The sequence below is a fragment of the Paenibacillus shirakamiensis genome (assembly GCF_017874255.1).
Taxonomy (GTDB): Bacteria; Bacillota; Bacilli; order Paenibacillales; family Paenibacillaceae; genus Fontibacillus; species Fontibacillus shirakamiensis.
On sequence record NZ_JAGGLD010000009.1, the window covers coordinates 1 to 106,569 of the forward strand.

General features: G+C 43.5%; 106 protein-coding genes, 20 tRNA genes and 1 rRNA gene. 34 read left to right on the plus strand and 93 right to left on the minus strand.

Features of this window, described 5'->3' with window-relative positions; genetic code table 11:
• From J2Z69_RS17430 to J2Z69_RS17445, 4 genes are all read right to left on the minus strand, one after another.
• On the minus strand, positions 1-2,046 hold a 2,046-nt coding region (locus J2Z69_RS17430; RefSeq protein ID WP_209865652.1), incomplete at its 3' end, for an Ig-like domain-containing protein.
• Between the two features lie 456 nt (positions 2,047-2,502).
• Positions 2,503-2,575, minus strand: a tRNA-Lys gene (locus tag J2Z69_RS17435).
• A gap of 7 nt (positions 2,576-2,582) precedes the next feature.
• Positions 2,583-2,658, minus strand: a tRNA-Ala gene (locus J2Z69_RS17440).
• 210 nt (positions 2,659-2,868) lie between these two features.
• A complete protein-coding gene (locus J2Z69_RS17445) occupies positions 2,869-3,387 on the minus strand; it encodes a DUF4352 domain-containing protein (RefSeq protein ID WP_209865657.1) in 519 nt (172 codons plus the stop codon).
• A gap of 81 nt (positions 3,388-3,468) precedes the next feature.
• On the opposite strand from J2Z69_RS17445, the gene J2Z69_RS17450 reads away from it, so the two are divergent.
• The 7 genes from J2Z69_RS17450 to J2Z69_RS17480 all read left to right on the plus strand — a co-directional run bounded on the left by J2Z69_RS17450 (position 3,469) and on the right by J2Z69_RS17480 (position 10,731).
• A complete protein-coding gene (locus tag J2Z69_RS17450) occupies positions 3,469-4,068 on the plus strand; it encodes a TetR/AcrR family transcriptional regulator (RefSeq protein ID WP_209865660.1) in 600 nt (199 codons plus the stop codon).
• 251 nt (positions 4,069-4,319) lie between these two features.
• Positions 4,320-5,096 (plus strand): ABC transporter ATP-binding protein, encoded by a 777-nt coding sequence (locus J2Z69_RS17455; protein ID WP_209865663.1) that lies wholly within the window; start codon positions 4,320-4,322, stop codon positions 5,094-5,096.
• Positions 5,097-5,262: 166 nt separating this feature from the next.
• Positions 5,263-6,276 (plus strand): aliphatic sulfonate ABC transporter substrate-binding protein, encoded by a 1,014-nt coding sequence (locus tag J2Z69_RS17460; RefSeq protein WP_209865666.1) that lies wholly within the window; start codon positions 5,263-5,265, stop codon positions 6,274-6,276.
• 23 nt (positions 6,277-6,299) lie between these two features.
• Complete coding sequence (locus J2Z69_RS17465) at positions 6,300-7,163, plus strand: ABC transporter permease (RefSeq protein ID WP_209865669.1); 864 nt, start codon at positions 6,300-6,302, stop codon at positions 7,161-7,163.
• Between the two features lie 2 nt (positions 7,164-7,165).
• Entirely contained in the window at positions 7,166-8,008 is an 843-nt protein-coding gene (locus J2Z69_RS17470; protein WP_245339437.1) for an ABC transporter permease, read from the plus strand.
• Positions 8,009-8,302: 294 nt separating this feature from the next.
• A complete protein-coding gene (locus tag J2Z69_RS17475; RefSeq protein ID WP_209865673.1) occupies positions 8,303-9,661 on the plus strand; it encodes an LLM class flavin-dependent oxidoreductase in 1,359 nt (452 codons plus the stop codon).
• 260 nt (positions 9,662-9,921) lie between these two features.
• Positions 9,922-10,731 (plus strand): hypothetical protein, encoded by an 810-nt coding sequence (locus tag J2Z69_RS17480; protein ID WP_209865675.1) that lies wholly within the window; start codon positions 9,922-9,924, stop codon positions 10,729-10,731.
• Between the two features lie 138 nt (positions 10,732-10,869).
• Here the strand turns inward: J2Z69_RS17480 and J2Z69_RS17485 are convergent, their stop codons facing one another.
• The 6 genes from J2Z69_RS17485 to J2Z69_RS17510 all read right to left on the minus strand — a co-directional run bounded on the left by J2Z69_RS17485 (position 10,870) and on the right by J2Z69_RS17510 (position 16,787).
• Positions 10,870-11,211, minus strand: coding sequence for a DUF3889 domain-containing protein (locus J2Z69_RS17485; protein ID WP_209865677.1), 342 nt, complete (start codon positions 11,209-11,211; stop codon positions 10,870-10,872).
• Positions 11,212-11,344: 133 nt separating this feature from the next.
• Positions 11,345-11,677: a YolD-like family protein gene (locus J2Z69_RS17490; RefSeq protein ID WP_209865679.1), complete on the minus strand. Its 333-nt coding sequence runs from the start codon at positions 11,675-11,677 to the stop codon at positions 11,345-11,347.
• Between the two features lie 415 nt (positions 11,678-12,092).
• Complete coding sequence (gene galU / locus J2Z69_RS17495; protein ID WP_342591625.1) at positions 12,093-12,965, minus strand: UTP--glucose-1-phosphate uridylyltransferase GalU; 873 nt, start codon at positions 12,963-12,965, stop codon at positions 12,093-12,095.
• Positions 12,956-13,366: a GtrA family protein gene (locus J2Z69_RS17500; protein WP_209865682.1), complete on the minus strand. Its 411-nt coding sequence runs from the start codon at positions 13,364-13,366 to the stop codon at positions 12,956-12,958. The genes galU and J2Z69_RS17500 overlap by 10 nt, the downstream gene beginning before the upstream one ends.
• Positions 13,359-14,339: a glycosyltransferase family 2 protein gene (locus tag J2Z69_RS17505; protein ID WP_209865684.1), complete on the minus strand. Its 981-nt coding sequence runs from the start codon at positions 14,337-14,339 to the stop codon at positions 13,359-13,361. The genes J2Z69_RS17500 and J2Z69_RS17505 overlap by 8 nt, the downstream gene beginning before the upstream one ends.
• A 15-nt stretch (positions 14,340-14,354) precedes the next feature.
• The gene (locus J2Z69_RS17510; RefSeq protein ID WP_209865686.1) at positions 14,355-16,787 is read right to left on the minus strand and encodes a glycosyltransferase family 39 protein; all 2,433 of its coding nucleotides are present in this window, start codon (positions 16,785-16,787) and stop codon (positions 14,355-14,357) included.
• A 160-nt stretch (positions 16,788-16,947) separates the two neighbouring features.
• Between J2Z69_RS17510 and J2Z69_RS17515 the strand changes: the two genes are divergently transcribed.
• The 3 genes from J2Z69_RS17515 to J2Z69_RS17525 all read left to right on the plus strand — a co-directional run bounded on the left by J2Z69_RS17515 (position 16,948) and on the right by J2Z69_RS17525 (position 21,192).
• On the plus strand, positions 16,948-17,637 hold the full coding sequence (locus J2Z69_RS17515) for a response regulator transcription factor (RefSeq protein ID WP_209865689.1): 690 nt from the start codon (positions 16,948-16,950) through the stop codon (positions 17,635-17,637).
• Positions 17,634-19,172, plus strand: a complete 1,539-nt coding sequence (locus tag J2Z69_RS17520) for a sensor histidine kinase (protein WP_209865692.1) — start codon at positions 17,634-17,636, stop codon at positions 19,170-19,172. Before J2Z69_RS17515 ends, J2Z69_RS17520 begins: the two co-directional genes overlap by 4 nt.
• A 382-nt stretch (positions 19,173-19,554) precedes the next feature.
• Positions 19,555-21,192 carry a sensor domain-containing diguanylate cyclase gene (locus J2Z69_RS17525; RefSeq protein ID WP_209865694.1) on the plus strand — a complete coding sequence of 546 codons (1,638 nt, stop codon included), beginning with the start codon at positions 19,555-19,557 and terminating at the stop codon, positions 21,190-21,192.
• Between the two features lie 207 nt (positions 21,193-21,399).
• Here J2Z69_RS17525 and J2Z69_RS17530 read toward each other — a convergent pair whose 3' ends face one another.
• The 4 genes from J2Z69_RS17530 to nrdR form a co-directional block, all read right to left on the minus strand.
• Complete coding sequence (locus J2Z69_RS17530) at positions 21,400-21,804, minus strand: GNAT family N-acetyltransferase (protein ID WP_209865697.1); 405 nt, start codon at positions 21,802-21,804, stop codon at positions 21,400-21,402.
• Between the two features lie 388 nt (positions 21,805-22,192).
• Entirely contained in the window at positions 22,193-23,104 is a 912-nt protein-coding gene (locus J2Z69_RS17535; protein ID WP_209865700.1) for a DMT family transporter, read from the minus strand.
• Between the two features lie 69 nt (positions 23,105-23,173).
• Complete coding sequence (locus J2Z69_RS19345) at positions 23,174-23,308, minus strand: hypothetical protein (protein WP_281069422.1); 135 nt, start codon at positions 23,306-23,308, stop codon at positions 23,174-23,176.
• 15 nt (positions 23,309-23,323) lie between these two features.
• On the minus strand, positions 23,324-23,794 hold the full coding sequence (gene nrdR, locus J2Z69_RS17540) for a transcriptional regulator NrdR (protein WP_209865703.1): 471 nt from the start codon (positions 23,792-23,794) through the stop codon (positions 23,324-23,326).
• A 112-nt stretch (positions 23,795-23,906) separates the two neighbouring features.
• Between nrdR and J2Z69_RS17545 the strand changes: the two genes are divergently transcribed.
• Entirely contained in the window at positions 23,907-24,125 is a 219-nt protein-coding gene (locus J2Z69_RS17545) for an alpha/beta-type small acid-soluble spore protein (RefSeq protein WP_209865706.1), read from the plus strand.
• Between the two features lie 74 nt (positions 24,126-24,199).
• On the opposite strand, the gene J2Z69_RS17550 is transcribed toward J2Z69_RS17545, so the two are convergent.
• From J2Z69_RS17550 to pnpS, 8 genes are all read right to left on the minus strand, one after another.
• Entirely contained in the window at positions 24,200-24,763 is a 564-nt protein-coding gene (locus tag J2Z69_RS17550; RefSeq protein ID WP_209865709.1) for a lytic transglycosylase domain-containing protein, read from the minus strand.
• Positions 24,760-25,356, minus strand: coding sequence for a dephospho-CoA kinase (coaE, locus tag J2Z69_RS17555; RefSeq protein ID WP_209865713.1), 597 nt, complete (start codon positions 25,354-25,356; stop codon positions 24,760-24,762). The genes J2Z69_RS17550 and coaE overlap by 4 nt, the downstream gene beginning before the upstream one ends.
• A 12-nt stretch (positions 25,357-25,368) precedes the next feature.
• On the minus strand, positions 25,369-26,223 hold the full coding sequence (gene mutM / locus J2Z69_RS17560; RefSeq protein WP_209865717.1) for a DNA-formamidopyrimidine glycosylase: 855 nt from the start codon (positions 26,221-26,223) through the stop codon (positions 25,369-25,371).
• Between the two features lie 55 nt (positions 26,224-26,278).
• Positions 26,279-28,948 (minus strand): DNA polymerase I, encoded by a 2,670-nt coding sequence (gene polA, locus J2Z69_RS17565; protein ID WP_209865720.1) that lies wholly within the window; start codon positions 28,946-28,948, stop codon positions 26,279-26,281.
• A gap of 333 nt (positions 28,949-29,281) precedes the next feature.
• On the minus strand, positions 29,282-29,941 hold the full coding sequence (phoU, locus tag J2Z69_RS17570; RefSeq protein ID WP_209865722.1) for a phosphate signaling complex protein PhoU: 660 nt from the start codon (positions 29,939-29,941) through the stop codon (positions 29,282-29,284).
• Between the two features lie 20 nt (positions 29,942-29,961).
• The gene (gene pstB / locus J2Z69_RS17575; protein ID WP_209865725.1) at positions 29,962-30,717 is read right to left on the minus strand and encodes a phosphate ABC transporter ATP-binding protein PstB; all 756 of its coding nucleotides are present in this window, start codon (positions 30,715-30,717) and stop codon (positions 29,962-29,964) included.
• A gap of 104 nt (positions 30,718-30,821) precedes the next feature.
• Positions 30,822-31,553, minus strand: coding sequence for a response regulator transcription factor (locus tag J2Z69_RS17580; RefSeq protein ID WP_209865728.1), 732 nt, complete (start codon positions 31,551-31,553; stop codon positions 30,822-30,824).
• A 125-nt stretch (positions 31,554-31,678) separates the two neighbouring features.
• Positions 31,679-33,463, minus strand: coding sequence for a two-component system histidine kinase PnpS (pnpS, locus tag J2Z69_RS17585; protein ID WP_209865730.1), 1,785 nt, complete (start codon positions 33,461-33,463; stop codon positions 31,679-31,681).
• 132 nt (positions 33,464-33,595) lie between these two features.
• Between pnpS and yfbR the strand changes: the two genes are divergently transcribed.
• A complete protein-coding gene (gene yfbR, locus J2Z69_RS17590; RefSeq protein ID WP_209865734.1) occupies positions 33,596-34,204 on the plus strand; it encodes a 5'-deoxynucleotidase in 609 nt (202 codons plus the stop codon).
• Positions 34,205-34,295: 91 nt separating this feature from the next.
• Here yfbR and J2Z69_RS17595 read toward each other — a convergent pair whose 3' ends face one another.
• Both J2Z69_RS17595 and J2Z69_RS17600 read right to left on the minus strand, forming a co-directional pair.
• Complete coding sequence (locus J2Z69_RS17595; protein WP_209865737.1) at positions 34,296-35,168, minus strand: SDR family oxidoreductase; 873 nt, start codon at positions 35,166-35,168, stop codon at positions 34,296-34,298.
• 105 nt (positions 35,169-35,273) lie between these two features.
• Complete coding sequence (locus J2Z69_RS17600) at positions 35,274-36,167, minus strand: glycosyltransferase family 2 protein (RefSeq protein WP_209865740.1); 894 nt, start codon at positions 36,165-36,167, stop codon at positions 35,274-35,276.
• Positions 36,168-36,316: 149 nt separating this feature from the next.
• On the opposite strand from J2Z69_RS17600, the gene J2Z69_RS17605 reads away from it, so the two are divergent.
• Positions 36,317-36,667 carry a helix-turn-helix domain-containing protein gene (locus J2Z69_RS17605; RefSeq protein ID WP_209865742.1) on the plus strand — a complete coding sequence of 117 codons (351 nt, stop codon included), beginning with the start codon at positions 36,317-36,319 and terminating at the stop codon, positions 36,665-36,667.
• 244 nt (positions 36,668-36,911) lie between these two features.
• Here J2Z69_RS17605 and J2Z69_RS17610 read toward each other — a convergent pair whose 3' ends face one another.
• The 4 genes from J2Z69_RS17610 to citZ all read right to left on the minus strand — a co-directional run bounded on the left by J2Z69_RS17610 (position 36,912) and on the right by citZ (position 41,036).
• A complete protein-coding gene (locus J2Z69_RS17610; protein ID WP_209865936.1) occupies positions 36,912-37,340 on the minus strand; it encodes a hypothetical protein in 429 nt (142 codons plus the stop codon).
• A gap of 187 nt (positions 37,341-37,527) precedes the next feature.
• On the minus strand, positions 37,528-38,469 hold the full coding sequence (gene mdh / locus J2Z69_RS17615; RefSeq protein ID WP_209865745.1) for a malate dehydrogenase: 942 nt from the start codon (positions 38,467-38,469) through the stop codon (positions 37,528-37,530).
• 15 nt (positions 38,470-38,484) lie between these two features.
• Positions 38,485-39,780 (minus strand): NADP-dependent isocitrate dehydrogenase, encoded by a 1,296-nt coding sequence (gene icd / locus J2Z69_RS17620; protein ID WP_209865747.1) that lies wholly within the window; start codon positions 39,778-39,780, stop codon positions 38,485-38,487.
• Positions 39,781-39,923: 143 nt separating this feature from the next.
• Positions 39,924-41,036, minus strand: coding sequence for a citrate synthase (gene citZ, locus J2Z69_RS17625; protein ID WP_209865750.1), 1,113 nt, complete (start codon positions 41,034-41,036; stop codon positions 39,924-39,926).
• Positions 41,037-41,599: 563 nt separating this feature from the next.
• Between citZ and ytvI the strand changes: the two genes are divergently transcribed.
• Positions 41,600-42,730 carry a sporulation integral membrane protein YtvI gene (gene ytvI, locus J2Z69_RS17630; RefSeq protein ID WP_209865753.1) on the plus strand — a complete coding sequence of 377 codons (1,131 nt, stop codon included), beginning with the start codon at positions 41,600-41,602 and terminating at the stop codon, positions 42,728-42,730.
• 105 nt (positions 42,731-42,835) lie between these two features.
• Here ytvI and J2Z69_RS17635 read toward each other — a convergent pair whose 3' ends face one another.
• From J2Z69_RS17635 to J2Z69_RS17665, 7 genes are all read right to left on the minus strand, one after another.
• The gene (locus tag J2Z69_RS17635) at positions 42,836-43,234 is read right to left on the minus strand and encodes an FxsA family protein (protein ID WP_245339440.1); all 399 of its coding nucleotides are present in this window, start codon (positions 43,232-43,234) and stop codon (positions 42,836-42,838) included.
• 1 nt (position 43,235) lies between these two features.
• Positions 43,236-43,736 carry an acyl-CoA thioesterase gene (locus J2Z69_RS17640; RefSeq protein WP_209865756.1) on the minus strand — a complete coding sequence of 167 codons (501 nt, stop codon included), beginning with the start codon at positions 43,734-43,736 and terminating at the stop codon, positions 43,236-43,238.
• 131 nt (positions 43,737-43,867) lie between these two features.
• On the minus strand, positions 43,868-45,289 hold the full coding sequence (pyk, locus tag J2Z69_RS17645) for a pyruvate kinase (RefSeq protein WP_209865759.1): 1,422 nt from the start codon (positions 45,287-45,289) through the stop codon (positions 43,868-43,870).
• Between the two features lie 98 nt (positions 45,290-45,387).
• Positions 45,388-46,395 (minus strand): acetyl-CoA carboxylase carboxyl transferase subunit alpha, encoded by a 1,008-nt coding sequence (gene accA / locus J2Z69_RS17650; protein WP_209865764.1) that lies wholly within the window; start codon positions 46,393-46,395, stop codon positions 45,388-45,390.
• Positions 46,396-47,289 (minus strand): acetyl-CoA carboxylase, carboxyltransferase subunit beta, encoded by an 894-nt coding sequence (gene accD, locus J2Z69_RS17655; RefSeq protein WP_209865767.1) that lies wholly within the window; start codon positions 47,287-47,289, stop codon positions 46,396-46,398. It abuts the gene before it with no gap.
• A gap of 74 nt (positions 47,290-47,363) precedes the next feature.
• Complete coding sequence (locus J2Z69_RS17660; RefSeq protein WP_209865769.1) at positions 47,364-47,552, minus strand: glutamate decarboxylase; 189 nt, start codon at positions 47,550-47,552, stop codon at positions 47,364-47,366.
• 175 nt (positions 47,553-47,727) lie between these two features.
• Positions 47,728-51,348 carry a DNA polymerase III subunit alpha gene (locus J2Z69_RS17665; protein ID WP_209865772.1) on the minus strand — a complete coding sequence of 1,207 codons (3,621 nt, stop codon included), beginning with the start codon at positions 51,346-51,348 and terminating at the stop codon, positions 47,728-47,730.
• Between the two features lie 175 nt (positions 51,349-51,523).
• Between J2Z69_RS17665 and J2Z69_RS17670 the strand changes: the two genes are divergently transcribed.
• The 3 genes from J2Z69_RS17670 (at position 51,524) to J2Z69_RS17680 (ending at position 52,701) form a co-directional block, all read left to right on the plus strand.
• Positions 51,524-51,850, plus strand: a complete 327-nt coding sequence (locus J2Z69_RS17670) for a YtrH family sporulation protein (protein WP_209865774.1) — start codon at positions 51,524-51,526, stop codon at positions 51,848-51,850.
• Positions 51,847-52,341, plus strand: coding sequence for a sporulation membrane protein YtrI (locus J2Z69_RS17675; protein ID WP_209865777.1), 495 nt, complete (start codon positions 51,847-51,849; stop codon positions 52,339-52,341). The genes J2Z69_RS17670 and J2Z69_RS17675 overlap by 4 nt, the downstream gene beginning before the upstream one ends.
• Before the next feature lie 63 nt (positions 52,342-52,404).
• Positions 52,405-52,701, plus strand: a complete 297-nt coding sequence (locus tag J2Z69_RS17680; protein WP_209865780.1) for a YtpI family protein — start codon at positions 52,405-52,407, stop codon at positions 52,699-52,701.
• A 29-nt stretch (positions 52,702-52,730) separates the two neighbouring features.
• On the opposite strand, the gene J2Z69_RS17685 is transcribed toward J2Z69_RS17680, so the two are convergent.
• The 4 genes from J2Z69_RS17685 to J2Z69_RS17700 all read right to left on the minus strand — a co-directional run bounded on the left by J2Z69_RS17685 (position 52,731) and on the right by J2Z69_RS17700 (position 56,194).
• Positions 52,731-54,074, minus strand: a complete 1,344-nt coding sequence (locus J2Z69_RS17685) for a DRTGG domain-containing protein (RefSeq protein ID WP_209865783.1) — start codon at positions 54,072-54,074, stop codon at positions 52,731-52,733.
• A gap of 259 nt (positions 54,075-54,333) precedes the next feature.
• A complete protein-coding gene (locus J2Z69_RS17690; RefSeq protein WP_209865786.1) occupies positions 54,334-55,236 on the minus strand; it encodes a manganese catalase family protein in 903 nt (300 codons plus the stop codon).
• 228 nt (positions 55,237-55,464) lie between these two features.
• Complete coding sequence (locus tag J2Z69_RS17695) at positions 55,465-55,752, minus strand: hypothetical protein (protein WP_209865789.1); 288 nt, start codon at positions 55,750-55,752, stop codon at positions 55,465-55,467.
• A 97-nt stretch (positions 55,753-55,849) separates the two neighbouring features.
• The gene (locus tag J2Z69_RS17700) at positions 55,850-56,194 is read right to left on the minus strand and encodes a YlbF/YmcA family competence regulator (RefSeq protein WP_209865793.1); all 345 of its coding nucleotides are present in this window, start codon (positions 56,192-56,194) and stop codon (positions 55,850-55,852) included.
• Positions 56,195-56,373: 179 nt separating this feature from the next.
• Between J2Z69_RS17700 and J2Z69_RS17705 the strand changes: the two genes are divergently transcribed.
• The 6 genes from J2Z69_RS17705 to J2Z69_RS17730 are packed head-to-tail and all read left to right on the plus strand — an operon-like array spanning position 56,374 to position 63,008.
• Positions 56,374-57,738 (plus strand): YheC/YheD family endospore coat-associated protein, encoded by a 1,365-nt coding sequence (locus tag J2Z69_RS17705; protein WP_209865797.1) that lies wholly within the window; start codon positions 56,374-56,376, stop codon positions 57,736-57,738.
• Positions 57,739-57,752: 14 nt separating this feature from the next.
• A complete protein-coding gene (locus J2Z69_RS17710) occupies positions 57,753-58,877 on the plus strand; it encodes a YheC/YheD family endospore coat-associated protein (RefSeq protein ID WP_342591619.1) in 1,125 nt (374 codons plus the stop codon).
• Positions 58,874-60,250, plus strand: a complete 1,377-nt coding sequence (locus tag J2Z69_RS17715; RefSeq protein WP_209865802.1) for a YheC/YheD family endospore coat-associated protein — start codon at positions 58,874-58,876, stop codon at positions 60,248-60,250. The genes J2Z69_RS17710 and J2Z69_RS17715 overlap by 4 nt, the downstream gene beginning before the upstream one ends.
• The gene (locus J2Z69_RS17720; protein ID WP_209865805.1) at positions 60,247-61,359 is read left to right on the plus strand and encodes a YheC/YheD family endospore coat-associated protein; all 1,113 of its coding nucleotides are present in this window, start codon (positions 60,247-60,249) and stop codon (positions 61,357-61,359) included. Before J2Z69_RS17715 ends, J2Z69_RS17720 begins: the two co-directional genes overlap by 4 nt.
• Positions 61,360-61,380: 21 nt before the next feature.
• Entirely contained in the window at positions 61,381-61,875 is a 495-nt protein-coding gene (locus tag J2Z69_RS17725; RefSeq protein ID WP_209865808.1) for a GNAT family protein, read from the plus strand.
• A 17-nt stretch (positions 61,876-61,892) separates the two neighbouring features.
• Positions 61,893-63,008 (plus strand): YheC/YheD family endospore coat-associated protein, encoded by a 1,116-nt coding sequence (locus J2Z69_RS17730; protein WP_209865811.1) that lies wholly within the window; start codon positions 61,893-61,895, stop codon positions 63,006-63,008.
• Between the two features lie 440 nt (positions 63,009-63,448).
• Here the strand turns inward: J2Z69_RS17730 and J2Z69_RS17735 are convergent, their stop codons facing one another.
• The 22 genes from J2Z69_RS17735 to J2Z69_RS17840 all read right to left on the minus strand — a co-directional run bounded on the left by J2Z69_RS17735 (position 63,449) and on the right by J2Z69_RS17840 (position 77,721).
• Positions 63,449-64,147: an HAD family hydrolase gene (locus J2Z69_RS17735; RefSeq protein ID WP_209865814.1), complete on the minus strand. Its 699-nt coding sequence runs from the start codon at positions 64,145-64,147 to the stop codon at positions 63,449-63,451.
• 134 nt (positions 64,148-64,281) lie between these two features.
• Positions 64,282-64,557, minus strand: a complete 276-nt coding sequence (locus J2Z69_RS17740; RefSeq protein WP_209865816.1) for a holin — start codon at positions 64,555-64,557, stop codon at positions 64,282-64,284.
• A gap of 8 nt (positions 64,558-64,565) precedes the next feature.
• Positions 64,566-65,243 (minus strand): M15 family metallopeptidase, encoded by a 678-nt coding sequence (locus J2Z69_RS17745; RefSeq protein WP_209865819.1) that lies wholly within the window; start codon positions 65,241-65,243, stop codon positions 64,566-64,568.
• Positions 65,244-65,258: 15 nt separating this feature from the next.
• Positions 65,259-65,627, minus strand: coding sequence for a hypothetical protein (locus J2Z69_RS17750; protein WP_209865822.1), 369 nt, complete (start codon positions 65,625-65,627; stop codon positions 65,259-65,261).
• Between the two features lie 119 nt (positions 65,628-65,746).
• Positions 65,747-65,896: an XkdX family protein gene (locus J2Z69_RS17755; protein ID WP_209865825.1), complete on the minus strand. Its 150-nt coding sequence runs from the start codon at positions 65,894-65,896 to the stop codon at positions 65,747-65,749.
• Entirely contained in the window at positions 65,897-66,277 is a 381-nt protein-coding gene (locus J2Z69_RS17760; protein WP_209865828.1) for a hypothetical protein, read from the minus strand.
• Between the two features lie 15 nt (positions 66,278-66,292).
• Positions 66,293-68,149: a tail fiber protein gene (locus tag J2Z69_RS17765; protein WP_209865830.1), complete on the minus strand. Its 1,857-nt coding sequence runs from the start codon at positions 68,147-68,149 to the stop codon at positions 66,293-66,295.
• 11 nt (positions 68,150-68,160) lie between these two features.
• Positions 68,161-68,802 carry a hypothetical protein gene (locus J2Z69_RS17770; protein ID WP_209865833.1) on the minus strand — a complete coding sequence of 214 codons (642 nt, stop codon included), beginning with the start codon at positions 68,800-68,802 and terminating at the stop codon, positions 68,161-68,163.
• On the minus strand, positions 68,795-69,973 hold the full coding sequence (locus J2Z69_RS17775; RefSeq protein WP_209865836.1) for a baseplate J/gp47 family protein: 1,179 nt from the start codon (positions 69,971-69,973) through the stop codon (positions 68,795-68,797). Before J2Z69_RS17775 ends, J2Z69_RS17770 begins: the two co-directional genes overlap by 8 nt.
• Positions 69,963-70,313 carry a DUF2634 domain-containing protein gene (locus J2Z69_RS17780; protein ID WP_209865839.1) on the minus strand — a complete coding sequence of 117 codons (351 nt, stop codon included), beginning with the start codon at positions 70,311-70,313 and terminating at the stop codon, positions 69,963-69,965. The genes J2Z69_RS17775 and J2Z69_RS17780 overlap by 11 nt, the downstream gene beginning before the upstream one ends.
• The gene (locus J2Z69_RS17785) at positions 70,301-70,696 is read right to left on the minus strand and encodes a Gp138 family membrane-puncturing spike protein (RefSeq protein ID WP_209865842.1); all 396 of its coding nucleotides are present in this window, start codon (positions 70,694-70,696) and stop codon (positions 70,301-70,303) included. Before J2Z69_RS17785 ends, J2Z69_RS17780 begins: the two co-directional genes overlap by 13 nt.
• Positions 70,693-71,484 (minus strand): phage protein, encoded by a 792-nt coding sequence (locus tag J2Z69_RS17790; RefSeq protein ID WP_209865845.1) that lies wholly within the window; start codon positions 71,482-71,484, stop codon positions 70,693-70,695. Before J2Z69_RS17790 ends, J2Z69_RS17785 begins: the two co-directional genes overlap by 4 nt.
• Positions 71,474-71,803, minus strand: a complete 330-nt coding sequence (locus J2Z69_RS17795; protein WP_209865848.1) for a phage baseplate plug family protein — start codon at positions 71,801-71,803, stop codon at positions 71,474-71,476. Before J2Z69_RS17795 ends, J2Z69_RS17790 begins: the two co-directional genes overlap by 11 nt.
• Before the next feature lie 76 nt (positions 71,804-71,879).
• Entirely contained in the window at positions 71,880-72,362 is a 483-nt protein-coding gene (locus J2Z69_RS17800) for a phage baseplate protein (protein ID WP_209865851.1), read from the minus strand.
• On the minus strand, positions 72,362-74,587 hold the full coding sequence (locus J2Z69_RS17805; RefSeq protein WP_209865854.1) for a phage tail tape measure protein: 2,226 nt from the start codon (positions 74,585-74,587) through the stop codon (positions 72,362-72,364). Before J2Z69_RS17805 ends, J2Z69_RS17800 begins: the two co-directional genes overlap by 1 nt.
• 45 nt (positions 74,588-74,632) lie before the next feature.
• The gene (locus J2Z69_RS17810) at positions 74,633-74,806 is read right to left on the minus strand and encodes a hypothetical protein (protein ID WP_209865857.1); all 174 of its coding nucleotides are present in this window, start codon (positions 74,804-74,806) and stop codon (positions 74,633-74,635) included.
• Entirely contained in the window at positions 74,790-75,086 is a 297-nt protein-coding gene (locus J2Z69_RS17815) for a hypothetical protein (RefSeq protein WP_209865860.1), read from the minus strand. The genes J2Z69_RS17810 and J2Z69_RS17815 overlap by 17 nt, the downstream gene beginning before the upstream one ends.
• A gap of 27 nt (positions 75,087-75,113) precedes the next feature.
• Positions 75,114-75,509 carry a phage structural protein gene (locus J2Z69_RS17820; RefSeq protein ID WP_209865863.1) on the minus strand — a complete coding sequence of 132 codons (396 nt, stop codon included), beginning with the start codon at positions 75,507-75,509 and terminating at the stop codon, positions 75,114-75,116.
• 16 nt (positions 75,510-75,525) lie between these two features.
• Entirely contained in the window at positions 75,526-76,530 is a 1,005-nt protein-coding gene (locus J2Z69_RS17825) for a DUF3383 family protein (RefSeq protein WP_209865865.1), read from the minus strand.
• Complete coding sequence (locus J2Z69_RS17830; RefSeq protein ID WP_209865869.1) at positions 76,517-77,026, minus strand: phage neck terminator protein; 510 nt, start codon at positions 77,024-77,026, stop codon at positions 76,517-76,519. Before J2Z69_RS17830 ends, J2Z69_RS17825 begins: the two co-directional genes overlap by 14 nt.
• Complete coding sequence (locus J2Z69_RS17835) at positions 76,969-77,316, minus strand: hypothetical protein (protein WP_209865872.1); 348 nt, start codon at positions 77,314-77,316, stop codon at positions 76,969-76,971. The genes J2Z69_RS17830 and J2Z69_RS17835 overlap by 58 nt, the downstream gene beginning before the upstream one ends.
• Before the next feature lie 24 nt (positions 77,317-77,340).
• Positions 77,341-77,721 (minus strand): hypothetical protein, encoded by a 381-nt coding sequence (locus J2Z69_RS17840; RefSeq protein ID WP_209865874.1) that lies wholly within the window; start codon positions 77,719-77,721, stop codon positions 77,341-77,343.
• A gap of 267 nt (positions 77,722-77,988) precedes the next feature.
• On the opposite strand from J2Z69_RS17840, the gene J2Z69_RS17845 reads away from it, so the two are divergent.
• Together J2Z69_RS17845 and J2Z69_RS17850 are read left to right on the plus strand one after the other, a co-directional pair.
• A complete protein-coding gene (locus J2Z69_RS17845; RefSeq protein WP_209865878.1) occupies positions 77,989-78,348 on the plus strand; it encodes a helix-turn-helix domain-containing protein in 360 nt (119 codons plus the stop codon).
• A gap of 77 nt (positions 78,349-78,425) precedes the next feature.
• Positions 78,426-79,277, plus strand: a complete 852-nt coding sequence (locus tag J2Z69_RS17850; RefSeq protein WP_209865880.1) for an ImmA/IrrE family metallo-endopeptidase — start codon at positions 78,426-78,428, stop codon at positions 79,275-79,277.
• Positions 79,278-79,405: 128 nt separating this feature from the next.
• On the opposite strand, the gene J2Z69_RS17855 is transcribed toward J2Z69_RS17850, so the two are convergent.
• The 5 genes from J2Z69_RS17855 to J2Z69_RS17875 all read right to left on the minus strand — a co-directional run bounded on the left by J2Z69_RS17855 (position 79,406) and on the right by J2Z69_RS17875 (position 85,525).
• On the minus strand, positions 79,406-80,755 hold the full coding sequence (locus tag J2Z69_RS17855; RefSeq protein WP_245339441.1) for a hemolysin family protein: 1,350 nt from the start codon (positions 80,753-80,755) through the stop codon (positions 79,406-79,408).
• A gap of 16 nt (positions 80,756-80,771) precedes the next feature.
• Entirely contained in the window at positions 80,772-81,905 is a 1,134-nt protein-coding gene (gene yfkAB, locus J2Z69_RS17860) for a radical SAM/CxCxxxxC motif protein YfkAB (protein ID WP_209865884.1), read from the minus strand.
• Between the two features lie 138 nt (positions 81,906-82,043).
• Positions 82,044-83,147 carry an HD-GYP domain-containing protein gene (locus J2Z69_RS17865; RefSeq protein ID WP_342591621.1) on the minus strand — a complete coding sequence of 368 codons (1,104 nt, stop codon included), beginning with the start codon at positions 83,145-83,147 and terminating at the stop codon, positions 82,044-82,046.
• Between the two features lie 34 nt (positions 83,148-83,181).
• Positions 83,182-84,009, minus strand: coding sequence for an undecaprenyl-diphosphate phosphatase (locus J2Z69_RS17870; RefSeq protein WP_209865885.1), 828 nt, complete (start codon positions 84,007-84,009; stop codon positions 83,182-83,184).
• 61 nt (positions 84,010-84,070) lie between these two features.
• Positions 84,071-85,525 carry a bifunctional metallophosphatase/5'-nucleotidase gene (locus J2Z69_RS17875; RefSeq protein ID WP_209865887.1) on the minus strand — a complete coding sequence of 485 codons (1,455 nt, stop codon included), beginning with the start codon at positions 85,523-85,525 and terminating at the stop codon, positions 84,071-84,073.
• A 107-nt stretch (positions 85,526-85,632) separates the two neighbouring features.
• Between J2Z69_RS17875 and moaD the strand changes: the two genes are divergently transcribed.
• From moaD to J2Z69_RS17895, 4 genes are all read left to right on the plus strand, one after another.
• Positions 85,633-86,370, plus strand: coding sequence for a molybdopterin converting factor subunit 1 (gene moaD, locus J2Z69_RS19350; protein WP_209865889.1), 738 nt, complete (start codon positions 85,633-85,635; stop codon positions 86,368-86,370).
• Between the two features lie 101 nt (positions 86,371-86,471).
• On the plus strand, positions 86,472-87,509 hold the full coding sequence (locus J2Z69_RS17885; RefSeq protein WP_209865893.1) for an HD-GYP domain-containing protein: 1,038 nt from the start codon (positions 86,472-86,474) through the stop codon (positions 87,507-87,509).
• Positions 87,510-87,928: 419 nt separating this feature from the next.
• On the plus strand, positions 87,929-88,585 hold the full coding sequence (locus tag J2Z69_RS19490) for a metal-dependent hydrolase (protein WP_425355024.1): 657 nt from the start codon (positions 87,929-87,931) through the stop codon (positions 88,583-88,585).
• Between the two features lie 652 nt (positions 88,586-89,237).
• Positions 89,238-89,840, plus strand: coding sequence for a hypothetical protein (locus tag J2Z69_RS17895; protein ID WP_209865899.1), 603 nt, complete (start codon positions 89,238-89,240; stop codon positions 89,838-89,840).
• Between the two features lie 279 nt (positions 89,841-90,119).
• On the opposite strand, the gene sufB is transcribed toward J2Z69_RS17895, so the two are convergent.
• From sufB to J2Z69_RS17925, 6 genes are all read right to left on the minus strand, one after another.
• Positions 90,120-91,517, minus strand: coding sequence for a Fe-S cluster assembly protein SufB (gene sufB, locus J2Z69_RS17900; RefSeq protein WP_209865901.1), 1,398 nt, complete (start codon positions 91,515-91,517; stop codon positions 90,120-90,122).
• A 28-nt stretch (positions 91,518-91,545) separates the two neighbouring features.
• Positions 91,546-91,971, minus strand: a complete 426-nt coding sequence (gene sufU / locus J2Z69_RS17905) for a Fe-S cluster assembly sulfur transfer protein SufU (RefSeq protein ID WP_209865904.1) — start codon at positions 91,969-91,971, stop codon at positions 91,546-91,548.
• A complete protein-coding gene (locus tag J2Z69_RS17910; RefSeq protein ID WP_209865907.1) occupies positions 91,968-93,182 on the minus strand; it encodes a cysteine desulfurase in 1,215 nt (404 codons plus the stop codon). Before J2Z69_RS17910 ends, sufU begins: the two co-directional genes overlap by 4 nt.
• Positions 93,179-94,477, minus strand: a complete 1,299-nt coding sequence (gene sufD, locus J2Z69_RS17915; protein WP_209865910.1) for a Fe-S cluster assembly protein SufD — start codon at positions 94,475-94,477, stop codon at positions 93,179-93,181. Before sufD ends, J2Z69_RS17910 begins: the two co-directional genes overlap by 4 nt.
• A gap of 18 nt (positions 94,478-94,495) precedes the next feature.
• Positions 94,496-95,278 (minus strand): Fe-S cluster assembly ATPase SufC, encoded by a 783-nt coding sequence (sufC, locus tag J2Z69_RS17920; RefSeq protein WP_209865913.1) that lies wholly within the window; start codon positions 95,276-95,278, stop codon positions 94,496-94,498.
• A gap of 310 nt (positions 95,279-95,588) precedes the next feature.
• A complete protein-coding gene (locus tag J2Z69_RS17925; protein WP_209865916.1) occupies positions 95,589-96,065 on the minus strand; it encodes a Dps family protein in 477 nt (158 codons plus the stop codon).
• 242 nt (positions 96,066-96,307) lie between these two features.
• On the opposite strand from J2Z69_RS17925, the gene mtnK reads away from it, so the two are divergent.
• The 3 genes from mtnK (at position 96,308) to J2Z69_RS17940 (ending at position 99,293) form a co-directional block, all read left to right on the plus strand.
• The gene (mtnK, locus tag J2Z69_RS17930; RefSeq protein ID WP_209865919.1) at positions 96,308-97,528 is read left to right on the plus strand and encodes an S-methyl-5-thioribose kinase; all 1,221 of its coding nucleotides are present in this window, start codon (positions 96,308-96,310) and stop codon (positions 97,526-97,528) included.
• Positions 97,528-98,622: an S-methyl-5-thioribose-1-phosphate isomerase gene (gene mtnA, locus J2Z69_RS17935; protein WP_209865921.1), complete on the plus strand. Its 1,095-nt coding sequence runs from the start codon at positions 97,528-97,530 to the stop codon at positions 98,620-98,622. The genes mtnK and mtnA overlap by 1 nt, the downstream gene beginning before the upstream one ends.
• A gap of 101 nt (positions 98,623-98,723) precedes the next feature.
• Positions 98,724-99,293, plus strand: coding sequence for a hypothetical protein (locus J2Z69_RS17940; protein ID WP_209865923.1), 570 nt, complete (start codon positions 98,724-98,726; stop codon positions 99,291-99,293).
• A gap of 77 nt (positions 99,294-99,370) precedes the next feature.
• Here J2Z69_RS17940 and J2Z69_RS17945 read toward each other — a convergent pair whose 3' ends face one another.
• A complete protein-coding gene (locus J2Z69_RS17945) occupies positions 99,371-99,739 on the minus strand; it encodes a DUF423 domain-containing protein (protein ID WP_209865925.1) in 369 nt (122 codons plus the stop codon).
• A gap of 166 nt (positions 99,740-99,905) precedes the next feature.
• On the opposite strand from J2Z69_RS17945, the gene J2Z69_RS17950 reads away from it, so the two are divergent.
• Together J2Z69_RS17950 and J2Z69_RS17955 are read left to right on the plus strand one after the other, a co-directional pair.
• Complete coding sequence (locus J2Z69_RS17950; RefSeq protein WP_209865927.1) at positions 99,906-100,307, plus strand: hypothetical protein; 402 nt, start codon at positions 99,906-99,908, stop codon at positions 100,305-100,307.
• A gap of 41 nt (positions 100,308-100,348) precedes the next feature.
• On the plus strand, positions 100,349-101,197 hold the full coding sequence (locus J2Z69_RS17955) for a DegV family protein (protein WP_209865930.1): 849 nt from the start codon (positions 100,349-100,351) through the stop codon (positions 101,195-101,197).
• A gap of 357 nt (positions 101,198-101,554) precedes the next feature.
• Here J2Z69_RS17955 and J2Z69_RS17960 read toward each other — a convergent pair whose 3' ends face one another.
• From J2Z69_RS17960 to rrf, 20 genes are all read right to left on the minus strand, one after another.
• Positions 101,555-104,578, minus strand: a complete 3,024-nt coding sequence (locus tag J2Z69_RS17960; protein WP_209865934.1) for a PAS domain S-box protein — start codon at positions 104,576-104,578, stop codon at positions 101,555-101,557.
• A 138-nt stretch (positions 104,579-104,716) separates the two neighbouring features.
• Positions 104,717-104,787: transfer RNA gene (locus J2Z69_RS17965), tRNA-Gly, on the minus strand.
• Between the two features lie 6 nt (positions 104,788-104,793).
• A tRNA-Pro gene (locus J2Z69_RS17970) sits at positions 104,794-104,870 on the minus strand.
• A gap of 50 nt (positions 104,871-104,920) precedes the next feature.
• Positions 104,921-104,994, minus strand: a tRNA-Pro gene (locus J2Z69_RS17975).
• Positions 104,995-105,004: 10 nt separating this feature from the next.
• Positions 105,005-105,079 (minus strand) — tRNA-Gly (locus J2Z69_RS17980).
• A gap of 9 nt (positions 105,080-105,088) precedes the next feature.
• Positions 105,089-105,172: transfer RNA gene (locus tag J2Z69_RS17985), tRNA-Leu, on the minus strand.
• A gap of 36 nt (positions 105,173-105,208) precedes the next feature.
• Positions 105,209-105,284 (minus strand) — tRNA-Lys (locus tag J2Z69_RS17990).
• 3 nt (positions 105,285-105,287) lie between these two features.
• Positions 105,288-105,362: transfer RNA gene (locus J2Z69_RS17995), tRNA-Gln, on the minus strand.
• Positions 105,363-105,386: 24 nt separating this feature from the next.
• Positions 105,387-105,462, minus strand: a tRNA-His gene (locus J2Z69_RS18000).
• A gap of 18 nt (positions 105,463-105,480) precedes the next feature.
• Positions 105,481-105,565: transfer RNA gene (locus J2Z69_RS18005), tRNA-Tyr, on the minus strand.
• A gap of 6 nt (positions 105,566-105,571) precedes the next feature.
• Positions 105,572-105,647: transfer RNA gene (locus J2Z69_RS18010), tRNA-Thr, on the minus strand.
• A gap of 37 nt (positions 105,648-105,684) precedes the next feature.
• Positions 105,685-105,761 (minus strand) — tRNA-Asp (locus J2Z69_RS18015).
• 14 nt (positions 105,762-105,775) lie between these two features.
• Positions 105,776-105,852: transfer RNA gene (locus J2Z69_RS18020), tRNA-Met, on the minus strand.
• A 39-nt stretch (positions 105,853-105,891) separates the two neighbouring features.
• A tRNA-Val gene (locus J2Z69_RS18025) sits at positions 105,892-105,967 on the minus strand.
• A 16-nt stretch (positions 105,968-105,983) separates the two neighbouring features.
• Positions 105,984-106,058, minus strand: a tRNA-Glu gene (locus tag J2Z69_RS18030).
• Positions 106,059-106,077: 19 nt separating this feature from the next.
• A tRNA-Ser gene (locus J2Z69_RS18035) sits at positions 106,078-106,169 on the minus strand.
• 3 nt (positions 106,170-106,172) lie between these two features.
• Positions 106,173-106,248: transfer RNA gene (locus J2Z69_RS18040), tRNA-Asn, on the minus strand.
• 5 nt (positions 106,249-106,253) lie between these two features.
• Positions 106,254-106,329, minus strand: a tRNA-Ala gene (locus J2Z69_RS18045).
• A gap of 24 nt (positions 106,330-106,353) precedes the next feature.
• Positions 106,354-106,430: transfer RNA gene (locus J2Z69_RS18050), tRNA-Ile, on the minus strand.
• A 44-nt stretch (positions 106,431-106,474) separates the two neighbouring features.
• Positions 106,475-106,569, minus strand: a 5S ribosomal RNA gene (rrf, locus tag J2Z69_RS18055); the annotation flags it as partial.

Here is a 106,569-nt window from a genome sequence, read left to right on the forward strand (position 1 = left end):
TTTGCCGCTGACATCACTGCTGGTCCAGGTCACCGTTTGCTCGGCCCCACCAACTGCGCTTACCTCCGCGGTAAGCTGCTGGCTTCCTCCTTGTACTACGCTTTTGCTGCTCGGATCGACAACTACACGCGTTACGGCTGGCGTGGCTGGCACTGTCAGTTTCTGAATACGATGGTTGAAAGTATCCGCCACATACATGTTCCCGCTGCTGTCTACCGACAATCCATATGGATTATAAAACTCGCCCAAGCTTGTTCCATTACTGCTACCGCTCTTTTTCCACTCGCTCCATGTATTCGTCGATTCGGTCAACTTCTGTATGCGATGGTTGCTACTATCAGCCACATACACGTTCCCACTGCTGTCTACCGACACTCCAGTTGGATTACTAAACTCGCCCAAACCGCTTCCTGCGCCGCCGCCAACCTTTTTCCACTCGCTCCATGTATTTGTCGATAGGGTCAGCTTCTGTATGCGAAGGTTGCCACTATCAGCCACATACACATTCCCGCTGCTGTCTACCCCCAATCCATATGGATTACTAAATTCGCCCAAACCGCTTCCCGCTCCGCCGCCGACCTTTTTCCATTCGCTCCATGTATTTGTCGATAGGGTCAGCTTCTGTATGCGATGGTTGAAAGTATCAGTCACATATAGATTCCCACTGCTGTCTACCGCCACCCCATTCGGACTATTAAACTCGCCCAGGCCATTTCCTGCGCCGCCGCCGACCTTTTTCCACTCGCTCCATGTATTTGTCGATAGGGTCAACTTCTGTATGCGATGGTTGCTACTATCAGCCACATACACGTTCCCACTGCTGTCTACCGACACTCCAGTTGGATTACTAAACTCGCCCAAGCCACTTCCCGCACCGCCGCCGACCTTTTTCCACTCGCTCCATGTATTCGTCGATAGGGTCAGCTTCTGTATGCGATGGTTGAAAGTATCAGCCACATACACATTCCCGCTACTGTCTACTGACACTCCTCTTGGAAAAGCAAACTCGCCCGGAATATTTCCGTTAACCGGTCCTATTACACTCGACTGAGTCCATGTATTGTTGGCTGCGCTCAGCTTCTGAACAGTATGACCGTCATCGGCGACATATACATTCCCACTTCTGTCTACCGCCACGCCATTTGGACTAATAAACTCACCCAAGCCATTTCCTGTACCGCCGCCAACCTTTTTCCACTCGCTCCATGTATTCGTCGATAGGGTCAGCTTCTGTATACGATAGTTCGCACTATCAGCCACATATACATTCCCGTTACTGTCTAATGCCACTCCTCTTGGATTGTTAAATTCGCCCAAACCGCTTCCTGAGCCTCCGCCAACCTTTTTCCACTCGCTCCATGTATTCGTCGATAGGGTCAGCTTCTGTATACGATGGTTGAAAGTATCGCCCACATAAATGTTCCCGCTGCTGTCTACTGCCATTCCATTAGGAAAATTAAACTCACCCAAGCCGCTTCCTGTGACTCCGGCGCCGCTGCTCTTTCTCCACTCGCTCCATCTATTCGTCGATAGGGTCAGCTTCTGTATGCGATGGTTGCTACTATCGGCCACGTACACATTCCCGCTGCTGTCTACCGCCACTCCCCTTGGATTGTTGAACTCGCCCAGACCGATTCCTGCACCGCCGCCGACCTTTTTCCACTCGCTCCATGTATTCGTCGAAAGGGTCAGCTTCTGTATGCGATGATTGCCTGAATCGGCTACGTACACATTTCCGCTGCTGTCTACCGCCACTGCACTTGGACCATTAAACTCACCCAAACCGCTTCCTACGCCGCCGCCGACCTTTTTCCACTCACTCCATGTATTCGTCGACAGGGTCAACTTCTGTATGCGATGATTGGAAGTATCAGCCACGTACACATTCCCGGAGCTGTCTACCACCACTCCTTTAGGAGAGATAAAACCTCCCGGGTTCGAACTGCTGATTGGCCCAATCCGGCCAAATTGACTCCATGTCTCAGCTGCTGCATATACCGGAAATTGTACAATATATGTACTGGCAATAAGCAACGCCATGCTCATGAAGCATAGCTTCCTCAACCATATTTTCGCTTTTCTTTGATGATTCATAGCTCTCGTCCTCTCTTCGACAAAAATCTGATTTATTATACAAAAACACAATAAACAATTAATAAACAAATAAGAGCCTTGGAATCCCGATCGATTCCGAGGCTCTTTATACTTCTATTAATAAGGTGCTAGACTCTCAGCAAAACCTGTCCTCCACGTCGGATACAATGGCTTCCAGCCGTAATCTATTCGAGCCTTGGAATAAATGAAGATACCTATCCTATATAAAATCCTATGTAAAAAAATACATTTGATATTTCAATTGATTATACACCTATGTTTTACAGAGAAACAGCGCCCCTTCCTCTGTACAACAATCACACTATAATTAGATATTAGGCTGGCTTTCTACTTTCTCAAATACAGCAAAAGACCACCTAAAATGGTGGTCTTTTTCATAAATATGGATGGACTCTCAGGGACTCGAACCCTGGACCAATTGATTAAGAGTCAACTGCTCTACCAACTGAGCTAAGAGTCCACAGTTGTGGTGGAGCCTAGGGGGATCGAACCCCTGACCTCATCGCTGCCAGCGATGCGCTCTCCCAGCTGAGCTAAGGCCCCTTGTCGTTCGGAATTAACGTTCTCATTACCTACCGTTTTCTTTCCGCCAGAATAATATATCACACTCCATAGATATATTGCAAATTTTTTATATGAAGATAACCAAGCTGACACACCCCGCTAATGAATCTTTCATAACTGAGGTAATACACTTCATTATACAATCCAACAATAATTATGCACTAATGTTCTAATGTGCCTCAAACTATATTATGGACGTTTTCTAACTGTATCAAAATAAACTTTTCTTCCTTCAGATGGATTAAAGAACAAATTATATTTTTCAATATTTAAATCCAATGGAACATTAAAAAGCACAGTCCCCTTAACCGTCTCATTCGGTTTTAAATGATCTGCAATAGCCAGCAAACTAGCATTTCGAACTTTACCATCTGCACGCTGAAGATAGAATGTCTCTTTCATAAGCATCTGCGGATGATTGGACCGATTATGTATACTAACCTCAAAACCTATGAAACGATCAGGACCTTGATTTTCCGATATATCGGTAACATTTAGTTCAAAAACACCTGTGTTTGCGGTCTCCCCCATGATGTATGAATCTTGAATCTGATTATCTACAAGTTCAGCCCTCTTGGTTGCAAAGTTCTGAAATATAATTAGAGCAAATATAAGCAATAAGATGATTATCGTCCAAGAAATAACTACTGTAGTTTTTTTACTTTTCACAGTCTCAACAGAAAATTCAACTCGACGATGACTCCTCATAAACGTTCGTTTCCTCCTCTAAATTATCCCTATGCTATGATACCTATATTCGAAGTATAAGCTAGCAAGGAGGCTCCCGTCTTGTCCCCTAGAAATATAATACGAGATCAGCGAGTACGTGAGGAACGAATTGAGCAAATTCTAAATGCGGCCATACGTGTAATTTCTACCAAAGGTATTGGAGCTGCAAGTATGAGTGATATCGCCAAGGCAACTGGGATCAGCATCGGGAATATGTATCACTATTTTAAATCCAAGGATGACATCTTCGCAGAGGTCCTCAGGCAAGGACAACTGAATTATGGACACAATCTGAGCCTTTTAGAAAAAAATACTGAACTGGACACCTACCAAATCCTGCATCAATTTGCCTGCGACTGGCTTGCGAATCCTATTAATTGGGCCTATACGATTATGTTACAAAGTGCACGTACAACGGTCTCGGTTCCACATCATATCCGGCAAGATGTTACGGATCGCTTCACCGTTAACCTTCAGCCCATGGCTCGAATTATAGAGAGAGGTCAATCCCAAGGTCACGTCGTAGATGGTGATCCGCTTCAACTTGCGTTCTATTTTGTTAGTCTAATTCAGGGACTTACCCTTCAGCGTGCACCCGGTTATGAAATACCTGTATCTATTAATGTCGATCAGATCATACGTCTGTTTTGCCCCCTCTAGTACATTCCATTTAGCAATCGACATTAATCCAAGTGAACAGATGGGATAAAACCATTGACATATTCTTCCGCGCCTTGGTAGAATGCATGTAACAAACCGAATATATATTCATATTGTATACATAGATCTACCAGACCAACTGGAGATTACGGCAGTTTAAGAGTTACGTACTTCGTATCTCAAGAGCTGTCATTTCTTTAATCATAATTCCGATAATTCTCATGCGTTTATTATTAGATTGGAGGTTGGTTATGTCAGCTCCTTCTTTGATCATTGATCAGTTAAATCGCACGTTCGCTTCTCCTTCTGGTCCTGTCCATGCCCTATCTCAGATTCAATTAACCGTTAAGCAAGGGGAGTTCATTACGCTCATCGGACCCAGTGGTTGCGGCAAAAGCACGCTTCTTAAGATCGTAGCGGGGCTGGATACGGAATTCGAAGGACAGGTTCATCTGAATGGAAAGCCCATTCTAGGACCAGGAATTGAGAAAGGGGTTATTTTTCAGGAACCTCGATTATTCCCTTGGCTTACCGTGGAGCAGAATATCGCCGCCAATCTCTCACTTAAGAAGCCCGAGATCAAACAGCGCGTTCAGGAATTAATCGCCTTAGTTCGTTTGCAAGGCTTTGAATCTTCGTACCCACGGGAACTGTCCGGCGGGATGGCACAGCGTGTAGCTATAGCCCGGGCTCTGCTCAGAAATCCAGAAGTGTTACTGCTGGATGAACCGTTCGGAGCATTGGATGCTTTTACTAGAGCTCATATGCAGGAAGTTCTGCTCGATATCTGGCAAAAAAACCGTACAACAATGCTCTTCGTGACGCACGATCTGGATGAAGCTGTATTTCTGGGAGAGCGAGTCGTAATTATGAACCCAAGACCTGGTCATATTCGAGAAATTTTATCTATCGACTTACCGTTTCCACGGACGCGCACGGGGTCTTCCTTCCAAGAGTTAAGACGACTTGTACTGCAAGCTTTTGAGAAAGTAGATGGTCCCGCTATCGATCCAGGAGCTGGGATTTAACTTACTTTTACTCGGTAGGTAATCCATTTTCACATTCTATAACTATCTAGATCTCATAATTCGTAATTTCGTAATTTCGTAATTTCGTAATTTCATAATTCATAATTCATAATTCAAAATTTCATAAATAATTCTGTCTTCCACCTAAATATAAGGAGCGATCTCCATGAAAAAATGGTCAATTGCGTTACTTCTCCTCATTACAGTACTAGCTACAGCCGGATGTGCTAGCAAAGATACGACGAAGACCGTAACCGCAGACGGAAAAACGGACTATAAAGGACTTACGTTAACGTTAGGTGTACAAGGAACGGGTGGATTATTCGCCAAAGCTCGGGAAGAGAAATGGTATGAGCAGGCTTTTGAGAAGCTGGGCGTAACCGTTAAATGGGCTGAATTCCAGAGTGGACCTCCGATGACGGAAGCCATGGCTTCTAACAAACTAGACTTTGCCGGACTTGGCAACATGCCCATCATTGCGGCACAGGCAGCAGGCATTCCGTTCGAGATTATTTCACAGGTACTCGATGGTAAGCGTAATACAGCAATCATTGTGCCCGCCAAAAGCACACTCAAAGATATCAAGGATTTGAAAGGCAAAAAAGTGGCGGTAGCTAAAGGCAGTAACGCCTATAACTTGCTTACACGCAGTCTGCATGATGCAGGGGTAGAAGCCTCTGATGTGCAAATCATTCAGCTCCAGCCGAATGATGCTCAGCCTGCTTTTGACTCGGGACAGGTGGATGCTTGGGCAACTTGGGATCCATTCATTACAATTAATACCCTGACCGGCAAAGGCAAAGTGCTATATGAAGGTGAAGCTCTAGGTGTCTTAGCTCCTTCGTTCAATATTGTACGTAAAGAAATCGCCGATAAGTATCCTGAGCTAGTCTCTACCTACTTGTCTGTCTATGAAAAGTCCCTCCAGTGGGAAAAAAATAATCATACGGAAGTCACCAAAAAATATGCGGCAGATTACAAAATTCCTGTTCCTATAGTAGAAGGCATGCTTCAACGTTCCACTTCCATTAACATTCCGGTTACCCCAGAAATAACTGCAGAACTTCAGAAGACCGCCGATTTCCAATCTTCTATTGGAACGATCCGCAAAAAAATCGACGTATCCAAGATCGTCAATAACACCTTCATTAATGAAGCGCTCAAATCCAGCACCAAGTAACTCACGAGAGGAGAAGCTACGCTATGTATGAGGCAAATCCAAGTCCCAAAGTGGTCCCACTTCCAGAACTTAAGGTGAAGCCCCAGCGAAAAAGAGCACCTCGGCCCCGCCAGATTCTTCTTACGAATCGACTCATCGGATGGCTGCTTCCGGTGACTATCATTGTCATCTGGCAGCTTGCTGGTCAGGCAGACCTCCTGAATCCCATTTTATTACCGACTCCACTAGATATCGGGGAAGAACTGATCTCTATGCTTCAAAGTGGGGAGCTTATGCGGAATCTGGGTGTTTCGGTTTGGCGTGTCGTGCTGGGCTTTATCTTTGGGGGGAGCCTCGGCATTGCGGCTGGATTATGGGTAGGCTTCTCAGTGAAAGCCGAGCGGCTGATTAATCCCTCTTTGCAGATGTTACGCACGCTTCCTCATCTGGCCATTGCTCCGCTATTCATTTTATGGCTTGGATTTGGGGAGACTTCCAAAATTCTATTGATCGCTAAGGGTTCATTCTTCCCGCTGTATGTGAATACGTTCCTCGGAATCCGATCGGTAGACAATAAATTGTTTGATGTAGCTCGGGTGCTGGAATTCTCTCGCTGGCAGATGATTGCTAAGTTGATCCTTCCCGCGGCTCTTCCCAACATTTTGTTAGGGGCACGCTTATCGCTGGGCGTAGCTTGGATCGGTCTGGTCGTTGCAGAAATGATGGGATCAAGCTCCGGCATCGGCTTCATCATTAACGACGCCCGCGCGTTATCCCTAACTACTGTGATGTTCGTAGGTATTCTAATCTTTGCTTTAGCCGGGAAATTATCGGATTCCCTCGTCTTCTGGGTAGAGAAACGCTTGCTTCGCTGGAGAGACAACTACGAAGGAGAAGGAGGACATTAATGATGGCTGAATCCCGTCCACACTTTGCTTCAGATCCACCAATTCAGGTAACCGCTAATTCAGACTCTCGGCTCGGCTGGCTAAATCATATTCCTTCATGGCTCCACGGTTGGCTCGTCCCTATTGTGGTGCTTGCACTTTGGCAACTCTCTGGATACTTGGGATGGGTTACTCCGACCCAGCTGCCTACACCGCTTGCCATTTTACGTCGATTCATTGAACTTGCACTGAACGGTGAACTGTATCGGCATGTATCGATTAGCTTCGTACGCGCCATTGCCGGATTTGCCCTAGGCTCCATAGCTGGGCTTGCCCTAGGTACCTTTACAGGAATAGGTCGGCTAATTGAACGAACGCTTGATCCTTCCTTACAGATGCTGCGCACCATTCCATTGTTAGCGCTGACCCCCCTATTCATTCTGTGGTTCGGCATCGGGGAATTCAGTAAGATGTTGCTCATCTCACTAGGTGCATTTTTCCCCGTATACCTCAATACGTTCCTAGGTATTCGAAGTGTGGACTCGAAGCTGTTCCAAGTAACCCGTATTCTTGGTTTCTCCCGCTGGCAGATGATCCGTAGATTAATTCTTCCGACGGCACTACCGAATATTTTGCTAGGACTTCGCCTCGCTTTAGGGATCTCTTGGTTAGTTCTCGTATTTGCAGAGATGATGGGAACGAGCTCGGGGATCGGCATTATGATTGAGGAGGCTCGGGGTTACTCCAATACGGATATTGTATTTGTAGGCATTATTCTATTCGCCATCGTGGGTGCCTTATCGGATTATGTAGTACGTAAGCTTGAAAAGAAACTGTTAGGTTGGCGTGACACGTACACAGGGTGAAGAGCTATGACGATTCATCTAGTAAGGACAACTCTAGAGGGTGATAACTTTTCTACTATAGGAAGCAAGTTCATTACTATGTACTGAGTTTTTCAGGTGATTAGAGATGATTCCCATTAAATTTCACTAGGTCACACAAAAGGGATTACCAGAGTTTCGGGAGTTTCGGGAGTGCTATGATTTTTGGAAGTTACTGGAGTTGCCTGAATTACCATAGATGAGAAAGAGCGGAGCTACACAGCGCATCTATATATCTATCCAACAACATTTAACTTTAAGGAGGTTCATGACTCTATGACTCAAAGCAATCGTACAGATCAGCTTCATCTAGGAGCCTTTATCTACTATGCGGGACACCATCATGCAGGATGGCGCCATCCTGATTCCGGCGTGGAAGAATTATTCGAATTTGAAATGTATCAAAAATTAGCTCAGATCGCAGAGCGCGGCAAGTTCGATATGATCTTTTTTGCAGATTTGCTACATGTGCAGAACGTAGACCAAGCGGCCGTGGGTATGCTGGATCCTATGACTTTATTATCAGCACTGTCTGCCGTAACTAGCCGCATTGGACTTACAGCCACTGTATCTACTACTTATAATGAGCCATACAATGTTGCCCGCAAATTCGCAACGCTGGATCTGATCAGTAAAGGAAGAGCAGGCTGGAATATCGTTACTTCGCAACTCGATATTGAAGCTCACAACTTCGGACGCGACAAACACCCAGAACATGCGCTGCGCTATCAGATGGCAGAGGAATTCGTAGAGCTCACCACGCGTCTATGGGATAGCTGGCTCGAAGATGCGCTGGTACTCAATCGCAAGACTGGACAGTTCGCTGACTCCGCTAAAGTTGTACCTGTTGATTTCAAGGGACAATGGTTCAGCAGCAAAGGACCACTCACCGTTCCCCGCCCTCCGCAGGGATATCCCGTGTTGATCCAAGCCGGATCTTCTCCGCAAGGACAGTCTTTTGCTTCCCGATACGGTGAAGTAATTTTTACAGCCCAACAGACGCTGGAATCCGCCAAAGCCTTTTATAGTGGCTTGAATGCCAAGCTCGTGGAATCCGGCCGTAAGCCCGGTAGCCTTAAGATCATGCCAGGCATTTCTCCTATTCTGGGGGCGACCGTAGAAGAAGCGCAAGCGAAAGAGCGTCAGCTGCTTGATCTGATTCCAGTCGAAGCTGCCGTTGGTATCTTATCTCATTTCCTTAGTTTTGATCTTTCTTCTTATGACCCTAATGGACCTTTACCTGACATTCCAGATCCCGTAGAGAAATCCAATGGGATGAAAAGTCGTGTGCAGCTCATTATGGACACAGCCCGTACGCAAAATGTCTCGATTCTAGAGCTAGGTCGAAAAATGCTAGGCGCACGAGGACACTTACAATTCGTAGGTACGCCGGAACAGCTAGCCGATCTCATGCAGTTATGGTTCAATGAGTACGCTTGCGATGGATTCAATGTGATGGCGCCTGTCCTTCCCGGCGACTTTGAATTATTCACAGATGAAGTCGTTCCTCTCTTACAAGAACGCGGCATTTTCCGTAAAGAATATACAGGAACTACACTTCGCGAGCATCTGGGGCTTGCCCGTCCTGAGCCCGGACATTTCAGACAACCGGCATCATCTGGTGTTCAGCAATAAAGAAGGTTTACAAAAAACCCCCTGTTTCTAGGGGGTTTTAATGTTTCATGTTGACTAGAGTGACCTTCTATTATTTTGTTACTATGTCTATCATCTAAATTAATTTTAAAATATATTCTAGACTATACTATATTTTAACTTTATTATCATATTATGTAATAATATTTTTGAATGGAGGTGCCAATTTCAAAGATTATAATTTCTCAGATTATGATATTCCACTAGATTCTATAGTTAGTATGCTAAAAATGAGCTTCTCATTGGAAAATTGGGATCAATCCCTCGCTCTTGCTAATCAATTGATCGTGGTAATTACAAGAATCTCACAGGCAAGCTCCTATACATTAAATACTCCGCATCCTTCGTCTTTACAAAGATCTATAACTTATTATTTTGGGTTTGGATATCTCATGCAAGGCCTTGCTTACCATAAGAAAAAACAGTATTCACAGTCTTTACTTTCCATAGAAAAGTATGCCGATTTAGATTGGATTCTTGAAACCGGACCTGAAGCTGAAAAGGATAAAAAACAATTTTTGCTATACTCTATTGCGAATACCTTTACAGTAAAACTTCTTTCTGGTGATCTCTCCCCACTTCAGGAATATATGAGACTACTTATGGAGAACCCTAAAGAACGTCTATCCGGTCTTATTACGATTTTGGAAGCCGCAATTGAACATAATTTAGATGTTCATGCCGAGTTAAGCATTTTATTTAGTAGTCTTCTCCCCTTCCATCAGTACGATCAATTCTATCAAAATTCATGCCTATCTGCCTACAATCTAGCCTCCATCTACTATCTCAAGAAGCATCGTTTTAACGACGCCATGGACTGTATACTATATGTCTTGGACTACTCCAAACAACTTCAAGATGATCGCCATTTCATAAGGGGGAATGCCTTATTCGAAGCTTTCCGTCCCTATGCCTCTCTTAAGCAATTAGAGCGATTTGCCCACATTCAAATCACCTATGTCCGAGAAGAAATTGAATCTAAAGAAGGTCTAGATCTTGAGATCGGCGTCCTTCATTCGTCTTCTAATATTTTGCCTCTATCCTCTCTGTAGTCATACTCTCGCAACCTTTAGCTTCCAGTAAAAAAAGCCTTGGGGGAATGGGGTAAGTCCCATGTACCTTAAGGCTTCAGTCTTATAAATTAGTTCTTGTTTCGAATATACCAATTCGCGAACTGAAAAGACTCACCTTTACGGCTGAGTCTTTTCGTACCGAATACCGAGAAGTTCTCCTGACTTTTCATCAAACTGAACATGCACAAAGACACCAAACTCTTGTTCAGATTTTTTACGTACAATGAGTTTGAACTGTTCTTCTACGACATCCCCTTTAATCGGCTTCCGACCGACATGAAGATAGTCTGTAATATCTGCATTGTATTTTTTCTGCGTCTCTTTGACAGCGATGGTGCCCCACTTGGCATAAGAAGGGTCTGTTCCAGCATAAGTCTGCGTGGGTTCCGCTAATCCTAGAGCAAGGGCCATGAAGGCCGTCATCAGGACCAGCCCCGATTTTTTCAGCAAATGTCTCATTATTGTCCCTCCAGTTCCTATATTTCACATAGTATCTAGAGATGGTTTGAAAAATATACTTCATTGCTAAGAGAATTTAATTGTTTTTCTGTTCTAGTATGTCATCCTCCACACACGGATGAGGATACACAATTTACTCGTATGCACCCAAGATTTCTTTAATACGAATCCATTCCCAGCCATCCTGCCATTGTAATTTAATCTCTCTACTGTGCGTATGAATAGAAGTAACGATGCCTCGAAGTTCTCGGGTCTCATATTCCCCATAAATTCGAAGAGTAACCTGAACGTGGCTGCGCAGAGATTGATCTAACAGACGCTCGATCTCCTCCATTTCCTGTGGATCTAGAATGGGTTTCATTTGACGATGTTGTTCACGTCCTGCTCGTAGAATAGCCGCCTTATGTTCAGGTAACATCATTCTGGAGGATTCCCATAATCCGTTCGCCTCCAATTTTCCCGCCATACTCTCTCTTCCTTTCTACTTCATCTATATAGTTCATTATTATAATATGCGAACACTTGTTTGTATTATATCCGATTTTCTATTTTTTATTCAATGTCAATAAGAGGGTTTTCTGGCAGACCTCTAGAATGAACTACTTGTACGAACTAACAGAAAGAATGAATGCAAACCATTAAAGTTAGGATGTTATATATGATAAAGTCAATTCCCGCTTTATTTATTATTCCATTATTAGCACTCATACTATGTCCTTTAGTGTTACACAGTTCTACATTATCTGATCTAACAAAAGGATTAACCGTTGGCCTATTTCTAGGGCTATTTATCGTCGTTTTGTTGAAGATATATATCCCCCAATTCAAAAAACCCTCTTCAAGTTTAAACTCGAAGAGGGTTGTATCATGTTCATAACGTGTTACCAATTCACCAACTGCTTCAAATAAGGCTTCAAGAGAGGATGAAGCTCCTCTTGATTCAGTCCAATCTCCAGTGTGGCCTGAATATACCCGAATTTATCGCCGATATCATATCGCTTGCCGCTCAGTTCTAAAGCTAGCATCTGCTCTTCTCGGCATATAGCATGGAGAGCATCGGTTAGTTGATATTCGCCTCCTGCTCCGAGATCCATGTGCTCTAGCACATCAAAAATGGAAGGTTGAAGCACATAGCGTCCGACTACAGCCAGTTGAGAAGGACTTTGCTCAGGAGAAGGTTTCTCTACAAGTCCATCCACTTCATAACGTCCTTCCCCACCACCCGAAGGATCAATAATGCCATACTTGCTCACATCTGCTAAAGGTACATGCTTAACTCCAACGACAGGGCGACCCGTCTCCTCGAATAAGGAGATCATCTGGCGGGTAGCCGGGGGATCGGAGACCATGATGTCATCGCCGAGCAAGACAGCGAATGGTTCATCACCAATGAATTGGCGCGCGCACAAGATAGCATGGCCTAGACCTAGTGGTTCTTTCTGCCGGATGTAATGAATTCCTGCCAACTCGCTGATCGCTTCCATTTCATGCAGCAATTTAGACTTGCCTTTCTCACGCAAAATGCGTTCCAGTTCTACCGATTTATCGAAATGATCCTCTATCGATTTCTTGTTCCGCCCAGTCACGATAATAATGCTCTCAATGCCTGATTTCACGGCTTCTTCTACAATATATTGAATGGCTGGTTTATCTACAATGGGAAGCATTTCCTTCGGTTGGGCTTTGGTCGCAGGCAGGAATCGCGTACCCAATCCTGCTGCGGGGATAACTGCTTTTCTTACTTTCATACGGATTCACTCCTGTCTTTGGGTATAGAACGGAAAACCCAGAATCGGCTTCCGATATAGTTCACAATCATACTAGCTGCGGTTGCTGTGAGCTTAGATGCTGTAAGGCCCCAAGTAGCCCGATCATATAGCAGATGGATAATTAGGGAAGAGACTGCCAAAGCAACTAGATTAATGATGATAAAACGAGCTAATTTTGCACCCGCATGCTGTTCCTTTTGCTCACGGAAAGTCCAATTGTTATTCAGAGCATAGCTGTTCAGTACACCGCAAGAATAAGAAATGATCTGAGCTAAGATGGCTCCTACGCCACCCCAACTAAGTAAAGTAAAGATGCACAAATCAATAATGGTGTTCAAGGCCCCGACGAATCCGAATTTGAACAGTTGAGCTAGTCGCTTATTCATAGGAAGAAGCGCGTTCGCGTCGTGCTATTCTGGAATCTGCAAGCCCCTGCGTCTCCCTAACAATATAGAGGGGGCGGCCTTTGGTCTCATCATAGATGCGCCCAATATATTCCCCCAGAACACCCAGCATAATTAGAACGGCTCCATCAAAAATTAACGTAATGCCGACAAGCGAGGGCCAGCCTTTACTTGTCGCATGCGTGAAGATGGCTAGATACAGTACATAGAGCAGATACACAAATCCAAAAGCGGATAAAGCCATACCTAGATATCCCGCAAGCTTAAGCGGCTTATAGGAAAAGGACATGATTCCGTCTAAAGAGAGTTTAATCATTTTTTTCAGCGGATACTTGGTCTCCCCTGCCAGACGTTCGTCCCGTTCGTACTCCACCGGCGTCTGCCGAAAACCCACCCAGCTTACCAAGCCGCGAACGAAACGGTTCTTTTCGGGAAGACGCTTCATCTCCTCGACGACTTTTCGATCCATCAGGCGGAAATCCCCTGTATCGACCGGGATATCAATTTCGGTAGTCGCTCGCAGTACACGGTAGAACAGACTGGCCGATGTTTTTTTGAAAAAGGTCTCACCGCTTCGCTTAATCCGCTTGGCATAGACAACTTCGTAGCCTTCTTTCCATTTCGCAATCATCTGCAAAATAAGTTCAGGAGGATCTTGGAGGTCGGCATCGATGATGACGACCGCCTCCCCAGATGCATAATCCATCCCTGCCGTAACTGCAATTTGGTGACCAAAATTCCGCGAGAAATCAATGAGTCGCACCGTCTCATCCCAGCAGCTGTAATCTTTAATCATCTCAGCGCTTTGGTCTTTACTTCCGTCATTCACAAATATCAATTCATACGTATCCCCTGTGGTACTCATCACTTTTTTGATACGTCGATAGGTCTCTTGAATTACGGCTTCTTCATTGTACATAGGAATGATAATCGAATATTTGATCTGCTTACTCATAGCGGATCCTCCCTTCTATTTAGCTGCAGAATTAAGTTGTACTTCGTATAATGTCGCTGCTCCGCTGCGTCCTGGCATCGCACTATCCTCTTCAGAGGTCGTCGTAGTCTCTCCCCATGTAGAAGCGGGAATTACCGTTCCGTTGGCCTTGATCCAAGTGGTTAGATCGGAAGTTCCTTCTCGTCCGCCGCCCATACCGCCACCGATGAGGAAGTATTTCACTTTGCCTGTTTCTACAAGGGTTTTGAGCTTCGCCGTAGTGTATACAGGATCAGAACCTGAGAATCCACCCAGAATAATTGCTTTTTGTTGCTCGTCAATCATATAAGGGGCTGCTGTACCATAACTGTTTGTTGCAAATAGGTACTTATAACCAGCGTTATTGGCTTTAAGATAAGCCAGCAGCTTGGCGTTGACTTTCTCACTTTCGCCGCCACCCATGCTGCCACCCCGATCACGATTTGTCGTTTTATGATCATTATCTGCGGAATTAGACACGTCTCCTTGTCCCGGTACCGTTGCCGTACCTGACGAGGAATCGCTACCTGAATTCATGCCTGGTGGCATCGTCATCTCACCACTAGCGTTATCTCCCATACCGCCTGGGAATCCCATACCGCCTGGGAATCCCATACCGCCGCCCATGCCGCCCATCCCATTACTTGTACCCGGGCCAGCTTGGGGAATCATACTGTTCAGTCCATAAGTTATCGGAGTCAGCGCCCAGAATGCAGGTCCAATGAGCAGAACAAGCAAACCTGCTACCGCAGCTGTGTGTTTCCACGCATGTTCACGACGTTTGATGACTATTAATATTACCGTAACGGCAATACCTGCTACTAATATAGCTATAGACCAACCCGAGCCAATCTTAGAATTAAAAGCTTGAACGATATAATATTGGAACCCTGCTGTCAGCAGAACTCCTATAGGAAGCAGCCATGACTGCCAATCTTTCCGTTCTTGGTAAGCTGTCCAGAGAACGGTCCATCCTGCACCCACTAATGCCGCGATTGGAGGTGCTAACATAATTAGGTAATAGTGATGGAAGAATCCTGCAATACTGAAGAATACCATTCCCGGTGCAAGCCAAGCCATCCAGAACAAACTTTCTTTATGCTTTTGTGTGAATTTATTAAAAAAGTGTCTACGCCGAACGTCAGCGAATAGAGCGATACAAGCTAGGAGTACAAAAGGAAGCAACCAACTGGCTTGACCGGATAGTTCAGTCTGGAAGAGACGAAGTGGGCCTTTCGTTCCCGTTCCGAACATCCCTCCCATTCCACCACCGCCTTGACCATTACGACCGCCATCCTCACGGTTCCAGGGATTATTTCCTTGCGTCTGGCCTGCATTACCGCTACCGCCATCTGAACCCTGAATTCCTTGACCATTATTTGTTCCAGAAGGAGGCGTCACTGCATTGCCATCACTTGGGCTACCTGCCGCGGTATTCTGACCATTGCCATTCGCTTGGTCGGTTCCCTTTGATGCATCATTATTGTCTGCTGTACTGCTGTTTGATGGAACACTTCCGTTCGAAGGTGCATTTCCATTTGGGCCCTGCCCATTCTGACCGCCTGGGAAGTTGCCCTGCATTTCCCCATTCATACCTGGAGGCATGCCGCCACCTGCTCCGCCACCACCACCGTTTTGATTCCCGGTTAGACGAGACACCCCGTTATAGCCAAAAGCAAGTTCCAATACGGAGTTAGTCTGACTACTCCCGATATAGGGACGATTATCCTTGGAAATGGAATCTACCGTAACTGCCCAGGATAGGGAGACCGCTGCAAGTACAGCCGTGCCTGCAACCAATACGCCAAGCTTCTTTTTCCAAGGAAATGAACAAGCCATAATATAAAATAAGTAGAACGCCGGTAGGACCATATAGGCCTGAAGCATCTTCATATTGAAGCCGACGCCGATAAAAGCAAATGCCGCAAGCAGATGAATGACCTTGCCTTGCCGAACTCCACGGAATAAGAACCATGTAGCCAGAAGCAAAGTAAAGACCAGCATACTATCGATATTGTTCGTGCGGCTCACCGCCACCGCGATGGGTGTAAGCGCCATAGCTAGCGAAGCCATTCTTGCGGACGTTCGGCCGAATGTTGGCTTGACCAACAGATAGACTAGAATTACCGATCCCACACCGGCAAGCGCTTGTGGCAAAATCACACTCCAACCGTGTAATCCAAAAATATAAGCACTCACCGTCTGAATCCAGAACACTACAGGCGGTTTGTCTACCGTTACGCTCCCTGCTGAATCTAATGAACCATAGAAAAAGTTATGGAAGTTCTCCAGCATACTAGCGACTGCTGTGGTGTAGTACGTATTCGCGTACTTGTCATTCCAAATGCCATACCCATTCAAAAAAGCTGCAATCACTACAATGAACAAAAGAACTTTATCTCTGCCTAATTTCTGTATGAAATTTCTCATCTCTCTTCATCACTCCCTTGATTAACCTGTCTCCATTGTGCCATCCTTATCTGAAGTGGGTATGAGTGCCCGCTGAATGTTCGCTGAATGTATTTTTCAGCCTAAATTCAGCTTGATGGACGATACTAAGGAAGAGAAAGATTAGCAGGAGGAATTCGCCATGAAACCCCCAAAAGGAATTCGAATTTTACTAGTAGATGATGAACCGCATATTCTTCAGTTCTTAGAACTTGGCCTATCTAGCGAGGGATTTGAGATCAAGACCGCTCCCGATGGAGCCTCGGCCGTAGAGATTGCCCCTTTATTCAAACCGCATGTCATTATCTTAGATGTGATGATGCCAGAAATGGACGGATTTGAAGCCATTGCTCGTCTAAAAGAAAACCTTAGCTACGGCGCTGGCATTATTATGCTTACAGCCAAAGACGAGGTGGAGAATCGAGTTAGAGGACTCACACTCGGCGCTGACGATTATATGATTAAGCCATTCAGTTTTGATGAACTATTAGCACGTATTCAAGCAAGGCTGCGCAATCAGTTCCCAGACCTGCTCGGAGAAGTGGTGCATGGACCTTTTCGTCTAGACGATCGCAGGAAAGAAATTACGCACCAAGATAAAGTGCTTGAACTATCGCCGACGGAGTATGAACTTCTGAAATTCATGGTGATGAACCATGGGATTGTCTTAAGCAAGACGCTCATTTTGGACCGGGTATGGGGATATGATTTTGGAGGAGAAGAAAATATTGTAGAGGTATATGTCCGCTCTTTGCGCGACAAGCTGGGGGATAAAGAACATCGCTTAATACGTACGCTGCGCGGTGTGGGCTATCGGGTAGATTTACCATGACCAAGAAGCGGAGTCACCCCCCTACCCGATCTCTGAAGGAACGCTTGTCCCCTCGTTCTTTGCGCTCCCAACTTCTAGTACGCTCCTTGTTCATCTTAGCTGCACTGCTTATGCTAATTGGCGGATTGCAATATTGGTTGATGAAAGATTTCCTATATTCAAGCCGGGCTGAAGCGTTAGAGGCACAGATTATGTCCCTTCCTGGAGGTCTCCTAGGTACAAAGGAAGCCATAGAGAATCGACCTGCCCAGACCGATGAAGAATCGTCAAAGTTCGAAGCTGGCGTACGAAAACTCGGCAGACCTTTTTTATTCCATGAGACCTCGCTTGCTTTAATCGATCAAGAAGGTAATTTCAAAGACATTTCGGCTGAATATGGTATGACCGCACCTCAGCTTCAGAAAAATGTGTATGTCCAGCGACTACAGCAAAAAGAGACACTGCCTATGGCGCCGAACGAATCCAAGTACGAAATCGCTCAAGATAACAAAGGGAATGAACAGCTTATTGTCATACGTCATGCGCGTACACATTCGCCTAGTGAAACACCCAGTCTTATTCAAATGGGAATGGATACGGCCCCCCTAAGAGATCAGTTACTGCAGCAGCTTCTCATTTTCACGGTGTTATCTGTTCTGGCTTTAGCTGGAGGACTTCTTCTCTATATTCCTGTGCTTCGCAGAACATTAATACCTCTTTCTCGTATGGTGGAAGTCGTTCAACAGACAGATGCCGGGAACCTTGCAGAACGGTTCCCCGAAGCCCAAGGACAGACCGAGATAGACCGTCTATCTGCTTCATTTAACGGGATGCTTGAGAGACTAGAACACTCCTTTGATGCGGAAAAAGAATCTAAAGAACGCATGAGACAATTCATTGCCGATGCTTCTCATGAACTACGTACTCCGCTTACCTCCATTCATGGATTTTTGGAAGTTCTCATGCGGGGAGCCGCGGACAATCCAGAGAAGTTACAAGCTGCATTAAGAAGCATGCATGGCGAGTCTAGACGCATCAATAAACTTGTCGAGGATCTCCTGCTGTTAACGAAGCTCGATCAAGCTCCTCAAATGATTTTTCAGCAGGTTCGTATGGACGCTTTACTTTATGAAATGCAGCCGCAGCTCCACATGCTGGCCGGCGAACGAACCGTTGACATGGATATTACAGCAGATGTAACGGCTCTTGCAGACCCCGATCGTATGAAGCAAGTGATCTTAAATCTATTCCACAATGCAGTGCAGCATACGCATCCGGAACACGGCTTAATTCGTGTATCATTGCAGGCATCAGAAGATATGATCACCTTGCAGATTCAAGACAATGGGAGCGGTATTGAACCCCAGCATCTGGCACACATTTTTGATCGATTCTACCGAAGTGAATCTTCTAGAACTCGTAAATCAGGTGGGGCTGGTCTAGGTCTCTCCATTACTCAGGCGATTATTGAAGCTCACCAAGGAACCATTCGAGCAACAAGTCAGCCTGGAAAAGGCACAACCTTATGTATTGAACTTCACGCGAGTCAGGTGTAATGCTTATCCTAAAATTAGAAAACTCCGGATGCGCAATGCGCACCGGAGTCCGTCTAATGTTTAGTACAAGCTAAATGTCCGAGTAATGATTACAAGTAGAATGAACAATACCAGAATAACACCTGTAGAAGTGAATGCTCCGTATCCCGCTCCGCCACCACAACCTATTCCTGACATGGTAACTCCTCCTTTATGATAGCTTACGAAGTATGATATGCAGTCTAAAATCGTCGCGTCAGGGGCAACCACCTACTTTGATAAGCAAAAAATAGCCTGCTTTACAATTCAACATTTTCAGCCGATATACTACATATCACGTTCATTTTCGACAATTTATACTTATTTACAGCCATTTACTTATGCATGCTAGGAGAAATGTCCCTTGTCCTTACGCTTACGCTCTATTGTTGCCATTGTGTTCGCCATTCTTATTGCCATCTTAACAGGGCTTCTTAGCTGGATCATTGAGCGGGAGTCGACGGAAGAAGTGAAGAAGACGATCGGGGGATCTTTAGCAGAGACCTCCTATCAGATGGCCGAAAAGCTAGATTATTTCATGTGGTCCAGAGCTGGAGAGATTCAAATGCTAAGTAAGCTGGATGCATTCCGTAGTCCAGATCAACCCGAAGATATCCGTAAGCTACTCGATCAATTAAAGACGAGCTTCCCTGTATTTACGTGGTCAGGCTTCATGGACACCAAAGGAAATGTACTCGCCTCTACCGACGGTATCCTTACCGGAATGAACTTGTCAGAGAGGCCTGTCTTTACGGAAGCGCAAAAAGACCTATTTATCGGGGATGTTCATAATGCCAAACTCCTAGCGTCTTATATCCCTCACAAACAAGATGAACCGCTGCAATTTGTTGATATCAGTACACCCGTCTATGCTAAGAATGGAAAGCTCGTAGGTGTTCTTGCCGCACATCTTAGCTGGGAATGGTCCCGTCAAGTAGAGCAATCTATCCTCAAACCTCTGGAGAACCGATACAAAAATATTGAGATCTTCATTATTAGCAAAAAAGATCGCACTGTGCTGCTGGGTCCTTCTTCAATGGTTGGACATCCCTTGAATATTCCTCTTGTAGACGAGGCTCGGGCAGGTCAAAATTCTTGGGAACTCGCCAAGTATCCAGATGGACGCAGCTATTTAACGGGATTTGCTTATGGGCAAGGGTATGAAAATTATGCCGGACTAGGTTGGTCTATTCTGATAAGAGAACCCGAAGATATTGCTTTTGCTTCGGCAACGAAGCTTAGTCATACTATACTTTTAACGGGTACAGCCGCAGCGGTGGTATTTGCCATATTCGGTTGGTTTATTGCAGGTTGGATCGCACGCCCACTCAAGCGAATTGCACTTGCAGCAGATCTCCTTCGTAGTGGGGAACAGGTACATATTCCAATCTACCGTCATATTAAGGATATTGAAATTCTCTCCTCATCTCTTCAAAATCTGGTGCATAACTTAACACGTACGGAAGATCAACTAGGACAGATGTCCATCCTAGCTCTACACGACAAACTTACTGGACTACCTAACCGCATTGCCCTCGGAGACCATCTGTCCCGATCGATCCGAGAAGTCCATGGACATGAAGAGACATTGACCTTGCTATATATTGATTTAGATGGATTCAAAAACGTAAATGACACATGGGGACATCAGACCGGGGATCAGCTCCTCCAGCTTGTCGGACAGCGAATGAAAGAATGTATCCGTCCTCAAGATTTCATATGCCGCATGGGTGGAGATGAATTTGTAATTGTGCTGCATACGCCAGCAGTACATCCCATACTGGAAGCGCGGAAGATAACGGAACGACTAATCACTACTTTGAACCTTCCCTTCTCTATCGATCAGGCCCTTATCCATATCGGTTGCAGTATTGGCGGAGCTGTCTATCCTTTAGATGATAGCGACCCGCTTCAAGTGATTCGTTTTGCAGATGAAGCCTTATATGCTTCCAAAAAAGCAGGCAAGAATCAAGCTACATTTACTTCGGAATTGTTACCATAACTTCTTTTAATTCCGAGCAAATAAAGGATTATAGGGTTTGGTTGATTTATGGAGGATGTTGATTTAACGGGGTTCTGAATTGGAGAGTATTCAGCTTTTATAAATTAGTTATAGAAGGATTCATTAAAAAAGCAGCGGCAGAACAAGACTTGATCATAGAGTCTTAGACTGCCGCTGTTCTTGAATTAGCGTGTCCTGTTAGTTCAATCATATCAACTCTGAGATAAACATTGGTGTAGCCCCATCCTCTGTATAAAAGCCAAATTTATTATAGAACTCCACTGCATGAGGATAAGAAATTAATACTTTTGTTTTACACCCTTTATATCGATCAAGCATTATATTCATCATTTCTTTACCTATACCTATACTCTGATAACTTGGATGAATAAGCATATAATGAAAATATACCGTCAAAATACCATCTGACAAAGCATTGATTAAACCGACAAGCTTTCCTCCTTCCCAAGCGGTCACAATGGAATGAGACCCTCCGATGGCTTGGAAAAGCTCGTTTGGATACTTGCCAGACTCCCATTCTACCGATAAAAATAACTCTTCGAGTGCATCCTTAGTGATATCCTCTTTGCTTGAAGCGTAATATATACTCATTCCTATAAATTCCTTTCATACAACTAACTACGGCACAACATCTGTTTTGAACTCCCCTATTTCGATGGTTTTGCAATTCTTACGAAGTCATAAAAGTCAAAAAAATAATACCCTTTTAAAGCAATTCCGGATTCATCTAAGTAAATAATTACTTTATTCACCTCAATATACTATTAAAAATATGTATACAAAATGGATTAACTGAAGTGGAGTTTGTATATACCTACATTAGAGAATTCATGAGAATGCTTTATATATTTAAACATTCTCATCCTAAGATGCTTTTATTTTCTTAGATACAGAACTTTTTTAACACTTTTATATTGAAAAAGGACATCCACTTAAGATGAATTAAGATGAATGTCCTTTTTTTTCAGCTTTTTTTGCATCACGAAGGTTGTTGCTGCAGTGGAGCCTCAGGTATGCGTACAACCCAGAAATACAATCCAATTCCAATTAGTGTCATTGCTCCTCCTACCAACGCAAAAGCGGTTATCGGTTCGTCTAAGAACATTGCCGCCAAAGCAATCGCAAATACGGGCTCTCCAATAATCGCCATTGAGATTGTAGACGCAGGCATCACTTGCAATAGACGATTGAATAGCATCTGTCCAAAGATGGTAGGTACTACCGCTAACAATATGAAAATAACCCAATTCGAGCCTGAGTATTTTACGAGTTCTATGCCATTTCCTAAGTTGTATCCAAGTAAAAGCAAGCCTCCAATAGCAAATACGAAGAAACTATACACCATAGAAGGCATCTTTTTGCAAAGATTTTGACCGGTTAACATATACAGCGCATACGCTACGCCACCCAGCAAAGACAGTAAATCTCCCCATAGTGCTTCACTAGATAACCCTATGTCACCCCAGGCAATTAGGATGGAACCAACCATCGCGAGGGATAGCGCTGCCGCCGCCGACCAAGCCGTTCTTACTCGGTAGAACAAATAGGAACCTGACATTACAAATACAGGTTGTAACGATAAAAGAATCATGGAACTTGCAACAGACGTATGATTTAATGATTCCATCCAAAGTAGAAAGTGCAGACCTAGAAAAAGACCGGCGAGAAAAAGGAGTCCAATTTCCTTGCGACTTAGACTACGTAAAAGTGTATTTATCGTACGCCATTTCAACCATGGACTAATGAATATAAGGCAAAAGAACAAGCGATACATGCCCATAACAGGTGCAGGAGCCGATGATAATTTGATAAAAATAGAGGATAACGCGATAGAGATGATTCCAATGATGAGTAAGCCTAGATGTGGATAGGCTTTCTTGCTAGCTTGCATGGTAATAGCGCCCCCTACAATACAGAACTGAACATAAATTATTTTTTTCGCTTACAACGCAAAGACCTGCTAGAACAGCAGGTCTTTGCGTATGATATACGTCATGAAAATACCATGCGATATCATCTTCCTTCCGATTATGGTGAATTCACTGGCTAAGAATCCAAGCGAAAGACCGACTTTCTTCGCTGCACGCATTCTCATCTTCACCTCTCGCCTCTACTCGTCTACGGATGTGTTTTTAGATAAAAGACCTTTCAATTCTTTCATGAACATATTAATATCCTTGAATTGACGGTACACAGAAGCGAAGCGGACGTATGCTACTTCATCAATAGGGTAGAGCTGTTCCATTACAAGTTCACCAATTTGACGACTCTCCGCTTCGGCAATGGCCGTATGTCTTAGAGATCGCTCCACTTCAGAGACCATGGATTCCAATTGATCGATGGAAACAGGTCTTTTCTCGCAGGCACGGATGAGACCTCTCAGCATCTTATCTCGGCTGAACTCTTCTCGGCTTCCATCCTTTTTGACGACAATCAGTGGCGTCTCTTCCACCATCTCAAACGTAGTAAATCTGCGGCTACATTGCTCGCATTCTCGTCTACGTCGTATGGAGCGATTCTCGTTAGCAGGCCTAGAATCCAGCACTTTCGTCCCTAAATAGTCGCAGTATGGACACTTCACAGCATCACTTCCTTCCAAAATAAGATTCCCATTATCTTCAATAATATTTGTGTTATGAGATTTGAGGTTCCGGCACATAATACTTGTACCAACCGGAGGAGGTGAATCAACAATGGCTCAAAACAACAACACAAACGACTTGGTAGTAAAACAATCTTCTGGAGCTTTGGAACAAATGAAATACGAAGTAGCTCAAGAACTTGGCATTTCTTTTCCTCAAGACGGATATGCAGGTAACTTGACTTCTTTTGAGAACGGTTCGATCGGTGGTTACATCACGAAACGTTTGGTGACACTAGCAGAACAACAATTGGCTGGTCAATACAAATAATGAATGAGAAAGCATTGGCTCAGGGAAACCTGGTCAATGCTTTCTTTTTAGAGCCTATTAGATCGTCCCCTGCATTAAAATTCTTTGTATATATCCACATACTGCTGATAATAATGTGATACTCGCTGTACATAGTGCCGAGTCTCCCCAATGGGAATATTCTTCACCGTATCCAGTCGTCCATCCCATGTGCCACTTTTTAACCAGCCTTTCACTTTCCCAGGTCCCGCATTATAGGCTGCAATCACGGCAATTTCATTGTTATTAAATTGACTGTAGAGCGATTTCAAATACCATGTACCGAGCTGTATATTGCGATCCGGCTCCCGTTTGAGTGTATCTAAGCTTATATCCGGAAGATTCGCCTTTCCTATGATCCATTTGGCTGTATCCGGCATAATCTGCATCAGTCCCAAAGCCCCTTTGGGCGATTCTTGACTAGCTTTATAATTCGTCTCGACTCGAATAATAGCGGCTACTAAGAAGGGATCCACTTTATTCGTCTCGGCATGATGACGAATTTCGTCCTTATAGTGAATAGGATAAAATAAAGTTAACCACTGCGTATTGACGAAGATTAGTACTAGAAAGGAGAGGAATAAGACAAGCAATACTCTCTTTTTACGAAGCCATTTCATGACAGACCCCGATCTGCCATGTACTGATGAATCTGTCGCTCCGTTTCCGCAAGAGTCCCCCTATTATCAATCACAACATCTGCGAGTTCTCGTTTGCGTTCGATGTCCCACTGCGAGGCAAGTCTTGCCTCAGCCTCTTCCTTCGTTAGGCCATTACGTGCCATGAGTCTTGTTCGTTGTATATCCGCCGGCACATAGACCACCAAGACTTCATAGAAATCATTCCCTTGTCCTGTCTCGTAGAGCAAAGGAATATCTGATATCACTAATTTCCCCGGTTGCGCTGCGTCATATGCTGCAGCTCGGCTTCTCATTTCAGCGCGTATCGCTGGATGTGTAATGGCTTCTAAAGCTTTACGTTCATCTGGATGGTTGAAAATAAGACTTCCCAGCTTAGCTCGGTCTAGCGTGCCGTCTTCTCGGATCATCACAGATCCGAATCGCTTCGCTACTTCGGCCAGCACCGGATGCCCGGGCTGCATCACTTCCCTAGCGACGGCATCTGCATCAATTAAAAGGGCTCCCTGCTGTACGAACAACTGGGAGACCGTACTTTTTCCCGATGCAATTCCACCGGTCAGTCCGATATTCATAACGTCACCTCATTATTGCTTCTTTTTTGCCACAGCAGCCACAAAGGGCTGACAGCTTGGACAATAGTGTGTGCCACGTCCACCTACGACGGACTTTTCTACAGGAGCTCCACAATTTACGCAGGGCTGAGCTTTACGCCCATAAATCTGCAGAGCATGTTGGAACATTCCCATTTCACCCTGTCCGTTCACATAGGATTTAATCGAAGATCCTCCAGCTTTCACTGCATCAGACAGAGTCTGAACAATGGCTGCATAGAGACGAGCCAGTTCTTGTCCACTAAGTTCACAAGCCACTTTCTCCGGATGAATGCCCGCCTTGAACAAGGCTTCATCCACATAAATATTCCCCAGCCCCACTACATATTCCTGATTCAGTAACGCCACTTTAATCTTCGTCTTGCGAGATCCAATGACTTCGGTGAATGCTTCTAATGAAAATCCATCATCTAAAGGTTCAAGCCCAAGCTTCATCAGTGGCTTCTGCGTAAGTTCCTCCCCAGGGTGGAATAAATGCATCGTGCCGAACTGGCGCACATCTTTGTAGCGAAGCTCTGTTCCATCTGTGAAATGGAATATGACATGCGTATGCTTCTCTATCGGCTCTTCACTTTCATAGACCCCGTAGCGCCCTTCCATCCGAAGATGAGAGACAAGGACCAATCCGTCCATAATAATCCTTAAAAATTTCCCTCGACGTCCTACATCTGTAATCGTATGCCCCTGTAACTCCAAGGCAAAATGCTCTATATCATCTGGTCGCTGAATAATTCTGGGTAGCGACACGGTTACGTTCTGAATGGTTTTGCCTGTAATCAGCTCACTCAATGTTCTTCTGACTGTTTCTACTTCCGGTAATTCCGGCATAATGACTTCACCTCAACCTCTATTATACCGGAAAATGTCCTGTTCCTCAGCACCTTTATTTGGCTTCGTACCAGTTCAGTCCTTCACTCACATCCGCTTTCAATGGAACGGATAACGGTAACGCTCTTTCCATCGTCTCAGGAACTAACTTTTTCATGATTTCAAGTTCATCTTCTGGCACTTCAAATACTAATTCATCGTGTACCTGCAATAACATTCGGCTCTTGAGCTTATGTTCTTTGAGGGCCTCATTCATCAGCACCATAGCAAGCTTAATAATATCTGCTGCGGTTCCTTGAATCGGTGTGTTCATCGCCGTGCGTTCCGCAAAGGAGCGAAGGTTAAAGTTAGAAGCATTGATCTCAGGCAAATACCGTCTACGCTCAAGAAGCGTAGTCACATAGCCATCTTGCTTGGCTTCCTTTACGATATCGACCATATATTTACGAACTCCTTGAAAGACCTCAAAATACTGGTCTATAAATTGAGCCGCCTCTTTACGAGTGATGTTCAAATTCTGCGATAATCCATAGTCACTAATTCCATACACAATTCCGAAGTTTACCGCCTTCGCTGAGCGCCGCATATCGGAGTCCACTTGATCGGCAGGTATGCCAAACACATCGCTAGCCGTCTTCGTATGAATATCCATATCGTTGATAAAAGCTTCTTTTAGACGTTCGTCATTTGAAATATGCGCCAGCACCCGCAGCTCAATCTGCGAATAGTCAGCCGCCAGGATGTGCCAACCTGATTCAGAAGGAACGAATACCTTACGAATCTTTCGGCCTTCTTCCATACGAATCGGGATATTCTGCAGGTTAGGGAACTGACTACTAAGGCGCCCCGTAGCCGCAATCGTCTGACGATAATACGTATGTACCCGGCCCGTTTGTGGACGAATTTCTTTGAGCAGACCCTCTACGTAAGTGGATTGAAGCTTCGCCAATTGACGATAAGAGAGAATAGACTGCACGATATCATGATAAGGTGCAAGCTTCTCCAGCACTTCCGCATCCGTGGAGTAGCCTGTCTTCGTCTTTTTCATCACAGGCAGTCCTAGCTTGTCGAACAATATCTCCCCTAATTGCTTAGGTGAATTAATATTGAATTCGGTTCCCGCCAACTCATAAATATGATGGACCAACTTGCTGATCTGACCTTCAAATTCTTTTCCTAACGCTTGAAGCGCATCCCGGTTCACTGCAATCCCTTGCTTCTCCATATCGGCTAGAATCCGTGAAAGGGGCATTTCTAGCTCATAAAAGAGATGATTCATCTCATTTCTAGCAAGTTCCTCTTCTTGAAGAGGTATTAGAAGCTGCGCCGCTGCGGCTTTGTACGCAAGATGCTGTCCTAGTACATCATCGGCAGGGATTTTGTACTTAGCGCCTTTACCAAAAATCTCATCATCTGGAGCCAAAAATGGCAATTCATATTTTGAAGCCAACCCACTTAAAGTCTGATTGCTCTCCGTCGGATCAAGTAGATAAGCTGCTAGCTGGATATCAAAAGCCGCCCCTTCAAAGGCAATATCATGCCAGTGAAGCACAAGATCCATCCGATGAAGATCGTACCCCTTCTTCGGCGACTTGGGATCAGCCAGCCACTGGCGTATTGGAGTTGCTGCTTCTGATTTTAATAACGCTAAGGGCACATAAAAGTGACGCTCTTCGCAAGACAAGGCAATACCAATTAGACTCGCTTGGTGAGGGTTCTCGCCATAGGTCTCTACATGAAGAACATCAATATCACTCAGAAGATCAAGCATCGCTGGTATCCCTGCTTCATCAAGTAACACCACATCAACTGGAGCTTGTGGCGGGCGAGACGTAGCTCCCTCTTCTACACTTGAGCCCGCATGCACAGCAAAATTCAAACGTTCAAGTAGGGATTTGAATTCCAACTTACGTAGCGCAGGAGCCGCCTTCTCTTCATCAATTCCAGAAAAAACCATATCTTCCCATGATGGCTCTACCGGAACCTCTCTAAAAATCGTAGCAAGCTGCTTACTCATACGCGCATCATCTGCATGATTAATCAGATTTTCCTTTTGTTTTCCCTTGAGCTCATCCGTACGACTCAGAACTTCCTCTACCGAACCGAATTGATGCAAGAGCTTAAGCGCCGTCTTCTCCCCGATGCCAGGCACACCTGGAATGTTATCCGAAGTATCGCCCATAAGCCCTTTCAAATCCACAATTTGTGCGGGTGTGAGACCATACCGCTCCTTAATTTCCGCAATTCCATAAGGTTCGAGTTCCGTTACCCCTTTACGGGTAAGTACAACTTTTACATTGTCCGAAGCCAGCTGCAGCATATCCTTGTCACCACTGACGACGAGAACCTGTCTATTTTGATCATCCGCCATTTTACTTACCGTACCAATAATATCATCCGCTTCGAACCCACTTAGCTCAAATTGCGCAATGTTAAGCCCTTTTAACAGTTCACGAAGCATAGGGAACTGCTCAGACAATTCTGGCGGCGTCTTCTCCCGTCCACCCTTGTAGTCTTTATAGCCTTCATGTCGGAAAGTTTCTTTACCTGCATCAAAGGCTACCATCATATGTGTAGGCTTCTCATCTTGAATTAATCTCAGAAGCATATTCGTAAAACCGTATACGGCGTTCGTATGCTGACCCTTCGTATTTGTCAAAGGCGGCATCGCAAAAAATGCCCGGTAGATAATACTGTTGCCGTCAATCAGAATCAATTTATCCATACTTGGCATCGTCCCTTCATACCTATCTTTACCTATAATAACACAAGCTTTATCGGTTTAAGAAATTGTAACGACAAGGTCAGTGAGAAGGTTAGCGGTCATAATTGAGCATATATTTAGGGATAGGAGATATATGTCCAACTCTCATTATTTGTGTAATTCATGTCTAATCTGTATAAGTTAGAGATTGTGTGCTCAAGTTTATTTATTTCCACATTAGCTCACCTTAACGCATAAGAGGATTCTCAATAGAATAAAAAGCTCAAGGGTACAAAAAAAGCTCAAGAGCATATCAGAAGGTCTGATATCCCTTAAGCTTATGTGTCGCGCAATCTAACTATTGAGATCTGGACGTTTGCCTGTCACCAAGTATACCGCACTCTCTCCAATGTTGGTCGCGTGATCAGCAATCCGTTCAATATACCGGCCAACAAGAATAAGCAACATTGCTTGTTGTACATTATCCGGATGCGCAATCATATAACTATGCAAATCGCGTGTAATTTGGCTGTAGAGATGATCGATTTCGTCGTCATCTTGGGCCATTTTGTAAGCTAGGTCTGTATTCTCATCTAAATAAGACTTCAGTGATTCGTCAATCATGATCCCCGCAAGTTCCGCCATACGTGGGATATCTACCAAAGGCTTGATTAGATCTTGACCTTCTAAGCGCAGCGTTACTTTTGCAATATCTAGAGACAAATCGCCCATTCGCTCCAGATCACTGGAAATTTTGAAGGCAACGATAATACGGCGCAAATCTTTAGCTACCGGTTGTTGAGTCACGATGAGACGTGATCCAATCTCCATGATCTGATCTTCCATTAAGTTAAGCTCAACATCACGTTTTACAATCACTTGGGCTTTCGCGATATTCTTCGTCTGGAGTGCTTCCACGGCTCCTTGAAGCGCCTCCTTAACATGATCTCCCATAGCATGAAGCAGATGACGAAGTTCATCTAAATTCTGGTCGAACTCTTTTCTTTGAATCATTAGGTTGCCTCCTTATGCCCTTAACCGAAGCGGCCGGATATATAATCTTCTGTTCTAGAATCCTGTGGTGTAGAGAACAACGTCTTGGTATCATCTGCTTCCACTACTTCACCATTTAAGAAAAAGACCGTTCTCCCCGAAATCCGGGCAGCTTGATGCATGTTATGCGTAACCATAACAATAGTATACTTGTCCTTCAGTTCTTGTACGAGTTCTTCGATCTTTAGCGTTGAGATCGGGTCGAGAGCTGAGGTTGCTTCATCCATCAACAAAATATCCGGTTGAACAGCTAACGCTCTTGCAATACATAGACGTTGCTGTTGTCCACCAGACAGACTTAATGCGGAACGCTTCAAGAAATTTTTCACTTCTTCCCAAAGTACAGATTGCTTCAGGCTTGTCTCTACAATATGATCTAGTTCTGCTTTATTGCGCACTCCATGGAGACGTGGTCCATAAGCTATATTGTCATAGATCGACTTAGGAAACGGGTTTGGCTGCTGGAAAACCATACCGACTTGCTTACGCAACGCTTCCACATGTACATCTTCACTATAAATATCCGTTCCACCAATCTGTACCTTACCTTCAATACGAGTTCCTGAAATCATATCATTCATCCGGTTCAGGGTCCGAAGTAGAGTGGATTTACCACAGCCGGAGGGACCAATGAACGCAGTAATGGCTTTCTCTGGAATATCCATAGATACATCTTTCAAAGCATGATAAGAACTGTAATACAAATTTAGTTTGTCAATATGAATGATCGGTTCCATGTCACTTCTCCTTCACTTTACACTCCAATTGATCTTAGCTTGATTATGTAAAGAGCAATAACCACAATTGTTAACGCAATGTAAAATCTAAAAGAAGCCCCATTTCAATTGAAATGAAGGGCACCTTTTTTCTTATTCACGACCAGTTTGTAACCCACGCCGCGAATGGAGTCAATATGTACAGATTGTGGATCTAGCTCCAGCTTTTTTCTAAGAGAACTTACATGTACATCCACAGTCCGCTGGCCACCGATGTAGTCAAATCCCCATACAGCATTCATTAGATCGTCTCTTGTCATGACAACGCCAGGTTTGCGCGCTAGATACAAGAGAACCTCGAATTCTTTTGGACGCAGGGAAATGGACTCTCCGCTAAGCGTTACCTCATATTTCTCTGGGAAAATTCGAAGTTCTCCTAGTGAAATCTGGGATTCGGGTTGAAGTGGAATCTTGTCTCGCTCATCTTGTCCAGTCGAACGCCGGAGAACCGCCGCTACACGTGCCAACAGTTCTGCCACGCCAAATGGCTTGGTGATATAATCATCTGCCCCTGACTTTAATCCTTGTACTACTTCTTCTTCTGCATTTTTGGCTGTGAGGATTACGATCGGCGTCTTCAGACCTTCACTACGCAGCTTCGACATAATCTCAAATCCATTCATTCCCGGAAGCATGAGATCGAGTAAGATCAGATCGAACTCAGAACGAAGTGCCGTCTCACACCCCACCTGACCATGTTCTTCTACGGTCACATCATAACCTTCATTAGATAAATTGTAAGAAAGAAGTCTGGATAAAGTGGGCTCATCTTCTATAACGAGTAATCGTTGTGCCATAACCGTTCGGTACCCCCATTTTCAAATACATATAGTTGCTGATGAATCTGATTGGATACTGTTCACAGCGCAAGCATACCATGACAGTGTTAACGTTGTGTAAAATAGATAAGTTTATCCCTGAACTAATTCAATTCGTGAAGTAGAGGTAAATCCAAGATAAAGGTCGTTCCTTGACCCGTCTTACTCTCCACGCGGACAGTTCCGTGATGCAGCTCAACAAGATGCTTCACAATCGACAGTCCCAATCCGGTTCCCCCTGAACTTCGTGAACGAGCCTTATCAACTCGATAGAAGCGCTCAAAGATTCGAGGTAGATCTTTCTTTGGAATGCCGATTCCAGTGTCACTTATGAGGAAGCGAATATTCTCATCTTCGCCTTCGCCCACCGTCTCTACGCTAACCTTGACTCTGCCTCCTTCAAGAGTATAACTTATCGCATTAGACAATAGATTCATAAAAATCTGACGCAGTCGATCCTCGTCTGCTTCCATGTATAGCTCATCCGGCACTTCCATCATAAGTACAATGGAATGGCTCTTCGCTGATGAAGCTAGTACTTCAAAGATACTAGCAAGTAGACTGCGCACATGCACGGGCTCATACTCCAAAGGAACACGTCTAGATTCAATCTTCGATAATTCCAAAATATCTCCAATCAAACGGTTCAACCGATCTCCCTCATCGTAGATGATCTGGAGGAATGAGCGTGCCACATCCTCATCCTTGACCCCACCACTAAGGAGCGTCTCCGCAAAACCTTTTACTGCCGCTATAGGGGTCTTTAGCTCATGCGACACATTGGCTACAAATTCACTTCGCATGACTTCAAGCTTACGAATCTCTGTTACATCTTGGAGCAAAAATAAAGTACCTCGGTAGCATCCATCATTCTCGAACATGGGCACACTATCGAAATGTAGGATCTTTTCTTCTGGATCATAGATTGTACGTTCTTCTCTTCGGTACTCTTTACTTGCAATACCTTCATCCATGAATTTCGTAAGTTCATAGCTTCGCTTGATATCATGGTACAACTTCCCAATGATATCCACATTTTTCATTCTAAGCATCCGCTCCGCTTCTAGATTCACAAGAGCAATCCGGTTATCCGTATCTACCATAACAATGCCACCCGTCATATTCGAAAGGACGCTTTGAAGTAGATCTTCGTTATCACGGATATGCTTCACTTGTTGCTGGAGACTGTCGGCCATGCCATTAATGGCTAGTCCCAACTGACCTATCTCATCTTTTCGCTCAAAATCAACTCGCGCGTCATAATCTAACTTGGAGATGCGGTGGGCGACTTTTGTAATTTGTTCTAGAGGACGAGTGAGACCCATAGCCACCCTGTAGCTCACAAGCGCAGCCAAGAGGAACAAGAGTACGAGTCCGCCAATCATAAGCGACCACCCTTTTTGCATCCCTTCTTGTACAGCAGCAAGGCTCATCGATAGTCGGACATATCCATCAAAACCATCTTTTGTCGTAATATGCTTAGCTACGTACAGCATGTTCTGATGAATCGTAGTGCTATAACGTATTGCCTGTCCTACAGAACCTGGGGCTGCAGCAGACTTAATCTCCTCGCGATCGAGATGGTTTTTCATTTTACGAGCATCACTCTCAGAATCACCCACTACGGTTCCATTCAGCAAAATAAACGTTACACGAGAATCGATCAAATGATCTAGGCGCTTTGCTGTATCCGTAAAGTACGCTATATCTCTCGATTTCGGAAGTGTTGTCGTATTCGACAACAAATTTATTTCCCGGGCCATATTTTCTTCTAAGGCCTGAATATGAGAACTTTTGAACACTTGAGCCATGGAGATTCCTGCGGCTAACATCGAAATGCCAACCAGGCTCATTAAAATTAAAGATAGGCGGGTCCGAAATGTCTTCATAGGTTCTGTATCTTCCTTTTTGATGAAGTTATTAAGCAAGTATTGTTGAAGAGCTGTTGATTAGTATTATAATAGCAAATGTGTTCGCAGTGTTATCATGTCTATTTTTTTGTTAAGAAGGAGTTGGAAGTCATGAGTTATCATTTCTCTGCATATATGTATCGTCTGCGCGCGATTCAGCGCTGGAGTCTAATGCGAAGTACTTCTTCTGAGAATGTGGCAGAACATTCCTTTCATGTGGCTATTCTTGCACATCTGCTCTGTGAAATAGGAAATCAAGTCTATGATAAGCAGTTGAATGCAGACCGAGCTGCTACACTTGCATTGTTCCATGATGCGACAGAAGTCTTCACAGGAGATATTCCTACCCCTGTCAAGCACCATAATCCCAAGTTGTTGTCGAGCTTTCGAGAGATGGAAGGTATTGCTGCCGAGCGACTAATCAGTATGATTCCTACGGAGCTTAAACATATCTATGCGCCCATTCTGCATCCCGAACCTGAACAGGATGTCGATTATGAGATTCGAACGTATGTCAAAGCCGCAGACAGCCTAGATGCTTACTTGAAATGCGCTTGGGAACTAGCCTCTGGCAATCGAGAGTTTGCAGCAGCTAAGCTCCAGTTACAATTAAAGCTAGAAAGCTTAAACATGCCTGAAATTCGCTATTTTCAAGAAAAATTTGTGCCAGGATTTGAATTAACGTTAGATGAATTATCAGGGGATCAGCCGGAATTGTAAGCATCTCAAACTAAAAAAACCTTGATGTCTTTTATGTTGCAGACATCAAGGAAATATCATGTTTCTTTCATTACTTCTTTTCATGTAGCTTTTATCCGTTGACAATTTCTCCCCCGTTAACATGGATTACCTGACCGCTAATGTAGGAAGCATCTGAAGAAGCAAGGAACACGTAAGTCCCTGCTAGTTCCTCCGGTTGACCGGGCCGCTGCATGGGGACGTCAGAACCAAAGGTACTTACTTTTTTCTCATCAAAAGTAGAAGGAATCAGAGGGGTCCATATGGGACCAGGAGCTACAGCATTTACGCGAATCCCCTTTTTTCCAGCCAAATTCATAGATAACGAACGGGTAAAGCTTACGATTGCTCCTTTGGTGGAGGAATAATCCAGTAAGGCTGGACTCCCTCTGTAGGCCGTTACAGAAGCCGTATTAATAATGGAGCTTCCCTTCTGCATATGTGGAATCGCTGCTTTGGACAAAAAGAACATCGCAAAGATATTTGTACGGAACGTCCGCTCCAGTTGTTCCTCGGTAATGTCTTCAATATTCTCCTGTGGATGCTGTTCTCCAGCGTTATTAATGAGAATATCTAGACCGCCCAACTGTTCTACAGTGTGTTCCACGGCTTTTTTGGCAAAGGATTCATCTCCAATGTCACCTGGAATCAAAAGAACTTTGGCACCGATCTGTTCGATTTCCTGCTTGGTTTTCTCAGCATCTTCATGTTCATTTAAATAGACAATGGCGACATCTGCGCCCTCTTTTGCATAAGCTATGGCTACGGCACGTCCGATCCCACTATCTCCTCCGGTAATGAGTGCTCTCTTCCCTGTAAGTTTGCCCGCGGCATGGTATGCTTCAGTACTATATACAGGAAGTGGATCCATCTGGTGCTCCACACCCGGGCGCTGAGATTGGTGTTGTGGGGGTAACGTTTGCTTTGGAGGTAGTTGCTCCGGCATGATTCATTCTCCTTCCCATTCGTAGAGTGATTATGCTTGTCATACTAATGAACATAATTACCACCTACTAGGGGATCCAAACCAGAGCCTGAGGCAAAAATATACTTAAAAATAAATATGATACCTTTCGAAAAACCATGTATCATCGAACTGCCGAGAGGCCAAGTACCTTTCCCGTTGTTCTAATACACCTTCTTCAAGAATCTGCGTCTCCCACATATGCACATCTTCAGGAGTAGAGATAGCATCTCGTGACTTGGCAAGTCGCTCTTCATTGAAATGCATGTAGGCCATTCGCAGTAAATGATAACCACTACAATCTTCAGGAGCTATGTATGGAAAAAGTGTTCTTTTCATCAGTTGAACATTTACGTCTGGAGCGATGCTACAACTAAACCCTAACAGTCTCATGCGCAAAGAGAATTCGGCAGCAATTGCAGGACCTTCCTTGAACCCTTCCTCAAAACCTTGGGCATTTTGGTAAGCAGATTGTCCGACAGCTATGCATTCCCATGGCATAATGGCGGCCGAAGCAGAGTCTAAAGATTCTAGAATCCATTCGGTTCTCATTTCAGGAAGGATAAGCTTTTGTCCATAGCCAATTCGACCTTGGGCATTATACAAAGATATGCTTGGACTAGTACAGTCCACTCGCCTCTCAAGAATAGGCTCCGCAAGTTGGTCCATCCAGTAATCGTTAAAGTACATATACGCAGAGCAGAAGATCAGTATCTCCCCCTTCGCTCGGGCTGCTCCAATATTACGAGCTTCAGCTGGACCAGCTCCCGCGGTCTTTACATAGTGGATAGGTGTAGGGAACTTGTAACCGAACAGAAATTCGCAACATGAATCTATAGATTGATCATCTACAATAATAACTTCAAAAGGCAATAACGTAAGGGAAACTTTCAAAGACTCAAGGGTAGTCAGCACATTTAATCCTTCATTTTTAATAGCAAAAATAATAGAGACCTTAGGTTGAATATGAGAATATAGCATTTTATCACCTCATTTGTTGGTAATATTATATATCGGTAGGAAACAGATTCCATATTAACCCAAATAAAACTCTAAGTAAATCCTAATACAACCTACAGCTTATTAAGTTTACCTCTCATTTTAACTACTTTTATACTAGGAGGGGTTATATGAACTATGATTCGCTCGGCAAGCGGCTTCGCCAGGAACGCCGGAAGATGCACTTAACCCAAGAAAAACTGGCAGAAAAGATCGATGTATCCGATGCATACATAGGACAAATTGAACGTGGTGAACGTAGCCTTTCCCTCGATACCCTCATTCGATTAGCGAATGAACTAGGTGTAACGATTGACTATTTACTACAAGATTCTGTTATGCTCCGTGAAGATCACTTTACAGAACAAGTCCGCCAGATCATGGCTGAACGATCCTTAAGGGAGAAACAAATGGTGCTGGATATGCTCAAAATTATGTTCACTCATTTAGATCATCTGCAAGAAGATTACGTCCTGACATGATCCTACAAAAGCCCCTCATCCTTCTTTGCTGAAGGCATAGGGGTTTTTGTATAAGTTTTTTCTCTAAAATAGGGCTCTTGCCCTGATATTGGATACGATTTTCAATTATTTATTTTTTTGAATATCACAACTTTTTTCTAGTTGTTTGGTCACATGAATAGCCCTAAGCGTCCTAGGTGAATACAATAAAAAAACTGTATTTCTCGCTAGTCTATCAGCAAGAAGTACAGTCTTTGGGTTAGATTTAAGCGAACAGATTAGGATATACCATCACAAATACGATCAGCAAGACAACAATCGCCAGAACCGTACTAAGGGTACGCACCTTATTGAAATGAGCTTGTACCTCTTTCTTTTGACGAATGCCTTCAATCGCCAGACGAAGCGGTTTGCCAATAATTCCGCTAAGCGCACCTGCGGCTACGAATAGGACAACAACGATGACCATCCAAGCTACAGGATACTCCTCTTTGCTCATCATATATCCGCCTGAGAGGAGCTGAATAACGAGACCATATTGACCAAAACGATTTGCTGTACGAACAGCAGTTACTGCACCTTCTTGTGCAGGAGTTGCTAGCTTAAATACGGGCCCGAGAACGAACGGAAGGATTAAATAAAACCCAAGCGCTAGTGAACCGAGAATGTGCAGGAACAATACAAATTGATACACGTTCAAAATAGTAGCCACCTTTCAATTATAGCTAGTTTAGAGTCATTCCAATCTATTATATCCAGTTTTTGAGATATTGAAAAGGAAACATTAGAAGTGTATGCAAGGGTTGTGGACAATCCGTGAACATAACAAAAGCCCATACATTCCGATTAGGAATAATATGGGCTTTGCTTAGATTTATGATTTAGCCTTGAACAACTTGGATTACCGCGCGAACCGAATCCGCAGACTGATCCAGCGCTGCCTTCTCATCCGAAGTTAGTTCCAGTTCAAAGATCTTCTCAATTCCGGACCCCCCAAGTATAGCAGGAACACCTAGGAAAAGATCTTGATAACCATATTCTCCTTCAAGGAGTGCAATGACCGGGATAATGCGTTTCTTGTCTTTCAGTATCGCTTCTGCCATCTGTACTAGAGAAGCTGCGGGTGCGTAGTACGCACTACCATTACCTAAAAGGTTAACGATTTCGCCTCCACCTACTCGTGTACGCTGTACAATGGACTCGATGCGATCTTTCGGGATGAGTGTATCGATAGGGATGCCTCCCACGCTCGAATACCGAACGAGAGGTACCATGTCATCACCATGCCCACCCAGAACAAATCCACGAACATCTTCAACAGATACATTCAGCTCTTGCGCGATGAATGTGCAGTAGCGCGCTGTATCCAGCACGCCAGATTGCCCAATCACACGGTTCTTCGGGAAATCAAGGGCTTGAAATGCAGCATAAGTCATAGCATCTACTGGATTACTTAAGATAATAACAATAGAATCTGGGCAATACTTCTTCACATTTTCACAGACGGAAGTGATAATACTGGCGTTCGTGCTTACTAGATCATCACGACTCATGCCCGGTTTGCGAGCAATTCCGGCCGTGATGATAACAATTTCGGAACCCGCTGCATCTTCATAATTGGACGTCCCTAGAATGTTACTATCAAATCCTTGCACTGGACTAGCTTCTAACAAATCCAGCGCCTTACCCTTTGTAGGGTTTTCTAATTGAGGAATATCAAGCAATACCACATCGCCTAGTTCTTTTTGCGCAAGCATAAGAGCGGTAGTTGCACCCGTAAATCCAGCACCAACAACAGTAATTTTTTTACGTTGAATTCCCACAGTTTTAGAAGCCTCCTACATGTTTTTGATCATTTGATTAGCGAACTCAGAACATTTCACTTCTGTAGCGCCATCCATCAGACGTGCAAAGTCGTAAGTGACTGTCTTATTATTAATGGAAGTCTCAAGGCCTTTATAGATTAGATCAGCGGCTTCTTGCCATCCTAAATGCTCAAGCAACATTACGCCAGAGAGAATAACAGAACCTGGGTTCACTACGTCAAGATCAGCATATTTAGGTGCTGTACCATGTGTAGCTTCGAAGATCGCATGCCCTGTCAAATAGTTAATGTTAGCTCCTGGAGCAATACCGATTCCCCCTACTTGTGCAGCTAGTGCATCGGATAGGTAGTCCCCGTTCAAGTTCAATGTAGCGATGACATCAAAGTCTGTAGGACGAGTCAATACTTGTTGAAGGGCAATGTCAGCGATCGCATCCTTCACCAAGATTTTGCCTGCATCCAATGCTTCTTTTTGTGCCGCATTTGCCGCATCTGCACCAGATTCTTCTTTGATTCTGTCATACTCCGACCATGTGAATACTTTGTCGCCGAATTCAGCTTCAGCCACTTCATAGCCCCAGTTCTTGAAAGCTCCTTCTGTAAATTTCATGATATTTCCTTTATGAACAAGCGTCAGGCTCTTACGTCCATGATCGATAGCATATTGAATAGCGGCACGAACTAGACGTTTGGAACCTTCTTCAGATACAGGCTTAATACCGATTCCAGATGTCTCTGGGAAACGGATTTTGTTCACACCCATTTCATTTTGAAGGAAAGCAAGCACTTTCTTCACTTCTTCTGTACCTTCTTGATACTCAATTCCTGCATAGATATCTTCGGTGTTTTCACGGAAAATAACCATATCTACTTGCTCAGGACGTTTCACTGGGGAAGGTACTCCATCAAAGTAGCGGACTGGGCGAAGACATACATACAAGTCTAACTCTTGACGAAGAGCTACATTCAGGGAACGAATACCTCCACCAATCGGTGTAGTTAGAGGTCCTTTAATTGCTACGATATATTCACGAATTGCAGTTAAGGTATCGTTAGGAAGCCATTCACCGTATGTATTGAATGCTTTCTCACCGGCAAATACTTCATACCAAGCAATTTTCTTTTCTCCGTTATAAGCCTTTTCTACAGCTGCATCCAATACACGCTTGGAAGCTTTCCAGATGTCACGGCCTGTTCCGTCACCTTCAATAAATGGAATGATTGGATTGTTCGGCACCTGCAAATTACCATTCTCAATTTTAATAACTTCGCCTTCAATAGGTAGTTCGTATTTGTCAAAATTCGGCATGTTGGGATATTCCTCCTCTTAGAAAATAAATAGATTGATGTTCAGTACATATTTGAAGAGGTGAAACTTGGATAAGTCCTTCCACCAAGATCCGCCTCTTCTGTATATTTTATCATAACTAAGGCAGACAAGTAGCTACCAAGTTATCTTTGTTCAATAGGGATATATTTCTGATTATATAGGCCTGTATATTCCGCACGAGGACGGATAATACGATTGTTATCTAATTGCTCGATAATATGAGCAGACCATCCAGACAGTCGGCTAATTGCAAAGATAGGCGTGAACAAATCACGTTCGATACCTAGTAAGGTGTACACAGAAGCCGAGTAGAAGTCTACATTAGGTTTCAGACCCTTTTGGCCGGTAACGATGGATTCGATCTTAACAGACATATCATACAGCGTAGAATTGCCCTTCAATTCGCTAAGCTGATTGGACATATGCTGTAGATGCTTCGCACGAGGATCTCCATTTTTATATACGCGATGTCCAAAACCCATGATTTTGTCTTTATTATCCAGCTTTTGCTGAATATAATCTTCCGTCTTATCTAATGTTCCAATCTCAGATAACATCTTCATTACGGCTTCGTTCGCACCACCATGAAGAGGTCCTTTGAGTGTTCCGATGGCTGAAGTTACACCTGAATAAATATCCGACAATGTAGCTACCGTTACACGTGCTGAGAATGTGGATGCATTAAGCTCATGATCTGCATGAAGAACAAGGGCTTGATCCAATGCTTTTACAGCTACAGGGTCTGGTTCTTCGCCTGAAATCATATAAAGGAAATTCGCGGCCAAGCTCAATCCCTTGCGAGGAGCAACCGGTTCCAGTCCTTTGCGAATACGATCGAACGCTGCAATTAGTGTAGGCAATTGAGCTTGAAGCTTAATCGCCTTATCTTGCGTAGATTCATGACTGATATCTTCAGCCGTCTCATCATAGAGTGCAAGTGCAGATACACCCGTACGCAAGGCTGCCATCGTATTGGTATCCTTCGGATAAAGACGAAGTTGATCGATCACTTCGGAAGGAATGGTAGCGTATTCACTAAATAATTGTTGTAAGTGATCCAGCTCACTCTGAGTTGGCAATGCGCCGTACCATAGCAAATATGCTACTTCTTCAAAACTAGCATGTTCAGCAAGGTCATCAATATTAATCCCTCGGTATGCTAATACCCCATCTTCGATAGAACTGATGGAAGAAGTCGCTGCAACAATGCCTTCTAGGCCCTTGGTAGCCGTCATCGTATATCTCTCCTTTGTGAACAAATAATCAATATTAACACAATGTAAACCGTTACAATTTAAAAGTCGATAAGAACAAGCTCATCAGGGAACTTAAAACTTAAGTTATATGTTACACCAGATGAAACCTTATTTCATCATACTGGATTTCAACTCACAAATAAACAGCTATTTAGATTAAATAAACATCAAATTGTTTTATCGGTCATATAAAGATAATCTTTGCTGTGTTGTGGTTCATTACGAGGGAGTCTGTGTACTTTTAACGCTTAGGTAATCAGCAAAAGCGATTCATAAGAATTATAATTTGGGAAAAGTAATGAAAAGCCCTTACCAAATAAATTTCCTGACTGATTTTTTTCTCATATATATCCAATTAATACTATTTTAAATACTAAATATATAATGTTGAAAATAGTTATAATATCGGATTTTAAAACTTGCACTACAGGTTTATCCATTTGCAATAAAGGGTAATTCTAAAGCATACTATTCTATAATAGAAGTAAGAATGGACAACCTACATAACACTTCCAAATCTAAACTTTAAAGGAGATAGCTTATTGGACAATCTCATTGTCAAAAGAATGTTACGCGGACTATGGGTACTTTGTATTATAGTCTTCATTTTCCTCGCTGTGTATTGGCTATTCCCACTTATTTATCCCTTTCTCATTGCTTGGGTCATTGCCTATGCCATGAATCCATTCGTCGGCATGCTTCAACGGAAAGCCCATTTACCAAAGTGGCTAGCGGTCACTCTAAGTATCTTGCTCTTCTTCGGTGGAACAGCGCTCGTTCTATCTGCAGTAGTTACTCGTCTTGTTAAGGAAATTATTAAATTAACGGAATCCTTTGATTTACACATTGAGGAGTGGAAGGGCTTCTTCATGAACTGGGCCCAAAGCGATGGGATTCAAAATGTCATTGGTGAGATTAATAATTTCATTCAGAACAATCCGGATTATCAAAGTACAATTACTCAAAATATTAATAAGACAACCGAGACTATCAGTACCGTAGTTACCCGCTTTGTTACTGGATTTCTAAACGGCGTAGTTAGCCTGCTTACTTCATTACCAAATCTCGGAGTCATTTTAATCGTGGTCATTTTGGCTACGTTCTTCATCAGCAAAGGTTGGGATCGGCACGTTCGAACATTTACAGGGTGGATGCCTGTTCCTTTGCGAAAAACAATTAGTGATGTATGGGGTGACCTCCAAAAGGCTCTATTCGGCTATTTACGAGCTCAATTCATCATGATCTCCATTACAGCGGTCATCGTATTTATAGGACTTTTAATCCTAGGAGTCGATTCTGCTTTTGCTTTGGCTATCCTCATTGGGTTTGTTGATCTGCTACCTTATCTAGGGGTGGGTACCATCATGGTACCTTGGCTCATTTATACCTATATGTCAGGAGATATTCGGCTGGGTATTGGTCTATCGATTGTCTATGGGATTATACTCATTGCACGCCAGGTCATAGAGCCCAAGGTGCTTGCTAGCAGTGTTGGCCTAGACCCGCTACCTACACTGATAGGAATGTTCGTAGGACTGAAATTGTTCGGTGTGGTAGGTCTTATTATTGGTCCCGTATCCTTCGTTGTCATCTCCGCTATTAATCGGGCGAATGTGTTCCGTGATCTGAGACAATATATTGTGCATGGCAAACAGAATAGCATACCTAAATAACAAAATTAAAAGAAGCTTCCATAACCCCTCTCAATTAGAGGATCTGGAAGCTTTTTTAATACTTTCATCCTATTTTAATCTGAATATTAACAGTGTATCTTCATATTAACGGCGGAACGTAATGGTTCCGTCTTTTATTTTTTTGCTAACCCAACGCAGCAAGAACAGTCGATAGACGGGTCTCGTCAAAGGAAAAACTAAGGTAAACCCAATAAGATCAGTAAAAAAGCCCGGGATAATGAGCAGAATTCCCCCTATGAACACACACATCCCATCTAAGACCGTGCGTCCTGGAACTTGCCTGCTATTCACTTGCTCTTTAACGGATTCTAGAACTTTGCGGCCTTCGAACTGCATCATTAATCCACCAATAACAGAGGTTGCCAAAGTTAAGAAAATGGTCTTCCCTACACCTAACCGTTCCCCGACCTCTACGTAAGCCCAGAACTCTATGATTGGAACAACAATAATCAGTAAAATCATCCATTTCCGTATCTTAAACATTCTATGATGGCTCCTTCTGTGTAAGCAGTATTTCCTTAAGAGCATTGTACAGTTTTGGCAGCTTTTTATCCAGCCTACTGGGCTTCCAATCCCTCCCGATCCAGACATGCTGAGTAGTACCCGTAACTAACAGTTCACCAAGTAAGCTACCTTCTTCTATCTCCCAATTAGTGGGAGAATGTTGGACACGTCTAATCTCATATTCATAATGAATTCGTAGAGGAGTAAAAGCTGTCACTTTAGTGAAAATCATAATCTCATCATCATACCGAGCAGGTTGTCTGAACTTCATCTGTACATCGATTACTGGCAGCAGTACTCCTGCTTCTTCCATATCTCGATAATTGAAACCCATTTCGCGGATCATCTCCGTACGACCAATCTCGAACCAATTCAAATAATTGGCATGATAGACCACGGACATCTGGTCACTTTCTTGATAACGCACTCTTAAAGATGTGGTGAACCATTTGCTTGGACGATGTTCTGAAGGTGCACTCATGATGAATTAACTCCTCTCTTAATTATGAATTATCTATATAAAAAGTAACGCTTTGATATAGCAAAAAAGCAATGGTCCCCCGCTGCCGGATGCACCATTGCTTTAGTTCACTGTTGTAAGTCTAGAATTGATTAATGACCCACTTGGCTGATCTTAATCAAGTTAGTTGAACCGGAACGTCCAAGAGGAACACCCGCTGTAATGACAACAAGATCGCCTTCTTTTACAAGACCGGACTGAATTCCACCACTCATTGCATGATCGAACAGTTCATCGGTAGTCGATGCTTGGTTTCCTTTAACAGGAGTAACGCCCCAAGCCAATGCTAGACGACGCATCGTTTGATCTACAGTTGTTACTGCGATGATCGGAGATTTCGGACGGTATTTGGATACCATACGTGCCGTATAACCTGTCTCCGTAGATGTAATGATAGCTTTAGCGTTCAGATCCAATGCAGAGTTCGCAACAGCCTGACTGATCGCTTCAGTAACTGTCGTTTGCTGTGCATGACTTTGTTTTTCGAAGATTTCACGATATTTAAGGGCAGATTCCGCTTTTTCGGCAATACGAGACATAGTAAGCACGGATTCTACAGGATATTTACCCGCAGCAGTCTCGCCAGACAACATGATAGCATCCGTTCCATCAAAGATGGCGTTCGCTACGTCACTTGCTTCCGCACGAGTAGGTCTAGGGTTGCGTTGCATGGAATCCAACATTTGCGTTGCCGTAATTACCGGTTTCCCTACGCGATTCCCTTTTTCAATCATTATTTTTTGCACCAATGGTACATCTTCAGCAGGAATTTCAACGCCGAGGTCCCCACGCGCAACCATCAGACCATCTGAAACTTCCAATATAGCATCCAAGTTATCCACACCTTGTTGGTTCTCAATCTTGGAGATGATTTGAATGTAAGTCGCATTATGTTTCTCAAGCAATTCACGAATTTCCAGAACATCACTCGCTTTACGTACAAACGAAGCTGCGATGAAATCGACACCTTGTTCAATACCAAAGATGATATCGTTAGCGTCTTTTTCTGTAATCCCTGGAAGTGAAATATTCACGCCTGGAACGTTAACGCCTTTTTTACTCTTAATCGTACCACCGTTTACAATACGGCATTTAATCTCTGTGCCTTGAACTTCAATTACAGTCAGACCGATCAGACCGTCGTCAATAAGGATCGTGGAACCTGGTTCAACATCACTAGGAAGATCCTGATAAGTGATAGAGATACGGTCCTTATCACCTAGAATCTCTTCGGTAGTCAAAGTAACGAAATCATCTTGTTCTAGTTCGATAGGTTCAACTTTGAGTTTACCTGTACGAATCTCAGGACCTTTGGTGTCAAGCAAGATAGCTACTGATTTACCAAGTTCTTCACTGGCTTGACGAATATTTTTAATCCGATTACCGTGCTCTTCAAAATCACCATGGGAGAAGTTGAGACGAGCGACATTCATACCTGCTAGAATGAGTTTTTTTGTGTTCTCTAAAGACTCACTAGAAGGACCGATCGTACATACAATTTTCGTTTTGCGCATTTGGGTTTCCTCCGTTTTGGTAGTTCTCTCTGTATTTTCTTTTTCCAACAATTAAATCTACTACATATTTTATGATTTGTATAGGAACTTTGTTATATTCAATCATTGCCCTGATGAGCACTATCTATAATAGGAGCAGATTCGCTTTTATTAATCGTACCAAATTTTCCTATCTTACGGAATTTCTGATAGCGGTCTTCTCTGAGCTCTTCAGCTGAGTAGGAAGACAACTGTTCGAGATGGAGAAGTAGCTTTTCTTTGATGCTTACTGCAGTTTGTTCATAATCTTTGTGGGCTCCGCCTTTAGGTTCAACAATGATGTCTTCGATGACTTCCATTTCTAGCATGTCCTGAGCGGTAATCTTCATGGCTTCCGCCGCTTGATCAGCTCTGGTCGCATCTTTCCACAGTATCGATGCTGCACCATTCGGCGAAATAACAGAATAAATCGCATTCTCGAGCATCAGTACTCGATTTCCTACACCAAGTCCCAATGCCCCGCCACTTCCGCCTTCCCCAATCACAATACAAACCACAGGCACACGAAGGGAAGCCATCTCCCTCAAATTTCGGGCGATCGCTTCAGATTGCCCTCTCTCCTCGGCAGTTATACCCGGATAGGCACCTTTTGTATCGATAAAGGTAATAATCGGTCGGCCAAACTTCTCCGCTTGCTGCATGAGACGGAGACCTTTACGGAATCCCTCTGGATGCGGGCTACCAAAGAAACGAGCAATGTTATCTTTGGTGTCCTTACCTCGCTGCTGACCTAACACCGTAACCGGCGTACCATCTAACTTAGCAATCCCTCCTACAATCGCGAGGTCATCACCAAATATACGATCTCCATGGAGTTCGATGAAGTCCGTAAAGATGAGCTGAATTAAATCCAGCGAAGTCGGCCGCTGATGATTACGAGCCAGATGCATCTTCTGCGAAGGGGAGATGGTACTATAGATCTCCTCTTCCATTTGGTGATACCTGAGCTCAAGGCGTTCGATCTCATCACTGAAGTCAATGCCTTTTTCTTCACCAAATTGCTTCAATTCATCAATCTTCTTACGCATTTCTAGAAGAGGTGTTTCAAAGGGCATTTCTCCTGCCACTCAGACTCCTCCTTTCACAGTGTGCAGATCAAGCAGCTTATGCAAGGTACTCTTCAGTTCCTTACGATGGACGACCATATCCAGCTGTCCGTGCTGCAAATTAAATTCTGATGTCTGAAAATCATCTGGAAGTTTCTGACGAATGGTCTGTTCAATGACAATCCGGCCTGCAAACCCAAATACTGCCCCAGGTTCAGCAATAATAATGTCGCCTAACATGGCAAAACTTGCTGAAACTCCACCTGTTGTTGGATCCGTGATTACTGAAATATACAAACCGCCCGCCTCATCCAAGCGAGATAGCGCTGCACTCGTCTTCGCCATTTGCATCAAACTTAGTATACTCTCCTGCATTCTGGCTCCACCCGAAGTGGAGAAAATAATAAGCGGAAGTCTGCTTTCTGTCGCTGCTTCAATAGCACGGGTAATTTTCTCCCCAACAACAGAACCCATACTTCCGGTGAAAAAGTCAAAACTCATAACTGCTACAATAACGGGTAATTCACTAATTGTGCCCTGACCTGTAATAACGGCTTCGCGAAGACCCGATTTTAATTTCTGTTGCTCAAGCTTCGAAGCATACCCCGGAAACTGCAGGGGGTCTTCCGATATAAGATCCTCATCATATTCCGTAAAGCTTCCTTCATCCAATATGTAACGAATACGCTCCATGGCATTCAACCGCATATGGTATCCGCAAGACGGACAGACTTTAAGATTTTTGTCCAATTCCTTACTGTACTGAATGGTGCCGCAACTGCTGCACTTGTTCATAAGTCCTTCTGGAATCTCCCGACGAGGCCGTTCACCTTGACCGGCCATATCTTCGCGACCCAATCGTTCCGATGGAATGGTCGCATATTTTCTCTTTTTCTGGAACAAGTCTTTAAACACAACTACACCTCTCCAGCCGTGAATTTGCTTGATTCATTATTGCATAGGATTACAATCTATAGCTCATATTTGCTTTAGGGATGCAAAATGGAATTAAATACTTCCTGCACTTCTTCTAATTCACCCGAGGGCACCAGAATTTCAAATTGTTGCTTGGACAAATTGACGGGACGCGCTTGAACGAGAAAGCCTTCTTCCGTAAGCCTTGTTTTGATCCTCTCCGCTATTCTGGCGGTAGGTGCGATGTACATTACCGTCCACATGTCCTCTTCTAAGCCCCCTAACCCTCAGTTTCCAGCCCATATAATAGAGTAATGATACCATAATGTCCATTTTACCCGCAACAGATGAGGCTAGACAAGGCTCCACTCGAAGCCAAATCTGCCTCTCTTTTGCTTGTACATCACCGATCTAAGAGGTATACAGGGTTATATGGATTTATTTGACCCGCACCGTCTCGGGTCCGAGCAGTTGTTCGATCTCTTGAATGAGCTCGGGCGAAGGCTTGATATGGTATCGTTCGCTGAGCGCGAGCAATTTCTGGGAGCTCTCGTAAAAGAGGACCGTGGCCAAAGGCCCGGGATGCTGCTCTAAGAGCTCCTTCAATTGTTCCAGCAGGGCCGCTTGCTCGGCCTCCGCTGTGATCTTGATGAAGACACGCTGCTTCGCCGCGGTCTTCGGCTCTACGCTGCGAGCCTGTGGCTGCGCAGCGCCCTGCGTTGCCGCTGCAGGCATAGCCTGCTGCAGCGGCTTTTGGCGCGGCGGCGAAGCAGCCGTGCCTACCGCACCCGCGGGCTGCCGCGGAGCGGCCGCCGGGGTGCGGCTCGCGCGACGCCGCGCCAGCTGCGCGAGCGAGGCTTCACTAAGCTGGGCGACTTCGTCGGCCAACAGCTTGAAGCCCTCATCTTGCTGCTGCACCGTAGCTCGCAGCGCAAGTAAGGCGCCTTTCTCAATGTGAGGACGGCTGCGATTCCACACCTCGGGGAAGAGGACTACCTCGGCTCGCTCAATCTGATCTTCAAGTTCAAGGAACGCCATCGCCTTGCCCTGCTTCGTGGTAATGGTCTTGATGGAGACTACCATGCCCGCCACAATCGTCTTATGTTCATCGGGAGCTTCATTTAGACTCATGAGACGATCGATTCCTTCCCCATCTAACAGAGAATCGTAGTCATCCAAGGGATGACCCGATAAATACAGTCCCAACAAATCACGCTCATAATCTAACTGCTGTAGACTGCTTAGCCTTGGAATCTCGGGATACTCAATATCCCAATTTGGAGTCTCCACGAAATCAAACAGTTGAATCTGGAGATCATCCCGTTCTTTGCGCCACTTCAGCGCTGCCTCAACCGTCTCGTCCAGCATCATTAACAATTGAGCACGGTGCCCCGGAAGGTGATCAAAAGCCCCTCCCTGAATGAGGGATTCAATGACCCTCTTATTGCAGACCCTAAGATCTACCCGCCTGCAAAAATCTAACAAACTATCAAAAGGTCGTTCTGCCCGTACTTCTAAAATGGTCTCCATCGCCTGCGTACCTACATTTTTGATTGCCGCAAGTCCAAAACGAATGATTCCTGCTTGTCCTTCTTCTTTCGGGGGCTGAGGTGTAAAATACACCCGACTTTCATTCACATCGGGAGGAAGAACCGGAATCTTCATCCGGCGGCATTCCACGATATATTCCGCTACTTTACGGTGATTACCCATGACAGCAGTGAGCATGGAAGCCATGAAATGAACAGGATAATGAGCCTTAAGATACGCTGTCTGAAAAGCTAATACCCCATAAGCCGCCGCATGCGCGCGGGGAAAGCCGTAATCTGCAAAACGTACGATCATGTCATACACTGAATTGGCGTCTTGGTCTGTGTAGCCCTGAGCAAGACTACCCCCAACAAAATGGGTGCGTTGTTCATCCAGTACCTCACGCTTTTTCTTTGATACAGCTCTACGTAACAGATCCGCTTCACCCAAAGAGAATCCTGCCATCGACGAAGCAATCTTCATAATCTGCTCTTGATATACGATGATCCCATACGTATCTGCAAGAATCGGCTCTAAATCTGGATGTGGGTAATCAACAGCGGTAAGTCCATGCTTCCCACTGATATACTTTGGAATGAATTCCATCGGGCCTGGGCGATAAAGGGCTAAGACTGAGATGATATCTTCAAACACAGAAGGCTTCAAATCTTTGAGAACTCGGCGCATACCCGCAGATTCTAACTGAAAGACGCCCGTCGTCTCCCCTTTTCCAAGCAGAGCATAAGTCTGTGCATCAAAATCGGGTATGTCATGAAAATCAAGCTTGCGCGAAGTCTGCTCTTCAATCCAATTTAGACAACGCTCGATGATCGATAACGTGCGCAGACCGAGAAAATCCATTTTCAGAAGGCCTATCGATTCCAAATTCTCCATAGAATACTGCGTAAGTGCGGTGGTCTCGCTACCTTCTTGTAATGGAACGGCATCCGTTAGTGGGTCTCTGGAGATAACCACCCCTGCCGCATGGGTAGAAGCATGACGAGGCATCCCTTCAACTTGCAGCGCCATATCTAGAAGCTTATGAATTCTAGGTTGATCCGTGTATAACTTCTTAAGATCCGGGCTTGCTTCGAGTGCTCTTGAGATCGTCATTCCTAGATTACCTGGAATCAGCTTGGCGGCCTTGTCCACTTCCCCAAACGGTACATTTAACGCGCGACCTACATCCCGTACGGCGGCACGAGCCGCCATGGTGCCAAACGTAATAATCTGCGCAACATGATCGGAGCCGTATTTGTCCACCACATAGGCGATTACTTCATCTCTTCGCTCATCACTAAAGTCGATATCAATATCCGGCATAGAAATCCGCTCTGGATTTAAGAATCGCTCGAATAATAGATTGTATTTCATCGGGTCAACATCGGTGATCTGAAGAACATACGCTACTAAACTTCCTGCCGACGATCCCCGGCCCGGCCCTACGGCAATACCCTTTTCATGAGCATACGCGATAAAATCCCAGACGATGAGGAAATAATCCGAGAATCCCATACGCCCGATAACATCCAGCTCATAATGTAGACGCTGCTCTAGTTCTTCACGTGTCTCCGGGTTAATCCATCGTTCCGTGTTCTCATATCTAGCAACCAAACCTTTATTACACAGGTCAGCAAGGTAGCTCTCTGCACTCAGATCTGCCGGAATAGGACGATATTCGGGCAAAATATGCTTACCAAACTCCAGTTCCAGCTCAACTTTATCAGCGATGACCTGTGTGTTCTGAATGGCCTGCGGTATATGGGGGAACAACGCTTTCATCTGTTGACCGCTTTTCATAAATAGCTGATCGGTTGGTATTCTAAATCTACCTTCATCTTCTGTGGTCTTGCCTGTACCAATACAAATGAGTACGTCCTGCACCTCTGCAGATGCTTGCTGCAAATAATGGACATCATTTGTAGCTACAAGCGGGACATCTAACTCTTCTGCAAGCTGAATGAGAAGCGGATTCACCCGTTTTTGCTCAGGCAATCCATGGTCTTGAAGTTCGATATAATAATCATCTCCAAATACCTTTTGAAACCTCAGCACCGCCTTCTTGGCTTCATCAGTATGCCCGTGCAGCAACTGCTGAGGAACTTCGCCACCTAGACAAGCACTAAGAGCAATGATCCCCTCACTATGCTGTTCAAGCACTTCCCAATCAATCCTGGGCTTGTAGTGAAATCCCTCCAAATGCCCAATCGAACATAATTTCATGAGATTCCGATAACCGGCAACATTCTTGGCCAGCAATATCAGGTGATAGATTGGCTGATCCTTTCGAGTTCCCCGTTCCTTGCGAGATCCCGCGGTAAAATACATTTCACAACCAATAATCGGTTTGATCCCTTGCGCCTTACAATATTTATAAAAGGGCACCGCCCCATACATCACTCCATGATCGGTAAGAGCCAAGGCTTTCATCCCGAATCCCGCCGCTGTCTTCACTAGATCTTCTAGCCGCGCTGCACCATCTAACAGACTGTATTCACTGTGTACATGTAGATGTACAAAATCGTCCATATCCTGCTTCCTTTCTTGTTCAAGAAATCTTCACTGCATTCATCTATATGAAAGGTCTAATCTTATTTTCTCTATAATAAATATTTTATCATAGACCACTGGGATAAGCCCATAGAATGCAATAGACAGGCATATGTGCCAAAGGTTGCTAATTCATGGAAGGGGGCTTGCCACAATGACAGCATTTATAAGTAAGGCATTAATGGATTTCTTTGTCGCTCTGGGCATTGTCATTGGAGGATCGATGCTGGGGGGAATCGGTGCGGTCATCTCTTTGCAACCTCCAACCCAGACGATGCTAGATATATCGGACCGTATCAAAATCTGGGCCTTGGCCGCCGCTATAGGGGGTACCATTGACCCGATGAGAGTGATCGAGAGTAACTTTTTTGATGGGAATCTATCTCCAGTTATCAAACAGGTGTTATTCTTACTCTCCGCCTTTATGGGCGCGCATATGGGTTCGGAACTGGTGAAATGGGTCTGTGGAGGAAAAGGATGAATAGGGACAGCGCATGGCGCATAAGTCTGCGCAGAGGCATACGGGTAGCCGCCTTATTCCTTCTGGGGATGATCATCGGAGCGGTGGTCTATAACACAGTATTTCACTATAGCTTCAACCAATTGTGGGTTCAGAATAAAGACCTTGAAATTCAGCTTCATCAAGCTGAAGATGAAATGAAAACGATGAAAAAATTCACGACACGTCAAAGTATTATAAGATCCATCAAAATCAGAGTGGAGGATCGTGACCCTCCACTGGATAGCCTTGCCGTAAAGCAAGTCGTTCAGAAATTACAAGAAGAGCTAGAAGTGATGCGCGGCCGAAGCATATTCGAGATTGATACAGATGCCAAGATGGCCCGAACTTTCTTGAACCGAAAAGTATACACCGTACGTGACAAGGAATACGCCGTCCAAATTAAAACCATGCTTGTAAGCGAGGGCTCGCTCCAGATCTGGATTGAGGTCAAACCCTATGTCCGAAGCTAAATTTTCATGATACAATGAGCCGAAGACCGTTCTGATCTTATGTAAAAGGGGCTGCCATGATTCATGATTCAATCGATCGAATATGTTCTGTATGCCGCACTAATCATTGCCTGTGTGTGTTCTCTGTTCTTCAGCTTCAAATCTAGACGTTCCTTGGACGCTCATACGCGCGGCGTCAGCGGAGCCCGTATGAATGTAAGCATGGGCGCCATGCTGATCTCCCTTGCCCTTATCCAAATGTTCATTTTCAGTGGGTCCACCCTGCGCGTAGTCATCGGTGCTTTATTCCTCGTTTTGGGTGCTTTTAACATTTTCGCAGGACTTCGTAATTTGACCCTGTATTCACGTCAGCGCCCATAGATTTTCCGAGAAAACACCTCAGAATATGCTTAAGCATGATCAATGGATTGCAAAGTCATAATGGCTTTAGCCACCAACTGATCCTGATGGGTCATGGACATTTCGAGTTTGCAGGTTCTTCGGCTGAGCTCTAGAATCGTAGGCAGAATGACCACTGCATTCTCGATTTGCACCGGACGTAAGAAATACGTCGTGATATGATCCACAATATAGTCATGTCCACTCACATCTCTTGCGGTCGTAAGACCTGACTGCGTCAATAAGGTTGTCAGCACGCCCTGAGAAATCGTGCCCATATTGGTAGACATCTGGGGCGTGATAAATCCATGGAAAAATAGCTTTCCATCCTCACCTCGATCTTCTGCAAAACCATTCCACATTAAATGATCAAAGGTCTCTCCAAGCTGGGGTTGATTCTGCGCATCCCGCATAGCTTGCAAGACTTCCTTCCTTGTTACTGCAGCAATTAATTTTCGATTTCGATCTACAATCGGTAGAAATTCAATCCCTTCCCACATCATGATCTGAGCTGCTGAAGCTAGTGAAGTCTGTAGCCCTGCTGTAATGGGATTACGATTAACCAACTTTTCAATAATAGTGTCTTGCGGAGCTTCTGCGATTTCAATATCACGGCGACTAATAATGCCAATAACACGGTTCCATTCATCTATAACAGGGAATCTCTGATATCCCGTATCTCTAGACATGTCTTCAAAATCTGCTACATTACTGTTTACTTTAAGGGTACTCACTTTAGGTCTTGGAACCACAATATCTTCAACTAACAGCATCTTTTTCTTAATCAGTCGATCAAAAATCGCACGGTTGATCATAGATGCAACTGTAAAGGTGTCATGACGTGATGAAATAATAGGTAAGGACAATTTGTCAGCCAAATGTTTGACTTCTCGGCTCGTACCAAAACCGCCCGTAATTAGAACCCCTGCACCTTGCTCCAAGGCGAGAACGTGGGCATCCTCTCGGTTCCCTACAATTAGCAGACTTCCCGCATCAATATAACGGGCCATCGCATCAATTTTCATAGCGCCGATTACATATTTATGTAAAGTCTTTTGCAGCCCTTGTTCAGCACCACCGAGCACATGCCCTTCCACGATGTCCACGACGTCCCCAAATGACAGCTGATCCGTAATATTACGAGGTTTCTTCTCCACTCGAACGGTTCCGATTCGCTCCTTGGTAATGACGATGCCTAAGTTCTCTGCTTCTTTTACAGCCCGGTAAGCCGTGCCCTCACTAACACCTAATTCCTTCGCTAGTTTGCGCACCGAAATTTTAGTGCCAATTTTGAGTCCTTCGATATGTTGAAGTAGTTGTTCATGCTTAGTTATGGATTCTTCATGCCCTTCCAACTGTTACACCTCCTGTCCGTATCTGTATCACTCTGTATTCATTATACTGCCTAATATATCAAAAAAATACTTGAACTGCACATGACTCGATACATGTCTCCAATTACAGATTTAGAAATTGAGATTTTTTTGAAAAATAATTTCTTCATTCTGATTTTTCTATCTTACTACCGATGAAAAGTTCCAATAGAACATAAAAAGACCCTTGATGACTCAAGGGCCTTTGTGCTTCTGCTATGTCTAATATGAAAATGGGAATCTAATCGTTTATATTGCCGGCCATTTTAAGGCGTTTGGCAATTTCTTTGAAATCTTCTGCGGAAATCCCTGGAGCAAATTCTTCATCAAGTGCAGGAGCTTCTGGAATCGGGAATCCTTTAGGAGCACCTTGTATTACTTCAAGTGGAAGCCCATCTTCAGGATGTGTTCCTTTCCAAATCTGATCGATGGCGTTAAAATCACTATCGCTCCATGTATATAATTTGGTGTGTACACCTTTTTCTTCATATTTGCGGGCCTCATTAAAGGCTTTGTTGCTAAGCGATGGAACCGGTACCAATTTGGTAACATTCACTCCCGTTGCGATTTCCAATGCTTTCGCATATGCCACGACGTGCACTCCTCCACGCACTAATAGGAAGCCAACTACGGCTCTAGCTGCTGGATGATCTGTCATTTCATAGACTTTCATTTTGTGAGTTCTGGCCCCGCACTCTAAGAAGAAATTATGTAACAGATCCTCTACGAGATTCCCACTGTTGAAGACGTTAGCGCCTGTCCAAGGATTTCCCATGGAATCAAACGGCATCGCTCCTTGGGCACCTGCAAGAAAATGATAAGACAAGCGGGCGTCCTTAGCCGAACCTAATGGTGTATCATCGGGTTCTTTATAAGCCGTTGAACCTCTTAGGCATTTATTAATTCCATGTGAGACAAGTTCCACATGGCCTAGTTCTTCAGCCGTGATACTCATGACTAAGTCATAGAAAGGCTTAAGCTTGGACTTGGAACGAAAATTAAAGGATTGATATAGATAATTGTTCAACGTTGACATTTCTCCGAATTTACCGCCTAACAATTCCTGAATAGCTGCTGCTGCATTAGGGTCCGGTTTCTCTACATCGGGGATTTCAATTGCAATCTCATCCATACGTTTGAACATGCGCTATTATAGCCTCCTCGAATTTCAACTCTCGTTCTATTTTAAACCTTTCTATTAATTGTTAAACATTTCTATTTTTAAAATTTTTTACAATTCCTAAGAATGCATATTTCTATTTACTTTCACATCACAAAAAAGCACCACAGAGTCTATCACTCCGGGTGCTCTTCTTCTATTCTTATGCCTTCGATTCCTACTATGACCCTATCGAAGCAGAGCTTCACTTTGTCACTCCACACCTTGATGGCGGTGAGTATCTTGACTCCATTTCTTCTGCCATTCTTGAAGTTTCGCTTTGCGCACTTGATCCAGCGCCCTCTGCTTGTCCGCATCTACCCCAAGCAAGAAGTGGAGATGGGCACCAATCACTAGAAAAGCAAAGGCTGCCCATACCCATCCAAATATGGATACCCATCCTGCTTCAGGTCGAATAGAGATCAGGGGGAGCGCATACATCAGCATGCCTAGTGCAGCTATTAGGTATAATACATGTTTTCCTTTGCTAGTTCGTTTCATATCAGCAGCTCCTTTGTACTCTCAGAATCTATATATCTATTCTATGAGTAGAGTTCTGAAATATGAGACAAGTTCAAAGAAAATTTCTTCTCAACTTCTAAACGTTTGCTCCGTATAGATGCTCCAAGCTATCCGAAATAATTTTATTCACATCTTGAATGATCAGGCTGAGTCTGCGCTCCGCCTCAAACAACGTATGAATGCTTGGATTCATGCTGAGGACTTCGAACAATTTCTCCATTTGTTCCATCTCTTCTGGATTTGGCATATCTCCAGACATTAATCGCTGCTGAATATCGTTCTGACGTGTGCGGAAATCTTCCAACATTCTTTTGCTTTCAGCATCCCCATCGATAAGCTTGACCGCTTCCGTAATCTCTTGAACCTCGGGACTTTCCTTCAGTGCTCTAGCTAGCTCGTGCGCTTTGTCATGAATTGTCATTGTAATATTCCTCCTCAAATTAGAAATCTGGGTCAATCACCAAGGGATAAATGTCCTCATATAGTGAATTACATGTATTCCGCAGATGACCCGCTTGCAGTCCGAATGAATGCGAATCCTATCGTTCATCTGTTCTGTATACATTCCATCTCAGTTGCGGTTGGAAGGAGATCCACTCTATGTCCTCCAAAAAAGTATCGGTACAGATTATGAACCCTGGTCTGCTTGAAGAAGACTGTCTGGTTCTAGGGGAAGCCCTAGTGAAACGATGGAGAATCCCTACGAACTATCCCTTACAACTGACCTTTGGGTCTTTCAAACAAAAGGTAAGAGTCCTATCCCTCTCCAAATATACCGGTCTTCGCCTCAGTCAAGGGTTAGCCCGAAAGATGGGCATTGTCTCGAAACCGACACTTCATTTGTCCTATCAGTCTGGATCTGGCCTAAGACTTGGCCCACTGATTGGAGTCCTAATCAGCCGGGACGATCCAGACTTGCCTGACAAACCGTTTGGATCCATCACGATGTTCTGCAGAGAAATGGTTCATGCTGGCCAGAAGCAGGGTGCTTATGTGTATTTCTTCACACCAAGCCATATTGGCAGCAGTTCTTCCAAAGTCAACGGCTGGATTTATGGAGAAGGCTGGCATCAGGCAGAGATGCCTGCCGCCGATGTATTTTATAACCGGCTTACTTCGCGCAAACTGGAGAACAAACCTAGCGTACAGCATTTTATGAAAGAAGTAAAATCACGCTATGGCAGCCACTTTTTCAATGAAAAGTTCCTCGATAAGACGGAAGTGTTCGATGCCCTCAAGGCGGACCCCTCCCTGCTAAAATACTTACCCGAGTCTCATCTCTTTCGTAACTTTGCCATGCTAAAAGGGATGTGCAGCCGATATCCGGTCGTGTTCCTCAAACCTACACGAGGCAGCTTGGGAAAAGGAATTATCCGTATCTCCCGCAATCCTGAGGGCAGTTATCAGACGCTAGCCACGCAAGTTGGAGGAACACGCAGGCAAAATTACGAGAATCTCACCAAACTCTTCGCTTCCCTGTCTGGGAAGATGAAGACAACTCGCTATCAAATTCAGCAGGGATTGAATCTAATTGATCTAAGTGGTCGACCTGTTGATTTCCGCGCCTTGGTACAAAAGAACGGAACAGGTGCTTGGGAGATTACTTCTATTGTAGCTCGAACGGCGGGAACCCATCATTTTGTGTCCAATTTAGCTCGCGGCGGCACGCTTAGTACCGTAAAAGAGGCGATGGCTAAAACCCATTTTCCCGCTGATATCAAAGCTAAAGCTGCGGTTCGTCTTAAAAAAGCAGCACTCGATCTGGCAGATGGCATTGATCAACATATCCACGCCCATTTTGGTGAACTAGGCATTGATTTGGCTATGGATACCAGCGGTAGAATCTGGCTGATCGAAGTCAATTCCAAGCCATCTAAAAATGATAATACCCCACTAGCTATGGGGAAAATCCGACCTTCTGTAAGGCGTATGCTCGATTATGCCTCTTACTTATCCAGCTCATGAAGGAGGGAGACAGTGTGAGACAGCAGGCAGACCTTCCTTTAATGGGTGTGATGGTAAGTGAAAAGCAAAGCTCGCCTCCCTTTAGTGAGTCCTTATTTTGCAAACGACTTAGCATTGCGGGGAAGAGGCATGGTGTGCAGGTGGTCGTTTTCAGTCCAGAACATGTTACCGGGCTTCTGAATCAGTTAGACGGTTATACGTATGCACGAGGCCAATGGGTTCACGGCTCCAGCCGGCTGCCAGACATTATCTATGATCGCATGAATTATAAAAACGCTAAGCATGTGCATCGAACACGGGAGTATTTAGCCGCTATGCATGGCCGTACCCCTCTTCACTATCTTGCTCGGGGCCTATCTGGAAAATGGACGGTATATCAGTGCTTAAATCGCCTATCCATGCTGTCTCCCCACTTGCCTGAGACTGTGAAGTTCAAGCATACATCCCAGCTGCAATCTAGGCTTCGTCGTCATCCCCAAGGGGTGTTCCTCAAACCCCATAGTGGGACACACGGCAAACGAACACTTCGCGTATTGCGAGACGGATCTGAATCCATCCGAGTAGATGGAAGAGACCCTAATAATGTTCCGTTTCAGCGTAGATTTGCTGACTTGTCCTCGGCAGAAGAATTCCTAGATACCTTCATCGGAGACCGATCTTACATCTTGCAGCCTTATCTTGAACTTTCCAACACAGACCAACAGCCGTTTGATATCCGTGTGCTCATGCAAAAGAACGATCAAGGCCGTTGGACCTTAACCGGAATGGCCGCGAGGATCGGTGAATCTGGCTCCATTACCTCAAATTTGCACGGGGGCGGTACAGCAACGGGCGCGAGTGAATATCTTGCTAAAGAATTCGGATCTCATACAGCCAGCACACTTATAGCTAAGCTTACTGAACTCTCTGCTCACATTCCCGAACAGCTCGAAAGTCACTTTGGTAGACTGGCTGAACTCGGCATCGACTTTGGGATTGACCGGGATGCGCAACTATGGATTATCGAAGTCAACTCTAAGCCAGGACGTTCCGCTTTTTTTCAAATCGGAGACCTTAAGTGCGCTCAACAATCGGTAGACAATCCGGTGGTATACGCCCGCTATTTATGGCTTCGACAATTTAGGAGGGTAACTACATGAGCATGACCTTTTGCAACGTACATTTCACGAAGCAACCTCAAAAGATCGTCTATGTCTCTGGCTCACTGATGAAAAGTCTCAAGCTTTCGGGCAAAAAATCAGTGAAAATCAGACTAGGGGGCGAACAGATCCCAGCGACTGTGAAATCCATTAGCAAACCTGGGAACCATCTGTACTTGGCTTCGGGAATTCGAAAGGGGATCAAAATCCCAAAATCAGGCGGGGTGTACCTCCGTAATCTGGATGAGGGGGAAGTTCAACTTGGTCCACTAATAGGCGTTCTGTCGGATGGACACAGCTCTTCCCTATTGCAGCCCTTTGGGGCCCGTACAGGATTCATTCGTCAGTTGCTAAGAGAGGGTAAAAATAAATCCTATATCTTCGCCTTTACCCCTAAAGATATCAATTGGACCGAAGAGACGGTGAATGGATATTTCCTTAGCGATCATGACCGATTCACCCGAAAGAAGGTTCCTTTGCCTGATGTAGTCTATAATCGTCTGCCGAGTAGACGAAATGATTTCTCTTCTTCTATTAATCAACTGAGAGAGCGTTTTATCCGTAAAAAAATTCCGTTTTTCAATTGGAGTTTCTTCAATAAATCCGATATTTATCGCTTGCTTGAGAATGATAGCGCTGCTTCACAGTACATTCCTGAATCTCATATGAATCCAGATCCCGATAAGATTAAAGATATGCTAGAGCGTCATTCTTTTGTCTATTACAAGCCTACCGCAGGTAGTCTGGGTAATGGCATCTACCGCTTATCGTATGTTCCTAAAAAGGGATACTATGCCAGATATCGCAAAAGTTCAGGCAATGTGCTTCAGCGTTTCTCAACCTTTAACAGTCTAATGAAGACCTTACAAGCTCGCCACGGACGTGGACTCCAAAGCTATGTAGTGCAGCAAGGCATTCGATTGATTGAGATCGATGGATGCCCGCTGGATTTCCGGTTCCACATGCATAAGAATGGGAAAAATCAGTGGGTTGTCGTCGGTGTAGGAGCCAAAAAGGCTGGCCGGGGAAGCGTGACCACTCATCTAAAAAATGGAGGTTCATTACTTACCCCTCAACAAGCGCTAAGCCGAACCTTTGGTACTCGCGGAGAAGAGGTTCTGCGTAATGCCAAGCAGACAGCGGTCGTCATTGCCGAAGCTATCGAACGACGAGACCAGCATCTGATCGGGGAGCTTGGATTCGATTTTGGAATCGATCAAGATGAACGCATATGGATGTTCGAAGCGAATGCAAAGCCGGGCCGCTCCATCTTCAAGCATCCTTCTCTTCGCTCCGAAGGGAAAGCCTCTGTCGAACACATTCTGGAACACTGTCTCTATTTAAGCAAGTTCCGGAGGAGGGAAGAACCATGAGCGGCTGGACGCCCGAAGAACACAAACCTGTGATTGCGATATTGACCACCCATGATAAATTGAAATCGTTCAAGGGCAACCGCAGAAATTTCCGTGATATCGTCAAAACGGGAAGAGAGATGGACATTCCCGTCTATATTCTGACTGCAAGAGATCTTAACCTGAACAGCAATCGCGTCCTGGGCTATACCTTTGTTCCGGAGAAAAAGCTATGGCAGGAGCAATGGTTCCCTTTGCCTGACGTAATCTACAATCGTATTCCGCTGCGTCAACATGAGGAAAAATCTGCGGTACAGCAGAAGATTAAAGCCTGCCTTAAGCATCCTAAGATTCATCTGTATAACCCTTATTTTTTCAATAAATGGGAGCTGTTCGCGTGGTTAAAGAAATCCCGTTCAACGAAATCCTTCGTTCCCGCTACACGCAAACTCACAGGATTTAGTGCGCTACGTACGATGATTCAAAGTTATACGAGTCTTTACCTGAAGCCAGAGAGTGGCAAGGCCGGTAAGGGAATCATGAAGTTAAAGTACGTACAAGATCAACGTAATCCGTTCCAACTAACCATTCAGTCTCCTACCAAAATCACGGTCATTAAAGCGCCCAATCTCTCTATACTGTGGAAACGAATTAAGGTGGAAATGAAAGATACCCTCTATATCGTGCAAGAAGGAATTGAGCTCGTAGCGCATGAAGGCAGACCTTTCGATCTGCGCGCTTTGGTTCAGAAGACCGGAAAAGGTCAGTGGGTGGTGACTGGAATTGGGGCACGACTCGCAGGCCCCCGCCGCATCACTACGCATGTTCCCCAAGGCGGCAGCGTAGAGGATCCTGAGAAACTACTCGCTCCCGTGTTCGGGGCGGAAGAGACACCGAGTCTAATGACCCGTGTGAAATCGGGAGCACTGCTCTTAGCCAAACAAATTGAAAGTGCCTCGGGTCATGATCTTGGAGAAATGTCGATGGATTTAGGCGTGGACCTAGAGGGCAAGATTTGGTTCTTTGAAGCCAATGCCAAGCCGATGAAATTCGATGAACCGCATATTCGCAGAAAATCGCTGGAACGTATTTTTCAATATAGTCAGTATTTAGTGAAGCAACCCAAATAAAAAGATACGAGGATAATTCGTATGGAGATAACACAATTCATTCCTGATTCGGATGCCTCTTGGAGTAGAACACACAGTACAATCATGCAGTTCATTCGTAGATATGGGGGCAACCGCATTACAAATTATGCTTATCAAGAAGTCCAACGGATGACCCCTGAACTCCTTGCTAATGTGGGTAACGCATGGACCCTCGCTACCCTGAAGACAGAAGATGGACGACGCCTAGCTGGAATCGCCCTGACTTCAGATCTGGGCCACAGATCAAGTCTTGTCGTCGTCCACCCGCTCTACCGGGGAAGGCGGATTGGCACGAAGCTACTGGAGGCTCAGCTTCTAACCTTAGGCAGTATCCGATGCAGGGTGGCCTTAGATAACATCTCCAGTCTTAAAATGTGTTTTCAAGCCGGGCTTACTGCACGCAAATTACTCCTTGGACCTACAGGTAAACCCACGCTGGTGCTTGAATATACTCAACCTTTGCCCGCGCAGAGTCAACCAGCACACTTTGTTTGAAGAAGGTGAACCTCACTTTGCCACAACCCGTCCTAGGCATTCTAACCTTGTATATGAATGCCAACAAACAGTTAGAAGAACGCCCCATTTATCAGCGTATGATTACAGAAGGAATGCGTATGGGACTCGACGTCTTTGTCTTCACCCCAGCGGATGTGCATAGCACCAAACCATTAATCCATGCCATGATGTACGATCCCAAGACGAAGAAATGGTCCCGCAAATGGCGGCCATTCCCCGCGCTGATCTTCGATCGGTGCCGAATTCAGCGAAGCGTTCGCTTCGAGCAATTGAAGAAGTTCCGCTCTCGCTACGGGCACCTTCATTTCCTGAACCGGCCGCTTCGGGACAAATGGACGATCCATCAAATCCTTTCCAAGAAATCCCGCTTTCGCTCCCATCTGCCCGATACTGTAATGTTCACCGGCCTAAGTGATGTGACGCAGTTACTTAAGAACAATGCGACCGTCTACATGAAGCCCATTAATGGAACAGGAGGCCGGGGAATTCTACGGATTGAAAAAGCAGGGACGCAGCTCTATAAAATACAGGGACGCAATCAGAAGCGCAACATTATTGCTCCCCAGAAAGTCCACCCATCTCGCCTAGGCCCCTATCTGATGAACTGGAGATCGTCTACACGCTATATTGTCCAACAAGGCATTCAGATCGAACTTCCCAATGGCCGTGTCCACGACTACCGAATGCTCGTACAGAAGAATGGATCTGGCGTATGGAGTGTCACGGGTTGTGCTGGAAGAATTGGTGCTCAGCGCAGCGTAACGTCCAACTTACACGGGGGCGGTCATGCGGTACAAATGAATACTCAATTGAAGTATTGGTTCCAGGCCGAAGAGAAGCGCCATGCCATCCGAAAAGAAGCAGAGAAGCTTAGCCTAGATATTGCCGAGTATCTTGAAGACACCTATGGTGCATTATGTGAGTTGGCACTGGATTTGGCCATCGATAAGAGCGGACACATCTATGTGCTGGAAGTTAATCCTAAGCCGGCAAGAGAAGTCTTCAAGCGAAGCGGCGATGCGGAGGCTTACCGTAATGCCATCATTCGGCCCCTAGAGTATGCCATGTGGCTGCACAAAAAGAAAAACAGCAACCAGACCGTCGCCGAATAGCGAGCGGTTTGGTTGCTGTTTTGGTTTTGTGTTGGTATTGGTGTTGGTGTCGGTGTCGGTGTCGGTGTCGGTGTTTGTATTTGTATTTTATGTTGGGCTTCTGGGTGTTTTGGTACATCGATTTTTCATTTCTTGAATAAGGTTTTTCGTGTCTAACTTCGCTATTCTACAGCTGTTCTCTGGGTCTATGTTCTTTTTTCTTTGTTCTTTTGACCTGAGTTTTAGTTTCTGTGTTTCGCGGTCTGTAATTTATCTAATTTACTTTGTTGAGCGTTTTGTATTTTGCTTTCTAAGTTAAGTGCTTCGTGTTTTTGTGTTTCTTATTTTTGTATCGTATAGTTTTTTTATTTTCTATTTATTTTGGTGTCTGAATTTCTATGCTCTGATCCAATAGGTTTGACCATGCAGAAGTGATAAGATCTGGTTCAGACTCTATGCCCTCACTGTTCTTCCGCTTTAAGATACAAAGAAGTTAACTCCTTAAAGGACTGGATGATTTGGTGCGAACCCTTTAGCTCATGTTCACCGCAAAATCCTGCATAGGCACAGCCAATGACAGTCAGACCATTTTGAAGACCCGCTTCCACATCCGAAGAACGATCGCCTACCATCCATGCACTGGAGATGCCATGCTTCTCAAGCAGGATATGGACTAAGTCTACCTTAGACGCCGTCTGATATTGACCTGCACTATATAGCTCTTCAAATAAAGGAGTGATGTGATGTGCATCGGCAATTCCTTTTACATAACCTTCTAGGCCGTTACTTGCTACGAACAATCTTACGCCTGAGGACTTTAGCTCCTCCAGCATAGCTTTCGTGCCTGGATACAGCTGTGTATCGAATTGATGTAATCCTGTGAGTTCATTCTCAAGCAGCAGTTCATCTGCCCGTTCATGTACTTTTTTATCCTCACCCGGCAATACACGTTCCCATAGATCATCCAGCACCATGCCAAGGCTAGACAGCATCCGTTCGACTGGTGGTGTCTCTCCCGTGTATACCCCTTCTTCACGAAGCTGTGTAAATAGCCGATCATAAGCAGGAATCAGTAAGGTCTCTGTCTTGAAAAGAGTGCCATCCATATCAAAGATCATCGCTTCGGGCTTCTTCAATAATTTCGTATTCACGCTGTTCATTATTCATTCCCTTCCTATTCCAACGGTCTTATATTCCATGATAAGGGAGTTAGGGAAGGGTTGCAATGACCATCTAACAGATGATATCAAGCTGTAGAAGAATTTTATATCACGCATATCGTTTCATTTCACACTTACTTTGTTCGCCTCAAAGAAGGTTTGAACGCGAGTTCAAACAAACCGGTGGCGCTTAAGCCAGCTAGTGCACCCGACCACAGCCGCAAGGTAAGTGCTAAATCCGTGAACGGAGATGCGGCTGCGCCAACTATGAGTCCGATGATCACCCCCGTTAAGGGAAGAAATTTCTTTTTCACGCTCAGAGTCTGCTTCACTAGCTGTACCCCTGCCAACACAAAAATGGCCAACACCGAAGCGAAGGCCAAGACGGATGTTAAATTTGTATTTTGCATGAATTCATCTATCCCTTGCTTTCATTATTTTGTGGAGCTTGACCTGAAGCTGTACGCAGTGCATCCGCTAACCTACCGATTTCTGCTCGTTCTTCATTCGTCTTTGCTAGGCTGTAAGCGGGTCGCAGAAATTTACTGATAATAAGATTGGCATCCTCTTTGGTCATGGTCTCTTCGCCCTTTCTAAGAAGTTCAAGAATCTGGTCCAAATTGGCTGGTAACGGCGACTTACCTGCTCGGAGCTGAGCTGTGCTGAGTCCAAATGTCATCTCTAAATGGGGATAATCTTTGAAGCTTTTCCAATCTCCACCCCAATGAAATCCTAGTGCTTTGGCTTCCTTAACGACTTCAACCCAGTCTGATTGCCCATCACTATCTCCATCCCTTGTTAACATCCACGAGACAGTCTTGCCGTCTTGCAAGAGCAGTGCAAAGTCAATGGCCATACCAAAATTGTGATTACTATATCCGCCTTTAGCTTGAGTTACGATTGGCCCGGGAGTCGTTCTGCCCTGTGCATACAACTTATTTTGCTCTTCAATAGAGCGTAATCCTTGGGTAATCACAATCGGCACACCACGACGATAACAGCGATCCATCAGCTTATAAGCCGCCAAGGCTACAATAGGGTGGAGGCCGATAAGCCGTGGTGCTGATTTACTCCGTACTTGATCTAAGGTGAGCATAATCTAATCTCCCTCCTATCTCCCTGATAATCCAATGTATGCTAGAATGGCAGCAGACAACACGGCGGCTATTGAAGAAATTAACGGACCATAAAAGGACCGACGGACCCATTTCCGGTTCTCATCCTGCGTATTTAGCTTCTCCATGGCTGTGGCTGCGTTTCTTAATGCTTCCTCTGCGGCTTCCTGAGCCCTGCTAACCGCAGGCTCCAGCAATTCTAATTTTTGATTCGCTTGATGTGCAGAGAGCAGCGCTTCTCTGGACACATCCTTCACCTCAGCCACGGTCTGGACCAGCGCCGCAAGAGGTTTCAGCGTCTCTTCAATTCTTGCTAATGAAATCTGTAGCGTAACCAGTGCATTTACATCCTGCATATCCCCCATCCTTTCTGATTGTTGCAGTATAATTCCTCCTTTTAAAGCACATTTCAACGAAAAAGAACAGCCCCCGAAGGTACGGGGGCATAAAAAATACACTGCCTAATTAGGAAAGCGCGCGAATCTCACTTAAAATCTTCTGAGGTAATTTCCTTATATTGCTCCGCTGTAATCTTCCCAGTCGAAACGAATTTACCAACATATAATGAGCTAGTCTCATCTGTCGTATATATCCCCATATCAAAATATCTTTTCACAGTCTTAAACCAATTCATTTAGACCATCTCCTCAATTAATTTCTGTTTGTCTGCATCTAATTCTGCATACTGCATAATCAACTGGGCTATATCTACGCTTTGAGTTTTTATTAATTCTTCAAGATTGATTACCTTAATCTCATAGTTAATTCGATCTCTTTCTAAGTTATTAATATAGGTTTGGTTTTTAGCATTAAATGTCTCTTCGGAGATTATTTCAACTCCTTCGGGGAAAACTCTGTTAGGTAGCGGGTCATCATAAGCCACATAACATATACTTTCTTCATCCTCATTTAAAATAAAAGAACCTGCAAATTTATTCATGTCTAGGCCCATATAATGATATGTTACGTAATCCCCGACTTCACTCTTAAAGTTCAACAGTTTTAGATATTTCATACAAATGCCTCCTTCTTAAATAATGGTGTATTTTAAACTCTTATTCAGAATCCCTTGATCAATTAGATATCGCCTTCCCATATCTGTAGAAACGCAGCGGTAGATTAAGTCAAAATTATCTGTTAAATAGGTATGCTTTACCGGAAAAGAAGTAAGTGCTTTATTTATGGAATAGGCCTCTGGAGTAGAGTAAGCCGTTGCGCCAACTGTAAATATTAATTCATTTTCAAATGTTGCTCCAAATTTAAAGTAAGAGGCTGATTTTCCACTTGTAGAAAAAAAGGTACTTAAATCATATGTGGCAACAAGAGCAATTGAAGAATTGAAAGTATTAATTTTATATTTTTTTATACTATTTCGTTCTCTTGCGGTCAAACTATCTCCGTTGTATCCAAGAACGATATAAAGCTCGTTAGCTTCATAATCATAAAAACTTGTTTGTGGAGTGCTTGAATTTGAAGCTCCATCTTCTCTCATACTCATGTATGACACTAAAATCCCAGAATTATTTAGAATATTGATATAACTACTAGAGAAATTTATATATACAACCAAGTTATTTTCAATCGGCCAAAACAGTCTATAGCCAGCATTGTTTCTGGTAGTAGACCAGATTAGCGTTGTTGAACCAACCTTTTTTTTGTACATACCATCTCTTCCGTAACAATACAAGGAACCATCCTGAGCAACACCTAGAATCCCAAAGTTCCCCCCTGCTGAATTCTGTTCTCCTGACTGCGCAAACATAAGTGAACCATATACCATAGTATTATTTGGACCAGAGTTGTATCCATATCTAATATCGCCATCGTAAGAATTACTGGTGATATAATAAAATCCAGCCGTAAAAGGGACTGGATATACTGGTCCTCTCCAATGATAATCTGAATCGTTCAATCCACTCAAACCGAAAGACCCAAGATATTTCCCGTTTAAATCGTACTTTCGATATAATGAGTCACCATATCCTCCTTCAGTAGTGTAGTAATATATTGAGTTAAATGAGGGATTAGTTTGCGATTTGCCACCTGTAGGTAAAATAACTGGCGGAATAACTCGATTAACATCAATGTTGGAGCCTACCCCGAAAAGCTGCTTGATTTTGTCGGGAAGAGAGCTCCATGCATCATTAATTGATGCAGATATCCCTCTCGAAATCAGCGCATCTATGAACGCTTGTTTATCTAGCTTTCCAATCTGTTCTCCGTAATCATTTGTAAATGTGTATCCACTCTCTACTTGGTCGGCCTGTACAGTTCCACCACCCCCTTCACCCTGTAAGATAAAAGCCGTGCCATCGTAGCGTAGCGTATAGACTCCGTTAGCCTTTAAGTTTGTCGCATCTGTACCGTTAGCTTTTTTGATTCCCTTAGCGCCTTTACCACTCCAGTTAAGCGTTGCGGCTCCCGTGCTATCCACGTTTAATTTAACGGTTACCGCCATGCCCGTAACCAAAGACGCAATAGGTAGCGTTATAGCGTAGGTATTTGCTGTACCAGTAGCAACCGCATATGGGACTTGCAACGTGTAATCCGCCAAATGCGCCGCTACGGAATCCGCCACCGTCTTAACCGCTTTAGGCGTTGCTGCCTTTGTCTCATCTATACTATTCGTTAAGCTACTCAGCGCTGTTTTACCTTTAACGCTGAGCGACGCATCTGGAATACTAACTCCATTAATCTGCTCCGTGACCCAATCTTTTTCAGCAGATTTGGTCTGAAGTTCTTTTATCGATTTATAAGTCCTATTTTGAAGCCAGTTCCACCATGCGGCAGGAGGCTTATCCTCCGCCTGCCAGCCGCTGCTTTTCTTCGTATCCGGCGGTTCAACGCCTGTTGCTTCCCATGTCGGCAATTTCTCATTAAATGACATGCTATCCCTCCTTATAATGGTAGACCATAGTCATAGCCCGGCACATAGACTTCGCCTAAGCTTCCACCCTTGTTCATCGCTATATCTGATAATCCTGTTACACCAGCTTCTAACCCAGAATCTTGCGACGATAATTGGAACGTTCCTGCCAGCTCTACCATAGCCACCCGCACGCCTGCGGCTACGGTGCGCTGAATGATCTGCCCGAACTGCATCGGAGACATACCCACCTCATTCAGACGTTTGATAGGCACACGAATTAACGATATAGCGGCAGGTTCAGGTGCTGCACTATCGCTGTATTTTTCGTCGATACGTATGTCCTGCATGTCGCAATTCAGTGCCAAAGCCAACACTTGAATAATGGTATTGATATCTGTCTTGGATAAATTACGAGCAATCTTTGACTGAATCAACACTCGGTATATTTCATCCGTTGCAGCACCCCGAGGCTGGGCTACATTTTGCCCGATGTTATCTAGGGTAACCCCTTGGGCCGTGTGAATACTTCTCCATTGACGAACCGTATCCAAACCTACCTCCACTTGTTCCAATTGCTCGTGTACGATTCGAATCAGACGTCCAAGGTTACTGTTAGGCTCCTTCGTGAACACATCTGCCAGACGACTCAGCATATCTTTCGCACTATACATGGCTGTTCACCTCGATGCGGGAACTCTTGGTCTGGGCGACTTGGAATGGTTGGATAGCCACATTCATATTTTTTAAGCTATCGATTCCCTTGCCTACAGTGAGCGTAACATCTTCTACGCCTTCCACAGCGTAAACCGCGCTAATTAGACGGGTATACACTACTGAAGCTCCCATAATCAGGCCATTATAATAGCTGCCTGCCGCATCTTCCCCACCCACGTAGCGAATGATGGCATTCTTAATTTGTTCATCTCCGTCTGCGGGGTAGCGTTCATTTGTGGTAACGTCGATACGGACCTGTATCCCGATTTCTTCCGCATGACTAAATTTAATTATATGGTCATAACCTGCAACGTCTTTAACTGTATTCATAATCTTCCCATACGTCTCAATCCCACCAGACTTGGTTTTAAAAATCGTTTCTGCGATCTCCTGCTCATCTCCACCCAGCACATACACCTCAAAGGATTTGGGAGGTCGCCCCGCTACGTCGACCTGCATCGTATTATTCTCGATCACAGCTGCCGCTCGAACATGGTCTAAGCGAAGCAAGGCGCCGCGAATGGCATCAACGGAAGCAGCACCGCCACCAGCTACAGATAGTTGATAACGCGAACGGAATTCAGGATCTGTTTCCTTTTCTCGTCCCCCGGTTATGGCATGACTGTTGGTCACGCTAGTTACATCAGGATTAGGATTTGCAATGACGGTCACCATTCCCGCAGCAGCATTCGAACTTTGCCCCGGCTCAATGGCCTTGACCTTCACGGTCACCGTGCTACTTGCTCCAATTACGAAGTCCGCTACAGTCTCAAAATATAGACCCGCCGAGGTTCCTACGCGAAACCCTGCAGCTTCGGTATGACCCACCTTACCCGTAATCGTAACTTCACCCGTTGCAGATTGCTCTACTATGCGGCTAATCCCTACATAAGGACCCAATCGATCGAGATTTGCCCCTGTCGCCGTAGAGATATATCCGCTGTTATATACGTCTTCGGCCGTATTCCATGCCTTGGATAAGAACCATGCGAAGATTCGCAAAAGAATGCCCAATGGAGATCGCTCCGTAGTATTGATCTTCTCCCCATAACTTTCCTTAGCCTTATCCTCCATATCTAGCAATACATCTTCATAACGTTTACGCTTAAAGCCCGTCTTATCTAGCATTGATCTTCACCTCCTCCGCTGCGATGATTTCATTGTTATATCCTGTAGCCTGAAAGCTAACCCGTAACGTGCGCGACTTCTCATCTGCACTAAATTGGATATCGTCTACCGATTGAATTCTCGATTCCTGTAACAGTCCACGAGTAAGTTCAGATCTCATCTCGGCTTCGTGTACTTGCTTTCCCATGAACTTATCGAAGGCAATCCCCAGCGTAGGATTAAGGAACCACTCCCCGGTATTTGTACTTAGTATCAATCGACAACTCTGCGTTAGTTCTTCTATCCCTTCAATAAGTTCGAATTGGATATCGCCATGGTCATCGAGTCTTAAAGATTCCATCCGAACACCCCCACGATAACCGCATCATTTACACTATGGGACCGATTCGTATCTGGCGATGCTACGTTGCCTGACTTTACATTTTGCAGTTCCCGATCTGCACACACCGCGAACACCACATCTCCTGGATAAAGAACCGGCGTATACACCTGCGGATCTCCCCCATGAACATGGTAGCGCTGAGATAACACCGGAACGCTGTGAAGCATGGCGGGATCAGTCTTGGATGTTCGAGTCAAAGGCTGAATATCTGCTGTAGCGCTATCCGTATCAAAGGCAATGACTTTGCAAGGAAGTCCGACTCGAAGCGCTGTAATCCGATCATCCAGATAACGTGCCAAAAGGTTATAAAGTGTAGATGCCGGATCTACTTTGGGTGTCATAGAATTGCCTCCACTTCTGTCGTGAAATCGCCTGTACGGCTGATATGATGGGAGCCCGAGCGAACATAGAGTCTTCCTGTGAATAGTTGGCTGCTCAAATCTATGACGGAGGCGGTTGTAATTCGGTACTGCAACTGAGATTTTAGGTTATATCCCTTACTTCCCTCATCTTCAAATCGTTCAGGGGAGCCTATCATGCCCTTACTTTTATCCAGCTTGAATACGGAGTCCTTCCCCTTCTTCAAATTCCGTACATACAGCTTACCTTTGTTAATGTACACCTCGGTATCACAGTCTTTCGCAACCTTGGCAATGATCTCCGTGACCTTACCTGTTGCGGTGTACCCTTCCTTATACTGATAATTTTTTACTAGATCAAACTGTGCAATAGGCAGACCGATATACCCTGCCATCTGCTTGATGATAGAGCCTCCAAATGTATTTTTGGCGAACGCCATATCTTTGACTTCCCGCTTGTCTAGATTTTCGCTATCTAGCACTTTAATGGTAGTGATCTTGTCCACTCCGCTCCAGCTCGTCTGCACTTTGGAAATATTCCCTTGCAGCACGAGCCCTGTATCTCCTTGATATCCTGCATTCATCGTAAGAACTTGCCCGGTCTTGAGCTTGTTCACAGTGACATCTGAGAGATTCCAGATCTTGATCTCGGATTCATTAGGAAGAGGATCATGATCAAAAGGAATGGTGGCTTCCATATTAAAATCTTGCATCGTGAACTTCAGATTTCCCGTCATCACTTCACAGATCCGTCCAAAATTAATGTTCATCTTGTCCCCCCTCTACTGGACTCAAATATAAAAAAACACGCTCAGATAGCGTGTCCCAAGTCACTGTATCGGTACGACTCGACTCATCATAAGGGATAATCGGGATGCTCGGAAACCGACCGTCTGTCACCTCGCTAAACAGCGGCTTTCCATACACAAGTTTTTCTCCCTGCGTAAGTAACTCTCCGTTCTTCTCCAGATCCACCGTAAAGAAATCATAATCTGGATTATATCCCACCTCAAATGTGAACATTTCATCGCCTAGACTCATATCAAAGCGATAGGGGATTAATTCTTTTTCAATCTCGATGTATTCCATCTTCCTCCTCCTCATGGGTCCACCAGCTATGTTTTCAACTATGCTGCACGCTACCTATACATGCGTTTGTACAGATTCACTTCCCTTTTGCTGCCGAAGTACTGGTTTTCTTTGGTGTAGATGCCGGGTTATTCTTATTCTCTTTCGTCTGCTTCACACCACTATTCACCACGGGCGCGGCCTGAACTTTCACAGGAGTAGGTAGATTCACTACATAAGAAGCATTACCAAAATGAACCTCGGTTAACGTCATCGAAAAGGTGAATCCATTGGCAATATTATAGTCTCGACTTGAGGAGAAACCAGACATGAGCCCCCTAAAGGTAGAACGTCCCGTATATTGAACGATTTTTCCTTTATCATTCGTCTCAATTAAGTAACGATGAATCTCTGCCGCCTGATCCCCTGTAACTAGACCACTAAGCGATAGTGTTCTAGCTTTACACTGCACATGATCGCTAACATCGATCTCTCGCTCCACAGGTTGCTGGGTGATATCTACATCAAATCCCAGATCTTCTTTTTCTATGGTTACATACCTACCGTTGATGGTCGCCATTAGCTAGCTGTTCCCTCCATTCCACCACGCCGTATCGTTTCTTCAAATACAGACTGCATAAGCTGCTTCATTTGGAGTAAGAAGTCTGCGTTCTGTGCTTGATTCATCGAAGAACCCTGCACATCTACCTTAAGATTTACCTCCATCTTGTTCGCATTTGTGCTGCCCCAGCGTCTGACGGGGGCCGATTCAGGCGATGAGGCTGAATAGGTCTTATTCTCTTCTGCGGTCAATACGCGCTCACCTTGGTGAAGCTCTGCAATGAAGCCATTAAAAGGTACATAATCCAGCCCCTTCGCATAACTTCCATCCACAGCACGGTTGGAATGTGGCGGAACGAAAATCGGACGTGTAACAAAAGGTTTCACATTGGGCTTAGCTGTTGGCTTATCCGATTTGGTCGGAATCGTGGGAATGCTAGGAATGGTAACTCCTATTTTTCCTACGCCCGGCAGTTCGACATTCATAGCCTCATTGAGTTTGGTAATCATGTCATTCAATTTGTTAATGACCCAATTAACACCACTTACAAAAAAGCCTTTGATGTTGTCCCACATACCAGAGACTCCCAACGATATGCCAAGCCAGAGATTCGAATAGGTGTTAGCAATCGTTGTTGCTACATCCGTGATATAACCAAGGAAAGTCGATCCTGCCACTTTAACAGAGTTCGCAATGGACTCCCAAATTCTTTTCGTAGCTTCATACATGCTATTCCAAAAACCTGTGACACTGTCCACCACGGTGATGATCGGTGCTGTGATATAAGGAAGTAAGAACGTACCCCAGGTTACAAAAAACTGAAGCATCGAATTAAAAAGATTCGTTATCCATAACCAACAAGCATTCCACTTAACAACCAGCCAGTCACTTATCGCTCCCCAGTTCTGTATAACTTTGACCAGACCATAGATTGCCGCTCCAATAAGAAGACCCAATCCAATAATAGGTAACCACGCTGCTACTGTTGCAAAACCTGCGGCAATGGCCGGCCATGTCGCAACGATCCAAGCTGTTATAGCTGGAATCATATAGATCAAGATGGAGCTACCTAGACCTATGATCATCGATACTACCAAATCAAGATGGGTAAACAAGAAGCTAATTGACTCCCCAATGATACTTAGTGCGGAACCTAGACCTTCTCCAAGGGCGCTGCCTACACTCTGAATTTCAGGGGTGATGCTGCGCATCCAATCTGCGAACTGAATCAGATAAGGTAACATCTTCTCACCTAAAGGAATAAGCAAACCGGTCTCCACTTGCCGTGAAATAGAACTCAGAGCCTCTGCGGGAGAGTTGATCTTGGTTTGATTGAGTGCTGTCATCTTATCTTTGGTCATATCGAATTGATTCTGAGCTGAACCCATCGCTTTAACCGCTTTTAGTTCAAGATCTTGAAACGAATTCCCCATTAGACTCACCCCAACAGCATTGCGGGTTAAGGGATCTTTGATATTACCGATCAACTTCATTACGTTAGTAAAAGCCTTCTGCGCCTCAGGTCCCCCTGCTTTGAAGGTACTTGTCATTTTAGCTGCATCTAGACCTAACGTCTGGAATGCCTTTTTGGCTCCCGCACTTCCACCCTTGGATAGCGTGCCAAATTCCTTCACCGCACTTCCAATCTTGTCCATACTCACCTTACCGCGTAGCCCGCCCGCCGCCATCGTATTGAACATCTGATTGGCATTGAAGCCTAGCTTCTTAAAAGATTCGGAATACTTGCTGGTTGAATTCAGCATATCTCCAGAAATGTCCAAGCCTTTCTCTTTACCCTGAGCTAATAACGACATCGCTTGATCACTTGAGATTCCGAATTGATCTACTAACGAAGATGCCGTTTGAATTGAATCCTTGACACCTATGCCATAAGCATCTTTAAGTAGCAAGGCCTTCTTCGTTGTCTCTTCTAGCGCCTTACCTTGAAGTCCAGTAAGCTGACTTGTCTCAACAATCGTAGCGCCTAAGTCCTTCCAGTCGCTTCCGAAATTCTGACTATATAAATGCTTTGCCACATCTTTAGTAGCCTCCATCTGTTGATTTGTCTGCCCTGTAGCCATCTGAATGGAGGACATCGCACCCTCGAAGTTCGACGCGGCTTTGAATGATGCTAATGCCAGGTCTTTAGCAGCTTGGATCCCCGTTTTAGCTACGGCAGTTATACTCTTCTGGAACTCTGCTAAGTTAGCTTGGGCCTCTTCAAGAGGATCTGCGTTACTCATCGTTCTCCTCCTTTCTATGCAGAAAAGAACGCCTTTTAGGCGTTCTTAACTCTTCTTAGTCTGCTTATCCATTAATTTTTGGTATAGATCCAGTGCCGCATTAGCCTCCGCAATATCTTCATCGTCCATAATCATTAAGTCCGTATAAGTGATATTCATATCGGATAGTAACAGCCGCCACTGCGACCAGCGTTCTCTAGCTCTATTCTCCGCTTCCACTTTGGAGATCAGATTGTTCACCTTCCATCCCCGTAATGAAGGTATAGGCCGCATTAATAATTTCACTATATTCTTTATAATCGGTGAAATCATCAATGTTCATTTTGGGCTGAACAATGACATGCTTTAGAATTTCTTCGGACAGCCGTTCCTCTGAGACAATGCCATGTTTATTTTTGGCTCCATCATTAATTTTGGAGACGGTACGCACACCTGGATGCTGAAATGTATACACAGCTCCAGAGGTAGAAATATATTCTTTTTGTTTAAAATTTGGCATGGTTGTTCTTCCTCTCTATATTAAAATTTAGTTCATTTCTGCATCTAGACATTGGAACTCATATTCCCTGTCTTCAATCTCTTTACTATAGGTACGGGTTGCGGGTTTCTTCAGATAAGCTTCCGTAATCGTTAAGGTCTCCTTGGGAGAACCATTGAAAATTACAGAAATCGGCACCAGTTCACCGGACGTTGCAATTTTATCTAAGAGTGCCACTTGAGGACTGGTTGAAAGTAAAGTGATTTTCAGGGTGGCTAGTGGATTGTTCACCTTGGAACGGGCCACATCCCCTTGAGCTCCTACCTTAGCGGTCCAGTTCTCTTCATCCTTTTCAAATTCCGCCATACTCTCTGAAAATCCTGTTAAATAAATGCCTTTTACCGTAACTGTAAGATCCTTCGGATCGTAAGTAGTTCCTTTCATAGTCCCTATTCCTCCTTTAGTAAGTAACTAGTCCACGAATTGTAGTCTCATGGATAGCCCCGGATAATTCAAATTCAAAGCTGCCACCGTTATACTCACGGGATGCTCGATCGATTGCTGTAATTTGTTCTCTAGTAATGAACTGTGTACTATATAGACCGCTACCATCTTCACCGCGAGCAATTACGCCTTGAAGTAGACAGCGCTGAAGCACATTTCGTACGGCCCCTTCAATTTGGGCAATGCCCGTATTGTCATATCCAATCTTCTGATTGCGCGCATTGTTGAACAATTTCTGCACTTCATATTCAATGCTATGGATGGTGTAATGTTTGGCATGAACGACATCAACCCATTCGCCGCTGAGTGTTTTCCCCTCGGAAGTTACAGCATCTCCTGCTTTGTTCACATAAGTAAGCGCTCCTGCATTTTCAATGGCCTTTACTTCATTTGCAGTGAGATCCAAAGGAAGTACACCAGTTAGGCGCTGGCCTTTCCAAGTAATACTGCCCACGGGTTTGGATCCGGCTTCACCAACAAGCGCCGCTTCTGGATAATTATCTACATGGGTATGGTAGAAGACCGTTGTATTTTTATATTTCTTCGCCTTAAGTGTAGCTACATCTACTAGACTACTAGAACTCGCAAAAAACTGACGAGAATCATTAGCTTCTACAGCATCAGCTATAGCTTGAATATTAGCTAAAGTACTGCTGGTTGAGATCAGGAAGTAAAAGTCTTTATCAAATACGCTAGCCAAGAAAGCTTCCCAAGGATCATCGGTTTTCTTAATCATGACGGCTACTTCAGAAGGACGATGTTCTTGAATAAAAATAGCCGTTGCTGCTTTGTACACTTCCGTATTTTTTGCAAAATCACGTTCTACTTCTTCCAAATTAGAATAAGAAGTGTAGGCCTTAGCAGCAGCACCGCTTCCAATAATTAAAGGTTTTCCAAAGCCTACTACAGGGGTAGGTCGTTTGATATCAATAATGACGTTCACATCTTTAGGTTGTGCCAATATGTCCAGCTCCTTTTAAATTTGCTTGTTCAATCGTATTCACTGCATGTTCCGTAATATCGACGGTCCGAAGTACAACATCTACTCTTACGGCTGAGGTCTCATAACTTACTAGATTGTTCTCTATATCCTTGTTCTGTCCAATATCAACTACAACGACATTAACGGCTTCTTTCAGCTTCAACCTTCCTTGAAAATCGAACCATTCACGCACTTTCAAGCTGTTCTCTAACCTTGCCATTTCATTCTTAGCGAATGAGAAAATAGATAATGTCATGCCAATCGTGTCAAACTGTCTTTGTATATCGCCTTCTTGAATTAAGATGGGGAACCCGCGTCCTTTGACGATGTTTGTTGAGAATCGATAGCCTAGACACAGCGTTTGGCTCAGATCTTTGCTGTCATCCATTTCATAGACCAGAAGACCCGTATGCTCTTCTAGTCCTTGAATGACCGTAGAACAGATTTGTTGTAATGGGATGATTGTAACCCCCACCTTTCGCAGTTAATGGATTGAATTCGTTTGATGTATATCCACCAGACTGATTCATCCTCCATAGTGCTGATCATCACCTCACTTCTGAAGGGTCGCTTTTCGGAACAAGGCATCTGAACCTCCGCGTAACTTACGGATACCGCACCTACTTTCCCGTCTACTTCGCCGTTTCGGCTTTTCACACGACCTATATGGCTCTTAACACTAGCAGCTTTGTCAAGGAACAATGGAACCAGGTATCTTCTACCTGTGTCTAATATATCTCCCAGCTTCTGCCATAACTCTGTCATTACACCGTCACGATCCCGTCTATGCTAAAGTACTCCCCATAACTTTAAGGTCCTCGCCATGCTCTCAATCCCAGCATTAATTCGGCGATCTATCGTTCTTTCGCTCATAATACTTCGGTAATACATCACCGCATCCTTATGACGACCTAATTTGATATAACGGTGCTCTATGATCCGCTTCACTTCTTCATCCTCAATCATTTGGAACGCCATATCGATATTCTCTATGCTCCATTTCTCTAGCTCTAGAATCTCTGTCTGCCGTGGAGTAAGTGTGGCTTGTTTAGATAATTGATCGATCATCCGTTTGTTTTTCATATATTGATTGAGAGCATCTCTCATGTTCAACTTATCTAAAGTTGTGAGCTCTTCGTTATCTGTAAGGTGGTTTCTTTGTCCAATCATAAATATTCCTCCGTAAGTTAAGTAGTTATAAAATCAAGAAGATATCTTATTTTGCTGTAATAGCAATAAATCAAAAATATAAAGAAGAATTAACTAAAATCTAAATTTATAAATTTTTTATTTTCTATTTCAGCAAATATATTAACATATTAAACATCAATAACATTATAATCAACACAATTTTGTTGTTTTAGCAATAATATTTGTTTTCTATTTTAGAGAAGTGTTATGATCTATCTATGAGGACTAGGATGAGGTGGTGAAGAAGTGTCTTTAGCTGGAGATCGAATTAGAAAACAAAGAGAGACTCGAGGGATGACTCAACTTGATCTTGCTCAACGTATAGGAATCAACAACAGTGTGCTTTCACGAATTGAAGCTGGAAAGAGACCTGTTGAGGATAGCGAGATGGTGTTATTTTGTAATCTATTTCAGGTTACTTCAGATTATCTTTTGGGGTTAACCGATGACACCTTACCTTTGGCATCTCAAGAAGATAGCCTTTCTTTCTTTGGTGGACCAGACAAGTACACTCCCGATGAGATCGAAGAGATGGAAGCCGCCCTTGCGAGATACCGTAAGACCAAACAACGTCTGCAAGAACAATTACAAAAAAGAGAAACATAACACTTAAAACTTTGCCAGAAATGGCTTTTCTTTTTAGCAAAAAACAGAACGTATATTCCCATAACGGAGGCTAACCTATGCCCTATTCCTACTATAGAAGTACTTTACTTGAAGAATTGATAAGCCAACATTACATAGAACAAGGTTTTCTTACTCCCGAACATTTAGATATTCATTCCATCGCAGCAAGTTTTGATATTGAAGTAATTTACGTAAGCTGCCACTCATTTTCCGAAAAGGAAGATCGACTTATCTTTCTTAATAAGCATTCGAATGAATTAGAGTTGCGCGAAATTTTCTTACATGAAGTGGGTCATATTGTTAGGCATGTGGGAGATCAAAGAACACTGCCTGAATTATTTCGAGAGGGGCAAGAAATGGAGGCGGATCAATTCGGGATGTATGCAGCCATTCCTTTTTTCATGCTCAGAACATGTCCTATACCTGAACCTCGGGAAGAAGCTATTGGATATATCTCGGCTACCTTCAAAGTATCTTTGTCTTTTGCTGCTAAGCGGCTGGATCAAATTGAACGGCGAGTATTACAAGGGCAATGGGATGCTTTCTTAAGTGTCCCTGCACCTCACAACGTGCCACCTAGAGAAGAGCAACCGATCGAAGGCATACAAGTCTATGCCTATTATGATACGAATGCAGATGTAGCAGAACCTTCACAAATTCTAGTAGAAGCTAGCGCAGATGCTATGAATGTACATGTAGAATTCTTTTTTTCTATAGATGGTCCCTACCAGCGTTATGAGATAGAAGAGACTCCAAGGTATACGTATACCCTTCTTACCGGGGAGGATCTCATATATAAAAAAGGACAGATTGGACTCAACTTTGCCGTCCTTGCTCTAAAGTATGGGCGATCTGCCAATCGCTTTATTTTACAAATGAGGGATGTTGAACTGATGATGCATTTTTGAAATGCTGTATAGCTGTCCTTTTGCAGTGCAAATTTCTTGCAGTTTAACAACAAAAGCTCCCTTGTTCCCATTTACAGGACCAAAGGAGCTTTTTCACTTATATTTTATACCTTACTTTATTCCTCATTCTATTCCTTATTCTCTTCCAACACTTCTTCAGACTTGGATACTAACCTTCGAATATGGATTCGCAAGATACGAAGGCGAGAAGCTTCGGATACTTCGAATACAAAATTGCCAACTTGAATCTTTTTCCCTTTGACGGGAGACCCTTCTAGTTCTTTGAAAAGCCAACCTCCAATGGAGTCCACTTCATCGTCTTCAATTTCGATACCCGTCAGGTCATTCACTTCTTCGAGGAGCAATCTCCCATCGACGGAGTAACTTCCATCGGGCAGCAGTTCGAGCTCTGGACGTTCGTCTTCGAACTCATCATGGAGATCGCCTACAATCTCTTCTAGAATCTCTTCCGCTGTTAATAAGCCCGCCGTTCCGCCATACTCATCAACCACTAGTGTCATTTGAGCATGTTTTTTCTGCATAAGTCTCAGCACTTGGCTAATCTCCATAGATTCGGGTACGTTCAAAATCGGACGAATGATGTCTTCTAATCGTTCTGTCGGCTCATGATCAGGAAGTAATAAGTCGGTAATATGTACAAATCCAATAATCTGATCTTTGTCTTCCACGGCTACCGGATATCTGGAATGCTTCGTTTCACTTACAATCTTCATATTCTCTTGCCAAGATATGTTCGTATATAAGCAGTCCATATCGGTACGAGGCAGCATAATTTCACGAGCTAGAAGATCTGAGAAATCAAAGATATTGTCCATTAATTTCATTTCATCTTTATCAATCACGCCACTTTTAGCACTCTGATTCATCAAAATTCGAATTTCTTCTTCAGAATGAGCTGCTTCTGCTTCGTTGGCAGGTTCGATGCCTACTAACTTCAAGATTCCATTCGCAGCTGAATTCAATAGCCAGATGACCGGCAAGAAAATCTTGTAGAAATACATAAGTGGTGCCGATAGCCAAAGGGTTGTCGATTCTGTTTTTTGGATGGCTAAAGATTTAGGAGCAAGTTCACCCAGAACGATGTGAAGGAAGGTAATCACAGCAAATCCTACCGCTACAGATACAGTTGTGATGAGTGTACCATCCGTCACACCCATTTTGTGCATTAACGGTTCGATGAGAAGTTCAGAAATGGCTGGTTCTCCGACCCAACCCAGTCCAAGTGAAGCCAGCGTAATCCCTAGCTGAGTTGCGGACAGATAGGCGTCCAATCTCTGATTGACCTTCAGTGCGAATCCGGCCCGGCGATTCCCTTCGCTCACCAGCTGGGTCAGACGAGACTGCCGCATTTTCACTAAGGAAAATTCAGCAGCCACGAATACGCCATTTAGGAAGACCAGAACAAATACAATACACAAATTAAGGATTAACTTGCCTATCTCAAATTCTGCCAACAATAACGCCTCTTTTCTTTTATATAATCGCTTGACGCGATTTGAAATCTGTTTGTTTGTAATACATATCCGAGACGAGTAAGTTTGGTCCACAGCATGCGGCAGCATCACAGTGGCAATTTACAGTCTGGTTCAGAGGATGCGTATCGATCCATTTGTTAAAGATATCATCCAGCTTCTCTCCCATCACATTGCCAAAAGAAGGAATGGCTGCAAAATCCGTAACAAATACATCTCCCGTGAACATATTTACATTCACTCGATTCCTTCCATCGGGGTCATTCCGCACCGTAACCATGGGCTCTTTCCGTAGTCTACGAACCAATTCCAGATCTTCCATGACGTTACTGCATGCAAAGAAAGGCAACGTGCCAAATAACATCCATACTTTGGGATCACGAGCATCTAGTAACGAATGAATCCCTTTACGCATATCTTCTAAGGATAGGACAGGTAGCCCTTCAGCAAAATCTGCTGCATACATAGGATGCACTTCGTGCCGCTGACAGCCCATATCTAGAATCAACTTGTGAATCTCCGGTAATTTTTCATGTGTTCGGTAATTAATCATGGTCTCCGCACTAATGAACATTCCAGCTGCGCTAAGCCGCTGTGTATTCTCAATCATGGCATGATACATACGATCACTTACCTCACGACGAACTGGATGCCCACTTCGTGCAAATCCTACCTCATGGAAATCTTCCGGTCCCGTGTAGTTAAAAGAGATATGCATTACATCTAAATAAGGGAGAAGTTGTTCATATCGTTCATAATCTAACGTTAGATTCGAATTGATCTGTGTTTTGATTCCACGCTCCGAGGCATACCGAAGTAATGGAATGATTTTGTCTTCGACCGTTTGTTTGCGAAATGTAGGTTCTCCGCCTGTGATACTTATGGTTCTCAAATGCTCCACCTCATCCAGACGACGTAACATCAGCTCCAGTGGAATTTGCTCAGGCTCCTTCATGACAAGACTATCCCCTACTGCGCAGTGCTCACAGCGCATATTACATAGGTTCGTGATCGTCATCTCTACGCTGGTCAGCATATGCCGGCCGTGCATTCGAAGAGAATGAATAGGATCCCATGGATCATTAGCTGGACTCATCGAAGGGTAAATCTGTGTTGCTGAATTAACTATACTCATAATGTACACACCTTATTTCTATTGTTAAACCTAACAAGTAATTTTTCTTAACTTTCATCATACCACGATCCGTAAAAATCCGCACAGTCAGCAAAAACCCGCCCCTTAAAGGGACGGGCCAAGCTTAGCTCCATGCAGTTAGGCATAAATCATTTCCATCATACTACCTTCAACTTGAGTAATAACAATAGATAATTGGGTAGCTAGATCAATTTCATAAGGAGCAGATACATCCTGTCCGTAGCTGTCCTCAAAAATTCTAATAACTGGACGCTGAGGTACATCAGAATTGATCTTTACGACAACCCCACGTTCACCCGTGCTCAACTTTGCAGTAATTCCTAACGGGTATACAGCTACATGATCCCGAAAAATTTCAAGTTTTTCTTTCTCATATAAGGTTCCACACCCTGCATACAACATCTCAGATGCCTGATGCGGAAGAAGTGCGGTCTGATATACTCGGTGCGTGGTCATCGCATCATAAGAATCTGCAATTCCAATCCACTTGGCATAGTCATGAATCTCATGTTGATGAAGTCCCCGCGGATAACCACTGCCATTGATTCGTTCATGGTGCTGAAGAGCACAATGGGCGGCCAATAGTGGAATGCCAGGTTCATCTTTAAGAAGACGGTACCCAATATTTGCATGGCTTTTCACAATTTCGAATTCCGCAGCGGTTAGCTTACCCGGCTTCATCAGCAGCGCAGGCGAGATCTTCGTTTTTCCAAAGTCATGGAGCAAAGCACCCAACCCTAGTATAGCTAGATCATCTTTGCTGTAGCCATGCACCTTACCCAGCAGAATAGTATAAATACAAACGTTAAGTGAATGACGATACAAATATTGATCTGTGCTGTTAATATTCATGAGCATAATCATGACATTCTCACGCGAAGAGAGGTCATCGAGAATATTCTCCACAACTTTCAAGAAGGTTTTGCCTAGAAAAGGATAGACAAAACCTTTCATCGACGTATCCATCATCTTACGAAAGTTGTGGCGAATTTCGTGCATGGCCTGACGATTCGTCTCATCCGAGATCATTTCTGGAATGTCGATATCTTCCGTTAATTGATCTGCGACATAAACCTGATTCAATCCTAATTCACTTAACCTGCGTATTAGACTGCTGGTGAGTTCTGCATTCTCAGACAGAAGCGTAAGACCTTCATCATTATAGATTTTTTTGGCCAGCTTCATTCCAGGCTGGAGCGATGTAACTGGTAATAAACGCACTAAGTTCACTCCATCTCAACAATAATAAGCCGGTTTAGTTCATAATAAAAATCCAGAATAAGGCGGCAAGCACGAACCGGTAATATGCGAAGTGCCTTAATTTAATTTTTTGAAGCAAGTTCAAGAAGGCTACTACTACAATATACGCTACTACGAATGCCACTATAAATCCGAGTATAAAATAACCTAAAGCTCCACCAGTAATATACTTGTATGATTCCAGCAATTCATATCCTGAGGCTGCACACATCATTGGAATCGCGATCAGGAACGAGAAATCTGCGGATGCTCGATAACTTGCTCCACTTAACATCCCCCCCGCAATGGTAGAACCCGAACGCGAAAATCCAGGCCACAGAATGGATATACATTGATAAAACCCAATTAGAAGCGCTTGTCTATACGTTAGATGATCGATTTCCTTCGCTGTAACGCGCGCTTTATTATTACCGAACCACTCTGCGAAAATCATGAACAAACCGCCGACTACGAGAGCCCCTATAACCGTACCTGCACTGAACAGATCTTTGATCTGATGACGGAAAATAAAAGCAATGACTAGACCAGGTAGACATCCTAAAATAATGTGAACTAAATTGAGACGCTGAGATGGCACTTGATTCTTAAATAATGGTTTTGTTTTTGTAATACCGAGTAGATTAAGAATACGTTCCCGGTACACAATGGCTATGGCAAGAATAGCACCCAACTGAATAATGATTTCAAAAGTTTTCATTTCAGGAGATTGATCATTGAATCCTAATAATTTTGCGGTTAGTATCATATGCCCTGTTGAAGAGACTGGGATAAATTCAGTTAGCCCCTCCACGATACCTAAAATAATTGCTACAAATATACTCATAATATCCTCCTGAATTAAAATATAGGCATTACATCATATTATCGGCAGAACCGATGAAACTTTACATGAATTCGCATTTATTCTTCGGAATCCATCGCTCCAAATAGGAAGCCTCTACAGCACCGGGTATTTGCAGTTCCAACCTCAATAGATCTCGAAGAAATTCCGGTAAAATATATTCTCTTTGCGTGCCTTGCTTCAAGCGCTCGTAACCAATACCAAAGGTGAACATATCTAATGTTCCCACGATATATTCCTTTTCCTTTTGCAGCGGGACGCCCTGCAAGCTTACCTCAAGAATGCGCTCATAAGGAGGAGCCAGCGGATCATAAAGAACTTCGATTCCATCCACGGCTATCCCGCCAAGCACTTTACCTCGGAATCCAAATCCATAAATTACTTTTTGCGTAAATTCTGGAAGAAGCGACTGCTCCAGGCTATAGAGAATATCCTCTCCTTTCAGATACATTCGGCAAGGATTAATAGGAGATGGGCATAAGGCATGCAAATCCCGCTCTGTAATATCTCCTTGGTGTAATTCGCCTAGTAGCTGTCCAGAATTAACTAGCGATATTTCACTTTGCGTGAATCTTCGCACAGCTTGGGCAAGAAGATTGGGGAAGGGAGACTCAACATTATAATCAATACTCAGCACATGGTTAGTAATTGCCACGGTATGATTCATCTGTACCATAGCTTGTTCTCTATGCATGGCTATAGACTGCTTAACTAGTATATCCTCCGGTCCAGCGACCACAGGAATACTTTGACCTGATACAATGTATGCTTGACCAGTCAAGTTATTCTTTTGAAGTATAACCTTTCCCAGATAATGCCCGAACTTCTCAGCTGCGGCAAGTGTCGTCTCCCCAACTACTAAAGATTTTTCGAGAAGATGATGCGTATGACCACCTAAAATAAGATCAATGCCAGGGACGTGCATGGCTAGCTCCTTATCCGTGGGTAACCCCAAGTGAGACAGAATGACAATCAGATCTACTTCCGAACGAATCTGCTCCACCTGAGATCGAATGGATTCCAAAGGATCTAAAACTGTCCAGCCTAATAAGTCATAAAAATCTGGATAGGGCGCTGTCGCTCCAATTACACCGAAGCGTATACTTCCTTTTTGCAGCAGAACATGGCGATTCATCCATAGAGGGGGAAGCTCGGTATGTGCTTCGTGAATATTGCAACATACAACAGGGCAGGTCAATCCTGCATAGGCTTGTTCAAGCATTTCCGCAGTGAATGTTAGCCCTTCATTATTCCCGATCGTTACCGCATCATAGTTCATCAGATTCATGACATCGATATTGGCTTGTCCCTTTGAACCTTCCGTCTCCAAAGCCATTCGATCCATATGGTCTCCAATATCAAAGACCAGCATATGCTCCGTCGTGCTGTGACGTTCATCTTGAATCATCTGAGCAATGCGGGGCATAGCTTCAAAATGACTGTGCAGATCATTGGTATGGACAATAGTTAGCATTTCCTGATTTGACTTCACCCGCATGAACGCCTCCTTTGGCTAATGTTGGAGTTTTCACCCGTCTATCCTCTCGTTCTACTATCTATGATATATTAAAAGGGTTCTAAAAGCATAATAAGGAGAATACCAACATGCATATTACCATACACTTGTTCGCGGGTCTCGCTGACCGACTAGGCACGTCCACGTTGCAATTAGATATCCCCACTACCACGCTAACTGTTAATGAATTAAAGGAATTTTTATATACAGCTTATCCTTCAGCAACCTCACAGCTCCAAGTTTCTTTTGTAGCTGTCAATCAAGAATATGCCCTTCCTGAAAGACCCATTCACTCGAGTGATGAAATTGCCCTCATTCCTCCCGTATCCGGAGGTGAAGAGACAGCAGAGCAACATCATAACGTAACCGAACACGCTACGGAGGACGGAATGTATGTAATTACTTCCAACCCCCTACAAGTAGATCAAGTCACTTCGAAAGTCATTCATCGAAATCACGGAGCTACCCTATCCTTTGTGGGAACGACACGAGAAATGACAGGTGAACAGAAGACCATTCACTTGGAATATGAAGCTTACATTCCCATGGCGCTTACAGCCTTGCAGAACATTGGGCTTGAAGTCCATCATAAATGGCCAGGTACCCTCTGTGCAATAAGCCATAGAATAGGTGTAGTTCATGTCTCGGAGATCAGCGTAATTATCGCCGTCTCTTCCCCACATAGAGATGCTTGTTATGAAGCTAGCCGCTATGCCATAGAACGTCTAAAAAATACAGTCCCGATCTGGAAAAAGGAAATTTGGGACAATGGTTCTACTTGGCTGGGATATCAACAAGGACCTTGGAATCCCCTTGAACCGAATTGACACCTCTAAAGGGTGTCCTTTTCCCCATTAAAGCATTGTCACACCAAAAATTACCTGATAAAATCAGACTATCCCACAACCATCAGGAATGAGGCCAAGCCATGAGAAAGCACGTAATGGAAGTCAACCCCGGCGACCTACTTGAGAGTGACATTTTCAATGATAATGGCGTATTTGTTCTTCGCAAAGGTACCCCACTCACGAGCGAGTCCATCGTTAAGCTTGTACAACACAACATAGACTACGTAGATATCGAGCATGTAGAAGATATAACTGAAGAACCACACCAGACTTCATCTCTTCAGAAGCTTGAACCTCAATTCAATGAGGCCATACATGCCTTTGAATCTATTTTTCTAGAGGCTTTAACCACAGGGAAATTCGATGAACGTGATGTCGATGATCTTCTTCAGCCTATCATGCATGAATTAACGGATCAAAAAGATGTAGTGTCACTGCTTCTAATGTTAGATCGTAAGGATAATTATACATACAACCATTCTATGCAAGTAGGCATGCTCTCTTATTATATTGCCTTATGGCTTGGTTATTCCCAGCCGAATGCATACAAAGCAGGTAAAGCAGGTTTTCTACACGATATCGGCAAGAGCAAAATTCCAGATGAAATTCTGAACAAACCAGGCAAGCTCACACCCGAAGAATATGAAATTATCAAATTACATACCCTACATGGTTACGAAATTATTCGCAATTCCGTTCAAGATGAATTAACCGCCCAAGTGGCCTTGCAGCACCATGAACGAGAAGATGGTACAGGATATCCGAACGGCCTGAGGGACGAACAAATCCATCCTTTTGCTAAGATCACTGCCATCGCAGACGTATATAGCGCCATGACCTCCAATCGCGTCTACCAGAATAAAAAAGAACTCATTTCTGTACTACATGAATTGTACAGGCTTAGCTTCGGTAAATTCAACCCTGAGGCCACGCAGGCCTTCATTCGCCACATGATCCCGAATTTTATAGGTAAGAAGGTTCGCCTTTCCTCTGGAGAACTTGGCTCCATCGTCATGACCAACCCTGCAGATTTCTTTCGCCCTCTCGTCAAGACCGAGACGCGTTTCGCCGATCTATCTCGTGAATCTCATATTGATATACAGGAGATATTTATCTGAATACTAGATCTACACAAAGAAATCCAAACATCATTAATGATATTTGGATTTCTTTTTTTTAATAATTTTAGATTTTAGTATTATCCCGTATTCCTCTAATTTTATTGCATACTACCTGTAAATTATTATCAATATGCTGACTTCATTCAACTAGCCTATTCTATTCAACATCTTTGAGCAGCTGGCTTATTAAATTGCTTTGCATTAATCCGAATTTATAACTGACCAAGAACAAAAATGTTGTTTATTTAAGGTACTCACTTGTCAAAATTTTATAAAATGATCAAGCCATAAATTTATGAAATTGTATTAAAAGTGAGAACAATAATACAGAGAAAATCATTGAATGTTTTTATAATCATAAATAGAAAGAGGGTTATGTTATGTCATCTTACTTACATGAATTAATACATTTTGTTATGGGTTTCACCATAGTTTATTTTATTAATGTGTTTGTTATCAAGGCTAGACACTTTTACTATTGTATATATGGAGGCATAATTGCAGTATTACCAGATATCGAAAAATTGATAGATTCAATTTTTTTACACTCCATGCTTGTCATACCATTTGCATCGATTCTTTTGAATATTTTTATTTCACAATTATATAAACATAATAAATATAACTTTTTAACTACATATATGATTTCAATTATGTGTTTGTTAAGTCATATTTTATTTGATTTCTTGGAAAACGGAGTTGCTCTTTTATACCCACTCACAAAGAAAGAATATGAATATGCAATCTTTAATCAAGTTGATTATATATTGCTTGTAATTTTCACACTCATAATCATTTTCAGTTTTTTTTCGACTGTTAGTTCAACTGTATTTAAAATCTTAAGTACATGTCTACTCTGTTATGTAATAGTGCTGTGTATATCAAAACAATATCTTCACATGCAGCTTTATCAAAAGTATAATTCACAGCATATTACCTTATTAGAGACCTATCCCTCCTCATCTGAAACTTTTTGCTGGAATTATCAAATACGAACCCTAAAGACTTGGTATGATGGTCATTCTCTCTTGTTTGGGAAATTACAAGAGGATTCTCAATTCAACAACAAATAAATTTACTTAGCTTCAATAAAGAATTGCTCTAAACAGATTATACAGAGAGATCACGATTATAAAATGATTCCAATCGAATTAGTACAATATCTGTTTTGGAAAAATGATTAGATACAAGTCATCTTTGAGACATTACATTACAGATTATGACTATAAAAAATTTGAATCTCCTCATCTGAATTCAATTGAATCTTCTAAGTAATGGATCAGATTTACAATAGAACCTTGACTTAGATATATAACTGACTCCACATAAGAATTTTTTTATTGAACCAAATCCGTGCAACACATTGAGAAGAAATAATGAGTTTACTCACTGCCATACACGCTGGGATTAACCCACGGACAACCTTCTTGTCAATTGTAAGTATTTCAGCAGAATGATGCTACTCGGTCGGCCCCAATGCTCTTTTTTTCTTTCTCTTCATTTAATTTCACAATATCTAATTTCCTATTCCCCCCTTGTTATCAAGATCTCCTTCACATTGCTAAGATAGGCTATGGTTTGCGAATAAAGCGGCCATCTTTTTTTGATGCAACTTAAAGTGAATTAGAAACGTCCATAAAAGAAAATATTAATAATTTTGTTATTAATATCCACCTAACTATCTAATTATAAAAGCGCCAATTCAGATTATTAAAGGAGAAAAATATGAAAAAAAGAATAATTTCTATTGTAGTAACTACTACTATCATTACCGGAGTTTTAGTTTATTTTAATGTCATCAATCACAGCAATTCTCAAGATATTGAACCAGCAACAGCAAATGTACACGACACTAAAACAATATCCAGTGGTGATCTAGCTGAAGGTTTTGAGACGGTTGATGAGCTTAAGAACAGCTCTGAAGTTATTGTTGAAGTCGAAGCAGACAAAGGTACATCTTTTGAATATAACCATGCAATATTTACATCAACTCGTGTGAAAATCAATAAAATTTATAAAGGTGAATTGAATGTAGACTATATTAAAGTTTTAGAAACAGGTGGTTTTTATCACAATAGTGAGAATGTTCTTGAAGGTAATTATGTACTTCAATCTGGGGAAAAGGCTATTCTATTCCTAGATAAATACATTGGTCCTGTAACTAGTAATTCATATGTAGTCAAAGGAGCCTATCAAGGTAAGTTCGTATTTGTTGAAGGGTCAGATTTTATAAGTGGTGATAATAAAGGTAAGTTTAAAGAGAACATTGGTAAGTTCGGGGAATTACAACAAGTTCATTCCATCGATGACCTAAAACTAAATAATTAATCTTTTAGTAGAAAGCCAAATGTAACTATATATATTAGCCAAAGAAATCCTGCCAAATTGCCAGAACACCATTCTATCCTCTCCATAAGCGTAGCATTAAAACCCTATCGGTGAAATTATTCACAACAAAAGCAGAAAACTATCTTGATGACAGAAAAAAGAAGACGAACTTAAAGTTCGCCTCCTACATGACAAGATCTAATGATCGGCACAAACAAAGCACGACCATTTTTCACAGATCAATATCTTTAAAACCTGAATGTATCAATATATAGGATATTAACCGATAGAACCTTCCATCTCAAACTTGATGAGACGGTTCATTTCCACCGCATATTCCATAGGAAGTTCTTTGGTGAATGGCTCGATGAAGCCCATAACGATCATCTGAGTAGCCTCAGCATCCGTTAGACCACGGCTCATGAGATAGAAGAGTTGATCTTCGGATACCTTCGATACGGTCGCTTCATGCTCTAGAATAATGTTATCATTCATGATCTCATTATACGGAATAGTATCTGAAGTAGATTCGTTGTCCAGGATCAATGTGTCACATTTGATATTGGATTTCGCACCTTCTGCTTGACGTCCAAAGGAAGCCAGACCCCGGTACGTAACCTTACCCCCATGCTTACTGATGGATTTAGATACAATTGTAGAGGTTGTATCTGGTGCAAGGTGAATCATTTTAGCCCCTGCATCCTGATGTTGATTTTTACCAGCAACAGCGATAGAAAGTACAGATCCTTTAGCGCCGCGTCCTTTAAGAACTACCGCAGGATATTTCATCGTAAGCTTAGATCCGATATTTCCGTCAACCCATTCCATAGTAGCATTTTCTTCAGCCACAGCACGTTTGGTAACTAGGTTATAAATGTTCGGGGCCCAGTTTTGAATGGTTGTATAACGCACACGTGCATTTTTCAAGCAAAGAATTTCAACCACGGCACTATGCAAGGAGTTTGTGCTGTAGATTGGAGCTGTACAACCTTCTACATAGTGAACGAAGCTATCTTCGTCAGCAATAATCAGTGTACGCTCAAATTGTCCCATGTTCTCGGAGTTAATGCGGAAGTAAGCTTGCAAAGGAACTTCACATTTCACACCTTTTGGAACATAGATGAAGCTACCGCCAGACCATACGGCACTATTGAGTGCTGCGAACTTATTGTCTGCTGGAGGAATAATAGTGCTGAAATATTTGCGGAAAATTTCTGGATGCTCACGAAGTGCAGTGTCGGTATCTGTGAAGATAACGCCTTGATCTTCTAAGCTTTTTTGCATGCTATGATATACAACTTCGGATTCGTACTGAGCAGATACTCCCGCAAGATACTTTTGCTCTGCTTCAGGAATACCGAGCTTGTCGAACGTTTCTTTGATCTCAGAAGGCACTTCCTCCCAAGTTTTTCCTTGACGTTCTGAAGGTCTTACATAGTATTGAATGTCATCAAAATCGAGATCATCAAGATCCCCGCCCCATTTAGGCATCGGCATTTTCTCGAATTGCTCCAGTGATTTCAGACGGAAATCGAGCATCCAATCGGGTTCGTTTTTGATCTTGGAAATTTCAGTTACGATTTCACGAGTCAATCCTTTACCGGATTGAAATATTGATTTATGCTCATCGCGGAAACCATATTGATATTCTTCCATATCAGGCGCTTTCTTAGCCATATCCATAACCTCCTATAATTTAAAATACTTAAGCTTCTGCGTCTATTCCTTTACGGAGTGCATTCCATGCAAGGCTTGCACATTTGATTCGAGCAGGGAACTTACTTACCCCAGACAGGGCTTCAATATCTTCATAATCATCAAAATCTACCGTTTCACCCTTCATCATCAAGGAGAACCGATCCGCAAAATCCAGAGCCTCTTGAATACCTTTTCCTTTTACGGCTTCCGTCATCATCGATGCTGAAGACATACTAATGGAGCAACCTTCTCCTGTATAACGTGCATCTTGTACGATGCCGTCTTCCACTTTCAACTGAAGAGAGATGCGGTCACCACATGTAGGATTGTTGAGATCCACTGTAACTACATCCTCATCAAATTTACCATGGTTTCGAGGAGTTTTGTAATGATCCATAATTACCCGCCGGTAGAGATCGTCAAGTTGACTCATGCAAAATACTCCTTTGTTTGAACCAGTGCTGCTGCCAGACGATCAATATCGGCTTCTGTATTATACAGATAGATACTTGCTCTAGCCGTTGAACTGGCTTTTAACCAGCGCATGAGAGGCTGACAGCAGTGATGTCCTGCACGGATAGCAATCCCGGAGGAATCCAGTACAGTAGCGACATCATGAGGATGTACGTCTTGGAGATTAAATGTCACCAAGCCTACGGATCTTTCACGTGGTCCATAAATTTGAATACCCTCAATTTCTGAGAGACGTCCCATCGCATAAGCGGCTAGTTCGGTCTCATGTCGTTCTATATTATCCATTCCGATCTCTTCCAGAAAATCAATCGCTGCACCTAGACCTACTGCTCCTGCGATGATAGGTGTACCTCCCTCGAACTTATAAGGGAGTTCCTTCCAAGTGGAATCATATAGGCCCACATCATCAATCATTTCCCCACCAAATTCGATAGGCGCCATCACTTCCAGTAGCGCCTTCTTACCATAGAGTACCCCAATGCCCGTAGGTCCGCACATTTTATGACCACTAAATGCATAGAAGTCGCAGTCCAAATCTTGGACATCTACCTTCATATGAGGTGTACTCTGCGCTCCATCTACGACGAGAACAGCTCCATGTCGATGTGCGATGTCAGCGATCTGCTTGATCGGATTGACAACTCCCATAACATTAGATACATAAGCAATGGCTACAATTTTTGTGCGAGAAGTGATAGTATTCTCAGCTTCTTCTACAGTTACATTTCCATCGGCTTGAAGAGGAATAAATTTCAGGGTTGCCCCCGTACGAAGAGCTAACTGTTGCCAAGGAATGAAATTACTATGATGTTCCATCTGTGTAATTACAATTTCATCGCCTTCACCTAGTACAGATGGGCCGTACGAAGAAGCTACAATATTCAATGCCGTAGTCGTACCCCGAGTGAAAATAATCTCCTGAGTACGAGCAGCATTGATAAAGCGAGCCACTTTCTCCCGTGCACCTTCATAGGCATCCGTAGCCCGGCTGCCTAGCGTGTGAACACCACGATGAACATTAGCGTTATCCCATTCATAATAATGCTTCATAGCCTCAATAACAGCACGTGGCTTCTGAGCAGTTGCAGCGCTATCTAGATATACAAGCGGATGGCCGTTAATTTCTTGATTCAGGATCGGGAAATGTTCCTTGATCCACTCGCTGTTCATTGTCCCAGCTTCCTTTCCACAAGAGCTTGTAACTGAGTTTGCAGTTGCGCAAGTGGAATATCGGATACGACAGGAGCTAAGAACCCATAAATGATCAATCGCTCAGCTTGAGCACGAGAAATACCACGAGACATCAAGTAGTATACTTGTTCCGCATTTACCCGGCCTACAGATGCTGCGTGACCTGCTGTTACATCATCTTCATCAATTAGCAAAATAGGGTTAGCATCTCCACGAGCTTTAGGACTCAGCATCAGAACTTTCTCTGTTTGCTCGCCGTTTGCTTTCGTAGCACCTTTTTCTATTTTGGTAATTCCGTTAATGATTGCTGTAGCCTCATCCCGCATTACAGCACGAGTGATCATTTGACTATCTGAACTCTTACCCCAGTGAACAGCCTTGGTAGTGTAATTCAGTTTTTGGTTGTGAGTACCTACAGCAATGACTTTAGCATCGGAATTTGAACCGTTACCTTTAAGCACGCTAAGGGTCTCGCTCATTACGTTACCTGAATTCATCTCACCTAGAATCCATTCGATACTACCATCATTACCAACTACAGCACGGCGATAAATAAGATCCGTAATTTGTACGCCCAAATGATGTACTGAAGCGAACTGGACTTTAGCACCATCATTGACGAACACTTCAACTGCGCCATTGTGAACCAGTTCTTCTTTTAGATCTCCAGAAATATAATTATCCACATAAGTAATACGGCTATTGTTATCTGCCACGATAAGAATATGCGGAGCAAATACAGCAGATGTATCGTCTACTAGGAATACGGCTTGCAGAGGAATTTCAACTTCTACATTCTTAGGTACATATAAGAAAATACCACCACTCCAAAGAGCAGAATGCAGTGCAGTCAGTTTGTTCTCTTCCACAGGTACTGCCGTATATAAATACTTGCGAACCAATTCACTATGCTCACGAATCGCAGTTTCTAGATCAGTGAAGATAACCCCTTGACTTTGCAATTCCGAAGAAAGTCTAGTGAATACAACTCCTGAGTTGCGTTGTACGATCAGATTACTGTGTTCATTAATATCTATAAGACTGGATAAACTTTCTGGAAGCTCCTCTGTAATCTGTGTACCAGAACGAGGCGCTCCATAATTGTTCAAGGTCCAGCGGTCAATTCTTGTCTTTTCCAGTTTTGGCAGTTCCAACTCGGCGGCTAACGTGAGAGCCTTAGTACGGCTTTCTGTCAACCAGTCCGGTTCGCCATTTGACTTTGAGAAGGCTGTAACAGCTTCGAGGTCAACCGGAAGAATGGTATGTGTGGTCATCTGTTCTCCTCCTATCGATTAAGCCTCTTGCCCAACAGTTTCATCTTCGATACCTAGCTCTTCTTTAACCCAGTCATATCCTTCTTTTTCAAGACGTTCTGCAAGTTCTGGACCACCTGATTTTACGATACGACCTTGCATCATAACGTGTACATAGTCAGGAGTGATGTAGTCTAGCAAACGTTGATAGTGGGTAATGATCAAGAATCCACGATCTTCACTACGCATAGAGTTAACTCCATTAGCTACAATACGAAGAGCATCGATATCCAAGCCTGAGTCGATCTCATCCAAAATTACGAGCTTCGGATCAAGCAAAAGCATTTGAAGGATTTCATTCCGTTTTTTCTCTCCGCCGGAGAATCCTTCGTTCAGATAGCGATGAGCAAATTCAGGGTTCATTTCAAGTTCCTTCATTTTGCCTTCCATTTGGCGAATGAACTTGATAAGAGATACTTCATTACCTTCACCGCGGCGAGCATTAATCGCACTACGCAAGAAGTCAGAATTCGTTACCCCAGCAATTTCGCTTGGATATTGCATAGCCAAGAAAAGGCCTGCACGAGCCCGTTCATCCACAGCCATATCGAGTACATCTTCGCCATTCAGTGTTACTTGACCCTCAGTTACTTCATACTTTGGATGGCCCATTAGAGCTGAGGCAAGTGTACTCTTACCTGTACCATTGGGTCCCATGATAGCATGGATTTCTCCACCTTTTATATCAAGGTTAATGCCCTTCAAAATTTCTTTTCCTTCGATTGTTGCTTTCAAACCTTCAATAGTAAACTGTGTAGCCATAATCTGCTGATCCCTCCGTCTAATCGTTAAATGAGATGTCCATATTATTTCATCAGGGACGCTCCCTAGTGTAATCATTATATCATAATGAGTATCTAATTAGAATTATTCTAACTGATTCTCATTGATTCTCAATTTATTTTACCTTACTTCTAGATGTTTATCAATGAGACAAGAAGGCTAGTTGTCTGCCTTTTACATTGTACACTTTATAACAAGAAACAGCTTGACTGCTAAGCAGTCAAGCTGTTTCTTTCGTGCTTACACACCTTTGGAAAGGTAGCGATAGTCACTATATATTCTTTGCAGATCAACCTAGGTAAGAGCGAAGCATCCACATATGTTTTTCGAACTCGCCTTTAAATCCAGTAAGCAAGTCGCTAGTAGCATCATCTTCTGCTTGATCAGCTAGTTCAATACCTTCAGCGAAAGACTCAGACAATGTTGCAAAGTCTTCGATTAAATTTTGAACCATAGTGTTCGGATCTTCCTTACCCGTTGCTTCTTGAATTGTAGACAATTCCAAATATTCTTTTAGGGTAGCAGCTGGACTGCCTTTAATGGTAAGCAATCGTTCTGCAATTTCATCCATTTTCAGAGTTACTTCATTATATAACTCTTCAAATTTGACATGTAATGTGAAGAAGTTGTTGCCTTTCACATACCAGTGGTAGTTATGAATTTTCACATACAATACGTTCAAGTTTGCTACTTGTTGATTCAGTACTTGTTCAAGTCCTGCATTTTTTGTAGTTTTGCTTGTTGCTTTAGCATCTGTCTTAGCCATGATAAATCCCTCTTTTCTATTATTGTTAAATTTATTTCATCTCTAGGAAAACCTAGAGCTGACTAATAATGTTACTTGTAAAGATTGTGTGCCTTCTTGTCTTATTTTTACCCTTAAGAGCTCCAAGCGAAACAACCATTCTTTTCAAAAAAAAATACAAAAACCAATACTTTTCCGATATACTAACTTTACACAAATGAGAATAACAATTAGACAAGCAATTTATTCGGAGGTGTATGTTGATGTCCCACTATCATCCCCTGACTCTTGATGAGGCAGTCGCATTAGCCCGTTCCATTCCTAACCATTTCTCAGAGCAAGCTGAACTTCTAAGTGAAGAAATTGGAGATGGTAATCTTAATCTGGTCTTTCGAATTACAGATGCAAAGACGAGAAAAGGTATTATTATCAAACAAGCTCTACCTTATGCTAAAGTTGTCGGTGAATCTTGGCCCTTAAGCCTGGACCGTGCTCGCATAGAACGTGAAGCGCTGCAAATTCAATATGCCTTGGTTCCAGATTTAGTTCCTGCCGTGTTCAATTTTGATAATGATCTGGCAGTTACGGTAATGGAAGATCTGAGTGATCATACGATTATGCGTAAGGGACTGATAGACGGTCATCACTATCCACTTTTTGCTGAGCATATTGGCAAATTTATAGCTCACACTCTTTTTTATACGTCTGATCTCGGGATGAACCAACAGCAGAAGAAAGAACAACTTGCTCGTTTCATCAATCCAGATCTATGCAAAATATCAGAGGATCTCATTTTCGAAGACCCTTATCGAGACTCGCCTAACAACAATATTCCTGAATCGATTCGTACGGATGCTGAAGCACTTTGGAACGATAAAGAACTCAAACTCGAAATCGCCCTACTCCGAGAAAGTTTCCTTACGCATACAGAGGCATTGTTACATGGTGACCTTCATACTGGAAGCATATTCGTCACGGCGAGCTCAACCAAAGTTATCGATCCCGAGTTTGCCTATTACGGCCCTATGGGTTTTGATATCGGTGCAGTAATCGGTAATCTATTGCTGAATTATGCTGCTCAACCCGGCTGGTCTGCTACTGCTAACAAGCTTAATAGCCAAAGAGAGTTCTTACTACAGACTATCTTAAATGTATGGGAACACTTTGAGAGCAATTTCATAGCACTTTGGAACCGAGATATCGTGGATATTACAGCAACTACGCCAGGTTATCAGGATATCTATATTCAAAAGATTCTACGTGACACGATTGGTTTTGCAGGAGCCAAAATGATCCGGCGCATTGTCGGTCTATCTCATGTAGCGGATGTAGATACCATTGAAGATGAATATGTTCGCATCCATGCGCAGCGAACTGCGCTTCGAATAGGCACATCTTTAGTCAAGCTAGGACGTAAAGCTACTCATATTCAAGAAATTATTACCATTGCAAAAGCGGCTGTATTGGAGGAGGTCAGACAATAATGGGGACAATCAATTCGGACAATTCTACTCTCGTACCAACTAGTGAAGGACCCTTGCTAAGTCTACGCTGGGAGGAAGATCGCTTATTTCTTCTTGATCAACGCCTGCTTCCTGAGCACATCATCTTCTTAGAGCTAAAAGCCGTCTCTGAGATCTGGGATGCCATCGCTACTATGAAAGTACGTGGTGCACCAGCCATTGGTATCTCAGCTGCATACGGAGTGGTATTAGCTGGACAAGCTTACGAAGGAGACATTCCTGCGCAATGGATTGAAGAGATACACAAGGCTGCTGATTATTTGGCCACTTCACGGCCCACAGCTGTGAACCTCTTCTGGGCTCTAAATCGAATGAAAGATCGTGCTACGCTGCTAAGCGAACAATATTCAGATATCAAAATGTTGAATCTAAGTTTGATGGCAGAGGCTGTTCTAATCCATCAAGAAGATGAAGAGGTATGCCGAATGATTGGTGAGCATGCCCTTCCTTTATTTGAAAGTGGGATGGGCGTACTTACTCACTGTAATGCTGGTGGTTTGGCGACTGCCAAATATGGAACCGCACTCGCTCCATTTTATTTAGCCAAAGAACGAGGGATATCTCTCAAAGTATTTGCTGATGAGACACGTCCCGTCCTTCAGGGTGCAAGGCTTACCGCATTTGAACTACAACAGGCTGGTGTAGATGTAACTCTGCTTACGGATAATATGGCTGCTGTTGTCATGGCAAAAGGATGGATACAGGCTGTTATTGTGGGTACCGACCGTGTCGCTGCGAACGGAGATGTGGCGAACAAAATCGGAACGTATGGAGTAGCAGTCCTCGCAAAAGCACATGGTATTCCGTTCTATGTAGCTTCACCTCTCTCTACCATAGATTTGAGTACAGCATCTGGAGCAGACATTCCCATTGAAGAACGTCCCGAAAGTGAAATCACTGAATTTTATGGCAAACGTACAGCTCCTGTCGGTGTCAAAGTGTTTAATCCCGCTTTCGATGTAACTCCACATGAGTATGTGACAGCGATTATTACGGAAAAAGGAATCGTTCGTGAACCTTATCTAAGTACGCTTCCAGAACTATTCAAAAAGTGAAGCAAAAGTCCCTGTATCCACTTTGCTGAACATGCCATTAGGACTATTAAAATCGACCAAAAGATGGTATGATTTAAGAAAAAGTGTGATTTGAGGGAACTATGAATAATTCATCCAACAACGAAGAACTCGCCTATTTATTTAATGTGGATATTTTAATTAAAGACCGTTCTAATGCACTCGCACTTCAATCTCTAATCGAACTTCTTAATCGCGGTGAGCTTGTAGATTACCGAGTGAAGTCTGGCGTGGAGTTAGGTCAAGTCATTGAAGCAACATTGTCTGCAAAGAGACAAGCTATGATTAACAAGACATTTAAAGGCCCAGAGACGGTTACCTCACCCGTAGTGAATGAGCCGAAGAAAGCTCCAAAAGTCATTTCATCCAGCCCGAAATTTGCAGTAAAGCATGCCTCAGAATCAGAAGAGACGAATACTAATAATCTGACCCAACACATGTCGGATGAAGCTATTCAGTCCTGGATTCAGAATTATATAGATGACAATCGGCTAGTTCGATTATCTATTGAACGTAATCGAGAACGCATGACAATACCTTGTCGTATCTTAAATTATGCCTCAGATACTCGTACCATTAATGTCTATCATGTGGATCAAAAGCAAGTGTATATGTACACACTTAGTGAAATTATCGATTTTGTTGATGCATAGAATTGTGATGCTAGAATAGAAACGACTTCGATGCAAAAAGGGCATTTTCCGGGTGTAACCCGAAAGATGCCCTTCGTTTATTTTTTGAATGCTTCTAAGGCGAATAGTAGCCACCCCAAGATAAAAGCTACGCCGCCAAAAGGAGTAATTGCACCTAGCAAGGTAATCCCTGTTATACTTAGAACATAGAGACTACCTGAGAACAAAATCGTACCGATTAGTAACAATCTACTGGCCCATAATAACCTTTTTGATTCTCCCCATGCATGTGCCGCTATACCAATGAGGATAATCCCTAATCCATGTATCATATGATACAATACTCCGGTCTCATAAGTAGCCGCATGATCTCCCAGAACCGATTTTAAAGCGTGTGCACCAAATGCACCAATAGCTACACCTAATAGCATAACGATGGCGCCAATACCGACAGATTTCCGTTGCATACTTGCGTTTCACTCCTTGTCTTAGTAACCTAATCTTTTTATTTTACATTTTTCTAAGCCGAGGTGCCACAATTAGAAGTTAATCATAAAAGATAGTTGGTTTTCACCATAATTATCAGAATCAAATTTTAATTCAACAAATGGATATTAAAGGAGTTTAGACCTTTTGAAAGATCAACTAAATGAATTCGATCCAGTATTCTCTGATCCGGTCAGTAATATAGCATCCCCTGGAGAAAAACGCCATTCAGGTCCCGGGATAGCTTCATTTATAGTTAGTATTATAGCTTTAGTAGGTTATATTATTGGCTTCTATGTCATCTTTAAGTTCATGAATTCTATGGGTACAACGGAATTAACAGAAGAGGATATTATGAACCATGCCTCCATAACAATTTCCGGGTTTGTCATTGGAGTTTCTTTAGTACTAACCATAATTAGTCTAATTTTATCTATTATTGGAATATCTCTGAAAAATAGAAAAAGACTTTATGCTGTTCTTGGACTTGGTATTGCAGCTGCTCCTGCTTTACTATTTACAATTCTATCCTTAGTCAATTTTCTTTAAAGCATTAACACTTAACATCCAGTCAGAAAAGGGGAATGAACATGGCACATGTCAAAATTTTCGCTGATAGTACGTCCGACCTTCATCCAGATTGGATTCGAGATTATCAGATTGGTATTATTCCACTATATGTTGTCTTCGATCATCAGACCTATAAAGATGGGTTAGAGCTCAATCCGAAGCAGCTATACGATCTTGTGGGTCAAACTGGCAAACTTCCTAAGACGGCTGCGCCCTCACCTGCTGATTTTATCGCCTCATTTCAGCCTTATGTCGATGCAGGAGATCATATTATTTGTATCACCCTCTCTTCTGAACTTTCTTCTACCTACCAAAATGCAGTGATTGCCGCTGGAGAGTTCCCAGAAGGCACGATAAGTATAGTTGATTCACTCAACCTCTCTGCCGGGATTGGCCTTCAAGTTCTGAAAGCAGCACAACTTGCTGAAAATGGAGCAACGATACCCGAGATCCTCTCTATGTTAGAACAGCTTCGTCCCAAGGTAGATACAGAATTTGTTATCGATTCATTAGATTATCTGCATAAAGGAGGTCGTTGCTCAGGAATGCAAAATTTCGTGGGCAGCCTACTAAAAATCCGCCCTGTGATTAAGGTTATTATGGGTAAAATGACCCCCGCGTATAAGGTAAGAGGAAGCCGCGAGAAGGCTTTGGATCAGATGCGAAATAATGCCCTTTCATATACGGCGAGCATGGATAACGACACTATCATTGTTGTACATACGATGGCGGAAGCAGAAGCTAAGGAACTCCAACTCACTCTTCAGCAGCATACTAAGGCTAGACAAGTACTGATTACAGAAGCCGGTTGTGTTATATGCAGTCATTGTGGTCCCAAGACTATAGGCATTATTTATGCATCATTTTAGTTTATTTAATTCAAATGTGTGAATTTATATAAAACAAACTTAAGACCTTCACTTTAGTGTGAAGGTCTTAAGTTTGTTTCGATGATTCGTTTCGATAATTTGTTTCTATTTATTTGTTTCTATTATTGATTATTATTTATATCTTATTGCTTCTATAATTTTTGATTTTTCTATTTTTTTTGCTTTTTCTCTTTGTTTTTTTGTTTTTGTTTTTGCTTTGGTTTTTGCTTTGGTTTTTGCTTTTGTTTTTGCTTTTGTTTAGGTTTTTGCTTTGGTTTTTGCTTTGGTTTTTGCTTTTTTTTTATGTTTCTGCTCGTATAATTTTATTTCTATGTTTTGTTTTGTCTTGCTGCGTTCTCAAGCCGAACTCCCACAGAATAGAGTGAACCGGAATTCAGAACCTTCATGTTCACGACTTTCCACCTCAATAGTTCCGCCCATTAGCTCCACCATTTTTTTACTGATAGCAAGTCCCAGCCCGGTCCCTCCCTGTTTGCGGTTAATCACAGGATGCAGTTGAGAGAAGGACTGGAACAAACGGTGCATCTGATGTGTTGGAATACCCATCCCTGTATCTTTTACACTAAATTCTAACCAGAGCATTTCATCTTGAAGAGTAGCCAGATTTTTGACAGTTACATCAATGGAGCCTTGTACTGTAAATTTAAGTGCATTACCCACCAAATTAACGAGTACCTGTCTGATTCTGCCCGGATCTCCAATTATCGCATCAGGAATATTTTTGTCGATAGCATAAGAGAGTGCAATGCCCTTATCCTCAGCAAGTTTCATGAAAAGATCTACTACGCCAGATACACATTCATCTAATGCAAAAAGCTGATTATCCAGCGCTAGCTTACCGGCCTCAATTTTACTGAAATCTAATACGTCATTTAAAATATTCAGGAGAGCACGGCTACTCTGCGAGATAATGTCAGCATATTCTCTTTGTTCTTCAAGTAAGTCACTCTCTAGAAGTAGATCGGTCATACCTATAATTCCGTTCATAGGTGTACGAATTTCATGACTCATCATAGCTAAAAATTCTGATTTGGCCAAAGCGGCTTGTTCTGCTAACTCTTTAGCTCGAATAATTTCACGCTCATTTGTAATATCCGTGAACACCACCACGACCCCAATAATCTGTTCTCGATTGTAAAGCGGAGTGACCCTATACTGAACCAAAAAACTTGATCCATCTTTCCGAAAAAATACTTCTTCATTCACGAATCGAGGTTTTCCATCCATAAATGTAGTATGAATGAAACAGTCTTCAATAGGAAAAAGGCTTCCATCGCTTTTCGTATGATGAATTAATTCGTGGGTGTCTTTCCCGATCAGCTCTCCAAGTAGATAACCTAACATCTTACAGGCGGCAGGATTCATAAATATGGTTTTTCCCTCTATATCCGTTCCATAGATTCCTTCCGATACTGAATTAAGAATCAATGCATGTTCATAACTAAGTTTCTCAATCTGCTGTACATACCTTGTTCGCTCTGTAATATCATTGGCTAACCCATATACGCCAACAATATGTTGATCCACATAGATAGGCACATTCGTAACACTTAGCTCCCGGTGTTCTTTATCTTTTCTTACGATTGTGGTTTCATATTTTTGGGGTATTCCCGTAACTGCCACATCAAAATGTTCCACAGTTCTTCCCAAGTCCCCTTTTTCTATGAGGTCAGTCATGTTCATCTTTAGGAGTTCTTCTTTGGAGTAGCCTGTAAGCGTCGCAAGATGTGGATTGAGCGTCTGAAACTGGCCTTGTAAGGTCATAGAATATACAGCAGATGGACTATACTCAAATAGCGATTTATAGCGCTGTTGACTCTCTTGAAGTTTTCTTTCACTTATCCTCCGATCCGTAACATCCCTAGAAATACAAGTAAGTTCTATGAGGTCTCCACTACTTTCTTCATAGGTGTATTTCCCTGTACTTTCTAACCATAAATAATGACCCTCTTTATGACGAAATCGAACAGTAATACTATATTTTTGAGAAGTAGCCAATTGAGCACTAAGTTCATCTTGGATGATATGTCTATCCTCAGGATGAATATAATCATATGGACTTGTATTTATTAGCTGATCAGGTGTATACCCCAGTAAGGAGTAACTTGCCGGTGAAGCGTAAAGGTAATTGTATTGACCATCTAGAGCATGTCTGGAAATAAGATCTAATGAATTTTCCGAAATTAGCCTATACTGCTTCTCGCTTGTACGTAATCGCTGCTCCATCTTATGTCGTTCCGTGATATCTTGAACAATGCCCACAATTCTACGAATCTGACCCTTCTCATCCTTTTCGACATCTGTCTGACTGAACATGACCCTAACTTGCCCCGAGACAGGTAAGATCCTAAAATAATCCTCACTTGCTATCCCTTCCGTAGCATCTGTAATCACTTGCTGCATATGCTCTAGATCTTCAGGATGAACCAATGAGAGCCAGGCAGCAAGCGGATCAGGTTGATCATTAATATTCATTCTATAGATCTGATGCAGCTCCTCAGAACATGTTAACTTCCCCTGCACCATATCCCATTCCCATGAACCGATTTGAGCGATTCTTTGTGCACGTCTAAGATTCCTTTCACTTCGCTCTAGATGAGCTTCTGCCTGTTTTCTGGGGGTAATATTCCGAGCTATGATTAGGAATTTCTCCGAATTCTCTTCATTATCTTTTACCTGTTGAATACTTGCCTCAATCCAGACTTTATGCCCCTGCTTATGCTGAATTTCCGTAGTTAAAAGTCCACTTTTAAAATATTGACCATAGTTCTCCGTAGAATTTCCTGTCGCACATAGCTCCACAAAACTTCTTCCTATTAATTCTTCAGGAGAATATCCTAATAGCTCTTGCAACCCACTCGATATAGTTACGAACGTTCCATCTTGATCTGTAAAAGCAATAATGTCTTTGGCTTGTTGATGAATGGTCTGTAGTAACTTCTCTGACTGTTCTAACCTCTTTTGAGTATGCCGATGCTCCGAGACATCTCTAGAGATGGAATATACACCTACTACTTCATCTTTTACGATAATGGGGATGTAAGTAACGGACATTTCAATCTCTTGAGACTGCTTGTCCCTAAAACATAGATCAAAATGATGGGATTCCTTTTCTTTAGCTCGCTGTAGATAAAAATTTCTACGCTCCATGTTCTCAGAGGTGAACATTTCGTAAGATGGTAGATCTATTAGGGTATCCAATGAGTAACCTGTAAGCTGTAGGGCTGCTGGATTAGCATGTATGTATTTTCCCTCCAAATCCATAATACTTATGGCATCCGGGTGATAGTCATATAAGGAAATATAGGCGCTTCCTTCTGAAATCAGGGTTCGGAGTAGTTCATTGTTATGATTCCTCAAGGTCAACTTCCTTTCTATCCATGAAAATTCAATAAAGAGATCACATCTATTCTACTCCACTTCAAGAAGATTGTGACCTGTAAAAATATATAAACAAAAAGCGTTATGATTGAGAACAATCATAACGCTTTTGTAAGAAGCGGGTGATGGGAATCGAACCCACGCTATTAGCTTGGAAGGCTAAAGTTCTACCATTGAACTACACCCGCATATAATGGTCGGGACGACACGATTTGAACATGCGACCCCCTGGTCCCAAACCAGGTGCTCTACCAAGCTGAGCTACGTCCCGTAAATATTTCTTAAATCTCTAACTCTATTCATATTATCTACTAAAAACAATCGGGACGACACGATTTGAACATGCGACCCCCTGGTCCCAAACCAGGTGCTCTACCAAGCTGAGCTACGTCCCGTTAGTAAAAATGGAGCGGACGACGGGAATCGAACCCGCGACCCTCGCCTTGGCAAGGCGATGCTCTACCGCTGAGCCACGTCCGCATAAAAAAATGGTGCGCGTGGAGGGACTTGAACCCCCACGCCAAAGGCGCTAGATCCTAAGTCTAGTGCGTCTGCCAATTCCGCCACACGCGCACAATACATACATTCCACTTCCTAATAGAAGTAAAATGGTGAGCCATGAAGGGCTCGAACCTTCGACACCCTGATTAAAAGTCAGGTGCTCTACCAACTGAGCTAATGGCTCAAATGGCTGGGGATATAGGATTTGAACCTATGCGTGACGGAGTCAAAGTCCGTTGCCTTACCGCTTGGCTAATCCCCAACAATTGAATGATACTGATTAAAATGGGGCGATCGATGGGACTTGAACCCACGAATGCCGGAGCCACAGACCGGTGCGTTAACCCCTTCGCCACGACCGCCATAGTACAAGTGAAAACTGGTGGAGGCTGATGGATTCGAACCACCGAACTCGTAGAGAGCAGATTTACAGTCTGCCGTGTTTAGCCACTTCACTAAGCCTCCGAGAAATGGTGCCGGCGAGAGGACTTGAACCCCCAACCTACTGATTACAAGTCAGTTGCTCTACCAGTTGAGCTACACCGGCACGGTGTTTAGTATTACCTATTGAACCAAAATTATAATGGCGGAGCCGACGGGATTCGAACCCGCGGTCTCCTGCGTGACAGGCAGGCATGTTGGGCCTCTACACCACGGCTCCACAGTTAGAATTATTGGTTGCGGGGGCAGGATTTGAACCTGCGGCCTTCGGGTTATGAGCCCGACGAGCTACCGGGCTGCTCCACCCCGCGTCATTGAAAAATATTCATCCTTAGCATTTAAGGAAATCATGGTGGAGGCTGAGGGGATCGAACCCCCGACCCTCTGCTTGTAAGGCAGATGCTCTCCCAGCTGAGCTAAGCCTCCATAAATAAAGTTGAAATGGTGACCCGTAGGGGATTCGAACCCCTGTTACCTCCGTGAAAGGGAGGTGTCTTAACCCCTTGACCAACGGGCCTTACATAAGAGAGAAATAGTGGCGGAGAGAGAGGGATTCGAACCCTCGAGACGCTTGTGACGCCTACACGATTTCCAATCGTGCTCCTTCGGCCAGCTCGGACACCTCTCCATATGGCTCCCCGAACAGGGCTCGAACCTGTGACAACTCGATTAACAGTCGAGTGCTCTACCAACTGAGCTATCAGGGAATATTTGGTGGAGCCAAGCGGGATCGAACCGCTGACCTCCTGCTTGCAAGGCAGGCGCTCTCCCAGCTGAGCTATGGCCCCTCGTATGTATTACAAGTAAAGTGATGGTGGGCCCTAGTGGACTCGAACCACCGACCTCACCCTTATCAGGGGTGCGCTCTAACCAGCTGAGCTAAGGGCCCAAAATGTGAATATATTTCATAAAAAAGTCCCCCTAAGGGGTTTTGCTTGGCGGCGTCCTACTCTCCCAGGACCCTGCGGTCCAAGTACCATCGGCGCTGGAGGACTTAACGGTCGTGTTCGGGATGGGTACGTGTGGAA

Bases quoted from the DNA above. Each gene is read 5' to 3' on its own strand.
- J2Z69_RS17445 (WP_209865657.1), bottom strand. From the start codon at position 3,387: ATGAGGAGTCATCGTCGAGTTGAATTTTCTGTTGAGACTGTGAAAAGT.
- J2Z69_RS17455 (WP_209865663.1), top strand. From the start codon at position 4,320: ATGTCAGCTCCTTCTTTGATCATTGATCAGTTAAATCGCACGTTCGCT.
- J2Z69_RS17460 (WP_209865666.1), top strand. From the start codon at position 5,263: ATGAAAAAATGGTCAATTGCGTTACTTCTCCTCATTACAGTACTAGCT.
- J2Z69_RS17465 (WP_209865669.1), top strand. From the start codon at position 6,300: ATGTATGAGGCAAATCCAAGTCCCAAAGTGGTCCCACTTCCAGAACTT.
- J2Z69_RS17470 (WP_245339437.1), top strand. From the start codon at position 7,166: ATGGCTGAATCCCGTCCACACTTTGCTTCAGATCCACCAATTCAGGTA.
- J2Z69_RS17475 (WP_209865673.1), top strand. From the start codon at position 8,303: ATGACTCAAAGCAATCGTACAGATCAGCTTCATCTAGGAGCCTTTATC.
- J2Z69_RS17485 (WP_209865677.1), bottom strand. From the start codon at position 11,211: ATGAGACATTTGCTGAAAAAATCGGGGCTGGTCCTGATGACGGCCTTC.
- J2Z69_RS17490 (WP_209865679.1), bottom strand. From the start codon at position 11,677: ATGGCGGGAAAATTGGAGGCGAACGGATTATGGGAATCCTCCAGAATG.
- J2Z69_RS17500 (WP_209865682.1), bottom strand. From the start codon at position 13,366: ATGAATAAGCGACTAGCTCAACTGTTCAAATTCGGATTCGTCGGGGCC.
- J2Z69_RS17505 (WP_209865684.1), bottom strand. From the start codon at position 14,339: ATGAGTAAGCAGATCAAATATTCGATTATCATTCCTATGTACAATGAA.
- J2Z69_RS17510 (WP_209865686.1), bottom strand. From the start codon at position 16,787: ATGAGAAATTTCATACAGAAATTAGGCAGAGATAAAGTTCTTTTGTTC.
- J2Z69_RS17515 (WP_209865689.1), top strand. From the start codon at position 16,948: ATGAAACCCCCAAAAGGAATTCGAATTTTACTAGTAGATGATGAACCG.
- J2Z69_RS17520 (WP_209865692.1), top strand. From the start codon at position 17,634: ATGACCAAGAAGCGGAGTCACCCCCCTACCCGATCTCTGAAGGAACGC.
- J2Z69_RS17530 (WP_209865697.1), bottom strand. From the start codon at position 21,804: ATGAGTATATATTACGCTTCAAGCAAAGAGGATATCACTAAGGATGCA.
- J2Z69_RS17535 (WP_209865700.1), bottom strand. From the start codon at position 23,104: ATGCAAGCTAGCAAGAAAGCCTATCCACATCTAGGCTTACTCATCATT.
- J2Z69_RS19345 (WP_281069422.1), bottom strand. From the start codon at position 23,308: ATGAGAATGCGTGCAGCGAAGAAAGTCGGTCTTTCGCTTGGATTCTTA.
- J2Z69_RS17545 (WP_209865706.1), top strand. From the start codon at position 23,907: ATGGCTCAAAACAACAACACAAACGACTTGGTAGTAAAACAATCTTCT.
- J2Z69_RS17550 (WP_209865709.1), bottom strand. From the start codon at position 24,763: ATGAAATGGCTTCGTAAAAAGAGAGTATTGCTTGTCTTATTCCTCTCC.
- coaE (WP_209865713.1), bottom strand. From the start codon at position 25,356: ATGAATATCGGACTGACCGGTGGAATTGCATCGGGAAAAAGTACGGTC.
- mutM (WP_209865717.1), bottom strand. From the start codon at position 26,223: ATGCCGGAATTACCGGAAGTAGAAACAGTCAGAAGAACATTGAGTGAG.
- polA (WP_209865720.1), bottom strand. From the start codon at position 28,948: ATGGATAAATTGATTCTGATTGACGGCAACAGTATTATCTACCGGGCA.
- phoU (WP_209865722.1), bottom strand. From the start codon at position 29,941: ATGATTCAAAGAAAAGAGTTCGACCAGAATTTAGATGAACTTCGTCAT.
- pstB (WP_209865725.1), bottom strand. From the start codon at position 30,717: ATGGAACCGATCATTCATATTGACAAACTAAATTTGTATTACAGTTCT.
- J2Z69_RS17580 (WP_209865728.1), bottom strand. From the start codon at position 31,553: ATGGCACAACGATTACTCGTTATAGAAGATGAGCCCACTTTATCCAGA.
- pnpS (WP_209865730.1), bottom strand. From the start codon at position 33,463: ATGAAGACATTTCGGACCCGCCTATCTTTAATTTTAATGAGCCTGGTT.
- yfbR (WP_209865734.1), top strand. From the start codon at position 33,596: ATGAGTTATCATTTCTCTGCATATATGTATCGTCTGCGCGCGATTCAG.
- J2Z69_RS17595 (WP_209865737.1), bottom strand. From the start codon at position 35,168: ATGCCGGAGCAACTACCTCCAAAGCAAACGTTACCCCCACAACACCAA.
- J2Z69_RS17600 (WP_209865740.1), bottom strand. From the start codon at position 36,167: ATGCTATATTCTCATATTCAACCTAAGGTCTCTATTATTTTTGCTATT.
- J2Z69_RS17605 (WP_209865742.1), top strand. From the start codon at position 36,317: ATGAACTATGATTCGCTCGGCAAGCGGCTTCGCCAGGAACGCCGGAAG.
- icd (WP_209865747.1), bottom strand. From the start codon at position 39,780: ATGCCGAATTTTGACAAATACGAACTACCTATTGAAGGCGAAGTTATT.
- citZ (WP_209865750.1), bottom strand. From the start codon at position 41,036: ATGACGGCTACCAAGGGCCTAGAAGGCATTGTTGCAGCGACTTCTTCC.
- J2Z69_RS17635 (WP_245339440.1), bottom strand. From the start codon at position 43,234: ATGTTTAAGATACGGAAATGGATGATTTTACTGATTATTGTTGTTCCA.
- J2Z69_RS17640 (WP_209865756.1), bottom strand. From the start codon at position 43,736: ATGAGTGCACCTTCAGAACATCGTCCAAGCAAATGGTTCACCACATCT.
- pyk (WP_209865759.1), bottom strand. From the start codon at position 45,289: ATGCGCAAAACGAAAATTGTATGTACGATCGGTCCTTCTAGTGAGTCT.
- J2Z69_RS17660 (WP_209865769.1), bottom strand. From the start codon at position 47,552: ATGTGGACGGTAATGTACATCGCACCTACCGCCAGAATAGCGGAGAGG.
- J2Z69_RS17665 (WP_209865772.1), bottom strand. From the start codon at position 51,348: ATGGACGATTTTGTACATCTACATGTACACAGTGAATACAGTCTGTTA.
- J2Z69_RS17670 (WP_209865774.1), top strand. From the start codon at position 51,524: ATGACAGCATTTATAAGTAAGGCATTAATGGATTTCTTTGTCGCTCTG.
- J2Z69_RS17675 (WP_209865777.1), top strand. From the start codon at position 51,847: ATGAATAGGGACAGCGCATGGCGCATAAGTCTGCGCAGAGGCATACGG.
- J2Z69_RS17680 (WP_209865780.1), top strand. From the start codon at position 52,405: ATGATTCAATCGATCGAATATGTTCTGTATGCCGCACTAATCATTGCC.
- J2Z69_RS17690 (WP_209865786.1), bottom strand. From the start codon at position 55,236: ATGTTCAAACGTATGGATGAGATTGCAATTGAAATCCCCGATGTAGAG.
- J2Z69_RS17695 (WP_209865789.1), bottom strand. From the start codon at position 55,752: ATGAAACGAACTAGCAAAGGAAAACATGTATTATACCTAATAGCTGCA.
- J2Z69_RS17700 (WP_209865793.1), bottom strand. From the start codon at position 56,194: ATGACAATTCATGACAAAGCGCACGAGCTAGCTAGAGCACTGAAGGAA.
- J2Z69_RS17705 (WP_209865797.1), top strand. From the start codon at position 56,374: ATGTCCTCCAAAAAAGTATCGGTACAGATTATGAACCCTGGTCTGCTT.
- J2Z69_RS17715 (WP_209865802.1), top strand. From the start codon at position 58,874: ATGAGCATGACCTTTTGCAACGTACATTTCACGAAGCAACCTCAAAAG.
- J2Z69_RS17720 (WP_209865805.1), top strand. From the start codon at position 60,247: ATGAGCGGCTGGACGCCCGAAGAACACAAACCTGTGATTGCGATATTG.
- J2Z69_RS17725 (WP_209865808.1), top strand. From the start codon at position 61,381: ATGGAGATAACACAATTCATTCCTGATTCGGATGCCTCTTGGAGTAGA.
- J2Z69_RS17735 (WP_209865814.1), bottom strand. From the start codon at position 64,147: ATGAACAGCGTGAATACGAAATTATTGAAGAAGCCCGAAGCGATGATC.
- J2Z69_RS17740 (WP_209865816.1), bottom strand. From the start codon at position 64,557: ATGCAAAATACAAATTTAACATCCGTCTTGGCCTTCGCTTCGGTGTTG.
- J2Z69_RS17745 (WP_209865819.1), bottom strand. From the start codon at position 65,243: ATGCTCACCTTAGATCAAGTACGGAGTAAATCAGCACCACGGCTTATC.
- J2Z69_RS17750 (WP_209865822.1), bottom strand. From the start codon at position 65,627: ATGGGGGATATGCAGGATGTAAATGCACTGGTTACGCTACAGATTTCA.
- J2Z69_RS17755 (WP_209865825.1), bottom strand. From the start codon at position 65,896: ATGAATTGGTTTAAGACTGTGAAAAGATATTTTGATATGGGGATATAT.
- J2Z69_RS17760 (WP_209865828.1), bottom strand. From the start codon at position 66,277: ATGAAATATCTAAAACTGTTGAACTTTAAGAGTGAAGTCGGGGATTAC.
- J2Z69_RS17765 (WP_209865830.1), bottom strand. From the start codon at position 68,149: ATGTCATTTAATGAGAAATTGCCGACATGGGAAGCAACAGGCGTTGAA.
- J2Z69_RS17770 (WP_209865833.1), bottom strand. From the start codon at position 68,802: ATGTATAGTGCGAAAGATATGCTGAGTCGTCTGGCAGATGTGTTCACG.
- J2Z69_RS17775 (WP_209865836.1), bottom strand. From the start codon at position 69,973: ATGCTAGATAAGACGGGCTTTAAGCGTAAACGTTATGAAGATGTATTG.
- J2Z69_RS17780 (WP_209865839.1), bottom strand. From the start codon at position 70,313: ATGGAATCTTTAAGACTCGATGACCATGGCGATATCCAATTCGAACTT.
- J2Z69_RS17785 (WP_209865842.1), bottom strand. From the start codon at position 70,696: ATGACACCCAAAGTAGATCCGGCATCTACACTTTATAACCTTTTGGCA.
- J2Z69_RS17790 (WP_209865845.1), bottom strand. From the start codon at position 71,484: ATGAACATTAATTTTGGACGGATCTGTGAAGTGATGACGGGAAATCTG.
- J2Z69_RS17795 (WP_209865848.1), bottom strand. From the start codon at position 71,803: ATGGAATACATCGAGATTGAAAAAGAATTAATCCCCTATCGCTTTGAT.
- J2Z69_RS17800 (WP_209865851.1), bottom strand. From the start codon at position 72,362: ATGGCGACCATCAACGGTAGGTATGTAACCATAGAAAAAGAAGATCTG.
- J2Z69_RS17805 (WP_209865854.1), bottom strand. From the start codon at position 74,587: ATGAGTAACGCAGATCCTCTTGAAGAGGCCCAAGCTAACTTAGCAGAG.
- J2Z69_RS17815 (WP_209865860.1), bottom strand. From the start codon at position 75,086: ATGCCAAATTTTAAACAAAAAGAATATATTTCTACCTCTGGAGCTGTG.
- J2Z69_RS17820 (WP_209865863.1), bottom strand. From the start codon at position 75,509: ATGAAAGGAACTACTTACGATCCGAAGGATCTTACAGTTACGGTAAAA.
- J2Z69_RS17835 (WP_209865872.1), bottom strand. From the start codon at position 77,316: ATGACAGAGTTATGGCAGAAGCTGGGAGATATATTAGACACAGGTAGA.
- J2Z69_RS17840 (WP_209865874.1), bottom strand. From the start codon at position 77,721: ATGATTGGACAAAGAAACCACCTTACAGATAACGAAGAGCTCACAACT.
- J2Z69_RS17850 (WP_209865880.1), top strand. From the start codon at position 78,426: ATGCCCTATTCCTACTATAGAAGTACTTTACTTGAAGAATTGATAAGC.
- yfkAB (WP_209865884.1), bottom strand. From the start codon at position 81,905: ATGAGTATAGTTAATTCAGCAACACAGATTTACCCTTCGATGAGTCCA.
- J2Z69_RS17870 (WP_209865885.1), bottom strand. From the start codon at position 84,009: ATGAGTATATTTGTAGCAATTATTTTAGGTATCGTGGAGGGGCTAACT.
- J2Z69_RS17875 (WP_209865887.1), bottom strand. From the start codon at position 85,525: ATGCGGGTGAAGTCAAATCAGGAAATGCTAACTATTGTCCATACCAAT.
- moaD (WP_209865889.1), top strand. From the start codon at position 85,633: ATGCATATTACCATACACTTGTTCGCGGGTCTCGCTGACCGACTAGGC.
- J2Z69_RS17885 (WP_209865893.1), top strand. From the start codon at position 86,472: ATGAGAAAGCACGTAATGGAAGTCAACCCCGGCGACCTACTTGAGAGT.
- J2Z69_RS19490 (WP_425355024.1), top strand. From the start codon at position 87,929: ATGGGTTTCACCATAGTTTATTTTATTAATGTGTTTGTTATCAAGGCT.
- J2Z69_RS17895 (WP_209865899.1), top strand. From the start codon at position 89,238: ATGAAAAAAAGAATAATTTCTATTGTAGTAACTACTACTATCATTACC.
- sufB (WP_209865901.1), bottom strand. From the start codon at position 91,517: ATGGCTAAGAAAGCGCCTGATATGGAAGAATATCAATATGGTTTCCGC.
- sufU (WP_209865904.1), bottom strand. From the start codon at position 91,971: ATGAGTCAACTTGACGATCTCTACCGGCGGGTAATTATGGATCATTAC.
- J2Z69_RS17910 (WP_209865907.1), bottom strand. From the start codon at position 93,182: ATGAACAGCGAGTGGATCAAGGAACATTTCCCGATCCTGAATCAAGAA.
- sufD (WP_209865910.1), bottom strand. From the start codon at position 94,477: ATGACCACACATACCATTCTTCCGGTTGACCTCGAAGCTGTTACAGCC.
- sufC (WP_209865913.1), bottom strand. From the start codon at position 95,278: ATGGCTACACAGTTTACTATTGAAGGTTTGAAAGCAACAATCGAAGGA.
- J2Z69_RS17925 (WP_209865916.1), bottom strand. From the start codon at position 96,065: ATGGCTAAGACAGATGCTAAAGCAACAAGCAAAACTACAAAAAATGCA.
- mtnK (WP_209865919.1), top strand. From the start codon at position 96,308: ATGTCCCACTATCATCCCCTGACTCTTGATGAGGCAGTCGCATTAGCC.
- mtnA (WP_209865921.1), top strand. From the start codon at position 97,528: ATGGGGACAATCAATTCGGACAATTCTACTCTCGTACCAACTAGTGAA.
- J2Z69_RS17940 (WP_209865923.1), top strand. From the start codon at position 98,724: ATGAATAATTCATCCAACAACGAAGAACTCGCCTATTTATTTAATGTG.
- J2Z69_RS17945 (WP_209865925.1), bottom strand. From the start codon at position 99,739: ATGCAACGGAAATCTGTCGGTATTGGCGCCATCGTTATGCTATTAGGT.
- J2Z69_RS17955 (WP_209865930.1), top strand. From the start codon at position 100,349: ATGGCACATGTCAAAATTTTCGCTGATAGTACGTCCGACCTTCATCCA.